At 65.3% G+C, this 115,343-nt stretch carries 84 protein-coding genes, 3 pseudogenes and 2 riboswitches (2 of these 89 running past the window's edge); of the genes and pseudogenes, 49 read left to right on the forward strand and 38 right to left on the reverse strand.

Annotated features, from left to right (window positions below; genetic code table 11):
* The 4 genes from PSEEN_RS11225 to PSEEN_RS11240 form a co-directional block, all read left to right on the forward strand.
* Positions 1-1,355 carry the 3' end of an error-prone DNA polymerase gene (locus tag PSEEN_RS11225; RefSeq protein WP_011533622.1) on the forward strand. The gene continues 1,726 nt to the left of window position 1, outside the view, so the window shows 1,355 of its 3,081 coding nt (coding positions 1,727-3,081); its start codon lies off the left edge, out of view; the stop codon is at positions 1,353-1,355.
* An 88-nt stretch (positions 1,356-1,443) separates the two neighbouring features.
* Positions 1,444-2,892 (forward strand): sensor histidine kinase, encoded by a 1,449-nt coding sequence (locus PSEEN_RS11230; RefSeq protein ID WP_011533623.1) that lies wholly within the window; start codon positions 1,444-1,446, stop codon positions 2,890-2,892.
* Between the two features lie 261 nt (positions 2,893-3,153).
* On the forward strand, positions 3,154-4,647 hold the full coding sequence (locus tag PSEEN_RS11235) for a sensor histidine kinase (protein WP_011533624.1): 1,494 nt from the start codon (positions 3,154-3,156) through the stop codon (positions 4,645-4,647).
* Positions 4,616-6,043 (forward strand): sigma-54-dependent transcriptional regulator, encoded by a 1,428-nt coding sequence (locus PSEEN_RS11240; protein ID WP_011533625.1) that lies wholly within the window; start codon positions 4,616-4,618, stop codon positions 6,041-6,043. Before PSEEN_RS11235 ends, PSEEN_RS11240 begins: the two co-directional genes overlap by 32 nt.
* Before the next feature lie 77 nt (positions 6,044-6,120).
* On the opposite strand, the gene PSEEN_RS11245 is transcribed toward PSEEN_RS11240, so the two are convergent.
* The 3 genes from PSEEN_RS11245 to PSEEN_RS11255 all read right to left on the reverse strand — a co-directional run bounded on the left by PSEEN_RS11245 (position 6,121) and on the right by PSEEN_RS11255 (position 8,512).
* Positions 6,121-6,408: a hypothetical protein gene (locus PSEEN_RS11245; protein ID WP_011533626.1), complete on the reverse strand. Its 288-nt coding sequence runs from the start codon at positions 6,406-6,408 to the stop codon at positions 6,121-6,123.
* A gap of 108 nt (positions 6,409-6,516) precedes the next feature.
* Positions 6,517-7,869 carry a GntP family permease gene (locus tag PSEEN_RS11250; RefSeq protein WP_011533627.1) on the reverse strand — a complete coding sequence of 451 codons (1,353 nt, stop codon included), beginning with the start codon at positions 7,867-7,869 and terminating at the stop codon, positions 6,517-6,519.
* Between the two features lie 103 nt (positions 7,870-7,972).
* A complete protein-coding gene (locus PSEEN_RS11255) occupies positions 7,973-8,512 on the reverse strand; it encodes a gluconokinase (RefSeq protein ID WP_011533628.1) in 540 nt (179 codons plus the stop codon).
* Positions 8,513-8,720: 208 nt separating this feature from the next.
* Here PSEEN_RS11255 and gntR point away from each other — a divergent pair, with 208 nt between their 5' ends.
* The 3 genes and pseudogenes from gntR to PSEEN_RS27290 all read left to right on the forward strand — a co-directional run.
* Positions 8,721-9,740 carry an HTH-type transcriptional regulator GntR gene (gntR, locus tag PSEEN_RS11260; protein ID WP_011533629.1) on the forward strand — a complete coding sequence of 340 codons (1,020 nt, stop codon included), beginning with the start codon at positions 8,721-8,723 and terminating at the stop codon, positions 9,738-9,740.
* Positions 9,741-10,060: 320 nt separating this feature from the next.
* Positions 10,061-10,777: pseudogene (locus PSEEN_RS27285) on the forward strand (PAS domain-containing protein); the annotation flags it as partial.
* 102 nt (positions 10,778-10,879) lie between these two features.
* Positions 10,880-11,314, forward strand: a pseudogene (locus PSEEN_RS27290) (methyl-accepting chemotaxis protein); the annotation flags it as partial.
* Here PSEEN_RS27290 and PSEEN_RS11270 read toward each other — a convergent pair.
* The 7 genes from PSEEN_RS11270 to PSEEN_RS11300 form a co-directional block, all read right to left on the reverse strand.
* Complete coding sequence (locus PSEEN_RS11270) at positions 11,289-14,567, reverse strand: transporter substrate-binding domain-containing protein (protein ID WP_044488740.1); 3,279 nt, start codon at positions 14,565-14,567, stop codon at positions 11,289-11,291. The pseudogene PSEEN_RS27290 and the gene PSEEN_RS11270 overlap by 26 nt on opposite strands.
* A 6-nt stretch (positions 14,568-14,573) precedes the next feature.
* Positions 14,574-15,188, reverse strand: coding sequence for a response regulator transcription factor (locus PSEEN_RS11275; protein WP_011533632.1), 615 nt, complete (start codon positions 15,186-15,188; stop codon positions 14,574-14,576).
* Between the two features lie 207 nt (positions 15,189-15,395).
* Positions 15,396-15,638 (reverse strand): DUF1272 domain-containing protein, encoded by a 243-nt coding sequence (locus PSEEN_RS11280; RefSeq protein ID WP_011533633.1) that lies wholly within the window; start codon positions 15,636-15,638, stop codon positions 15,396-15,398.
* A 64-nt stretch (positions 15,639-15,702) separates the two neighbouring features.
* Positions 15,703-16,455: a precorrin-4 C(11)-methyltransferase gene (gene cobM, locus PSEEN_RS11285; RefSeq protein WP_011533634.1), complete on the reverse strand. Its 753-nt coding sequence runs from the start codon at positions 16,453-16,455 to the stop codon at positions 15,703-15,705.
* Between the two features lie 28 nt (positions 16,456-16,483).
* Complete coding sequence (locus PSEEN_RS11290) at positions 16,484-16,894, reverse strand: cobalamin biosynthesis protein (RefSeq protein WP_011533635.1); 411 nt, start codon at positions 16,892-16,894, stop codon at positions 16,484-16,486.
* Complete coding sequence (locus tag PSEEN_RS11295; RefSeq protein ID WP_011533636.1) at positions 16,894-17,589, reverse strand: CbtA family protein; 696 nt, start codon at positions 17,587-17,589, stop codon at positions 16,894-16,896. The genes PSEEN_RS11290 and PSEEN_RS11295 overlap by 1 nt, the downstream gene beginning before the upstream one ends.
* A 10-nt stretch (positions 17,590-17,599) precedes the next feature.
* Entirely contained in the window at positions 17,600-17,785 is a 186-nt protein-coding gene (locus PSEEN_RS11300) for a CbtB domain-containing protein (RefSeq protein WP_011533637.1), read from the reverse strand.
* Between the two features lie 107 nt (positions 17,786-17,892).
* Positions 17,893-18,117: riboswitch (cobalamin riboswitch) on the reverse strand.
* A 60-nt stretch (positions 18,118-18,177) separates the two neighbouring features.
* A riboswitch (cobalamin riboswitch) is annotated at positions 18,178-18,376 on the forward strand.
* A gap of 101 nt (positions 18,377-18,477) precedes the next feature.
* On the opposite strand from PSEEN_RS11300, the gene cobW reads away from it, so the two are divergent.
* The 4 genes from cobW to PSEEN_RS11320 all read left to right on the forward strand — a co-directional run bounded on the left by cobW (position 18,478) and on the right by PSEEN_RS11320 (position 24,979).
* Positions 18,478-19,545, forward strand: coding sequence for a cobalamin biosynthesis protein CobW (gene cobW, locus PSEEN_RS11305; protein WP_011533638.1), 1,068 nt, complete (start codon positions 18,478-18,480; stop codon positions 19,543-19,545).
* A 3-nt stretch (positions 19,546-19,548) separates the two neighbouring features.
* On the forward strand, positions 19,549-23,310 hold the full coding sequence (gene cobN, locus PSEEN_RS11310) for a cobaltochelatase subunit CobN (protein ID WP_011533639.1): 3,762 nt from the start codon (positions 19,549-19,551) through the stop codon (positions 23,308-23,310).
* A gap of 2 nt (positions 23,311-23,312) precedes the next feature.
* The gene (locus PSEEN_RS11315) at positions 23,313-24,311 is read left to right on the forward strand and encodes a magnesium chelatase ATPase subunit I (RefSeq protein WP_011533640.1); all 999 of its coding nucleotides are present in this window, start codon (positions 23,313-23,315) and stop codon (positions 24,309-24,311) included.
* A 77-nt stretch (positions 24,312-24,388) separates the two neighbouring features.
* Positions 24,389-24,979 carry a vWA domain-containing protein gene (locus PSEEN_RS11320; RefSeq protein WP_044488014.1) on the forward strand — a complete coding sequence of 197 codons (591 nt, stop codon included), beginning with the start codon at positions 24,389-24,391 and terminating at the stop codon, positions 24,977-24,979.
* A gap of 94 nt (positions 24,980-25,073) precedes the next feature.
* Here PSEEN_RS11320 and PSEEN_RS11325 read toward each other — a convergent pair whose 3' ends face one another.
* A complete protein-coding gene (locus PSEEN_RS11325) occupies positions 25,074-25,340 on the reverse strand; it encodes a hypothetical protein (protein ID WP_011533642.1) in 267 nt (88 codons plus the stop codon).
* A gap of 332 nt (positions 25,341-25,672) precedes the next feature.
* Between PSEEN_RS11325 and PSEEN_RS11330 the strand changes: the two genes are divergently transcribed.
* On the forward strand, positions 25,673-26,998 hold the full coding sequence (locus PSEEN_RS11330; RefSeq protein WP_011533643.1) for a sigma-54 dependent transcriptional regulator: 1,326 nt from the start codon (positions 25,673-25,675) through the stop codon (positions 26,996-26,998).
* A 141-nt stretch (positions 26,999-27,139) separates the two neighbouring features.
* Here PSEEN_RS11330 and galE read toward each other — a convergent pair whose 3' ends face one another.
* The 3 genes from galE to PSEEN_RS11345 form a co-directional block, all read right to left on the reverse strand.
* The gene (galE, locus tag PSEEN_RS11335; RefSeq protein WP_011533644.1) at positions 27,140-28,102 is read right to left on the reverse strand and encodes a UDP-glucose 4-epimerase GalE; all 963 of its coding nucleotides are present in this window, start codon (positions 28,100-28,102) and stop codon (positions 27,140-27,142) included.
* 117 nt (positions 28,103-28,219) lie between these two features.
* Positions 28,220-30,820 (reverse strand): glycoside hydrolase family 5 protein, encoded by a 2,601-nt coding sequence (locus tag PSEEN_RS11340; protein WP_011533645.1) that lies wholly within the window; start codon positions 30,818-30,820, stop codon positions 28,220-28,222.
* Between the two features lie 5 nt (positions 30,821-30,825).
* Positions 30,826-32,352, reverse strand: coding sequence for an O-antigen ligase family protein (locus PSEEN_RS11345; protein ID WP_011533646.1), 1,527 nt, complete (start codon positions 32,350-32,352; stop codon positions 30,826-30,828).
* A 95-nt stretch (positions 32,353-32,447) separates the two neighbouring features.
* Here PSEEN_RS11345 and PSEEN_RS11350 point away from each other — a divergent pair, with 95 nt between their 5' ends.
* The 12 genes and pseudogenes from PSEEN_RS11350 to PSEEN_RS11400 all read left to right on the forward strand — a co-directional run bounded on the left by PSEEN_RS11350 (position 32,448) and on the right by PSEEN_RS11400 (position 46,864).
* Positions 32,448-33,824 carry an oligosaccharide flippase family protein gene (locus tag PSEEN_RS11350; protein WP_011533647.1) on the forward strand — a complete coding sequence of 459 codons (1,377 nt, stop codon included), beginning with the start codon at positions 32,448-32,450 and terminating at the stop codon, positions 33,822-33,824.
* Positions 33,825-34,128: 304 nt separating this feature from the next.
* Positions 34,129-35,601, forward strand: a complete 1,473-nt coding sequence (locus tag PSEEN_RS11355; protein WP_011533648.1) for an FAD-dependent oxidoreductase — start codon at positions 34,129-34,131, stop codon at positions 35,599-35,601.
* A gap of 132 nt (positions 35,602-35,733) precedes the next feature.
* On the forward strand, positions 35,734-36,351 hold the full coding sequence (locus tag PSEEN_RS11360; RefSeq protein WP_044488742.1) for an acyltransferase: 618 nt from the start codon (positions 35,734-35,736) through the stop codon (positions 36,349-36,351).
* Complete coding sequence (locus PSEEN_RS11365) at positions 36,344-37,300, forward strand: glycosyltransferase family 2 protein (protein ID WP_011533650.1); 957 nt, start codon at positions 36,344-36,346, stop codon at positions 37,298-37,300. Before PSEEN_RS11360 ends, PSEEN_RS11365 begins: the two co-directional genes overlap by 8 nt.
* A gap of 8 nt (positions 37,301-37,308) precedes the next feature.
* Complete coding sequence (locus PSEEN_RS11370) at positions 37,309-37,833, forward strand: serine O-acetyltransferase (protein WP_011533651.1); 525 nt, start codon at positions 37,309-37,311, stop codon at positions 37,831-37,833.
* A gap of 64 nt (positions 37,834-37,897) precedes the next feature.
* Positions 37,898-38,872 (forward strand): glycosyltransferase family 2 protein, encoded by a 975-nt coding sequence (locus PSEEN_RS11375; RefSeq protein WP_044488017.1) that lies wholly within the window; start codon positions 37,898-37,900, stop codon positions 38,870-38,872.
* A 7-nt stretch (positions 38,873-38,879) separates the two neighbouring features.
* A pseudogene (locus tag PSEEN_RS27170) lies at positions 38,880-39,786 on the forward strand (DUF535 family protein); the annotation flags it as partial.
* Between the two features lie 716 nt (positions 39,787-40,502).
* Positions 40,503-41,864 (forward strand): glycosyltransferase family 4 protein, encoded by a 1,362-nt coding sequence (locus PSEEN_RS27175; RefSeq protein WP_338053096.1) that lies wholly within the window; start codon positions 40,503-40,505, stop codon positions 41,862-41,864.
* Between the two features lie 44 nt (positions 41,865-41,908).
* Positions 41,909-43,111 carry a glycosyltransferase family 4 protein gene (locus PSEEN_RS11385; RefSeq protein WP_011533654.1) on the forward strand — a complete coding sequence of 401 codons (1,203 nt, stop codon included), beginning with the start codon at positions 41,909-41,911 and terminating at the stop codon, positions 43,109-43,111.
* A complete protein-coding gene (locus PSEEN_RS11390; protein WP_011533655.1) occupies positions 43,108-44,295 on the forward strand; it encodes a glycosyltransferase family 2 protein in 1,188 nt (395 codons plus the stop codon). The genes PSEEN_RS11385 and PSEEN_RS11390 overlap by 4 nt, the downstream gene beginning before the upstream one ends.
* Complete coding sequence (locus tag PSEEN_RS11395; protein ID WP_011533656.1) at positions 44,295-45,044, forward strand: WecB/TagA/CpsF family glycosyltransferase; 750 nt, start codon at positions 44,295-44,297, stop codon at positions 45,042-45,044. Before PSEEN_RS11390 ends, PSEEN_RS11395 begins: the two co-directional genes overlap by 1 nt.
* Positions 45,045-45,439: 395 nt before the next feature.
* Positions 45,440-46,864: an undecaprenyl-phosphate glucose phosphotransferase gene (locus tag PSEEN_RS11400; RefSeq protein WP_011533657.1), complete on the forward strand. Its 1,425-nt coding sequence runs from the start codon at positions 45,440-45,442 to the stop codon at positions 46,862-46,864.
* 243 nt (positions 46,865-47,107) lie between these two features.
* Here PSEEN_RS11400 and PSEEN_RS11405 read toward each other — a convergent pair whose 3' ends face one another.
* Positions 47,108-48,061 (reverse strand): LysR substrate-binding domain-containing protein, encoded by a 954-nt coding sequence (locus PSEEN_RS11405; protein WP_011533658.1) that lies wholly within the window; start codon positions 48,059-48,061, stop codon positions 47,108-47,110.
* A 146-nt stretch (positions 48,062-48,207) separates the two neighbouring features.
* Here PSEEN_RS11405 and PSEEN_RS11410 point away from each other — a divergent pair, with 146 nt between their 5' ends.
* Positions 48,208-49,584 carry an L-serine ammonia-lyase gene (locus PSEEN_RS11410; protein WP_011533659.1) on the forward strand — a complete coding sequence of 459 codons (1,377 nt, stop codon included), beginning with the start codon at positions 48,208-48,210 and terminating at the stop codon, positions 49,582-49,584.
* A 190-nt stretch (positions 49,585-49,774) separates the two neighbouring features.
* On the opposite strand, the gene PSEEN_RS11415 is transcribed toward PSEEN_RS11410, so the two are convergent.
* The 6 genes from PSEEN_RS11415 to gspG form a co-directional block, all read right to left on the reverse strand.
* The gene (locus PSEEN_RS11415) at positions 49,775-50,626 is read right to left on the reverse strand and encodes a LysR family transcriptional regulator (RefSeq protein ID WP_011533660.1); all 852 of its coding nucleotides are present in this window, start codon (positions 50,624-50,626) and stop codon (positions 49,775-49,777) included.
* 78 nt (positions 50,627-50,704) lie between these two features.
* The gene (locus PSEEN_RS11420) at positions 50,705-51,553 is read right to left on the reverse strand and encodes an ABC transporter permease (RefSeq protein ID WP_011533661.1); all 849 of its coding nucleotides are present in this window, start codon (positions 51,551-51,553) and stop codon (positions 50,705-50,707) included.
* On the reverse strand, positions 51,550-52,566 hold the full coding sequence (locus PSEEN_RS11425; RefSeq protein ID WP_011533662.1) for an ABC transporter substrate-binding protein: 1,017 nt from the start codon (positions 52,564-52,566) through the stop codon (positions 51,550-51,552). Before PSEEN_RS11425 ends, PSEEN_RS11420 begins: the two co-directional genes overlap by 4 nt.
* A 297-nt stretch (positions 52,567-52,863) precedes the next feature.
* On the reverse strand, positions 52,864-54,015 hold the full coding sequence (locus PSEEN_RS11430; RefSeq protein WP_044488021.1) for a GGDEF domain-containing protein: 1,152 nt from the start codon (positions 54,013-54,015) through the stop codon (positions 52,864-52,866).
* A 64-nt stretch (positions 54,016-54,079) separates the two neighbouring features.
* The gene (locus tag PSEEN_RS11435; RefSeq protein WP_011533664.1) at positions 54,080-55,270 is read right to left on the reverse strand and encodes a type II secretion system F family protein; all 1,191 of its coding nucleotides are present in this window, start codon (positions 55,268-55,270) and stop codon (positions 54,080-54,082) included.
* An 11-nt stretch (positions 55,271-55,281) separates the two neighbouring features.
* On the reverse strand, positions 55,282-55,707 hold the full coding sequence (gene gspG, locus PSEEN_RS11440; RefSeq protein ID WP_011533665.1) for a type II secretion system major pseudopilin GspG: 426 nt from the start codon (positions 55,705-55,707) through the stop codon (positions 55,282-55,284).
* A gap of 174 nt (positions 55,708-55,881) precedes the next feature.
* On the opposite strand from gspG, the gene PSEEN_RS11445 reads away from it, so the two are divergent.
* Positions 55,882-56,472 carry a lytic transglycosylase domain-containing protein gene (locus PSEEN_RS11445; RefSeq protein WP_011533666.1) on the forward strand — a complete coding sequence of 197 codons (591 nt, stop codon included), beginning with the start codon at positions 55,882-55,884 and terminating at the stop codon, positions 56,470-56,472.
* Between the two features lie 90 nt (positions 56,473-56,562).
* Here the strand turns inward: PSEEN_RS11445 and PSEEN_RS11450 are convergent, their stop codons facing one another.
* Positions 56,563-57,384 (reverse strand): aldo/keto reductase, encoded by an 822-nt coding sequence (locus PSEEN_RS11450; protein WP_044488023.1) that lies wholly within the window; start codon positions 57,382-57,384, stop codon positions 56,563-56,565.
* The gene (locus PSEEN_RS11455; protein WP_011533668.1) at positions 57,372-58,277 is read right to left on the reverse strand and encodes a LysR family transcriptional regulator; all 906 of its coding nucleotides are present in this window, start codon (positions 58,275-58,277) and stop codon (positions 57,372-57,374) included. Before PSEEN_RS11455 ends, PSEEN_RS11450 begins: the two co-directional genes overlap by 13 nt.
* A 120-nt stretch (positions 58,278-58,397) precedes the next feature.
* Between PSEEN_RS11455 and PSEEN_RS11460 the strand changes: the two genes are divergently transcribed.
* Both PSEEN_RS11460 and PSEEN_RS11465 read left to right on the forward strand, forming a co-directional pair.
* Positions 58,398-59,096, forward strand: coding sequence for a CoA transferase subunit A (locus tag PSEEN_RS11460; RefSeq protein WP_011533669.1), 699 nt, complete (start codon positions 58,398-58,400; stop codon positions 59,094-59,096).
* A 35-nt stretch (positions 59,097-59,131) separates the two neighbouring features.
* On the forward strand, positions 59,132-59,788 hold the full coding sequence (locus PSEEN_RS11465; RefSeq protein WP_011533670.1) for a CoA transferase subunit B: 657 nt from the start codon (positions 59,132-59,134) through the stop codon (positions 59,786-59,788).
* 99 nt (positions 59,789-59,887) lie between these two features.
* Here the strand turns inward: PSEEN_RS11465 and PSEEN_RS11470 are convergent, their stop codons facing one another.
* Both PSEEN_RS11470 and PSEEN_RS11475 read right to left on the reverse strand, forming a co-directional pair.
* Positions 59,888-60,607, reverse strand: a complete 720-nt coding sequence (locus PSEEN_RS11470; RefSeq protein ID WP_011533671.1) for a nucleotidyltransferase family protein — start codon at positions 60,605-60,607, stop codon at positions 59,888-59,890.
* Positions 60,608-60,623: 16 nt separating this feature from the next.
* Entirely contained in the window at positions 60,624-61,619 is a 996-nt protein-coding gene (locus PSEEN_RS11475) for a GHMP family kinase ATP-binding protein (protein WP_011533672.1), read from the reverse strand.
* A 534-nt stretch (positions 61,620-62,153) separates the two neighbouring features.
* On the opposite strand from PSEEN_RS11475, the gene PSEEN_RS11480 reads away from it, so the two are divergent.
* From PSEEN_RS11480 to PSEEN_RS11565, 18 genes are all read left to right on the forward strand, one after another.
* Positions 62,154-63,092: an SPASM domain-containing protein gene (locus PSEEN_RS11480; RefSeq protein WP_197533006.1), complete on the forward strand. Its 939-nt coding sequence runs from the start codon at positions 62,154-62,156 to the stop codon at positions 63,090-63,092.
* Positions 63,089-63,910, forward strand: a complete 822-nt coding sequence (locus PSEEN_RS25800; protein ID WP_011533674.1) for a class I SAM-dependent methyltransferase — start codon at positions 63,089-63,091, stop codon at positions 63,908-63,910. The genes PSEEN_RS11480 and PSEEN_RS25800 overlap by 4 nt, the downstream gene beginning before the upstream one ends.
* The gene (locus PSEEN_RS11490) at positions 63,907-64,998 is read left to right on the forward strand and encodes a glycosyltransferase (RefSeq protein ID WP_011533675.1); all 1,092 of its coding nucleotides are present in this window, start codon (positions 63,907-63,909) and stop codon (positions 64,996-64,998) included. Before PSEEN_RS25800 ends, PSEEN_RS11490 begins: the two co-directional genes overlap by 4 nt.
* Positions 64,995-65,702, forward strand: coding sequence for a PIG-L deacetylase family protein (locus tag PSEEN_RS11495; RefSeq protein WP_011533676.1), 708 nt, complete (start codon positions 64,995-64,997; stop codon positions 65,700-65,702). The genes PSEEN_RS11490 and PSEEN_RS11495 overlap by 4 nt, the downstream gene beginning before the upstream one ends.
* Entirely contained in the window at positions 65,695-66,492 is a 798-nt protein-coding gene (locus tag PSEEN_RS11500; RefSeq protein WP_044488025.1) for a glycosyltransferase family 2 protein, read from the forward strand. Before PSEEN_RS11495 ends, PSEEN_RS11500 begins: the two co-directional genes overlap by 8 nt.
* Complete coding sequence (locus PSEEN_RS11505) at positions 66,489-67,763, forward strand: DegT/DnrJ/EryC1/StrS family aminotransferase (protein WP_011533678.1); 1,275 nt, start codon at positions 66,489-66,491, stop codon at positions 67,761-67,763. Before PSEEN_RS11500 ends, PSEEN_RS11505 begins: the two co-directional genes overlap by 4 nt.
* The gene (locus tag PSEEN_RS11510; protein WP_011533679.1) at positions 67,760-68,938 is read left to right on the forward strand and encodes a 3-dehydroquinate synthase family protein; all 1,179 of its coding nucleotides are present in this window, start codon (positions 67,760-67,762) and stop codon (positions 68,936-68,938) included. Before PSEEN_RS11505 ends, PSEEN_RS11510 begins: the two co-directional genes overlap by 4 nt.
* Before the next feature lie 37 nt (positions 68,939-68,975).
* A complete protein-coding gene (locus PSEEN_RS11515) occupies positions 68,976-70,334 on the forward strand; it encodes a UDP-N-acetylglucosamine 2-epimerase (RefSeq protein WP_011533680.1) in 1,359 nt (452 codons plus the stop codon).
* Positions 70,331-72,223, forward strand: coding sequence for an asparagine synthetase B family protein (locus PSEEN_RS11520; RefSeq protein WP_044488027.1), 1,893 nt, complete (start codon positions 70,331-70,333; stop codon positions 72,221-72,223). The genes PSEEN_RS11515 and PSEEN_RS11520 overlap by 4 nt, the downstream gene beginning before the upstream one ends.
* A complete protein-coding gene (locus PSEEN_RS11525) occupies positions 72,220-73,266 on the forward strand; it encodes a Gfo/Idh/MocA family protein (RefSeq protein ID WP_011533682.1) in 1,047 nt (348 codons plus the stop codon). Before PSEEN_RS11520 ends, PSEEN_RS11525 begins: the two co-directional genes overlap by 4 nt.
* 23 nt (positions 73,267-73,289) lie before the next feature.
* Complete coding sequence (locus PSEEN_RS11530) at positions 73,290-80,402, forward strand: LamG-like jellyroll fold domain-containing protein (protein ID WP_011533683.1); 7,113 nt, start codon at positions 73,290-73,292, stop codon at positions 80,400-80,402.
* 29 nt (positions 80,403-80,431) lie between these two features.
* Positions 80,432-80,977, forward strand: coding sequence for a hypothetical protein (locus tag PSEEN_RS11535; RefSeq protein ID WP_011533684.1), 546 nt, complete (start codon positions 80,432-80,434; stop codon positions 80,975-80,977).
* A gap of 21 nt (positions 80,978-80,998) precedes the next feature.
* Complete coding sequence (locus PSEEN_RS11540; protein WP_011533685.1) at positions 80,999-82,027, forward strand: hypothetical protein; 1,029 nt, start codon at positions 80,999-81,001, stop codon at positions 82,025-82,027.
* A gap of 290 nt (positions 82,028-82,317) precedes the next feature.
* Positions 82,318-83,736, forward strand: coding sequence for a short-chain fatty acid transporter (locus PSEEN_RS11545; protein WP_011533686.1), 1,419 nt, complete (start codon positions 82,318-82,320; stop codon positions 83,734-83,736).
* A 212-nt stretch (positions 83,737-83,948) separates the two neighbouring features.
* Positions 83,949-86,174: a TonB-dependent siderophore receptor gene (locus PSEEN_RS11550; RefSeq protein WP_011533687.1), complete on the forward strand. Its 2,226-nt coding sequence runs from the start codon at positions 83,949-83,951 to the stop codon at positions 86,172-86,174.
* Positions 86,175-86,903: 729 nt separating this feature from the next.
* Positions 86,904-87,167, forward strand: coding sequence for a hypothetical protein (locus PSEEN_RS11555; RefSeq protein WP_011533688.1), 264 nt, complete (start codon positions 86,904-86,906; stop codon positions 87,165-87,167).
* Positions 87,168-87,179: 12 nt separating this feature from the next.
* The gene (locus tag PSEEN_RS11560) at positions 87,180-87,452 is read left to right on the forward strand and encodes a DUF3077 domain-containing protein (protein ID WP_011533689.1); all 273 of its coding nucleotides are present in this window, start codon (positions 87,180-87,182) and stop codon (positions 87,450-87,452) included.
* Between the two features lie 156 nt (positions 87,453-87,608).
* Positions 87,609-90,374 (forward strand): RHS repeat protein, encoded by a 2,766-nt coding sequence (locus tag PSEEN_RS11565; RefSeq protein WP_011533690.1) that lies wholly within the window; start codon positions 87,609-87,611, stop codon positions 90,372-90,374.
* A gap of 132 nt (positions 90,375-90,506) precedes the next feature.
* On the opposite strand, the gene PSEEN_RS26625 is transcribed toward PSEEN_RS11565, so the two are convergent.
* Entirely contained in the window at positions 90,507-90,677 is a 171-nt protein-coding gene (locus tag PSEEN_RS26625; RefSeq protein ID WP_158020242.1) for a hypothetical protein, read from the reverse strand.
* A gap of 217 nt (positions 90,678-90,894) precedes the next feature.
* On the opposite strand from PSEEN_RS26625, the gene PSEEN_RS11575 reads away from it, so the two are divergent.
* Entirely contained in the window at positions 90,895-91,575 is a 681-nt protein-coding gene (locus PSEEN_RS11575) for a hypothetical protein (protein WP_011533691.1), read from the forward strand.
* A 192-nt stretch (positions 91,576-91,767) separates the two neighbouring features.
* Positions 91,768-93,540, forward strand: a complete 1,773-nt coding sequence (locus PSEEN_RS11580; protein ID WP_011533692.1) for a coiled-coil domain-containing protein — start codon at positions 91,768-91,770, stop codon at positions 93,538-93,540.
* A gap of 138 nt (positions 93,541-93,678) precedes the next feature.
* On the opposite strand, the gene mrdA is transcribed toward PSEEN_RS11580, so the two are convergent.
* The 11 genes from mrdA to PSEEN_RS11635 all read right to left on the reverse strand — a co-directional run bounded on the left by mrdA (position 93,679) and on the right by PSEEN_RS11635 (position 111,451).
* Positions 93,679-95,571, reverse strand: a complete 1,893-nt coding sequence (gene mrdA / locus PSEEN_RS11585) for a penicillin-binding protein 2 (protein WP_011533693.1) — start codon at positions 95,569-95,571, stop codon at positions 93,679-93,681.
* Between the two features lie 236 nt (positions 95,572-95,807).
* Positions 95,808-99,731, reverse strand: coding sequence for a patatin-like phospholipase family protein (locus PSEEN_RS11590; protein WP_011533694.1), 3,924 nt, complete (start codon positions 99,729-99,731; stop codon positions 95,808-95,810).
* Positions 99,732-99,900: 169 nt separating this feature from the next.
* Complete coding sequence (locus PSEEN_RS11595; protein ID WP_011533695.1) at positions 99,901-101,004, reverse strand: MBL fold metallo-hydrolase; 1,104 nt, start codon at positions 101,002-101,004, stop codon at positions 99,901-99,903.
* A 109-nt stretch (positions 101,005-101,113) separates the two neighbouring features.
* Entirely contained in the window at positions 101,114-103,336 is a 2,223-nt protein-coding gene (locus PSEEN_RS11600; protein ID WP_011533696.1) for a TonB-dependent receptor, read from the reverse strand.
* Between the two features lie 214 nt (positions 103,337-103,550).
* Positions 103,551-104,537, reverse strand: coding sequence for a siderophore ABC transporter substrate-binding protein (locus PSEEN_RS11605; protein WP_011533697.1), 987 nt, complete (start codon positions 104,535-104,537; stop codon positions 103,551-103,553).
* Positions 104,534-105,316, reverse strand: coding sequence for an iron ABC transporter ATP-binding protein (locus PSEEN_RS11610; protein WP_011533698.1), 783 nt, complete (start codon positions 105,314-105,316; stop codon positions 104,534-104,536). Before PSEEN_RS11610 ends, PSEEN_RS11605 begins: the two co-directional genes overlap by 4 nt.
* Positions 105,313-106,263, reverse strand: a complete 951-nt coding sequence (locus tag PSEEN_RS11615; protein WP_011533699.1) for an iron chelate uptake ABC transporter family permease subunit — start codon at positions 106,261-106,263, stop codon at positions 105,313-105,315. Before PSEEN_RS11615 ends, PSEEN_RS11610 begins: the two co-directional genes overlap by 4 nt.
* Positions 106,260-107,207 (reverse strand): ABC transporter permease, encoded by a 948-nt coding sequence (locus tag PSEEN_RS11620; protein ID WP_193383915.1) that lies wholly within the window; start codon positions 107,205-107,207, stop codon positions 106,260-106,262. Before PSEEN_RS11620 ends, PSEEN_RS11615 begins: the two co-directional genes overlap by 4 nt.
* Positions 107,204-108,973 (reverse strand): ABC transporter ATP-binding protein, encoded by a 1,770-nt coding sequence (locus PSEEN_RS11625; protein ID WP_044488032.1) that lies wholly within the window; start codon positions 108,971-108,973, stop codon positions 107,204-107,206. Before PSEEN_RS11625 ends, PSEEN_RS11620 begins: the two co-directional genes overlap by 4 nt.
* Positions 108,967-110,772 (reverse strand): ABC transporter ATP-binding protein, encoded by a 1,806-nt coding sequence (locus tag PSEEN_RS11630; RefSeq protein ID WP_011533702.1) that lies wholly within the window; start codon positions 110,770-110,772, stop codon positions 108,967-108,969. The genes PSEEN_RS11625 and PSEEN_RS11630 overlap by 7 nt, the downstream gene beginning before the upstream one ends.
* A gap of 151 nt (positions 110,773-110,923) precedes the next feature.
* On the reverse strand, positions 110,924-111,451 hold the full coding sequence (locus tag PSEEN_RS11635) for a sigma-70 family RNA polymerase sigma factor (protein WP_011533703.1): 528 nt from the start codon (positions 111,449-111,451) through the stop codon (positions 110,924-110,926).
* A gap of 215 nt (positions 111,452-111,666) precedes the next feature.
* Here PSEEN_RS11635 and PSEEN_RS11640 point away from each other — a divergent pair, with 215 nt between their 5' ends.
* Complete coding sequence (locus PSEEN_RS11640) at positions 111,667-113,823, forward strand: condensation domain-containing protein (protein ID WP_231845304.1); 2,157 nt, start codon at positions 111,667-111,669, stop codon at positions 113,821-113,823.
* A gap of 250 nt (positions 113,824-114,073) precedes the next feature.
* On the opposite strand, the gene basC is transcribed toward PSEEN_RS11640, so the two are convergent.
* Positions 114,074-115,343, reverse strand: the 3' portion of a protein-coding gene (gene basC / locus PSEEN_RS11645) for a putative histamine N-monooxygenase (RefSeq protein WP_011533705.1). Its footprint extends 50 nt past the window's final position; only the last 1,270 of its 1,320 coding nucleotides appear in the window; its start codon lies off the right edge, out of view — the gene reads right to left on this strand; its stop codon occupies positions 114,074-114,076.

Below are 115,343 nucleotides of genomic sequence, written 5' to 3' on the forward strand. Positions count from 1 at the left end.
CGCGGGCGCAGATGGCCATGTTGCCCAGGTTGCGCCCGGAGAACTTCTATGACCTGGTGATTGAGGTGGCGATCGTGCGCCCGGGGCCGATCCAGGGCGACATGGTCCACCCGTATCTGCGTCGTCGCCTCAGGCAGGAGCCGGTGACCTACCCATCGGAAAAGCTCAGGGAGGTGTTCCAGCGCACCCTGGGCGTGCCGTTGTTCCAGGAGCAGGTGATGGAGCTGGCCATGGTCGCCGCCGACTACACCCCCGGCGAGGCCGACCAGTTGCGCCGCAGCATGGCCGCCTGGAAACGCCATGGCGGCCTTGAGCCGCATCGTCAACGGCTGGTCTCGGGCATGCTGCGCAACGGTTACGAGCTGGCGTTTGCCGAACGCATCTTCGAGCAGATCAAGGGCTTCGGCAGCTACGGCTTCCCCGAGTCCCATGCCGCCAGCTTCGCCCTGTTGTGCTATGCCAGCAGTTGGCTGAAATGCCACCAGCCGGCGATCTTCACCTGCGCGCTGGTCAACAGCTGGCCCATGGGCTTCTACAGCCCCGACCAGCTGTTGCAGGAGGCGCGTCGGCAGGGCATCGAGGTGCGTCCGGTGGATGTGTTGCACAGTGCCTGGGACTGCACCCTGGAGCCGGTGGGCGAGGGCGAACTGGCCATCCGCCTGGGCTTGCGCCAGGTACGGGGTTTCAGCGAGACGGATAGCCGGCGCCTGGAGCAGGCGCGGGCGCAGCGGCCTTGGCGGGACGTCGAGGACCTGTGCCTGCGCGCCGGGCTCGACAGCCGCGCCCGTGGGCGCCTGGCCGATGCCGGGGCGCTGCGGGCGCTGGCCGGCAACCGCCACCAGGCGCGCTGGCAGGTGGCGGCGGTGCAGGCGCAACTGCCGCTGTTCGCCCAGGTCGAGCCGGCCCCGGAGCCGGTGGTGGCCTTGCCGGCGCCCACCGTGACACAGGACCTGCACGCCGACTACGACACCCTGGGCACCACCCTCGGCCCCCATCCGTTGAGCCTGTTGCGCTCGCGCCTGCGGGCACTGGGCTGTCGCAGCGCCGGGGAACTGGCGGGTGTCGAGGATGGCGACAACATCGCCGTGGCCGGGCTGGTGGTCGGGCGGCAACGGCCGCAGACGGCCAGCGGCGTGACCTTCGTCACCCTCGAGGATGAGCACGGCATGGTCAACGTGGTGGTCTGGCGCGACCTGGCCGAGCGCCAGCGGCGGGTGCTGGTGGGGGCACGGTTGCTCAAGGTCAGCGGGCGGCTGGAGCAGGAAAGTGGCGTGCGCCACCTGATTGCCCGCCGGCTGGAGGATCTCAGCCCGTTGCTGCAGGGGCTGGAGGTGCGCAGCCGCGATTTTCACTGAACTCGACGGGGCGAGGCGACGGGCTTCCCCCAGGTTTCCCCAACTCTGGGCTATAACCTGTAGATGGTGCCCAGCCGCGGAGCCCGCCATGGACCTCGCCCCCCGTCCCGACACACTGATGCCCGCCGCCGAGGCCAGCGCGACGCGGCGGCCGTTCGACCTGTTGCGTTGGTACGCCTGGGTCAGCCTGGCGTTCATCGTTTCGGTGGCCGTTGGGCTGGGGTTGATCTCCAGCCGCTTCATCATCGACGAGAGCGTCGAGCGCGACGCGCTGCTCACGGCCCAGTTCATCACCTCCATCGCCGACGCCGAAGTGCGTCACGTGTCGATCCCCAATGTGCGCACCATGGGCGAACTGCTCGACCCACGCCTCGACCAGACATTGCCGGATGTCGACCCCGAGGCCCGGCGCAAGGCCAGGGGCGAGTTCCTCGACCATATCGCCCATCTGCCGGACATGCTCCTGGCCAATATTTACTCGCCCGACCGCACGGTGATCTGGTCGAGCAACCCGGCGCTGATCGGCAAGCTGATCCAGGCCGACGACGACCTCGACCAGGCCTTCGAGTACAAGATGCGCGTGTCGGCCAGCTATCACGACTTCGACCAGGTGCGCAGCGAGCAGAAGTTCATCACGCCGCCAGAGAAACTGTTCATCGAGAACTACATCCCACTGTTCGACGCCGACGGTGAGCAGGTCACGGCCATGGTGGAGATCTACAAGGAGCCCCACGACCTGATCGTGCGCATCGAGCATGGCCTGATACTGATCTGGCTGGCCATCACCGTGGGGGCCGGCATGGTCTACGTCGGGCTGTACGGCATCATGCGCAGGGCCGCGCGGATCATGGCGGGGCAGCAGAAGCGGCTGATCGGCAATGAAACGTTCGTGGCATTGGGCGAGGTGTCGTCGGCGGTGGCCCACAGCCTGCGCAACCCGCTGGCGAGCATCCGTTCCAGCGCCGAACTGGCCCAGGCCTTCGACGGGGGGCCGGCGCAGCGGCACGTCAACGATATCATCAGCCAGGTCGACCGTATGTCGCAGTGGGTGCGGGAGCTGCTGCAGTCGCTGCGACCGCTCAATGACGAAGCGGTACCGGTGGACCTGGGGCACGTGTTGCAGGAAAGCTTCCAGGCGTTCGCCGCGCCTCTGAGCAGGGGGCAGGTACAGGTGCACTTGCCGGAACTGCCTGGCGTGCGCGTATTGGGGCAGCCGACGCTGCTTGCGCAGATCTTCAACAGCCTCATTGCCAATGCCCTGGAGTCGATGGGCCAGGGGGGCGAGCTGCGTGTCGAGGTGATTCGGCGGGACCGACGCACCCTGACCTTGCGCCTTTGCGATACCGGCAAGGGGATGAGCGAACAGCAGCAGCGCATGGCCTTTCGACCGTTCTTTTCCACCAAGCAGGGCGGCCTGGGGGTGGGGCTGATGTTGGTCAAGCGGATCATGGAACGTTTCGGTGGTTCGGTGCGTTTGAGCAGCTATCCCGGTTCCGGTACTCGGGTGTCGCTGAGTTTCAGGTTGGCTTCTGGGTGATGTGAGTTATGCGATTTGCATCATAACTTTATGATTTTTAAAGAATTAATTTAATGGAAACAACTCCCCAAATGTGGGGGTTTTTCTATAAAAAGAATCAAAAAGATCAGATAAATACCTGTTTTGCATCGAAAAATTATTTTTGGCTAATTTTTTGCTGCACCGTATCCGTGACCCCAAGCGGCGCTGCCGTCAGGGGTCGCCACTGCCACCTCATTAGCGCGGGTGGCCTCGAACAGGCATCCAGGCGGGAACGAAGCGATGCAGACGCTGGAGAACGAAACCCCGGTCAGCACCCGTGGCCCCTCAGCAGGGGAAACCGTACCGTTGCACGAATTCAACCTGCTGCGCTGGTTCTCGCTGGTCAGCCTGCTGATCATCGCATCGGTGGCCGGTGGCCTGGGCTATGTGTCTACCCGCTTCGTGGTGCGCGACAGTGTTGAGCGTGACGCGATGCTGACCGCCCAGTTCATCCAGGCCATGGCCCAGGCCGAGGTCCGTCACTCTCAGCTGCCGCCAGGCACCACCATGGGCGAGCTGATCGACCCCCGGCTGGACCAGCAACATCTGCAGTTCGGTGCCCCGCTGGCGGAATCGACCCGGGTGGAGTTCCTCGACCATGTGGAGCACCTGCCCGACACGCTGCTGGCCAATGTCTATGCCCGTGATCGCACCGTGGTCTGGTCGACCAACCCGCAGTTGATTGGCAAGCACATCGACGAGGACGACGACTTAGAGCGCGCCTTCGGCTCGCGCAAGGCAGTTTCGGCCAGCTATCACAAGGCCGATGAGGACCGCGAGGAGCAGAAATTCCAGCGTGAACCCCGGCACCTGTTCATCGAGAACTACATCCCGCTGTTCGACAGCCAGGGCGAGCGGGTACTGGCGATGGTCGAGATCTACAAGGAGCCCCAGGACCTGGTGCGGCGCATCCAGCGTGGCTATGTACTGATCTGGGCGTCTACCTTGGTGGGCGGCGCTTTGATCTACTTCGGGCTGTTCTGGATCGTGCGCCGCGCCGCCAGCATGCTGCACCACCAGCAGGACCGCCTGGTGGCCAGCGAAACCTATGCCGCCCTGGGCGAAATGTCCTCGGCGGTGGCCCACAGCCTGCGCAACCCGCTGGCCAACATCCGTTCCAGCGCCGAGCTCGCCCAGGATATCGCCAGCCCGCAGGCGCAGCGCAACATCACCGATATCATCACCCAGGTCGACCGCATGTCGCGCTGGGTCCGCGACCTGCTGGTGTCGCTGCGCCCGGTCAGCGACGAGCCGGAGGCGGTGGACCTGATGGCCGCCCTTGAAGACACACGCCAGGCCTTTGCCCCGCAGATCGAGCGCAATGCCGTGCGGTTCAGGCTGCAGGGGCCTGCCGAACAGTGGGTCGCCAGCCAGCCGTTGCAACTGACCCAGATCCTCAACAGCCTGTTCGCCAATGCCCTCGAGGCCATGCCTAGCGGCGGGCAACTGGGCGCCGAGGTCCAGGTGCTGGAAAGCGGGCAGGCGCAACTGGTGCTCAGCGACACCGGCCAAGGCATGACCGAACAGCAGCGGCGCATGGTGTTCAAGCCGTTCTTCACCACCAAGCAGGGCGGCCTGGGTGTGGGCCTGGCCCTGGTCAAACGCATCATGGAACGCTTTGGCGGCTCGGTCGAACTGAGCAGCCGCATCGAGGAAGGAACCCGCGTCAGCCTGACTTTCAACATTGCAGCGGGAGGGGACCATGGACCACAGCATCCTGGTGGTCGAGGATGACGACATCCTCGCCGACAACATTCGCACCTACCTGAGCCTCAAGGGCTTCGAGGTCACGGTGTGTTCCAGTGCCGAGCTTGCCCTGGAGCAGATCCAGCGCGCCCGGCCCGACGCGGTGCTCACCGACAACTCGTTGCCCGGCATGAGCGGGCACGACCTGCTGCGCACCTTGGTCGCCCAGGCGCCGGAGCTCAAGGTGATCATGATGACCGGCTACGGCAACGTCGAGGACGCGGTGCAGGCGATGAAGGAGGGGGCGTTCCACTACCTCACCAAGCCGGTGGTGCTGGCCGAGCTCAAGTTGATGCTGGACAAGGCCCTGGCCACGGAACGCATGGAGCGCACGCTGTCGTTCTACCAGGAGCGCGAGGCACAGAAGTCCGGCCTGCAGGCGCTGATCGGCGAGTCGCCGGCCATGCTCGACCTCAAGCACACCTTGCGCCAGTTGCTCGACGCCGAGCGGCGCATGGCCAGCGACGACCTGCCGCCGGTGCTGGTGGAGGGCGAGACCGGGACAGGCAAGGAGCTGGTGGCGCGGGCCCTGCATTTCGATGGCAGCCGCGCCAAGGGGCCGTTCATCGAGTTCAATTGCGCTTCGATCCCGGCCAACCTGCTCGAGGCGGAGCTGTTCGGCCATGAGAAGGGCGCGTTCACCGATGCCAAGGAGCGCCGCGTTGGGCTGGTGGAGGCGGCGGACGGCGGTACCTTGTTCCTCGACGAGATCGGCGAGATGGACCTGGTGCTCCAGGCCAAGCTGCTCAAGCTGCTGGAGGATCGCACCATCCGCCGTATCGGCGCGGTGAAAGAGCGCAAGGTCGACTTGCGGGTGATCAGCGCGACCAACTGCAACCTGGAGCAGATGGTGCAGCAGGGCAAGTTTCGCCGCGACCTGTTCTTCCGCCTGCGCATCATCGCCCTGAAAGTGCCGCGGCTGTATGCCCGGGGCCAGGATATCCTGCGCCTGGCCCGGCATTTCCTCGCCCACCATGGCCGGCGCTATGGCAAGCCGGGCCTGCGTTTTTCCGCCGAGGCGGAGGCCTTGATGCTGGGTTACAGCTGGCCGGGCAATGTGCGCGAGCTGCGCAACATGCTCGAACAGACCGTGTTGCTGGCGCCCAACGAGGTGATCGGCGCGCACCAGCTGAACCTGTGCCTGACCTTGGTGGATGAGCCGCAGGCCCAGCCGGCATCGATACCCGTATTCGACATCCCGCGGCATGAACCGGAAGCGACCGGCAGCCTGCCGGACATGGAGCGGGACATGGTCTGTCGGACCCTCGATCGTACCGACTGGAATGTCACCAAGTCGGCGCGCCTGCTGGGGTTGTCGCGTGACATGCTGCGCTACAAGATCGAGAAGCTGGGGCTGTCACGGCCGGACAAGCGCCAGTGGTGAAGACTTGCGGCCCGGTTCGCCGGCAAGCCGGCTCCTACGACGACCTGTAGGAGCCGGCTTGCCGGCGAACCAGGCCTTCAAGGCTTGCCGCCAGCCCCCTCGCGCCCCATCCCCTCCGAACCGCTGTCACCCATTCCCGGCAAGTCACGCTCATCGTTCTGCCGCGCCGCCGGGCTGTCCGGGTCACTGCCCTGGATCCGTGGGTCGGTATCCCGTGGCATGGGTTTTTCAACGGGGTTGAGGGTGCTGTCGACACCGGGCTGCGGCGCCGGGCTGTGGGGGTCGTCCGGGTAGGTGGTACCGGTACCGACCGCCAGGGCCAGCGGGGAAGCGAGCAGGGCGGCCAGCAGGAAGTAAGGTTTCATCGGGGCGGGCTCCTGTGCAACGGCAAGAAAAAGGCCCTGCCAGCGCAGGGCCTCGGTCTCGTTTGGGCCACATCCATGTCGACAAGGTGCGATCACCCCGATGGACGGTCAGACCACCATCGACAGCAGCATGATGAAGATGATGCCGACCACCGAGAGGATGGTCTCCATCATGCTCCAGGTCTTGAAGGTTTCGGCCACGGTCATGTTGAAGTACTGCTTGACCAGCCAGAACCCGGCGTCGTTGACGTGGGACAGGATCAGCGAGCCGGCGCCGGTGGCCAACACCAGCAGCTCGCGGTTCACGCCGGGGACCAGGTCGATCACCGGGGCGACGATGCCGGCGCCGGTGATGGTGGCCACGGTGGCGGAACCGGTGGCGATACGGATCACCGCCGCCACCAACCAGGCCAGCAGGATCGGCGAGATCTCTGCCTGCACTGCCATCTGCCCGATCACGTTGCCCACGCCGGTGTCCACCAGCATCTGCTTGAACCCACCACCGGCACCGACGATCAGCACGATCGCAGCAGTGGGGGCCAGGCTCTGGTCGAGCATCTTCATGATCTGCTGGCGGTTGAAGCCGCGGGCCGAACCGAAGGTGTAGAAGGCCAGCAGCAGGGCGGCGAGCAGGGCGGTGATCGGGTGGCCGATCAGGTCCATCCACTGGCGGACGATATGTTCGGCCGGCAGCACCACGTCGGCGAAGGTCTTGAGCAGCATCAGCGCCACCGGCAGCAGCACGGTAAGCAGGGTCACGCTGAAGCTGGGCAGGTTGTTCTGGTTCGACTCGCGGGCGATCTGGTCCATCAGCTCCTGCGAGGGGTTGCCAGGGATGTAGCGCGAGATGAAATTACCAAACAGCGGACCAGCGATGACTGCGGTGGGCAGCGCCACCAGCAGTCCATAGAAGATGGTCTTGCCGATGTCGGCGTGGAAGATGCCGATGGCCAGCAGCGGGCCCGGGTGTGGCGGCACCAGCCCGTGCACCACGGACAGGCCGGCCAGCAGGGGGATACCGATCTTCACCAGCGACACACCGGAACGGCGGGCGACGATGAACACCAGCGGGATCAGCAGCACGAAGCCGATCTCGAAGAACAGCGGGATGCCCACCAGGAACGCGGCGAACATCATGGCCCAGTGCACTTTCTGTTTGCCGAAGGCGCGGATCAGGGTCTGGGCGATCTGGTCGGCACCGCCGGAGTCGGCCATCAGCTTGCCGAGCATGGTGCCCAGGGCCAGGACGATGCCGACGAAGCCGAGCACGCCGCCGAAGCCGTCCTGGAACGACTTCATCACCTTGGCCACCGGCATGCCGGAGGTCAGGCCGAGAAAGCCCGCGGCCAGGGTGAGGGCGACGAAGGGGTGGACCTTGAAATGGGTGATCAGCAGGATCAGCCCGACGATGGTGACCATCGCGTCGAGCAGCAGGTAGGTATCAGTAGCCAGTCCGAACATGGTTCGTAAGCCTCGGTGTTGTCGTTGTTGTTTTGGTGTGCAGCGTCAGCTGGGATCAATCGTTAAGACAGCGCTGTCTTTGGTGAGCCGGAAAACCACCGGGTCAGGCGGTTCGCGCCAGGGGCCGCTCACCGCAAGGCTTTAGCCAGGCATCCACGGACTCGGCCAGGGCCGCGACCGGGCGGGTGGCATCCAGGGCCAGGGTCAGCGGTTCCCCATGCGGGGCTTCCAAGGCGGCGAACTGGCTTTCGATCAGGCTGGCGGGCATGAAATGGCCGGGGCGGGCGAGCACGCGTTTCTCCGCTTCCTGGGGGGTGAGTTCGAGGAACACGAAGCCCAGCGCCGGTACGGCGGCGCGCAGGGTGTCGCGGTAGCGGCGCTTGAGCGCGGAGCAGGTCAGCACGGGGCGCTCGCCGGCTGCGATGGCGGCCTGCAGTTCTTCGCCCAGGCGTACCAGCCAGCCTGCACGGTCATTGTCGTCCAGGGGGATGCCGGCACTCATCTTGCGGATGTTCTCGGCGGGGTGGAAGGCATCGCCTTCGATCAGGCGGCCACCGCTGCGTACGGTAATGGCGGCACCGATCGAGCTCTTGCCGCAACCAGCCACGCCCATGACCACAAGTGCGGACAGGGAAGGGTTCATCTGTACCTCCTGCTGGGTGAGATAGCGCTGTCTTGGTGATGACGGGTCAAGCCCGCCAGCGCCACCCTCCCGGGTGTTATTGATCTTGTCCTAGGCAGTATGGACGCATCGCACACGGCTGCTACCAAGATTGCATTGCCTGCGTCCTGAGACAGCGCTACCTTAGTGACCGTTCCCCATTCCTGCAAGTAGTAAAATTACAACACTCATGTCTCGCATTGGCTCGCGCACTACTGGTCGTCCCACCCTGGCGGAAGTCGCCAGGCTTTCCGGGGTTTCCCCCATCACCGCCTCCCGCGCCCTGCGTGGCGTCAGCACGGTCGCGCCTGAACTGGTGGAGAAGGTCAAGGTCGCGGCGGCCAGCCTGGGTTATGTCGCCAACCCTGCGGCACGGGCCTTGGCCTCGGCGCGCAGCCAGTCGGTGGTGGTATTGATTCCGTCGCTGTCCAACCAGTTGTTCATCGACACCCTCGAGGCCATTCACGAGGTGATGCGCCCGCGTGGGCTGGAAGTGCTGATCGGCAATTATCACTACGATATTGCCGAGGAAGAGAACCTGATCCGCAACTACCTCGCCTATCAGCCTTGCGGCATGTTGCTCACCGGCTTCGACCGCAGCGAGGCGTCGCGGCAGATGCTGGCCGCCAGTGGCGTGCCTTGCGTGCACATGATGGAGTTGGGTGGTGGGCAGGGCGCGCTGTCGGTGGGCTTCTCCCAGTTCGAAGCCGGGCGCGCCGCCGCGCGACACTTGATCGAGCGCGGGAGGCGCCGTCTGGCGTTCATTGCCGCCCAGCTCGACCCGCGGGTGATGCAGCGGGCCGAGGGTTTCCGCCAGGCCTTGGCCGATGCCGGCTTGCAGGCGCCGGAGCTTGAAGTGCTTGACCCGCTGCCGTCATCGATCGGGTTGGGCGGGGCCCTGTTCAGTCAATTGCTGGCGCGGGCACCGGACGTGGACGGCATCTTCTTCTGTAACGACGACCTGGCCCAGGGGGCAGTGCTGCAGGCTTTGCGCGAAGGTATCGAAGTGCCTCGACAGGTAGCGATGGTCGGCTTCAACGACCTGCCGGCCTCGGCCTACATGGTGCCGCCGCTGACCTCGATTCGTACCCCACGGGCCGCGGTGGGACGGGGTGCCGCGCAAGCCCTGCTGGCTTTGCTCGACGGCAAGCGGGTAGGGGTCGAACAGCAGGACATGGGCTTCGAGCTGGTGGTGCGGGAGAGTTCTTGAGGCAGATCGGTGATGGCAACGATTTGGCACGATCTTTGTAGGAGCGGCTTCAGCCGCGATCACCCGCGAAGCGGGTGCCAGGCACCGCGTTGTCCGCATCGCGGCTAAAGCCGCTCCTACAAAGCGATCTTCAAACCGCCCCATCGGATAAACGGCCACAAATGCTTAATCCCAAAGTGATAGCAGTTCGCTTGCACGGCTAAAACGCCGATCTATGCTCAGGAACATCCCGTGGACACAAGGAGTCCTGGCCCATGTTCGAGTACCATCGCAAGTCCGATCTGGTCGAGATCCAACGCGCCCGCCAGGCCCTGGCCGGCATGGAAGCAAAGCTCGCTGCAATCAGCCGTTCCATGGCCATGATCGAGTTTGCCCCCGACGGCACCATCCTCGAGGCCAACGACCATTTCTGCCAGACGATGGGCTACAGCGCCGACGAGATCCGCGGCAAGCACCACCGGTTGTTCTGTGACCCCACCTACGCCAAGAGCGCCGAATACCAGCAACTATGGCGCGAACTGGGCCAGGGCAAGGCCATCAGCGGCACCTTCGAGCGCCTGGACAAGGCCGGACACGAGGTGTGGCTGGAAGCCAGCTACATGCCGGTGCTCGATGAGCGCCAGCAAGTCACCAGCGTGATCAAGGTGGCCTCCGACATCACTCGCCATGTAATCGAGGAACACGAGAGCGAAAGCCTGCTCAAGGCCATCGGCCGTTCCATGGCGGTGGTCGAGTTCACCCCGGCCGGGCGGGTGATCAAGGCCAACCAGAATTTCCTCGACACCATGGGCTATCGCCTGGAGGAGGTGGTGGGGCGCCATCACGGACTGTTCTGCCTGCCCCATGAGCGCGAGTCGGCCCAGTACCGCGACTTCTGGGCCTCGCTCAATCGCGGTGAGTATCACTCGCACCGCTTCGAGCGGGTCAACAAACAGGGCCAGACGGTCTACCTGGAGGCCTCCTACAACCCGATCTTCGACAACAAGGGCCGGCTGTACAAAGTGGTGAAGTTCGCCAGCGACATCACCAACCAGGTTAGCACCCAGCAAACCGCCGCCGACGCCGCCCACGCCAGCTCCGTGCAGACCGATGCCTGCGCGCGCAAGGGCACCCAGGTGGTGCAGCAGACGGTGGCGGTGATCGAGCAGATTTCCGCCGAGCTCAACGAGGCCGCGCGCAGCATCGATGCGGTGAGCAAGCAGTCCGAGGTAATCGGGCAGATCGTCCTGACCATCCGTGGCATCGCCGACCAGACCAACCTGCTGGCGCTCAACGCGGCCATTGAGGCGGCGCGGGCCGGTGACCATGGGCGTGGTTTCGCGGTGGTGGCGGACGAAGTGCGCAGCCTGGCGGCGCGCACCAGCAAGGCGACCCTGGAAATCGTCGACGTGGTGCGGCAGAACCACGACCTGTCACTGACGGCGGTGGCCAGCATGCAGTCGAGCCTGACCCGCACCGGACGGGGCGTGGAGCTGGCCAATGAAGCCGGTACGGTGATCATGGAGATCCAGCAGGGCTCGCGTCACGTGGTGGATGCCATCAGCCAGATCAGCTCGACCCTGCAATTGCACTGAGGCCTTGACGCAGTTCGCGCTCCAGGTTTTGCAGGCTGTCGCGCAGCCGTTCGAGCGCCGGGTCGAGGGGCTGTTGCTGGGCAATGGCTTGCTCGAGCGCTTCACAGTCCTGAACCACGGTCCTGACCTTGAGCATCCTGGCGCCACCCTTGATCCGGTGCACCAGTGGCGTCAGGGTCGCCGGTTCAGGGGCAGCCCCCAGGGCAAGCAGTGCCTGCAGGTCTTCGCCGTTGCTCTGGGCCAGTTGCTGGAGCAGGCTGCGGGTCAGTTGCGCATCGTCCTGGGTCAGGTGGCGCAATTGCTGAAGGTCGAATCCGCTGGCGCGAGCCTGGACGTGGGACTGCGTGGGCGCAAGGGTGCTGACGTGCGCCAGGGCCGCCTTGAGTGCCTGCAGGCCGATGGGTTTGAACAGGCATTCGTCCATGCCGCTTTCCAGGCAGCGTTGACGCTCCTCGGCCTGGGCATTGGCCGTGACGCCGATGATATGGCAAGCGGGCAGCATGCTTTCACGTTCCAGCCCACGAATCCGGCGTGTCAGCTCATGGCCATCCATCACGGGCATGCTGCAGTCGGTGACCACCACATCGAAGCGGTTCGCCTGCCATAGCGTCAGCGCCGTCTCGCCTTGGTCGGCCAGCGCGACACGGTGGCCGAGCGAACGCAACTGTTTGTCGAGCAGCAGCAGGTTGGCAGGATAGTCGTCCACTACCAGAACATGCAGCGGACCGTTGTCGGACGTGGACACGGTTACTGCCGGTGACTCGATGGGCGGGGCGTCGGCCGCTGCCAGGCTGAGGTGGACATCGACCTGGGTGCCCAGCCCCTCGATACTCTGCAGGCTAAGCTCGCCCCCCATCAATGCGCACAGGTTGCGGCTGATCACCAGCCCCAGGCCGGCACCCTGGCGGTTCTGTTGGTCCCCCACCTGGGAGAAGGCGCTGAACAACCGGGTCTGGTCGCTGGCACTGATACCCTTGCCGGTATCCTTCACCTGCAACGCCACCAGCAGGCCATGCTTGCTGGAGGCATCCGCTGTCAGCGTGACATCGATCTGACCCTGGTCGGTGAATTTGATCGCATTGCTCAACAGGTTCGACAGCACCTGCTTGAAGCGCAGGGGGTCGACGGTAACCCAGCAGGGCCTGTCAGGCAGTGCCGAGCGAAGCTGAATACCCTTGATCCGTGCGTTGCCCTCGAATACCCGCACGGTGGCCTTGACCAGGCCGGTCAAGTCGGTGGCCACCGCTTGCAAGGTCATGTGCCCGGATTCGATACGCGAAATATCGAGCACATCGCCGATCAGGTCGAGCAGGCCGATCGCCGACCCATGGGCGGTTTCCAGCGCCTGGGTATCGCTGCGGCCTCGACGGCTGTCTTCCAGGGCCAATTCCAGCAGGCCGATCACCGCGTTCATCGGGGTGCGGATTTCGTGGCTCATCACCGCCAGGAAGGTACTTTTCGCCTGGCTGGCCTGTTCGGCGTCGTTCTTAGCCTGGCGCAACTGTTCGAGCAGTCCGCGGCTGAGCGCAAGCTGCTGCTGCAGGGCGCGCTCGGCGTCGGTGCGCTGGTGGATAAGCTTGCGCAGGTAGGTGTTCCAGAACACCACGCCCGCCAGCAGTACAGCAGCCAGCACCAGCACCTGGAGCGCCAGTGTGCGGTAGTTGCGCCAGGGGCTGTCGCTGACCACGGCGTTGGTGCGCCAACGGTTGACCAGTTGTTCCTGCTCGTCGGGCGGGATGCTCAGCAGGGCCTTGTCGAGAATGCCCTGCAGTTGGGGGAGGGCAGGGTTCACGGCAAAGGCGGCGAGTGCGGGTTCATCGCCTTGCAGCCCGGCGACCCGCAGACGGCCCTTGAACACCTGGTTGATGAAGTAGACCGCATTGATTTGCGAACTTAGCGCCACATCGGCGTCGCCGTTGGCCACCGCTTCCATCAGTTGCAGTGGGTTCTCCGCTTCGTACACCCGCATGCCGGGCGCGTCACGCAGCACTTGTTCGGTCAGCGGAGAGCCTCGCAACAGGGCTACGCGCTGGCCGCGCAAGGGTTGCGTCGCAGGCAGCGGCGCGGCGTCCTGGCGCATCACCAGGACGCGTGGGCTGATCATGTAGGGGCGGGTATAGCGAAGGCGTTCGGCGCGGTGGTTGCCGTAGCCGATGGCGCCGATCATGTCGACCTTGCCCTGGGTGGTGGCCTCGACCATGTCCTCGAACGAGTCCGACTCGACGACCTGGAAGTTCAAGCCGGTGCGCAAGCTGATCCGTTCCAGCAGGTCGAGGGCGATGCCGCGAGGCTGCTGCTGGCTGTCGGTGAAACTCAAGGGGGCCAGGGTCGTGTTGATCATCACCCGAATGGTCGGGTGGGTGGCGATCCAGCCGCGCTCCTCGGTGGTGAGCGCGTCCAGCCGGCGGTCGAGCAACAGGCTGGTGCTGCCGCTGGTCCAGCGTCGCAGGATGTTCAGGCGCTCACTGTCGGCGACACGGTTCAGGGCCGTGTCCACCAGGCGCAGCAAGCGCGTGTTGTCGCGCGCGAGGGCAAAGGCGAAGGTGCTGACGGGGGCTTTGACGAAGTGGTCGACCTTGACCATGCCCTGGAAGCCTTTGCCGATCATGTAGTCGCTGCTGATGGCATCACCCAGGTAGGCATCGGCCTGGCCCTGCGCCACCGCGGCGATACCGGCCAGGGTGGAGCGATAGAGCGTGACCTGAGCCCGGGGATACAGTTGCTGCACGGCCTGCAGGGGCAGGTAATGGTCGACCATGGCCAGCTTGCGCCCGGCCAGGGCATGGTCCTCGCCCAGTGTGCCGCGCTGGCGCGACACGATCACCGCCAGGTCGTCGGCATAGGGCTGGCTGAGGGCGAGCTCGGCATCGTTGGCCTCGAAGGCATTGGAGGTGCCCAGCAAGTCGACCTCGCCGCGCCGCAGAGCGGCGATGGCCTGCGCGCGATTGGCATAGCGGCGGATCTCGATGGGAATACCCAATTGTTCGGCGATCAGGCCGGCGTAGTCGGCGCTGAGGCCTTCGTAGTCGGCCTGGCTGGTGTTGATGTCGAAGGGGGGGTAGTCGGGGCGCGAACTGCCGAGCACCAGGCGCTTGCGCGTATCGAGCCACTGGCGGTCGGGCGTGTCGAGGGCCAGTGGTGGCGCGGCGCTCAGCGCGCGCGCCAGCAGGTGGCGGCTCTCACCGGAGGGCTGTGCCGAGGCAGGGAGCGGTAACAGCGCGGCCAGCAACAGGCACAGCACGGTGCGCCTGATCATCGCTCAGACCACGTGGTTGCGTTTGGCCAAGTCGACCATTTCCACCAATGACTCGGCCTTGAGTTTCTCCAGGATCCGGCCGCGGTAGGTGCTGATGGTCTTGGCGCTGAGGTTCATCTGCTCGCCGATCAATTTGTTGCTCTGCCCGGCGCAGAGCCGGCGCAGCACTTCCATTTCGCGGTTGGACAGGCTGCCCAGGCGCTCGTTCTCGCTGTCCAGGGTGTTGCTGTTGACCGCCATCTGCGGGAAGGTCGAGTAGCCCTTGACCAGTGCCTTGAGGGCGAAGATCAGGGCGTCGAGGTCCTCGTCCTTGTTGACGAAGGCGCTGATGCCGGCATCCATGCAGCGGCGTACATACAAGTCGGCGGGCTGGCCGGTCAGGACCATGATGCGTGGCGGGGGTTCGAGCAGCTTCAGGCGCTTGATCACTTCCATGCCGTCGAGGTCGGGCAGGCCGATGTCGAGAATCACCACCTCGGCCTTGGTTTCCGCGGCAAGGCGCGCAGCGTCCTTGCCTTTTCCTGTCTCCCCGACCACCTCGAACCGCTCGCCTTTGAGCAGCATGCGCACGGCTAGCCGGACAATGTGATGGTCATCGACCAACAGCACGGATGTCATGGGTAACTCCTGTTGATGTGGACCCGTTTCCTGAATCTGGTCGAATAGAGGTTCGCGGGTCAGCTGTAGGCAGCGCGCACCTTACGGGGATTCAGGATCCTTGGTAATAGGCGAGTATAGGTGTGTTGAAAATGCGCGGCTGTTTTGTTGAAAAGGACTACAACGGAGGCTGGGGAGCGCCTCCGTTGAAGCGGTCTGGCATCGGGCTCAGGCGCAGGCGGCGTGTTTTTTGACCACGCGCTGGGTGGAGGCAGGGTTGTTGCCCAGCACCTTGCCGGTGCGGGTTGGTCGCGAAACGAGCTGGCCACCGCAGTTCGGGCACTGGTTGTGGAAGTGCTGGTCATTGCAGGTGCGGCAGAAGGTACATTCGAACGAGCAGATCAGGGCGTCCGGGCTCTCGGCCGGCAGGTCGCTGTCGCAGCACTCGCAGTTGGGGCGTAGTTCGAGCATGGTGGGGCTTCCGGTTGGCGTGAGGCCCCAGTGTGCTACGGGGTGAGGCGTGGCGGCAAATGGCTTATGGGCCGGGCCGGTAGAGGTGGGCGTGGCCGGCACGGTACAACGCCGAGTCGGCGAACGGGGCGTCCCCCAGCACATGGCCGACCAGGATCAGCGCGGTGCGCCGGAAACCCTTGGCCGCCACCCGCCCGACGATATCCGTCAGGGTGCCTTTGGCCCAGTCCTGATCCGGCCAGGTGGCGCGGTGCACCACGGCGATCGGGCAGTCGGCGCCGTAGTGGGGCAGCAACTCGTCGACGATCCGGGCGAGGTGCTTCACGCCCAGGTGGATGGCCAGGGTGCTGCCGTGCCGGGCCAGGTCGGCCAGCTGCTCCCCGGGAGGCATGGGGGAGCTGTCGCCGTAGCGAGTCAGGATCACCGTTTGCGCGACATCGGGTAGGGTCAGTTCGCACCCCAGCAGGGCGGCACTGGCAGCGGTCGCGGTGACGCCAGGCACAATCTGGTAATCGATGCCCAGCTCGCGCAGGAGGCGAATCTGCTCGCCGATGGCGCCGTACAGGCTGGGGTCGCCACTGTGCACCCGAGCCACATCGTGGCCATCGGCGTGGGCTTGGCGCATGGCTTCGACGATTTGCTCCAGGTGCAGCTCGGCACTGTTGATCACAGTCTGGGCGGTGTGCCCTTCGAGCACCGCGGGGGGCACCAGGGAGCCGGCATAGATGATCACCGGGCACTGGCGGATCAGGCGCTGGCCTTTCACCGTGATCAGTTCCGGGTCGCCGGGGCCGGCACCGATGAAGTAGACCGTCATGGGGATTCCTTGCAGATGAAAGGGCGGATTATCCGCCGATGGCCAGGGCCAGGGTAGCACCAGCCAGGGTCTGTCTCGGGATGTGCAGGCGTGGCGGCGTGAGTGCCTGGCCGGCCAGGGCCAGTGCCGCGCTTTCGGCGACGCCCCAGCAGCCGGTCTGGGCGTAGGCGGCGGCGGAGCGCTGGGTGAGTTGCGCTTCGAAACCAAGCAGATGCGGGGCGTCGAAACAGACGAACGGCAACCCCAGGCGCTCAGCCAAGGCCAGCAGGCCGGGCTCGCGCGCCTTGGGCGTGATACTGGCGATGCCGCGCAGGCAGGAAAGCGGCAGGGCGTTCTGGTTCAAGGTCTGGCGCAGCAGCACCGACAGCGTCTCGACCGGGCAGCCACGACGGCAGCCAAAGCCGGCGTACAACGCCGGCTGAGCGGGATGCAGGGGCATCAAGCGTGGCTGGGGCGACGGTAGAGCCACGCGCTGAGCAGGCCCAGCGCCAGCCAGAAGGCGGCGTTGGTCAGCCAGGAGGCGATCTTGAACTGCGCCTCGAGGGCTTCCGGCGCCAGGCTCTCATGCACGGGCGGTTGCGGCGCGCCGATGACATGGGGGATGACCAGCAGGGCGACGCCGATCACCTTGAACAGCCAGTGGTGGGCGAATACCAGCAGCGCCAGGCCAGCGGCAGTGGCGGCGGCGGTGCCGACCCACCAGGTCTGGCGTTGGCCCAGGTCGGCGGCCGCGGTGCCGGGCAGTTCGGGTGGCAGGCCCAGGGTCGGCGCCAGGCAGAACACGGCGAAGCCGGCCAGGCCCCAGAGCGCGCCGGTGCTGACGCGGCCAGGCTCGCGCAGGCTGTACAGCGCGGCAAGGACCAGGGCGAAGCCTACCGCGACCACCAGGTTGCCGCCGGTGGTGGACAGCACGCGCTGCCAGCCGTCCTCCGGTGCCCAGGCTTCGGCGCTGTGCTCATGTTCGTGGGGGGCGGCAGCTTCGCCATGCTCGTGGTGTTCAGCAGCCGGGGCGGCGTTCTCGTAGGTTTCCGCCTGGAGAATCAAGGGGGCCACCCAGAAGCTTTGCAGCAGGGTCAGCAGCAGGGCGGCCAGCAGCCCGCTGAAGCCTGCGGTACGGGCGATGCGTGTGATCATGCGGGCGTACTCAGTGGCAGGGGAAGGCGGCGCTGTGGCGGGTGTCATGAGCGGCGTTGTGCACCGCCTCGATGTGCGAGAAACCGGCGAAGTAGACCAGGCACAGGCCGAGCAGGCTGGCGCCGACGGCGACGATCATGCGCTGGCTGAGGCTGACGGGGGTGGCGATGCTGTGTTTCGTGCTGGTGATGGGCATGACGCGTTCCTCTGCTGTTGCTTTTGTCGGGCATTGGGGCAACAGGCAAGCGCGGCGACCCCGGGCGAAGCTCGCCCAGGTATGCGACAGCGCCCGCCCACCGCGGGGTGTTCATGTGGTGTCAGGCCGGTCTCCGGGCTGGCGAGGTGGAGCGGGGCTCCGTTGTTGGCGTCACCTTCCCATGCCAAGTCGACGGGCACAGTGGTCTAGACGCTTCACTCGCTTACCGTTGCGGGGGCAGCACCGGCATTGTCCTGCCTCTTGTAGAGCGAGGCGTGACGCACCGGTTTCCCGTTTCACCCCAAGGGGGCACCTGAACGCAATGCGCTAGCAAATCATGGGGCGAACCTTGCGTCAATGGCGGCGGCGGTTGACCGCAAGGCAGGCTCTGCGTAGCCTTGCCGCTTCGAGGTTCTCCGGCGTTGGCCGGAGCTAAGACGGGAACGCGGTCGATGCCGCGGCTGCCCCCGCAACTGTAGGCACTGGAACGGATCGGCACAGCCACTGCGCACGCGCGGGAAGGCGCCATCCCGCTGGCAATGCTGCCGGCACAGTGCGAGCCAGGAGACCTGCCTCGTGACGTTTTCGACTTTCAACCGGGCGGGGTGATCCGGTGGCGAACCAGCCAGGCCGGCAAGGCCCGTGGCTATCGTCCTGCATGCCCGCGCCACAGCCGCCAAGGGCATCGCGACATGAAAACACTGGCCAAGCTCCCCGTCACCATCGTTACCGGCTTCCTCGGCTCGGGCAAGACCACCTTGCTCCGCCATATGCTCGACAACGCCCAGGGCCGCCGTATCGCGGTAATCGTCAACGAGTTCGGCGAGCTGGGCATCGATGGCGAAATTCTCAAGCAGTGCAGCATCGGTTGCAGCGAGGAAGAAGCCAATGGCCGCGTCTACGAGCTGGCCAACGGTTGCCTGTGCTGCACCGTGCAGGAAGAGTTCTTCCCGGTGATGCGCGAGCTGGTGGCCCGCCGTGGCGACCTGGACCACATCCTGATCGAGACCAGCGGCCTGGCGCTGCCCAAACCGTTGGTCCAGGCCTTCCAGTGGCCGGAAATCCGCAACGCCTGCACCGTCGACGCGGTGATCACCGTGGTCGACAGCCCGGCCGTGGCAGCGGGCACCTTCGCCGCCTACCCGGACCAGGTCGACGCCCAGCGCAAGCTCGACCCCAACCTCGACCATGAGTCGCCCCTGCACGAACTGTTCGCCGACCAACTGGCCAGCGCCGACCTGGTGGTACTGAACAAGGCTGACCTGATCGACCCCGAGGGCCTGGCCAAGGTCCGCACGGAGGTGGCCGAGGAACTGCCGCCAGCGGTCAAGGTGATCGAAGCCAGTAGCGGCCGCCTGCCGCTGGAGGTGCTGCTGGGCGTGGGCGCCGAGTCCGAGGCGCATATCGATGGCCGGCGCACCCACCACGATTCGCATCATGACGGCGACGATCACGACGACCATGATCACGACGCCTTCGACTCCATTTCCATCGACCTGCCCGAAGCCGACGAAAGCCTGCTGCTCGATGCCCTCACGCAACTGGTCACCGAATTCGGCATCCTGCGCGCCAAGGGCTTCGCCGCCATCCCCGGCAAGCCGATGCGCCTGCTGATCCAGGGCGTGGGCACCCGCTTCGACAAGCACTTCGACCGCGCCTGGCGCAGCGAGGAGCCACGCATCACCCGCCTGGTGCTGATCGGCCAGGACCTCGATGCCGTGCAACTGCAAGCGCGTCTGCGCCAGGCTCTGGGCGCCTGACCCATGCACCTGCTGCGGACCCAGCCCGGCGGCTTCGTGCCGGACGACAGCATCGCCGACCTCGGCCAGACCCCCGCCGAGCTGGTGATCCTCTGCAGCGGTGATTCGCACCTGGCACTGCTCGCCGAAACCGCCGAGCAGTTGCCCGATGATTTCCCCAGCCTGCGCCTGGCCAACCCCATGCAGGTGCAGAACCATGCCTCGGTCGACCTCTATGTCGACGAGGTGCTGCGCCACGCCAAGGTGATCCTGGTGTCGCTGCACGGCGGCGTCGGTTACTGGCGCTATGGTGTCGAGCAACTGGTGGAGCTGGCCAACCGTGGCGTGCAGCTGATCCTGGTGCCGGGCGATGATCGCCCCGATCCGGAGCTGACCGACCTGGGCACGGTGCGTGGCGAGCAGGCCGAGCGGCTCTGGCACTACCTGCGCCAGGGCGGCAAGGCCAACGCCGTCAACCTGTTCAACTGCCTGGCCAGCCTGTGGCTGGGGCGTGACTACCCGTGGCACGAGCCTCAGCCGTTGCCGCGCACTGCGGTGTACCACCCTCACAAGGCCAGCGCGGTGCTGGAGGACTGGTACGGCGAATGGAATCCGGCGTTCCCGGTGGCGCCGTTGCTGTTCTATCGCTCGCACCTGCAGGCCGCCAACACGGCGTTCATCGATGTGTTCTGCCAGCGCCTGCAGGCCTGCGGCCTGAATCCGTTGCCGATCGCCGTGGCCAGCCTCAAGGAGCGCGCTTGCCTTGATCAGGTTGAAAACTGGCTCGACGAGGTTGAGGCCGAAGTGGTGATCAACACCACCGGTTTCGCCCTGTCCAGCCCCGAACAGCCCAACCTGCGCCCGCTGCGCCGCGATGTGCCGGTGCTGCAGGCGATCTGCGCCCAGGACAACCAGCCTGCCTGGGAGCAGAACGAGCAGGGCCTGGGCGCGCGCGACCTGGCCATGCACATCGCCTTGCCGGAACTGGACGGGCGCATCATCACCCGGCCGGTCAGCTTCAAGGACCTGGCCTGGCGCAGCGAGCGCAGCCAGTCCGACGTGGTCTGCTATCGGGCACACCCCGAACGCATGGACTTCGTCGCCGAGCTGGCGCGGCGCTGGGTGGAGCTGGGGCGCCTGGACAACCAGGAAAAGCGCATCGCCCTGGTGCTGGCCAACTACCCGACCCGCGATGGGCGCATCGGCAACGGTGTAGGCCTGGACACACCGGGCGCCGCCCTGAACATCCTCCAGGCCCTGCAGGCGCAGGGCTATCCGGTGGCCGGTCTGCCGGGCAGTGGTACCGAGCTGATCCACCAGTTGCTCGGTGGTGTGACCAACGACCTCGACCACCTGGACCAACGCCCCTGCGCCCAGAGCCTGAGCCTGGCGGACTACCAGAGTGCCTTCGACGCATTGCCCGAGGCGAACCAGCGCGCTGTGCTCGAACGCTGGGGCCCCCCCGAGAAGGACCCGATGTTCCGCTCGGGGCGCATGATGGTCGCCGGGCTGCGTTATGGCCTGACCTTCGTCGGCATCCAGCCGGCGCGGGGCTACCAGGTCGACCCCAGCGCGGTGTACCACGACCCGGACCTGGTGCCGCCCCATGGCTACCTGGCGTTCCACTTCTGGCTGCGCAACGGCTACGCCGCCGACGCGGTGATCCATGTCGGCAAGCACGGCAACCTGGAGTGGCTGCCGGGCAAGGGCGTGGGCCTGTCCAATGAATGCTGGCCGGATGCGTTGCTCGGCCCGCTGCCGAACATCTACCCATTCATCGTCAATGACCCAGGCGAGGGCGCCCAGGCCAAACGGCGCACCCAGGCGGTGATCATCGACCACCTGATGCCGCCGCTGACCCGCGCCGAAACCTACGGCCCGCTGCGTCACCTGGAGCAACTGGCGGACGAATACTACGAAGCCCAACTGCTCGACCCACGCCGCGCCCGCGAGCTGCAGCGCGACATCCTCGAACTGGTCAAGGCCAACCATATCGACCGAGAGTTGCAGCTCGAAGGACAACTGGACGACGCGGCGGTGTGGCTGCCGCGTCTGGACACCTACCTGTGCGACCTGAAGGAGTCGCAGATTCGCGATGGCCTGCATGTGTTCGGCCAGTCGCCCCAAGGGCGCCTGCGCAGCGACACCTTGCTGGCGCTGCTGCGGGTCGAGCGGGGGGATGGCAAGGGCGGCAACGCCAGCCTGATCCGCGCCTTGGCCAAGGCGCTGGCGCTGGGCTTCGATCCGCTCGATTGCGACCTGGGCCAGGCCTGGGAAGGGCCGCGCCCGGCATTGTTGCAGGCATGTGATCCCGGGCTGTGGCGCACCCAGGGCGATACCCGCGAGCGCCTTGAACTGTTTGCGGTCAGCTTGATCGAGCAGGCGCTGGCGGGTGAGGCTGGTCTGCCGGATGCCCCGTGCTGGCAGCCTGTACGGGAGGTGCTGCGCGCGCTGTGCGAAGACGTCGCGCCCAACCTGGACGCGTGCGGCGGCGCCGAGATCGATGGCCTGCTGGCCGCCCTGGCCGGGCGTTTCGTGCCTGCCGGCCCCAGTGGTGCCCCCAGCCGTGGGCGGCTTGACGTACTGCCGACCGGGCGCAACTTCTATACCGTCGATGTGCGCAACCTGCCGACCACCACGGCCTGGCGCCTGGGCTTCGCCTCGGCCAACCTGATCCTCGAACGCCACCTGCAGGACCACGGCGACCACCTGCGCCAGCTGGGGCTGTCGGTGTGGGGCACGGCGACCATGCGCACCGGCGGCGACGACATCGCCCAGGCGATGGCACTGATGGGCGTGCGCCCGGTGTGGGCGACGGGCAGCCAGCGGGTGGACGACTTCGAGATACTGCCGCTGAGCCTGCTCGACCGCCCGCGGGTCGACGTGACCTTGCGCGTTTCGGGCTTCTTCCGCGATGCCTTCGGCAACTTGATCCGCCTGTTCGACGCGGCGGTGCAGGCAGTGGCCGCGCTGGACGAGCCGGACGACCTCAACCCGCTGGCCGCCCGTGTGCGAACAGAACGAGAGAAATTGCTGGTTGATGGCATGGACGCCGAGCAGGCCGCCCGTCAGGCCGGCTGGCGGGTGTTCGGCGCCAAGCCCGGTGCCTACGGCGCAGGCGTGCAGAACGCCATCGACGGGCGCCTGTGGCATAGCCGCGACGACCTGGCCGAGGTCTACCTCAACCACGGTGGCTACGCCTATGGCGCCAGCGACGAGGGCACCCCGGCCCGCGCCCAGTTCGCCCAGCGCCTCAGCCAGGTGCAGGCGGTGCTGCAGAACCAGGACAACCATGAGCACGACCTGCTCGATTCCAACGACTACTACCAGTTCCAGGGCGGCATGCTGGCCGCCGCCGAAACCCTGGCGGGCAGCGCCCGGGCCAGTTATCACGGCGACCACAGCCAGGCCGACCGGCCACGTATCCGCACCTTGAAGGAAGAGCTGAACCGGGTGATCCGCGCCCGCGCCCTGAACCCCAAGTGGATCGACGGCGCCAAGCGTCATGGCTATAAAGGTGCATTCGAGCTGGCCGCGACGGTGGACAACCTGTTTGCCTTCGATGCCACCACCCACCTGATCGACGACCATCATTACCAAGGCCTGGCCGATGCCTATGTGCTCGACCCGGCCACCCGTGACTTCATGCGCGAGCACAACCCCGAGGCCCTGCGTGACCTCACCGAACGCCTGCTGGAAGCCCAGCAGCGGGGGCTGTGGCAGGAACCGGGCGACTACCGCGACAGCCTCGAGCAGCAGTTGCTCGACGGCGAGGAAGACAGCTGAACATGAGCGAACCCGTGCAATTCCCCCTGGCGGCCGTGGTCGGCGCCGACGATCTCAAGCTGGCCCTGTGCCTGACGGCCATCGACCCGAAGATCGGTGGCGTGCTGATCGAAGGCCCGCGCGGCATGGCCAAGAGCACCCTGGCCCGGGGCCTTGCCGACTTGCTCGGTGACGGGCCGTTCGTGACCTTGCCGCTGGGCGCGACCGAAGAGCGCCTGGTCGGTACCCTCGACCTGGATGCCGCCCTGGGCCAGGGCCAGGCGCGTTTCTCGCCGGGGGTGTTGGCCCATGCCGACGGCGGCGTGCTGTACGTCGACGAGGTCAACCTGCTGCCCGACCCGCTGGTGGACCTGCTGCTGGACGTGGCCGCCAGCGGCACCAACCGCGTCGAACGCGATGGCATCTCCCATCGCCATGCCGCCCGCTTCGTGCTGATCGGCACCATGAACCCGGAAGAAGGTGAGCTGCGCCCGCAGTTGCTCGACCGTTTCGGCCTCAATGTCGCCCTCGACGGCTTGCCGGCGCCCGAAGCCCGGCAGCAGATCATCCGTCGACGCCTGGCGTTCGACAGCGACCCCGAGGCATTCTGCGCCGAGTGGGCGCAAGCGCAGGCGCAACTGCGTGAGCGCTGCCACGCGGCGCGTGGGCAACTGGCTTCGATTGCCCTGGACGACCAGGCCCTGGCCTGGATTACCGAGCGCTGTTTTGCCGCCGGCGTCGATGGCCTGCGTGCCGACCTGGTCTGGCTGCGCGCTGCCCGGGCCCATGCTGCCTGGCGTGGTAGCGCGGCCATCGAGGAAGCGGATGTCGATGCGGTGGCCGAGTTTGCCTTGCGCCACCGACGGCGCGCCGATGCGCAACAACCGGCGCCGGCCGATGCGGCGGAACCGTCGCCGGGGCGGGAGCGTGAACAGGGGCAGGGCGACTGGGGGGCATTGCCGCCACAGCCAGTAGTCGGCGGTGCGCGGCGCGAGGTGCCGAACTGGGCAAAAAAGCCCTGAGCATCCGCCCGCGTGACACCCAGGCGGCGGATGCCAGGCCCCGCGCAGGTCAGCTGAAGGGCGCATCCCGTGGCCGCCTGCGCGTGGCCGATGGTGGGCGAATCGCCTGGTTGCCCACGTTGCTCAAGGGCCGGCCTCGCCAGCGCCAGGATCTATGCTGGCAGCAACGCCAGGCCGACGGGCCTGCGTTGTGGCTGGTGATCGTCGATGCGTCGGCTTCGACCCGCCGCCATCAGGCCCTGGCCCAGGCCAAGGGGCTGCTGGCCGAGCTGTTCGACCAGGCCTACCGGCAACGGGCGCGCCTGGCGCTGCTCACCGCCAGCGGCAACCGGCCACACTGGCAGCGCCACGGCCTCAAGGCCTCGGCGGCGTTGCAACCTTGGCTGCAGGCGCTGGGAGCGGGGGGAGGCACGCCGTTGTTCGCCGCGCTGGAGGAGGCGCGCCACTGGTTGCTGGCGCGACGCAAGCGCCTGCCGCAAGAAGTGCAACGCTGCCTGATACTGACCGACGGTCGGTTGCGTCAGTGGGCCACGCCACAGCCATTGCCGTGCGCCACTTTATTGGTGGACATGGAACTGGCGGCAGTAAGAGTGGGGCGGGCACGGCAACTTGCCGAACAACTACAGGCCGAGTATCGGCATATAGAAACGTTCACGCTGATCAATTAAACGGGTTGTGCGCGACAGTATGTCGCACCCGCAGAAAAGTTATGACGTGGCCAGGCGGGAATTGCACAAGTGCGCGAACTGCGCGCACCTGTGATTATTTCGGCATCGACCAGGGTTGCAGGTCGTAACCCTTCTGGCACAGTTCCGCGCGTACTTCCTCGATCAGGCTGGCCCATTGTGCCGGGTCGGAATACACCCGCGAGGAGACTTGCTTGGCGCCGATACGGGTGCTGGTCCGGTCGATCACCGCCAGGCTCAGCTCGCCCGTGCCGTTAGGGGCATCCCAGGCGACGCACTGGAAGGGTTCGAAGGCGTGGTCGGCAATCAGCAGTGCTTCGTTGACACGGAGCGGGGCATTCATGGTTCGGTCTCTCTATGGTCCCAAACAGCGAAATATATGTTCCGCGGTGTTATGCCAGGCAGGGTACAGCGCGGGGTTATTCGTACTGATGCTCCAGATCAGGGTCGGAGTCACATGGCGGTTGAAATTTTTTATTGAAGTGCGGTTATCCGTTTATCCGCGGCGCCGAATGTGACGTCGATAGTTAGCAATAATTCTAAGGTGTGGCGCAGTGCCGCGGCTGGGCTGACCAACGGTAGTGGGGGCTGTCAAGTTCGTTGCTACTGTTAAGTCGGGCGTCGCAAAGTACTGTTTCTTCGGAAAAAACCATTATGTGGCGCCAAGGAATGGTCATGCCTGAATCTGCATCCCAGCGCCGTTTGCTGATCGTCGACCCGTGCGACGAGTGTCACCAGCTGCTCCCGGGCCTGCGCAATATCGGCTGGGAGGTACGCAGCAGCGCCCTGGACACCGCCCTGGAGCACCCGTGCGATGTAGGGGTGCTGCGCCTGCAGGCTCAGCACTTGCGTCACCCCGACGCGGTCAAGGACATGATCAAACGCAGCAATACCGAATGGATTGCTGTGCTCAGCGCCGAGGAGCTGCGTATGCAGAACGTCGGCGATTTCGTCTGCGAATGGTTTTTCGACTTCCACACCCTGCCGTTCGATGTGTCGCGGGTCCAGGTCACCCTTGGCCGGGCCTTCGGCATGGCGCGCCTGCGCGGCAAGGGGGCGGTGCACCTCGATGAGCCCCAGCACGAGCTGCTGGGTGAAAGCCGCCCCATCCGCGAGTTGCGCAAACTGCTCGGCAAGCTCGCGCCGACTGAGTCGCCTGTGCTGATCTGTGGCGAAAGCGGTACAGGCAAGGAGCTGGTGGCGCGCACCCTGCACCGACAATCACAGCGCCGTGACCAGCCTTTCATCGCCATCAATTGCGGCGCCATCCCTGAGCACCTGATCCAGTCCGAGCTGTTCGGTCATGAGAAAGGCGCCTTCACGGGGGCTCATCAGCGCAAGGTGGGGCGCATCGAGGCGGCCAATGGTGGCACCTTGTTCCTCGACGAAATTGGCGACCTGCCCTTGGAGCTGCAGGCCAATCTGCTGCGCTTCCTGCAGGAGAAGCACATCGAGCGGGTCGGTTCGAACCAGCCGATTCCCGTGGATGTGAGGGTTCTGGCGGCGACGCATGTGGACCTGGACAAAGCCATCGAGCAGGGGCGCTTTCGCGAGGACCTGTACTACCGGCTCAATGTCCTGCAAGTTGTGACCGCCCCCCTGCGCGACCGTCATGGCGACATGCCGATGCTCGCCAGCCACTTTGCCGATTTCTACAGCCTGGAAACCGGCAGGCGCCCGCGGTCGTTCAGCGACAATGCACTGGCCGCCATGGGCCGGCATGATTGGCCGGGCAATGTACGCGAGCTGGCCAATCGGGTGCGGCGTGGCCTGGTGCTGGCCGAGGGGCGGCAGATCGAGGCGAAGGACCTGGGGTTGCACGAGGTGCGAGAGTTGGAGCAACCCTTGGGAACGTTGGAGGATTACAAGCAACGCGCGGAGCGCCAGGCGTTGTGCGATGTGCTCAACCGCCACAGCAACAACCTCAGCGTGGCGGCCAGGGTGCTGGGGGTTTCTCGGCCGACGTTCTATCGGTTGCTGCACAAGCATCAGATTCGCTGATCAAGACGGGCCCTCACAGATTTGACGCGGCCTTTGTAGGAGCGGCTTCAGCCGCGATCACCCGCGAAGCGGGTGCCGGAATCGCGCTGTCCGCATCGCGGCAAAAGCCGATCCTACAAAGGACGACAGCACAGCCGAATGTCAACGCCACGGGTACTTCAGCTCCCAGCGCCAGGCATGGGCCACGATCTGCTCCAGCGAATCGAACTGCGGCGTCCAGCCCAGCACCTGCCTCGCCTTGCCGGCGTCGGCCACCAGCCTGGGCGGGTCGCCAGGGCGGCGGGGCGCATCGCTGATATCGATCGGCCGCCCCGTCACATGGCGTGCGGCGTCGATCACCTGCTGCACCGAGAAACCCTGGCCATTGCCGAGGTTGAACGCCGTGCTCGCACCACCGGCGACCAAGTAGTCCACCGCCAGGGCATGGGCTGATGCCAGGTCGGCGACATGCACATAGTCGCGAATACAGGTGCCATCCGGGGTGTCGTAGTCACGCCCGTACACCGTGATGGCCGGGCGTCTGCCCGCGGCGGCCTGCAGGATCAGCGGGATCAGGTGGGTCTCGGGATCGTGGCATTCGCCCAGTTGCCCCTCCGGGTCCGCGCCAGCGGCATTGAAGTAGCGCAGGCACACCGATCTCAGGCCATAGGCACGGTCGAAATCCGCAAGCAGCTGCTCGACCATCCATTTGCTGCGCCCGTAGGGATTGATCGGTGCCTTGGGGTGCTCTTCATCGATGGGCGTTGCCACCGGGTCGCCATACACGGCCGCCGTGGAGGAGAACACCAGTTTGTCGATGCCAGCCCGCACCATGGCCTGGAGCAACGTCAGGGTGGCCGCAACGTTGTTCTGGTAGTACTTGCCGGGGTCCGCGACGGATTCGCCCACCTGGATGTACGAGGCGAAGTGGAACACCGCGTCGAAACGGTATTCGGCGAGCAGCGTGTCCAATGCGTGGACATTGGCGATGTCCAGTTGCACCCAGTGGATCCCAGGACGGGTGGGCGCCGTGTCCGCCACTACCACTTGATGGTTGGCCCACAACAGGTGCTTGACCATGTGCGAACCGATATAGCCTGCACCCCCGACAACCAGAAAATTCATGCAAACCTCCTGGATTCCTTTGCCTGTGCAACCTTCCCTGACGCGCGCTGGGAGCGGTGGCTTGTCGGCGGGCCCGGTCGCAGGCCGCCAGAACAGGTCTTCTGAGACTCTAGATGGCTATTTCAGGAACAGCCAATTGGTCATCCGCTGGCCGTCGAGGCGCAGGTTGTAGCGGCCATCTTTGTAAGTCACAGGGAGCTCGTTCTGCTTGCCGGCAGCGTCGCGGCTGTAGAGCTTAAGACCCGGGACAGCCTTGATGGACAGCGTGCCTTCGAGGGGTTCGACATGGAAAGGCGTTTTGTCGTCCGTCCTGGGCACCGCCCGGCTGCCCAGCGAAACCAGCAGGCTACGAGATTGAGCGAGGGGCTTGGCATCCAGGCTCTGCACCACGACGCTGGCATAAGGGGTTTTCAGCTGTACCTGGATGTCCTTCAGGCTGACCGACTGGCCGCCGAGCCAACCGGTGGCAGCCTGGGTCAAGGACGTGTCGATGGTATAGAGTCCTTGCTGCCAGTTGCGCTTGAGCTCGCCGGTATCGGTGGTCGCTTCGCTGGCGTTGGCGTCGATCAGAGACTGGTCGGGGTCATGCAGTACCTTGGCATCGGCGGGTATCGCGCTGGGCTGCAGCCACGGCAGCACCGGGGTGGCGGGCATGGCGACCTGCAGCCGGCCCTTGGTCATGGCGGTGCGCAGCAACGCCGAGTTGGCGGGGGTGATCTCCTGGCCGAACAGCATGCTCGATGGCGGCGCGAAGACATACCGGGTACGTGCCGCCTGCACGTCGCCTCGGCGATAGAGCAAGGCGGCAGCGGGCAGGGTGGCGAGCATCGCCGGGTCGTTGTAGGCGTGCCAGTTGTCGGCCGTGCGCCAGCCTTCGGTCAGGGCCTGCTGGCTGTAGGCGTACTGCATCAGCGCATCCCAGCCCTGGTGCCTTGCGGTCGCCGCCACATACAGCGGCAGCGAGTGGCGGTCGGGGGTGGGGAAGGGCTCGGCGTTCCATTCGGTGACGGTCAGCGGCATGCCGACCACCTGGGCGGCGGCGATCCAGTTGATCATGCCGTCGCTGGTCAACGGGTTCCTGTCCAACTGGCCGGCACCGCCATAGCTGTGCGCATCGATCACGTCGCCGGCGGTCAGCGCCGGCAGGGCGCTCAGGCCATTGCCGCCCCAGGTGCTGGTGGTGACGATCGGCACCTTCACCCCCAGGCCGCGCAGGTGCTTGATCATGTCGACGTTGAATCGGTGCTCCAGGTCGTTGAGGAACAACTTCGAGGGGCCATGTTCCCAGGCGTGCCAGATGGTTTCCGTGGGCAGTTGGTTACGCAGCGCAAACAGCTTGGCCTCATCCATGTAGAGCTTGCTGTGCTTGGGGACGTTCTTGTCCTCGAGCAAGGCATTGCCAAAGTGCTGGGTAATGTCGTTCTCGTTGGTGATCAGCATCGCGGCGACCGCTGGCTCATCCTTGTAGGCGAGGCCAGTGTAGGTGTTCACGTGGGTCAGGTATTGCTCGGCAAAGCGCTTCATCGCCTGCTGGATGCTCGGGTTCACATAGGCGTAGCCCTTCAGGTCGATCGCCCGGTCGCCCCTGGCCACTTCGTCGAAGCCATCGATCCGGTCGGCGGCGGCCAGGGGGCGCTGCACATGCAGGTCGAGCCAGACATAGACCCCTTCCTCTTTCAGGCACTTGATCCACCAGTCGATCTTGCGCAGCGATTCGGCGCTCAGTTGCTGGGTGTCGCGCAGGGTGTTGACGTCGCCGAAGATGTTCGGGCTCACCCACGGCGAATCGTGGTGGTGGATGCGCACGAGGTTGAAGCCCAGGGCCGAGAGGCGCTTGGCCTGTTGTCTGATTTCGTCGTCGGGGGTCTTGAAGATCGCATAGGCCGACAGGTTGGTGCCCCAGAAGCGGGCCGGGGTGTTGTCCGCGAACACCAGTTGCTCGCCTGTCGCCTTGACGAAGCCGCGCTTGCCGGCCGGTTTTTCCGCCTCGTTGAGAAACGACAGGTCGACCGGCGAGGTACGCCAGTCGAGCTGGTCGTCCGGCCAGCGCATGGGGTCGGCCAGGCCGAAGCGCTCGGTGGGTGTTGGCCCGAGGGTGATATCGCCGCTGACTTCGAGGACGGCCTTGACCTGCTGTTTGCCGGGCAGGATCGGGTCCTGGTAGAAAAAAGCCCGCACTTCATTGGTGTTGCCGCGTTCGAAATACACCCTGGCCAGCGCCGGCTCGAAGCGCATTTCGATACGCCGTGCCCGGCCATTGCCGCCCCAGGCCCAGCCACGGTTGTCGGGCAGCAGCACCGGGGCGCCCATTTCCCCGTCGATCAGCGCTTGGTCGAACTGGAAGGTGATGCCGCCGCCCATCACGTTCGCCTGCCGACTGTGGGCGTTGAGGTCGAAATTCCAGGTCAGGGTCTTGGCAGAGGTCTTGCGGATGTCGGCTGAAAGATCGAAATCAAGGTCTTTATTCTTGCCTTGGAGCAGGTAGTCATAAGGTCCGTTGACCTTGAACGACGTGTAGAAGCCCGTCCAACTCCATGCCTTGGCCCAGAAGTCGAACTTGGATGCCATGGTCGGGCCGCCACCACGTGTGAGGGCCGGCAGGCCATTGCGCTCGTCGACGCTGACGCTCCAGGCCGCCGCCCAGCTTGCCAATGGCAGCAACACCAGGCCAGCGCATGCCGATATCCCTATGAAGCGGCGCAGAAAACCTCGTGTCATGGTGTTTACCTGGGTTGAAGGCCTGCATTGGAGATCAAGGTGTCCTGAGCGTAGCGCTGTTGGCGGATCATCTGGATATAGGCCACGCCCAGTCCGCCCACCGACCAGTACACCGTGGGGATGACGGTGATACTGCTGACGGTGAAGATGATCACCATGATGCCGATCAGCGTTGCCAGCAACGCCCGCCCGAGTTGTCGTTGCGGGTCATCCTTGTCCGGAAAGGCGTGCATGGATTTACGGATGCCGACCAGAATGACCACGAAGAACGCCACGAACAGCGCCAGGCCCACCAGGCCGACCCTGAGGGCCAGGTTCACGTAGGTGTTGACGATGTCGATGATGCCGTCGCCCTGAACCATCGATTGCATTTCCGGGGTGTTGCGGAAGTCGAACGAGCCGAACAACGGGTTGCGCTGGATGACGATCCACGAGTTGTCCAGCAGGCGTTCGCGGTAAGTGATGTTTTCTTTTTCTATATTGCCGATGAACGGTAGCAGGTCGAGCACCTTCTGGCCGCCGGGCACCACCGTGAGCAGAGGCAGGGCCAGAACGCCGGCCATGCCCAGCAGCATCAGGCGCTTGATGGCGTTCCTGCCGGTGGCGATGAACACCACCAGGATGATTCCCGCGCCGATCCAGGGGCCGCGCGACAGTGGCGCGACCAGGCCGGCGGCCAGCAGCAAGGCACCCAGGGCGCGCTGCAGCCCGCTGCGCACGAAGCCCTGCACGAACAGGTACAAGCCGGCGGCCACGCTGATGACGTAGCCCAGGGCGATGGCCTGGCCGGTGGTGGCGCTGGCCCGCAACGAACCGCCGCGGCTGAGGTAGCTGGACATCTCCCAACGCACGCCCATGGCATCGAGCAAGGCGTCGTAGAGCAGCCAGTGGCGCAGGAACTCGGCCACCCCGATCAGCGCCAGGACGAACGAGGCGAGCACGAAAGCGAGCAAGGCGTCCTTGAAGTCCTGAAGGGTCTTGAGCGCGCGGCTGGCCACGTAGTACGGCAGGACCACGTCGACATACAGGTAGAACGCCTGGCGCAGGGTGTCGGTGAGGGTGGTGTCGCGCAGGTACAGCAAGGCCAGGAGCACGACGCCCGCCAGCAGCAGCTTGTCCGGCCACAACCGGCCCATGTGCACCGTGTCGCCCTGGCGGCTGAGGTTCAGCGCCGCTGGCAACAGGATGCACAGGCTCAGCAGGCGCAGGTGGTTGAGGTCGAGCAGGTAGTTGATGACGCCGAAGCCTGGGATCTGCACCGAGGCGGGCGGGATGAGAAACAACAGCATGAAGAACAGCGCCATGGTGTTGCGTTCGCGTCGGCCGGCCAGGTACATCACCAGCGCGGCGGCGGCGGCATACACCCAGAAGCTGAACGAGAAGAACGCCACCAGCGTCAGGGCGAACCACAGGTTGCGCCGCCGCTTGAAGTCGCTGTAGGGGATCAGGTCTGCCGCCGGGCGGCGGGCGAGCGTGAAAACGACGCCGGCGGCAAACAGAATGACGATCAACGCACGAATATGTTCAGGCATTGGCGGTGTTCACCTATCCGGTGGTGGACGACGGCTAGCATCATGGCTGATTGAAACTATAGTGACTTCTAGCCATCCAGTCAGGGATCGAACTCATGCCGTCAGTTGAAGCGTCTGCATCGGGGAGCCTTCGTAGGCGGGCGATAGGGGCCGGGGCCTGGAACGTGTTCTCCCTCGTCGCCTCACAGGTGATGCGCCTGGGCGGCAACCTGATCATGGCCCGGCTGCTGCTGCCGGAGATGTTCGGGATCATGGTCATCGCCACCACGGTCTCGGTGCTACTGCACCTGCTGTCGGACGTGGGCCTGCGCCAGAACATCATCCAGAGCCCGCGGGGCGACGACCCGCTGTTCCTCAACACGGCCTGGACCGTGCAGATCATCCGCGGCTTCATCCTGTTCGTCCTCACTTTACTGCTGGCGCTGGGGTCCTGGCTGTCGCAACTGGCCAACCTGTGGCCGGCGGGCTCCACCTACGCGGCGCCGGAGCTGCCCATGATCCTGGCGGTCACCGGCCTGTCGGCGATCATCTACGGGTTGCAGTCGACCAATATCGACGTCGCCTTGCGCACCTTCCAGCAAAAGCGCGTGGTGATGGTGGAGCTGGGCTCGCAACTGGTCGGGCTGATCACCATGCTGGTCCTGGGCTATTTCACCCGCTCCATCTGGTCGCTGGTGATCGCCGGCCTGGCCGGCGCCCTGGCGGGCACCTTGCTCGGGCACCTGGCGATCAAGGGCCCGGTCCACCGCCTGAAGTGGGACCGCGAGGCACTGGCCGAGTTGGTGGTGTTCGGCCGCTGGATCCTGGTCTCGTCGATCGTCGGCGTGCTGGCGATGTATGGCGACCGCATGTGGTTCGGCGCCAGCATGACTACCGCGGAACTGGGCGTGTACTCCATCGCCGTGCTGATTCTCGGCTCGTTGCAGACCGGCTTGCTGAAAGTGGTCGGCACCGTGGCGCTGCCGGCCTTCAGCGAGGCCACCCGGTCGGGCGACAGCGAGCGCCTGAAGGCGTTGTACCACCGCTCGCGCCTGCTGGTGGACCTGGTCATGTTGTTCACCTGCGGCGTGTTCCTGACCGCGAGCCCCATGCTGATCGGCTGGTTGTACGACGAGCGCTACGCCGCTGCCGGGCCGATGCTGGCTATTCTGTCATGGTCGTTCTTCACCTTGCGCTACACCCTGGCACACCAGGTCTGGATCGCCCTGGGGCATACCAAGTACCAGGCCATGGACAATATTATCCGGATGGTCGCGCTGTGGGTCGGGCTGCCGCTGTTGCTGGCCATCGGTGGCGTGAAGTACGCGATCTGGGGTGTCGCCTTGCATTCCTTCCCGACCCTGGTGCTGATTGTCTACGTCAATTGCAAGCTGGGCATGTTCAATCTCAAGCGCGAACTCGTGGTGCTGCCGATGATTGCGGTGGGCGCCGCCTGCGGCGCGTTGGCGACGAGCTTCTTCAACTGGCTCTGAGGCCATTTCGAGCGTTTCGGCGCAGGGGCGCCGGGGGCAGTGCCGCGCAGGCAAGGATCGAGGCGCGAGGTGGGCACTGGGGTTCACGCAGTCTATGGCATGGGGCTTGGATCATGGGGAAGCTTCGGTTCTGCACGCCGTCTTTTGGTCGTAGGGGCTTTATTCGTAGTTGTGTCTTGCTGGGCGCAGGGGTGGCTGTATGGGGTACCGGGACGGTCGTTGGGCGCAAACCGGCTGAAAAAAGCGGGTTTGTCATCATCAATGGCTGGGTGTTGCCTTCTCAGTATTTTCGGGACGGGCAGGCATGATCAGGGATTATCAGACCGAGAAGGCGCTGCGCGGCGCCTATGATTTCTGCATCGTCGGCGGCGGACCGGCCGGCATCACCCTGGCCTTGCGCCTGGCCAAGGCCGGGTGGAGCGTGGTGTTGCTGGAAGCCGGCGGGCAAACCTACGCGGACAGTTCGCAGACGTTCTACGACTGTTCATCGACGGGCCTTGAACTTTACCCCCATGACACGCGCCTGCGCTTTCTCGGGGGGACTTCCAACCACTGGGCAGGCCGCTGCCGTCCGTTCGATGCAACCGACTTCAGCACCCCGCCTCAAGGGGGCCTGCCTGGCTGGCCCATCACTTATGCGGAGGTCGAGCGCTACCTGCCCGCCGCCATGGACATCGTCGACATCGGGCAAGGGTCGGATTTCCGGGCGGTAAACGCCGATCTGGGCGGCGGTGAGTTCAACGCCGACCGTTTCCTGCTCAGCCCACCGACACGGTTTGCCCAGAAGTACGATACCGAGCTCAAGGAAACCCCGGGGCTGGATGTCTTCATCAACTGCAACTGCGTCGACTTGCAGTTCGACAAGGCCAGCGGCGGCCTGGCTTCGGTGGTGGTGTCCGATTACGACCGGCGTCGCGAGCGGGTAGTGGCCAAGCATTTCGTGCTGGCGATGGGGGCCATCGAGAACGCCCGGCAACTGCTCAACAGCGCTTCGCTGTCGGCGGCCGGCATCGTCAACAAGGACGGGATGGTCGGCCGCTGCCTGATGGACCACCTGAACATCGAGATCGGCACCTTCATCCTCAAGGAAGGGCAGGATACCGGCCTGCGTTCGTACTACACCACCGATGCCTTCGCCGACAAATACCGCTCGGGCAAGGGCAATGTGACCGCGGCGGTGATGGCCGAGGTCAGGACCTACGGCAGGACCGCCGAGGTCAAGGACTTCCTGGAAAACCTGGCCTGCGAATGGGGCGTGGCTGGCAAGATCGACTTCATCGCCAAGTTCAGCTGCCCGGGCGATGGCATCTTCGGCACCATGATCGAGCAGTTCCCCAACCCGCAGAGCCGCATCACCCTGCGCGACGAGAAGGACGCCCTGGGGGTGGCCAAGGTCAATGTCAACTGGGCGCTGGCCCCCGAGGACCGGCACACCATCAAGTGCATCGGCACCGAACTGGCCAAGCAGTTCGCCGATAGCGACCTGGGCTTCGTCAAACTCAACGAATTCATCTACGACACTGGCCTCCCGCTCAAGCTCGAGCCCCACGCCCACCACATGGGCACCACGCGCATGGCCGCCAGTGCCGAGCATGGCGTGGTCGACAGCAACTGCAAGGTGTTCGGCGTCAACAACCTGTACGTCGCCGGCAGCAGCATCTTCGCCCGCGGCGCCGCGGCCAACCCGACCATGCCCCTGCTGCAGTTCGCCGTGCGCCTGGCGGATCACCTGAATGAACGGATGAAGTCGATGAACGGCGTGGTCGTCGCCAAATGAGGGCAAGGGCGGGGCGGTAAGCGTAATACCGTGGTTGAAACGGTTCGTGGGCGGCAAGGTCGACATCGGTAGTAACAGGCCCCATTCGCCTCAGGAACACTCCAGAATCGAAAGACTCGCGAGGTGTACACCATGTTCGGATGGATACGCAGGGCAGTGGCCTACTACGCCAACAAGACCGGTCGGGCGGGCGGGACCTACAAGAAACTGTGCAACCCCAATGCGCAGGACTGGGGGGCCTACCAGACCCGCTGGGGCAAGTTCTACTCGGTGGGGCACAACGTCCACATCAACCCCGGTTGCAACGTCACCGACCCGACGCTGGTGCGACTGGGCAGCAATGTCGGCCTGTCGGACTGCACGCTGATCGGGCACGACAGCGTGGTCGCGCTGATCGAATACGCCCGTGGCAAGCACCTGGACTCAGTGGGCTACATCGACATCAAGGACAACTGCTACATCGGCCATGGCGCGATCATCATGCCCCGGGTCACCATCGGCCCCGACGCCATCGTGGCCGCCGGGTCCGTGGTCACCAAGGATGTGCCACCCAACAGTGTGGTCGGTGGCAACCCGGCCAAGTTCATCTGCACCATGGACCAGCTGATCGAGCGGGTGGAGGCACGCTGCGCCGCCTACCCCTGGATCCACCTGGTCAGCGAGCGCAAGGGCGGCTACGACCCGGAGCTGGAGCCTCTGCTGGCGGCGGCCAGGCGCGAGTACTTCTTCGGGGAGGGCAGCAATGGATAGCAAGCCCGTCGATGTGATGGTGGTCAACTTCAACACCGCATCGCTGTTGCAGCCGATGTTCGATGCGCTGCGCCAGGCCGGCGGCGAGAAACTGGCCAAGTACCTGGTGGTGGACAACGCCTCGGTGGACGACTCGGTGGAACGCATGAAGCGGGTCTGCCCCGAGGCCGTGTTGCTGAGCAACACGCAGAACGTCGGTTTCGGCCGGGCCAACAATCAATTGCTCGATCACCTGCAAGGTCGTTATGCGTTGCTGCTCAATACCGATGCGTTCGTGGCCGCCGACTCACTCGCCAAGACCCTCGAGTACATGGATGAGCACCCGGACTGCGGCGTGCTGGGCGTGCGCCTGGTCGGGCGCGAGGGTGACTTGCAACCGTGCTGCCGCTACTTCCCGACGCCTTTGAATGTTTTCGTCGCGCGCACCGGGCTCGGGCGTTTTTTCCCTGGCCTGAAGATGGTCGACGAGATGGCCTGGGACCACGACGCGGTACGCGAGTGCGACTGGTTGCCTGGCTGCTTCTACCTGGTTCGACGGGAGGTGCTCGACCAAGTCGGGCTGTTCGACCCGCGCTACTTCCTCTACTACGAAGAAGTCGACCACTGCAAACGGGTCAAGGAAGCGGGCTGGAAGGTGGTGTTCTACCCCTACACCACGGTCGTGCACATCGGCGGTGAAAGCTCCAAGTCGGTGGCCGAGCTGGAGGCGGCCAGCCGGCAGATCAGCGCCTACCAGATCGAAAGCGAGTTGCTGTATTTCCGCAAGCACCATGGTGTGTCGGGGCTGATCCTGCACATGGCGCTGGTGTGCCTGGGCGACCTGGTGCTGGCCCTCAAGGCCTTGCTCAAAGGCCGCGGCTGGGCCGCGATCCAGGCCTGCTGGCGGCACAACCAGGCCACCTGGTCGTTGTTGCGCAAGACCCGTTATGCCACTCAACCCACCCGCTAGGTGAAGCCATGTTCGAGAACATACGCGCGGACTTGCGAACATATGGAGGCGACTGGGGTGCCCAAGGGTTCTGGGTGATGCTGGTCTACCGCTTCGGGCGCTGGCGCTACGGCGTGCGCCCGGCGTTGCTGCGCAAGCTGCTGTCCTTCGTCTACAAGGTGTTGTTCAAACTGGTGCAGATCCTCACCGGCATCGAGCTGCCGTGCGAAGTGGAGATCGGTCGAAACTTCGTCATCGATCATTTCGGCGGCATCGTCATCAGCGGCTACGCCCGCTTCGGCGACGACTGCCGGATTCGCAACGGTGTGGTGGTGGGCCTGAAGAATGTCGAGCGCCCCATCGCGCCGGTGTTCGGCAACAACGTCGACATCGGCACCGGGGCCAAGGTGCTGGGTGAAATCCACATCGGCAACAACGTGGTGATCGGCGCCAACGCCGTGGTGCTGACCGATGTCCCGGACAACTCGATCGCCGTCGGTGTGCCGGCGACCATCAAGACCCGGACGCGCCACGAAGCCGTGCAATGCCCGTGAGTGTGCCGACGGGGCGGGGTACTAAAGGGAATTTTCCATTCAAGGCAATTGAGTGAGGCCCAGGGTGACAGGCATTGGAGTGGTGGTGATCGGCCGCAATGAAGGCCCACGTCTTGAACGCTGCCTCGCCTCGCTGATGGGGGCGACGGACAAGATCGTCTACGTCGATTCCGGTTCCACGGATGGTTCGGTGGCCATGGCGCGGGGGCAAGGGGTCGAAGTGCTGGCGCTGGACATGACCATCCCCTTTACCGCCGCCCGTGCGCGCAACGAAGGCTTCAGCCTGTTGCAACGCCTGTCGCCGGGCCTGCGCCATGTGCAGTTTGTCGATGGCGACTGTGAAGTGGTGGCTGGCTGGTTGCCTCAAGCGCAAGGCTTTCTCGATACAAACCCCCAGGTTGCGGTGGTGTGTGGCCGGCGTCGCGAGCGCTACCCGCAGCATTCGGTCTACAACCTGTTGTGCGACCTGGAATGGGACACGCCGCTGGGGGAGACCAAGGCTTGCGGTGGCGATGCGCTGATGCGGGTGGACGCCTTCAGCGCGGTTCACGGCTATCGCCCGGACCTGATCGCCGGGGAAGAGCCCGAGCTGTGCATACGCCTGCGTGCCAGTGGCTGGAAGATCTGGCGGCTCGACCAGGAAATGACCCTGCACGATGCCGCCATGACCCGTTTCGGCCAGTGGTGGCGGCGCAGCTTGCGGGCCGGGTATGCGTTTGCCGAGGGGGCGTCCCTGCATGGTGGGCCGCCGGAGCGGCATTGGCGGCGGGAAGCGCGGCGTGCCTGGGTCTGGGGCCTGGGGATTCCCCTGGCGATCGGGTTGGCAAGCCTGGTGCTGGGAGGCTGGGGCCTGGCGTTGCTGCTGGTGTATCCGCTGCAAGCCGCGCGCCTGGCGCGCCGTGGCGGCAGGTCCGTTCGCGAGAACTGGTTGCAGGCGGTGTTCCTGGTGCTGGGGAAATTTCCGGAGATGCTCGGGCAGGTCAAGTTCATGATGAACAGGTTCACTACCGGCAAGCCGGTATTGATCGAGTACAAGTGAGAGGCCTATGTACTTCAGAGCGATCGTGAAGAGTGTGCTCACCGTGCAACCCGGGTTTGCGCTGCGGGCGTTGAAAAACAAACTCAAGCTGCTGGTGCTGATGGTCAGGGAGTGGCCGGCCTTGCGGGCGTTCCTGCAGCGCATGTCCGGCGCCCTGGGTGCCGAGCGTTTCGCCAGGCTCGGCCTGGACTGCGTCGGGGTTGTGCAATGGCCCTACATCAGCAAGGACTGGGACGCCCAGGAGCGCTTCGACGCCCTGGCCTCGCACTATGAGGTGGTCACCCGGCACTTCCCCGCGCTGGTGCTGCTGGGGCGCGATGAGCGGCTGGCGCTGTGCGACCTTTCCCGCTACTCCCCGGCCTGTTCGTTGCTGCTGGACCGGGCGATCTGGTTCAAGCGCGAAGGGGAACTGGTGCTCAACCTGTTCCAGGGCGACCTGCGCGTGGCTTCGCTGGCGTTCACCCTGCGCCGCACGGACAGCGTGTTGAACCTGTTCATCGGCGCGGTCCAGGGCATCCACAAAGGCATCGACAGCGAAACCTCGCTGAACATCTACCGCGACCTGACCAAGGACTTCGAGGGGCTGCGGCCGCGAAGCCTGCTGATCGAGGTCGTCAAGTGCATTGCCAGGACCCTCGGGGCCGCGCACATCTATGCCGTTGGCGACGCCCACCGGCATCACCGTCATGCTTACTTCGGCGCCGAGAAAGCCCAGGACCTGGCCGCCAACTACGACGTGATCTGGGAGGAGCATGGCGCCACGCCCTCGACGCGCGAGGACTTCTTCAGCATTCCGCTGGCGGCCGCGCAACGTTCGCCTGACGACATCCCACCGAAAAAACGGGCGATGTATCGCCGGCGCCAGGCCCTGCTGGACGATGTCTTTAGCCATGTCGAGGCGGTGCTGTCGGGAACCCGGATGGACCCCCACCGGCAACGCCTGGGGCAGGTTCTGGCAGAACAGGAGACGGGGCCTGCTCCGCAACCGGGGCTGTTCAAGGAGAAGTTGGCGACGCTCGTTCGGCAGTTTCAGACCGAACCGCGGCCTGACCAGCGATTCATCGCCTACCTGCGCAAGGCAGGGCTGTATTCCACATTGGGAAAAGCCTGGCGTGAGCTGCTCAAGCAAGGGCCGGGCGTGTTGTGGAAACCACCGGACATCAAGCGCAAGAGCCTGGCGCTGGACACGCCGCGGGTAGCGGCGCGCGAACTGTTTCCCCGAGAGGTACTGCTGTTGGTCGAAGTCGAACCGGTGGCGTTCGCAAAGTCACGGCCTGGGCAGATCCGGCAACTGCTCGAAGGGCTTGGCTACCGGTGCCGGGTGCTTGACTGGCGCAACCACGTGCATTGCCTGAATGCCCTGCAGACCAGTGGGGCGGTGATTCTGCATCGTGTGCCCGCCAGCCCGCAGGTACTGCTGCTGCTCGATGAAGCCCGGCGGCTCGAAGTGATGTCCTGTTGGGACAGTGACGAACTGACCTTCGAGCCCCAGGCCTATCGACGGGCGCACGACATGGCCGGTCTGAGCGCGGAGGCCGCCGATCGGCTGATGGCGGCCGTGGCGCTGCACCGGCAGGCGCTGTTGTCCTGCGACCAGGCGCTCGCCTCGACAGCGGAGCTGGCGTTGGCCATGAAAGAGGCGGGTGCTCGCCAGGTCACGCTGGTCGAGGCGGGTACCGGCGACCGGGAAACGGAGCAGCTCAGGCGCCTGTTCCCGATACCCGCGGCCGCGCCTGGCAGGCGCGTGCTGTCAGCCAATATCTTCTTCGCCCCCCGCAGCTTCGGCGGTGCCACCGTCGTCGCCGAGCAGATGGTGCGGCTGATGGGCGAGATGTCCGCCTGGCAGTCGTTCATCTTCACCTCGCTGCCGGTGTCCGAGGTCGCGCCCTACGGGCTGCTCAGGTACGAGGCACATGGGGCACCGGTCATCGGTGTGGGGCTGCCCGAGACGCGCTCGGCCCATGAGGATTTCGAGAACCCCGCGACTGTCGCGGTGTTCGACCAGGTGCTCGCCTGCGTGGCGCCAGATATCGTCCACCTGCACTCCATCCAGGGGCTGGGGGCGCTGCTGGCCAACAGTTGCCGCAAGGCCGGCGTGCCGTTCGTGGTGACCCTGCATGACGCCTGGTGGATCTGCGGTCGCCAGTTCATGATCGACAAGCACGGGCAGTACTGCGGGCAGACCACCATCCAGGGCGACGTGTGTGCCCGTTGTGTCGACGACCCGCCCTTGAACGCCTACCGCCAGCGCTTGCTCGCCGACACGCTGAAAACGGCCGACCTGCTGCTGGCGCCGAGCACATTCGCCCGGAACCTGTATATCGCCAATGGCTTCGACGCCGGCAAGATCCGCATCAACCGCAACGGCATCCTCGCGCCTGCGGCCGACTACCTGAAACATCCTGGGCAAATGCTGCGCTTCGGCTTTGTCGGCGGCAATTCGTCCATCAAGGGGATCAACCTGATCACCCGCGCATTTGCTTCGCTGGAGCGTTGCGACTATGAATTGAAGGTGGTCGACAACCTGCTGCACCTGGGCTTTCGCTCGTTCAACCGGCATAGCGTGAAGATTCCGGGGACGGTCAGCATCATCCCCGGCTACACCCAGGCGGATATCGATGCGTTCTTTTCCGGCATCGATGTGCTGCTGTTCCCGACCCAGTGGAAGGAAACCTTCGGCCTGGCGGTACGCGAGGCGCTGGTGCGGGATGTCTGGGTGGTCAGCACCGACGCCGGGGGCACGGTGGAGGATATCGTCGACGGCGTGAACGGCACCATCATTCCCTTGAGTTCGGATGAGCGCTACCTGCGCGAGGTGCTCGACGACATCCTCGACCACCCGCAGCGCTATGTGCAGCATCGCAACCGATTCAAGGACGGCATCACCCTGTGCAGCGACCAGGCCCTGGAGCTTCAAGGGATCTACCAGGATGTCGTCCATGTGAGTGAACCGGCCGGCCAGCCATCGTCGGCCATCGACAGCCTGAAGTAGAAAAGGCCTGTCATTCCAGGACGCAGGGATCGTTTCGGGGGCTTATGCGCATCGCTTACTTCATCAACCAGTACCCCAAGGTCAGCCACAGTTTCATTCGCCGGGAGATTCTGGCGCTGGAGCGCCAGGGCTTCGAGATCCAGCGCATCGCCTTGCGCGGCTGGGACGCCGAGCTGCAGGACGGCGAGGACCTGGCGGAGCGGGACAGGACCCGCTACATCCTGCAAGACGGCCTGCGCGGGTTGCTGGCGCCTACGTGGCAACTGCTGAGGGCGCAACCCCGACGCTTTCTTGCCGCGCTGCGCCTGGCCCTGCGCACGGGGCGCCGGGCCGACCGGCCCTGGCCCTACCATCTGGTGTACCTGGCCGAGGCGTGCCGCCTGGTGCAATGGTTGCAGGCCGCTGGCGCCGAGCATGTGCACGCGCATTTCGGCACCAACTCGGCCGAAGTGGTGATGCTGGCCAACGCCCTCGGTGGCCCGGGCTACAGCTTTACCGTGCATGGCCCGGAAGAATTCGACAAACCACAGTTCCTGCACATGGGCGAGAAGGTCAGGCGCGCGGCCTTCGTCGCGGCGGTCAGCTCATACGGGCGCAGCCAGCTGTATCGCTGGGTGGCCCATGAGCATTGGGGCAAGGTGAAGGTGGTGCATTGCGGCCTGGAGCGCAGTTTTCACGAGGTCGACGCCGTCGCCGTGCCTGCGGCCCCGCGCCTGGTGTGCGTGGGGCGGCTGTGCGAGCAGAAGGGCCAGCTACTGTTGCTCGAGGCCGCCCGGATCCTGGCGGGCCAGGCGGTAGCATTCGAGCTGGTGCTGGCGGGCGACGGTGAGATGCGCGCCGAGATCGAAGCCCTGGTGCTTCGCCACGGGCTGCAGGGCAAGGTGCGTATCACCGGCTGGATCAGCAGCGCCCAGGTTCGCGAGGAAATCCTCGCGGCCCGTGCCCTGGTGCTGCCGAGTTTCGCCGAAGGCCTGCCGGTGGTGATCATGGAGGCCATGGCCTTGCGCCGCCCGGTGCTGACCACCTACGTGGCGGGCATTCCCGAGCTGGTACGCCAGGGCGACAACGGCTGGTTGTTTCCCGCTGGCGCCGTGCAGGAGCTGGCCGCGGCCATGGCCGACTGCCTGGCGCAACCCGAGGCGGTGTTGCAGCGCATGGGCGAGGCGGCCTACCAGCGCGTGCTGCAACGCCACGATATCGACACCGAGGCGGCCAGGTTGGCCGGCCACTTCAGGGCACCGGCATGATGATGTTATTGGCGTGGTTGCTGGTGGTGGTCACGATCGTACTGCTCGTGCCAGTGCTGGTGCTGGTTGCCCAGGTGCTGCTGGCCTGCTTGCCGGCACGCACGCTGCCGACGACGGCCGGGGCACGCGGGCGGGTGGCCGTGCTGGTACCGGCCCATGACGAGTCGACGATTATCCGCTCGACCCTGGCGAGCATCCTGGTGCAATTGCAGGCGGGCGATCGGCTGTTGGTGGTGGCCGACAACTGCACCGACGACACCGCGCAGCTGGCGCGTGCCGCCGGTGCGCAGGTGGTGGAACGGGCGGATGCCCAGCGGCGCGGCAAGGGCTACGCGCTGGATTTCGGCGTCCGTCACCTGGTGGAGGATCCGCCTGAAGTGGTGATCGTCATCGACGCGGATTGCCAGGTAGGCGAGGGCGCCATCGACCAGTTGGCCCGCTGCTGCCAGGCCAGCGCACGACCGGTACAGGCCCTCTACCTGATGCGCGCGCCGGCTGGCGCGGGGCTCAAGGTGCAGATCGCCGCGTTCGCCTGGCGGGTGAAAAATCTGGTGCGCCCGCGTGGCTGGGCACGGCTGGGGCTGCCGTGCCAGCTGATGGGTTCGGGCATGGCCTTCGTCTGGCGGGATCTGTCCGCCATCGATCTTGCCAGCGGGCACCTCGTCGAGGACCTGAAACTGGGCCTGGACCTGTGTCGCGCTGGCAAGCCGCCGCTGTTCTGTCAGGCGGCCCAGGTCGACAGCCAGTTCCCTGGCAGCGATGAAGGCCTGGCCAACCAGCGCAAACGCTGGGAGCACGGTCACCTGGGTGTGTTGTTTGGCGAGGCCCCCGGATTGCTGGTCGGCGCGGTGGGGCAGCGCAATGTTGGTTTGATGGCATTGGCCCTGGACCTGCTGGTGCCACCGCTGGCGCTGCTGGTGCTGGCACTGAGTGTCTGTTTCTGCCTCACCTGGCTGTTCTTCGCGTTGTCTGGCCTACTGCTGCCAGCGCTGATCTGCAGCGGCGCCCTGGCACTGCTGGGCGTGGCGGTGCTGCTGGCCTGGGGGCGGTTCGCCCGGGAACTGATCCCGTTTTCGACGCTGATGTACGCGCCGTTCTACGCGCTGAGGAAAATTCCGCTGTACCTGGGGTTCCTGGTCAGGCGCCAGGTTGATTGGGTGCGTTCGAAACGGGATGACAGCTGATGGACAGGCATGCATGGCGCATCCGCTGGAAGAGTCTGGTAGAAACACTGCACGTAGTTGGCGACCCGTCGGCCGAACAGCGGCTGATCGAGCGGTTGTCCCGGCCCGACAAGACCACCGTGCTGGCGTTCGTCAACGCCCATGCCATGAACCTGGCGACTCACAACGTTGAGTTCGGCAAGGCGTTGACGATGGCTGATGTGTTGCTGCGCGACGGTTCCGGCATGGCGATCCTGCTTCGCCAACTGGGCCTGGAGCCCGGCCTGAACATGAATGGCACCGACTTCATCCCCAAGCTCCTGGCCGCGTACAAGGGGCGACGGGTGGCCTTCTGGGGCACGCGCGAACCGTATCTCGGGCAGGCGGTGAGCCGCAGCGTGGAATGCTTTGGCATTCAGCCGGTCTCGGTCCGTGACGGTTTTGCCGAACTCGACAACTATCTGCGGCTTGCCCGTGAAACCCAGCCTGAGCTGATCGTGCTGGGGATGGGCATGCCCAAGCAGGAGGCGCTGGCCGCCGCGTTGGCCGTCAATGGCGAGCCGTGCGTGGTGGTGTGCGGTGGGGCGATCCTGGATTTTCTCGGTGGCAAGGTAGAGCGGGCACCGCAATGGCTGCGAAGGCTGGGCGGCGAGTGGGTGTTCCGCCTGGCCCGGGAGCCCAGGCGCCTGTTCATGCGTTATGTGGTGGGCAACCCGTTGTTTTTGCTGCGTGCGGTGTTGTTGCGCAAAGCGGTGGCAAAAGGGGCTTGAAGGACCTCTGTAGGAGCGGCTTTAGCCGCGATCACCCGCGAAGCGGGTACCAGGCACCGCGTTGGCTGCATCGCGGCTGAAGCCGCTCCTACAGGGTGGTGGATGATGGCCGGATGTACTGCACCACACTGATGGCCTGGCGCTGCTACAGTGATATCAGACCTACACCCGTGAACCGTCAACATGGAATCGCGCACGCCGTCGTATCAGTCCTGTGGGGGATGAGTACCTGAAGGCGCGCCGAAGGGGTTATGAAGATCATGGGAACATCCCGCCGCCGCAGGCTTGCGGCATGTGTCATCGCACACCCTCGCTTCGCATTGCACAGGTCGCTGGCTGATCGCCCAGCGTGAAAGACAGGCATTTGCTCACTCACTTTTCGATGAGGCCTGACCATGGTGTTCGAACCCCGCAGCAGTCGCTCCTTGCTCCAGCGCAGAAGCAGCGTCAGCAACGCCATCCAGGCCGGCCTGGACGGTATCGCCGTGACCGGCGTGGCCTGGTATTTGATCTACGATCAATTCGGTTTCATCACTTCCGACTACGTGATCATGCTGCTGTTGCTGATCGGTGCGCTGGCGGTGATCTACGATCACTACGGCATCTACCGCAGCAACGTCGGGCTGACGCGCAAGGCCTTCCGCTTGTTCAAGGCGTGGTCGGCGACGTTCTGTTTCCTGGCGGTGATGGCGTTCCTCACCAAGCAGAGCGAGCAGTACTCGCGGATGCTGGTAGCGCAGTTGTTCGTCATCGGCTACGCCGTGCAGCTGTTCCTGCACATCGCCGTGCGCGAGGTGCAGAAACGCTACATGGCGCATGCCTCCAGGCCGGAGAACGTGCTGATCATCGGCGCCGGCGACCTGGCCGAGTTCCTGTACCTCAAGATCAGCAACAACCCCTGGCTGGGTGAGCGGGTCGTCGGTTGCGTGCTGGTCGACGATGGCAGCGCCGCCGACAGCGAGGCCCCGCAGATCAAGTCGCGCCTGCCGGTGCTGGGGCATATCAGCGAACTCGATGGCATCGTTGCGCAAAACGCGATCAGGACGGTGTACCTGGTCACGCCGCTGGGCGGCTCCGACGTGATCAACGACGTGTACATGAAGCTGCTCGACAAGTGCATTGCCGTGAACTGGGTGCCGGACATCTTCTCCCTGCGCCTGATCAACCACAGCGTGCGCGAGATCGCCGGCATTCCCGTGCTGACCCTGTCGGAAACCCCGCTGACCGGGATGAGCCTGTTCCTGAAGAACCTCGAAGACCGGGTGCTGGCGGCAATGATCGTGCTCTGTGCCTCGCCGGTGCTGCTGACGCTGGCCGCGATCATCAAGTTCGACAGCCCGGGGCCGGTTTTCTTCAGGCAGGAACGCACCGGCTGGACCGGGGAGTCGTTCCGCATCTGGAAGTTCAGGAGCATGCACGTGCACCAGCCGCAGGACGGCGTGGTCAAGCAGGCGCAGAAGAACGACCCACGGCTGACCCGGATCGGGGCGTTCATCCGCCGCACCAGCCTGGACGAGCTGCCCCAGTTGTTCAACGTGTTGACTGGCGAGATGTCCCTGGTGGGGCCGCGCCCCCATGCATTGCAGCACGACACGCTGTATTCCCAGGACATCGTCGACTACTTCGCCCGCCACAACATCAAGCCCGGCATGACCGGCCTGGCCCAGGTGCGCGGTTATCGAGGGGAAACCAAGGATATCGCGCAGATGATCCAGCGCGTGGATTCGGACATCGAGTACATCAACAACTGGTCACTGTGGCTCGATTTCGTGATCCTGGTGCGCACGCTCAATGCGTTTACTGGCAAGCAGGCTTATTGAAGGGGCTTTTGATCGCGTGGTGGCAAGCAGGTGCAGGGCGGTAGTCATCTGAGGATCGAGCGGGCGCATCGCGGATGAATCCGCTCCTACGTTTGTTGCAACGTGCCGCACCTGTGAGGCCATGGTTGCCGTTCGTAGAACCATGGCTGTAGGAGCGGATTCATCCGCGATGCGCCGTGTCGGCGGCGCTCGATTTCATAGACGCTGAAACGCTCCAGGCGAACACCTTGAAAGAGCGCCTTCTCATACCGGCGGCATAACTTCGGAGAGTGGGTGCAAGGCCCGAAACCCCTGCGCTTCCTCCACCAACCAGTCATGCACCGCTCGCGCCCCCGGCTGGCTCAGCCCGCCGGGCTGGTACAGCAGCACATAGCGCTTGTGGTTGGCGATCGGCACCCCGAACGGCACGATCAGCGCGCCACGCTCCAGCTCGTCGTTAAGAAGCGTGCGCCGTGCGATGGCCACGCCGACCCCGGCGATGGCTGCCTCGATGGTCAGGTGGTTGCGGTTGAAGGTATGCCCCCGGCGCACGTCCAGCCCCTGCGCGCCGATACCCTCCAGGTAGAACTCCCACTCGGCATATTCCGAACTGCCGCGCCAGGCGGTGATGTCGTGCAGCAGCGGGTAGTGCACCAGGTCCGCCGGCCCGTGCAGGGGCGGGCGGCCACGCAGCAGGGCGGGTGAGCATACCGGGAAGATCTGTTCGTCGAGCAAGGGGGTGGAGAGCATGCCCGGGTAGCTGCCGTCGTTGAGGTCGATGGCCAGGTCGAAGTCATCCGGGTGCAGGGCCTGGTTGCTGTCCTCGGCCACCAGGCGCAGCGCGATGTCCGGGTAACGTTGTTGGAAGCGCGGCAGGCGCGGGGTCAGCCACTTGGCCAGGAACGAGGGGATCGAGCGCAGGCGCAGGGTGCCGCGGATCTCGCCGGCATCCAGGCGCAGCAACTCCGCCTCGATGCCGCCGTAGGCCTCGGCCACGGTCTGCGCCAGGCGCTGGCCTTCGGCGGTCAGCTCGACACCCCGGGCACGGCGCAGGAACAGGCGAAAGCCCAGGCGCTCCTCGAGCAAGCGCATCTGCTGGCTGACCGCGCCGGGGGTGATGTGCAGCTCTTCGGCGCAGCGGGTAAACGACAGGTGCCGCGCGGCGCAGGAGAACACATGCAGCCAGACGAATACCTGGCCATTGAGGGATCCTTTCATCGTTTAGTACTGCTAAAGGCTTGTGTAGGAAGTTTCGTTGGTCATGGCGACCTTGGCGAGGCAGTATCGCGCAAATTCGCAATACCGCTCAATTTCTTCAGACAGCCGTGACGCATCGTCCATTGTGATCACGGCCAGGCATTAGCATGGCTATCAGTGTTTTCGACCTTTTCAAGATTGGCATCGGCCCCTCCAGTTCCCACACCGTCGGCCCCATGCGTGCGGCGGCGACCTTCGCCCAGGCCCTGCGCGAGCGTGGCTGGCTGAGCCGGGTGACGCGGGTCGAGGTGCGCCTGTACGGCTCGCTCTCGGCCACCGGTGTCGGTCACGCGACCGACCGGGCCTGCCTGCTGGGGCTGATGGGCCAGTGGCCGGACCGCATCGACCCGCACAGCATCGAGTCGTGTATCGACCAGGTCATGAAGGAACAGAACCTGATGCTCGACGGCAACCACCCGGTCGAGTTCCAGTATGCCCGTGACATGCGCCTGCTCGACGAAGACCTGGCCTATCACCCCAACGCGATGACCCTCGAGTGCTTCGACGGTCAGGCCAGCTTGTTCAGCCAGACCTATTTCTCCGTGGGCGGTGGCTTCATCGTCGAGCAAGGCGAGATCGACGCCCCCGAGGCGAACGTCGGCCAGGTGGAATTGCCTTATGAGTTCTCCAGCGGCGCCGAGTTGCTGGCCCTGTGCAAGGCCCACAACCTGAGCGTCAGCCAACTGATGATGGCCAATGAATGTGCCTGGCGCCCAGAGCATGAAGTGCGCGGGGGGCTGCTGAAGATCTGGGGCGCGATGCGCGAGTGTGTCGACAATGGCCTGCGCAACGAAGGCATCCTGCCTGGCGGCCTCAACGTCAAGCGCCGCGCCGCGCGCCTGTACCGCAGCCTGCAGGAGCTGGGCAAGCCCAACGTGATCGGTTCGACGCTGAGCGCCATGGAGTGGGTCAACCTGTTCGCCCTGGCGGTCAACGAAGAGAATGCCGCCGGTGGGCGCATGGTCACCGCGCCCACCAATGGCGCGGCGGGGATCATCCCCGCCGTGCTGCACTACTACATGAAGTTCAACCCCGATGCCTGCGACGACGACGTGGTGGCGTTCCTCCTGGCGGCGGCTTCGGTGGGCATCCTGTGCAAGAAGAACGCGTCGATTTCCGGCGCCGAGGTCGGTTGCCAGGGCGAGGTCGGTTCGGCTTGCTCGATGGCGGCGGCGGGCCTGGCTGAAGTGCTGGGAGCCACTGCGCCACAATTGGAGAACGCCGCCGAGATCGCCCTGGAGCATAACCTGGGGCTGACCTGCGACCCGGTGGGTGGGCTGGTCCAGATCCCTTGCATCGAGCGCAATGCCATCGCAGCGGTGAAGGCGATCAATGCGGTGCAGATGGCCTTGCGCGGCGATGGCGAGCACTTCATCTCCCTCGACCGGGTGATCCGCACCATGCGCGACACGGGCGCCGACATGCATGCCAACTACAAGGAAACCTCGCGTGGTGGCCTGGCGGTCGCCTTCGTCGAGTGCTGACCCCGCGCCGCAACCCCGTAGGAGCCAGCCTTGCTGGCGAACACCGGCGGGGCCGGTGCCATACAACGTGTTGTCTGATTCGCCGGCAAGCCGGCTCCTACAAGGGATTGGGCGGTCCCGCCACGCACCCGTAGGAGCCAGCCTTGCTGGCGAACACCGGCAACGCCGGTGCCAGGTACAGCGAAAGCCTTCAATCCTCCAGCGCCGTCCTCAGCACCGCACTCAGGTGCCGGCGCTGGCTCTTCTCATGCTCCAGCAACACCATCCTGCGGGTCAGCTGCGGCTCGCCGAAGGGCAGCACGGTGGCGGCCGGCAGGCGCTCCAGATCTTCGTCGGCCATCGGAATGATCGCCACCCCCAGGCCCATGGCCGCCATGCGTGCCAAGGCCTCCTGGCTGTCCAGCTCCATCTGTTCGCTGACTTGCAAATGCTGGCGGCGCAGCTCCTGTTCGATCTGCCGGCCGGCCCAGGCGCGCTTGTCGAAGCGCAGGAAGGGTTGCCCGGCCAGCAATTGCGTCACACTCTGCCCAGCCAACTCCGGGCTGGCGATGGCCCAGAAACGGTCCTCGAACAGCGGGGTGTAACGCAGGCACTGCGGATAGGGGCTGACCGGTTCGGTGGTGATCGCGGCATCCAGCTCGCCGTCCTCGACGCGCCGGGCCAGTTCCGCCGACATGCCCGACACCACGCTGATGTGCAGGTGCGGGTGATGGGCCTTGATCCACACCAGCGCCTTGGGCAGACGCCGGGCCAGCACGGTGTGGATCGCACCGATGCGCAGGCCCGGGCCGCTGGCCAGGGTGTCGGCGAGTTCCTCATAGGCGGCGAGGATGGTTTCGGCGCGGGCCACGGCCAGTTGCCCGGCCTCGGTCAGCACGACTTGGCGGCGGCTGCGGTCGAACAGGGCGACCTGCAGTTCGTCCTCGAGGGTCTTGATGTGCAGGCTCACCGCCGACGGTGTCAGGCTCAGCAGGTCGGCGGCGCGGGCGAAGGTGCCATGGCGGGCGATGGTCACCAGGGTACGCAGGGCTTTGAGGGACACGCGGGGGAGGCTCCGGGCTGCGCTGGTCGTGGGCGATTGTCCGGTTCGCCCACGGTGCTGGCAAGCCCGGCCGTGGCGTCAGCGACGCTTGCGGCCATAGGCCTGGCTGATCCGGTCGATCACCATGGCCAGCGCGACGATGGCCAGCCCGGCCTCCATGCCCTGGCCGACATTGAGCGTCTGGATACCGGCCAGCACATCCTCGCCCAACCCCCGGGCGCCGATCATCGACGCCACCACCACCATCGACAGGGCCATCATCACTGACTGGTTGAGCCCGGCCATGATGCTCGGCAGGGCCAAGGGCAGGGCGATGCGCGACAGCCGCTGCCAGCGACCGGCGCCCAGGCCATGGGCGGCCTTCAGCAAAGAAGGGTCGATCTGCGCCAGACCCAGCTCGGTCAGGCGCACCAATGGCGGCAGGGCGTAGATCAGGGTGGCGAACACCGCTGGCACCTTGCCCAGGCCGAACAGCATCAGCACCGGGATCAGGTAGACGAAGGCCGGGAGGGTCTGCATCACGTCCAGTACCGGCAGCAACAGGCGCCGGGCCAGCGGCCGGGTAGCCAGCAGGATGCCCAGGGGCACGCCGACCAGCACGCACAGGCTGGTGCTGACCAGCACCAGGGCGAGGGTCTGCAACAGCTTGTCCCACAGCCCCAGCACGCCGATCAGGGCCAGCAGCAGCGTCAGCGCCACGGCCCGCGCCAGGCTGCGGCTGGCGTGCCAGGCCAGCCCCCCCACCAGCAGCAGCAACAGCCACCAGGGCAGCAGGCGCAGCAGGTTCTCCAGCGCCACCAGCAGTTGCAGCAGTTGCTCGGAGACACCACGCAAGTAATCGCCGTAGTGCAGCACCAGCCAGTCGACCAGGCGGTTGACCCAGGGCGCGAAGGAGAATTGCAGGGCTTCGGGAAAGCCACCGCTCACAGGGCGGCCTCGACCTTGGCGGCACTGTCGGCCGGCAGCCAGGCTTTCCACACTTCAGGGTGGTCGCGCAGGAAGGTGAGCGCCGCCTCGCGTGGCTTCTGGCGTAACTCGCTCATCCTTGCCAGTGCCTTGTTCAGCAGGTCGATGGGCAGATCGACCTTCTCGAACAGGGCGACCAGTTCAGGATGGGTGTCGTGGAACGCCTTCGACACGCCAATCGAGAGCTTGGCCGGCAACGAGCGGCTGCCCTTCGGGTTGGGGTTGGCGGCATCGGTGAGGGTGGCCCAGGCGCTGGCGTCGAATGGCGGCTCTTCCAGGCGCACCAGATCATATCGGCCTATCAGTGGGGTCGGGCTCCAGTAGTAGAACAGCACCGGCTTGCCCAGGCGGATCTGCGCCGCGATCTCGGCATCGAGGGCGGCGCCGGAGCCGCTGCGGAAATTGTTGTACAGGCCGTCAAGACCATAGGCCTTGAGTTTCTGGCTGTTGACGGTCTCGGAGGTCCAGCCGCTGGGGCTGTTGAGGAAGCGGCCCTTGCCGGGGGCCTCGGGGTCCTTGAACACTTCGGGGTAACGCTTGAGATCCGCGACGTGGTGCAGGTCGGGCGCCAGTGCCTTGAGGTTGCGCGCGGCGTCGCCCTTGATCACATAGGCCGGCACCCACCAGCCTTCCTCGGCGTTCTTCACCGTGTCGCCCAGGGCGAACACCTGGCCGGCCTGTTCGGCCTTGACCCAGGCCGGGCTGCGGCCGGCCCATTCCTCGGCGATCACCTGCAGGTCGTTGCGGGCCAGGGCCACTTCCATGCTGACGGTACTGCCGGGGAGTGTATCGGTGGGGTAGCCGTAACCGTGCTCGACGATGAAGCGCAGGATCTCGGTGGTCAGGGCGCCGCTTTCCCAACCGATGGCACCGAAGTGGATGGGCGCCGGTTGCTTGGCGGCTGCGGCGGAGTCGGTGGTGGCCAGGCCCAAGGCGAGCAGCAGGCCGGCCAGCAGGGTGGGGATCTTTTTCATCGGGGCCTCGTCGATTGCCGTTCCATGGGTAGGGGCAAAGTGTAGACGACGACATCTGAGCCCCGTCGCGTGGCCTGCTTGGGTCGCGTCCTATGGGAGCAACAGGCTTGCAGGGTCTTGGGGATTTACGCTTACCTCTGTAGGAGCGGCCTTGTGCCGCGAAAGGGCCGCAAAGCGGCCCCGGCGATCTTTGCTTAACACTGAGTCCTGGGGCCGCTACGCAGCCCTTTCGCGGCACAAGGCCGCTCCTACAGGGGAGGCACCGATCCAGAGGCTGGTACGGTCCCGGTGGGAGGGTTATCCAGCGTACTGCAAGGCCCGGCTGCGCCCTTGCTGCTTGGCTTGGTACAGGGCGTGGTCGGCCATCGACAGCAGCCGTGAGAGGTCGCATTGCTGCGCGGGTTGGCTGGCAATGCCGATGCTCACGCCCAGCGCACCGGGCTCCAGCAGTGGCAAGGCGGCGAATGCCGCGCAGATCCGCCGCGCAACGTGTTCGGCCGCCGCTTCGTCGCCACCCGGCAGCAGGCAGGCGAACTCTTCGCCGCCAATCCGCGCGAACAAGTCGCCCTGGCGCAGGTGGCGACGGGCTTCCTCGGCGAACGCCAGCAACACCTGGTCGCCCTTGGGGTGACCGTATTGGTCATTGATGCGCTTGAAATGATCCAGGTCGCACAGCAGCAAGGCCACCGGCACCCGTTGCGCTGCGCAGTCGTGCAGCAGGTGGGTGCCGTGCTCCATGAACGCCCTGCGGTTGCCGATACCCGTCAGTGGGTCGCTGTAGGCGGCGGTGCGCAATTGCACTTCGGCACGTTCACGGACCATGGCCAAGGTGACGTAGGAGATACCGATGGCGAACAGCATCGATTCGAACAGGATGAAGGCGAAGAAGCCTGGGTGCCTGCCCTGGTCGGCGATGGCCTGGTCCAGGGCGGCGCCATCGTCGATCAGCAGGCGCGCGAAATACACCGCGCCATGCAGCCCGGTCAGGATCAGCGCCGGGGTGTACGACACCGGCAGGCGGACCCGTGGGCGGTACAGTTCGCGCATGCACAGGCCGGTGTAGAACAGGGTCAGTAGCGAGTAGGCCTGCACCCGCAGGCCAAGGGTGGCGTAAAAGCCCGGCCACAGGCTGAACAGCCACCAGAGCACGGCGCCGGCGAACACCAGCGGCCAATGTGCGGTGCGCCCGCCGAACACGCGCATGGCGGTCCAGCCCAGGCCTGCGCCGACCAGCAGGACGATGTTGCCCAGCACCAGCGCCAGGTAGTCCAGCCCCAGGCCGCGCAGGGCGTTCAGGCTGACGCCGAGAGTGCAGGTCAGCAGCATCGCCCCCAGGTAGCCCAGGCTCGGGTCGCCGGCGCAGCGGCGCCAGGCGTGCAGGGTCAGGCTGCCCATCAGGGCGAAGATGAACACGGCGACCAGCATCAGGGTCGGCAGGCTAAGCGGCACGGTGCAAGGCTCTTGGGATAAACGGCGCATGCTAAGCCAGGCTTGTGGCCATTTGCCAGTTCACTCAGTGGATACTTGAGGCCAGTTCGAAGATCGGCATGTACATCAGGATCACGATCAGCCCGATCAGCAGGCCGATGAAGGTCATCAGCAGCGGTTCGAACAGTTTGACGAACCACTCCACCCAACGGCCGATCTCCTGGTCGTGGAAGTCCGCGCAACGTTCCAGCATCTCGCCCAGGTTGCCCGATTGCTCACCCGCACGCAGCAGGCGCAAGGCCACTGGCGTCACCAGTTGCCCGGTTTCCAGCGCGTCGGACAGTGGCAGGCCTTCGGTGACACGGCGGCTGGCATGCTCCAGGCCATCGGCTGCGGCGCTGCCGAGCAGCCCGCGGGCCATGCCCAGGGCGGTGAGAATCGGGATGCCACCCTGCAGCAGGATCCCCAGCGACCGATAGAAACGCGCCAACTCATACATCATCAGGCGCCGGTGCAGGGCCGGGATCCGTCGCGACTGGCGGCTGGCCCAGCGGCGCACGCCGGGATGGCGGCGCAGGGCGACCAGCATCGCGATGCCACCGAGGGCGCCGAGGCCCAGGGGCAGTTGCTGGGCATGCAGGAACAAGCCGATCTGCATCAGCACCCGCGACAGCCAGGGCAGCTCGGTGCCCATGCCCTCGAATACCAGGCTGAAGCGCGGCACCACGTAGCCCAGCAGGAACAGCACCACGCCGCCGCCCACCAGCAACAGCAGCAGGGGGTAGACCGAGGCGCCGACCAGTTTCTGCCGTACCAGGTCCAGGCGCTGGCGATAGCCGATGTAGCGGGCCAGGGCATCCCCCAGCGCACCCGTGCGCTCGCTCGATTGCACCAGGGCCACGTAGAGGCTGGGAAAGACCTGCGGTTGCCGGGCCAGGGCCTGGGACAGCGAGCGGCCTTCGTAGAGCTGGCGCACCAGCAGCTCGAGGGTCTTGCGCGGGGTACCGGCGCTGGCCTTTTCGGCCAGGCTTTCCAGGGCGTCGATCAGGGGCAGGCCGGCATTGAGCAGGGTGGCCAGCTCCTGGCTGAACAGCACCAGGTCGAAGGCGGCGGCCTGGCGCCAGGGTAGGGCGGGCAAGCGCAGCCCCTGGCCGCGCACGCTGAGCACGCGCAAGCCCTGGTCCTGGGCCTGGCGTCGGGCCTGCTCGCTGTCTTCAGCTTCCACGTGCAGCTGCACCACGCCCTGGCTGCCCAGGGCCTTGAGTCGAAAACGCATGGCTTGGGCCCTCACTGCCAACTGGTGATCTCGGCGTTTTCCCCGTCGCCGCCGGGCTGGCCGTCCTTGCCCATCGACAGCAGGTCGTATTCGCCGCCGTTCTCGCCCGGTTGTCGGTAGAGGTAGGCGCGGCCCCACGGGTCCTGGGGCACGGCTTTCTGCAGGTAGGGGCCGGACCAACGCGCCTCGCCGCTGGGCGCGACCACCAGGGCCTGCAGGCCCTGTTCGCTGCTGGGGTAGTGGCCGACTTCGAGGCGGTAGAGGTCCAGGGCTTTGCCCAGGCCTTCGATCTGCGCCCGCGCCACCTTGGCTTCGGAGCGGCCGAGCTGGCTGAAGTACTTGGGCGCGACGATGCCGGCCAACAGGCCGAGCACCACCAGCACCACCAGCAGTTCGAGCAGGGTGAAACCACGTTGGGTGTGAATGCTGCGCTGCATGGGGGAACCCTCCGTTGCGTGTGCACGGTGCTCATGCAACAGCCGTGCACGTCTGCGCCGGGCCCTTGCGCCGTGCGGGGTGGCAAGCGGCACGCGGCTTGCGTCGTCACTGCGGGCCCCGGGTTTTGCGGGGCATTTCCCCCACATCGGGGGCCACGGTGGGAGGCGATCGACATGCGTGGACTGATTCTGGGATTGACCGGGTTGCTGGCGTTGGGTGCCCAGGCCGATGTGTATGTCTCCAGCGACGGCAAGGGTGGTTACGTGCTGTCCAACGTGCATCGGCCGGGGCGGCACTATGAGCGGGTGATCAGCGAAACGGGCACGGGGCCGGTCGATGCGCAACTGGTGACCGGGCGCCCCTATGCCGACCTGGTGGCCGCCGCCGCGCTGGCCAACGATGTGCCGCAGGCCTTGCTGCATGCGCTGATCAAGGCCGAGTCGGGCTACAACCCCAAGGCGCGCTCGGCCAAGGGCGCGGGCGGGTTGATGCAACTGATGCCGGACACCGCCAGGGAACTGGGGGTGAAGGATGTGCTGGACCCGCAGTCCAACCTGCAGGGTGGGGCACGTTACCTGAAGCGCATGCTGACCCTGTTCGACAACGACATCACCCTGGCGGTGGCGGCCTACAACGCAGGGCCCGAAGCGGTGCTCAGCCGTGGCAAGGTGGTGCCCCCGTTTGCCGAGACCCGCCGTTATGTGCCGACGGTGCTGCGCGATTACCGACTATTGCGAGGGCTGGCAGAAGACGCGCCCTTGTAGGAGCCGGCTTTGCCGGCGAACACCGGCGTAGCCGGTGCCATCCACCGCGTCGTCTGGTTCGCCGGCAAAGCCGGCTCCTACAGGGGGCCATCAGAGCATCGCCAGGCGCTGCTTGCGCGTTGGCGGCGCGAACGCCTGGTCGATTGCCCGCAGGTCCGCGTCGTCCAGCACCAGCGCCGCGGACGCCGCGTTCAACCGCACATGCTCGGGTTTCACCGCCTTGGGAATGGCGATCACCCCATCGTCACGCGTCACCCACGCCAGGCTGACCTGCGCCGGTGTCGCCCCATGGCGCTTGGCGATTTCCCCCAACACCGGGTGGCGCAGCAAGCGCCCGGCCTGGGCCAAGGGGCAGTAGGCCATGGTCGGCATCTGCCGCTCTCGGCCCCATGGCAGCAGGTCGAACTCGATGCCGCGCTCGGCCGGGTTGTACAGCACCTGGTTGGTGGCGCATGCCGGGTTGTCCAGTTCGCGCAGGTCATCGAGGTCGAAGTTGGACACGCCCCAGCGGCGAATCTTGCCCTGCTCGACCAGGCGCTCGAAAGCTTCCACTGTCTCTTCAAGCGGGTACTGTCCGCGCCAGTGCAGCAGGTACAGGTCGATACAGTCGGTGCCAAGGCGCTTGAGGCTGCGCTCACAGGCTTCGGGCACGCCGCGCCGGCTGGCGTTGTGCGGATACACCTTGCTGACCAGGAACACCTGGTCGCGGCGCCCGGCGATGGCCTGGCCAACCACCTGCTCGGCACCGCCCTCGGCATACATCTCGGCGGTGTCGATCAGGCTCAGGCCCAGCTCGATGCCCTGTTGCAGCGCCGCCACTTCGGCGGCCCTGTGGCCCGGGTCCTCGCCCATGTACCAAGTGCCCTGGCCGATGGCCGGCACGCGGGAGCCCGCCAGATTCACGTAACGCATGTCACCTCCTGTGGAAGGGTATGGGTCAGCAGTACATCGAGCAGCGCCTCGGCGGCTTTCGACAGCTTGTGGTCGCTCAGGGCGATCACGCCGATGCGCCGTTCGACGGTGGGCTCCACCAGGGCCACGCAGCGCGCGCCGAGCTCCTGCATCTGGCCGATGCACAGCGCCGGCACGGCACTCACGCCCAGGCCGCTGGCGACCATGCGGCCGACCGTCGACAGCTGGTGGCTTTCGAAGGCCACCGCCAGCTTGCCATGGTTGGCGGCCAGGTGCTGCTCCAGCAACAGGCGCACCGCCGAAGGCCGCTGCAGGGCGATGAAATCCTGGGCCAGCAGCTCCTGCCAGCGCACCTGGGGCTGGCGGGCGAGGGGCGAGTCGGCGGGCACCACGGCCACGAAACGGTCCATGTACAGCGGATGAAAGCGCAGCGCCTCGCTGCGCTCGGGCTCGAAACCAATGCCCAGTTCGACGCGGCGGTGGCGCACCAGCTCCAGCACCTGCTCGTTGATCACGTCGTGCACGGTGACGTTGACCTTGGGGTAGCGCTGACGAAACACCTTGAGCGACTGCGGCAGCAGGTTGCCGGCGAAGGCCGGCATGGCCGCCACCGATACCCGGCCCAGTTGCAGGGTGAAGCGCTGGCGCAGCAGTTCTTCGGTGTCGTCCCAGTCGGCCAGCAGGCGCCGGGCCAGGGGCAGCAGCACCTCGCCCTCGGGGGTCAGGCTGACGCTGCGGGTGGTGCGGGTGAGCAGGGCGCCGCCGAGGTTGTCCTCCAGTGCCTTGATGGTCAGGCTCAGGGCCGGTTGCGAGACGTGCAGGTGTTCGCCGGCCTGGGCGAAGCTCTGGTACTTGGCCACGGTGACGAAAGCACGCAGCTGCTTGACGTTCATGACAGGCTTGCCCTTTGTTTTGCAAAAGTTATCAATCGATGACGAAAACAAAATTAACAAATCAGTCGTCTACAGTGAAGATGACCGCACGGTTCCAACAACGACAAAAGGCGACTGAGCATGGCCGGACTGGACAAGCGTGTAGCAACTTATGAAGAGGCCCTGGCAGGCCTGACCGACGACATGACGGTACTGGCCGGCGGCTTCGGCTTGTGCGGCATCCCCGAGAACCTCATCGCCGAGATCAAGCGCCGTGGCGTCAAGGGCCTGACCGTGGTTTCCAACAACTGCGGCGTCGACGGCTTCGGCCTGGGCGTGCTGCTCGAGGAGCGGCAAATCCGCAAGATGGTCGCCTCGTACGTGGGCGAGAACGCCGAGTTCGAGCGCCAACTGCTCAGCGGCGAGCTGGAAGTGGAGCTGACCCCGCAAGGCACCCTGGCCGAGAAGATGCGCGCCGGCGGTGCCGGCATCCCGGCCTTCTACACCGCCACCGGCTACGGCACCCCGGTCGCCGAAGGCAAGGAAGTGCGCGAGTTCAAGGGCCGCAAGTACATCCTCGAAGAGTCGATCACCGGCGACTTCGCCATCGTCAAGGGCTGGAAGGCCGACCACTACGGCAACGTGGTGTACCGCAACACCGCGCAGAACTTCAACCCGCTGGCCGCCACCGCCGGCAAGATCACCGTGGTCGAGGTCGAGGAAATCGTCGAGCCCGGCGTGCTGCTGCCCAGCGAGATCCACACCCCGGGTATCTACGTCGACCGGATCATCGTCGGCACCTTCGAGAAGCGCATCGAGAAGCGCACCGTCAAGGCCTGAGCGCCGTCCTCAAGAACAACAAAGAGATCCTGACCATGGCATTGACCCGCGAACAAATGGCCCAACGCGTCGCCCGTGAACTGAAGGACGGCTACTACGTCAACCTCGGTATCGGCATCCCCACCCTGGTGGCCAACTACGTCCCCGCCGACATGGACGTGATGCTGCAATCGGAGAACGGCCTGCTGGGCATGGGCGAGTTCCCCACCGAAAGCACGATCGACGCCGACATGATCAACGCCGGCAAGCAGACCGTCACCGCCCGCCGCGGCGCGTCGATCTTCGACTCGGCGCAGTCCTTCGCGATGATCCGCGGCGGCCACGTCGACCTCACCGTGCTGGGGGCCTTCGAGGTGGACGTGGAGGGCAACATCGCCTCGTGGATGATCCCCGGCAAGTTGGTCAAGGGCATGGGCGGCGCCATGGACCTGGTGGCCGGCGCCGACAACATCATCGTCACCATGACCCACGCTTCGAAGGACGGAGAATCCAAGCTGCTGCCACGCTGCAGCCTGCCGCTGACCGGAGCCGGCTGCATTCGCAAGGTGCTGACCGACCTGGCTTACCTGGAGATCGAGAACGGCGCGTTCATCCTGCGCGAGACCGCGCCGGGGGTGAGTGTCGAGGAAATCATCGAGAAGACTGCCGGCAAGCTGATCGTGCCGGATGATGTGAAGGAGATGACGTTCTGATTTAGGTGCACGCCGACAGCTTTGCAGCGTTCTCAATACCGAGCGCCGCCCGCGCGGCGCTCGATCTGATGAACACTGCAAAACCTTCGTCGTACACCCCTAACGCGACGCATTGATCAACGCACCCGCCCGCTGATAATCATGGGGCACCCCGATATCGATAAACCGCCCCGACGCCTCGAACCCCAGCACGTTCAACCCGCTGTCCAGCCACTGCGGCAGCAGCTGTTCCTCCAATGAAGCCGCCTGCCCGGCCCGATGGGCGAGGTACTCCAGGCACGCACGGCGCATCCAGTAGACCCCGCCATTGACCCAGGCCTCAGCATCGGCACGGGTATGGGCAAAGGCCAGGACATGGCCACTGTCGTCAAGGGTAATGCCCGTATACCGCCGGGGTTCCCCATTGCGATAGAGCGCCAGGCAGCAGTCGGCGCGGTGCTGCTCGGCATACTGCTGCAGCGTGGCCAGGTCCAGGGTGAACCAGGTGTCGCCATTGAGCAGCAGGAAATTCTCGTCGGCCTCCGTCAGGTGTTCGAGCGCCATCAGCAACCCGCCACCTGTGCCCAGGGGCTGCGGCTCCCTCGCATAGTGCAGCGTGGCACCCCGGTAGCGTTCACCGAAGTGCTCGACGATCGCTTCGTGGCGGTAGCCAACCGAGAGCACGAAGCGCTCGATGCCCTGGTCGATCCAGTAGTCGAACAGATACTCCAGGAACGGTCGCCCGGCGACGGGCGCCATCGGCTTGGGTACATCGCTGACCACGCTGCGCAAGCGTGTGCCCAGGCCACCGGCCAGAACCACCGCGGTACGTATGGACATGTCTTGGGCTCCTGTATCAGGTGGGGCTGGGCTGGTAGCGCATCAACTGGCTGCCGGACTGCTCGAAGCGAAAAGGCACATGGACAAGGTCGCGCAGGCTTTCGCGGACCTGGGCTTGCCGCTCGGGCCTGACGAACAACAGCATGAAACCGCCACCGCCGGCCCCCAGCAGCTTGCCGCCAATGGCACCGGACGAGCGGGCGATGGTGTAGAGGTGGTCGATGTCTTGATTGCTGACCTGGCTGGACAGGTTCTTCTTGAGCAGCCAGCTGCAGTGCAGCAACTCGCCGAAGGCCTCCAGCGACCCTGGGCCCTGGAGGATGGCGAGTGCCTCGTCGACCATGGCATGGAGGCGGGTCAGCTCATCGAGACGCTTGCCCAGGTTGTCGATCTTCGACTGGGCAATCTTGGCCGCGATCCTGGAAAAGCCGGTGAAGAACAGCATCAGATGTGCTTGCAGCGCTTCGAGACGGGGCCTTGGCACTTCGGCCGGGGTGACGGTGAAGCCGCCTTCGCCGCGCAGGAAGTCGATACGGTTGAAGCCGCCGACCGCGGCGGCGATCTGGTCCTGCGACCCGACGCTCTCGCCGATGACCTGTTGCTCCACATGCTGGGCCAGCCTGGCCAGTGCTTCACGGGCGATAGGTTGGCCCTGCAATGCCTTCACTGCATGCAGCAGGCCGACGGTGAAGGAGGAACTGGAACCCATGCCCGAACGGGCCGGCAGGTCGCCGTCGACATGGATTTCCAGCCCGTCCTCGCAGCCCAGGTACTGCAAGACCGCGCGCACCGCGGGGTGTTCGATCTCGCGGGGGTGCATCACGTTCTCGATCCGTGAATAGGCAATTCGGAAGCGATGTTCGAAGAACGGCGGCAAGTGGCGGCAGCTGATATAGCAATACTTGTCGATGGCGGTGGACAGTACCGCGCCGCCATGGGCTGTGTACCAGGCGGGATAATCCGTGCCGCCGCCAAAGAACGAAATACGATAAGGCGTGCGGGTAATGATCACAGGCGAGCGACTCCCAATATACAACTGTGTATGTGGGGGCGTGATTCATTGTGCCGGCGGCTCACAATGCAAGCGCCATCCATTGCTGTTGTTACTTAGGCGAGTTCCCTGCCTAAGCGATGAAGTTATCATGTTGGTGTTATATAAAAAGCACTAGTCAACTTGAAGTTTACCTGCATCTTAATGGCGCGCTGAATGCCCAGCTTAGCAGGGCGGCAAGCCCATTTCGGCGCCGTTTGTCGGCAGGGTTAATGCGGCTTTTCCATGTGTTGGACACGTATTGCATCGCTGAAATCCGGTGCTATCGTAGAACTTCACCGCGCGCCTGGCAGGCAGGAAGTTTTCAGGTGAGAGGCTAGGGAAGCGTCAAGTTCTTGGTCCCACGGACAAGCAGGGAAGTAGGGGCGTTCGGTCATGACTGATAATATTCAGTTTATTCAGCTTAAAAGTGCCTGTAGTGATCCGGTGACCCATGCCGAACTACCGCGCGCTATATACATCGAGTTGACGGACCGCTGTAACCTGGTCTGCCCGATGTGTCGCTGCAGCCCGGTCAAAGGCAATATCCTGCCGCTGCCGATGTTCAAGGAAATGGCGGCCGCGCTGTTTCCCACCGCCGAGTTCGTCGACCTGCGTGGTTGGGGCGAAAGCACCATCGTGCCCGGCTTTCTCGACTACCTGGACGTGGCCCTGGGCTATCCGGTCAAGCTCAAGCTGATTACCAACGCGGTGGTGCGTAAACCGCAGCTGTGGCAGCGCCTGGGGCACGAGGGCATCACCGTTGGCGTCTCGTTCGACGCCGCCACGGCGCCGCTGTTTCGTGAACTGCGTGGTGGCGCTGACCTTCGGCAGGTGCTGGGCAACCTGTGCCTGCTCACCGAGGCGCAGCGCGAGGCCGGGCATGACCCGGCGGAAAAACTTTACCTGTGCGTGACCGTCAGCGGGCGCAACCTTGACGAACTCGAAACCATCATCTCCCTGGGTATGGAGCTGGGCGTGCGCCGGTTCAAGTTCGAACCGCTGTGGGCGCCCGACGAAGATCCCAACCGCCTGGAGTTCCACACTGAGAAGGTCGCCACGGTGATGGCCCGGCTCGGTCAATTGCAACGCCAGCACCACCTGCAACTCGAACTGTCGGCGGCGCTGTCCGCAGCCAGCATCCAGCACCACGCCGTGAACAAGGTCTGCATCCACCCCTGGCAATACCTCTACATCAACAGCCGTGGGCGTCTGGGTTTCTGCGACCACCTCAACGGCCGCGACGAGTTCACCTTCGGCGACTGGCAGCAGGGTGGTTTCGCGGCCTTCTGGAACGGCCCAGAGATGCGCCAGTTGCGCGCCGAGCATCACCAGCGCCTGGGCGGGCCGGCCATCAAGCAGTGTGCCGATTGCAACTGGTGCTACGAGCGCCGCTACATGGACCTGGAAGACTGGCTGGAGCCTGAGTGGGCCAACTACAGGGTGACCCTATGAACCTTCGCGACATGACCCTCGACCCACCCTGGCTGGCGAACTTCTACGACCCGGCCTTGTTCGATGCCAGCGCCGGGGACGCCGACTCCGCCAACACCATCGCCTGGTACCGCGAGCAACTGCGTGGGCCCGCGCGCCAGGTGCTGGACATCGGTTGCGGCACCGGGCGCCTGGCCCTGCCGCTGCTGGAGGATGGCCACCGGGTGCACGGGGTGGATATCAGCGAGGCGATGCTGGGCTACCTGGCGGCCAAGGCTGGGGCCCTCGCGCCACAGGTCAGGGCCCGTTTGAGCTGGGCTCACGGCAGCGTGCTTGATGAACCCCTGCGGGAGACTTTCGACGCCCTGGTGGCCGCCGATGATTTCGTGACCCATTTCGACCGCGACCAGTTGCAGCGCTTCATGGCGATCGCCCATGCCGCGCTGCGCCCCGGCGGCCAGTTGCTGACTGATATGCGCGAACGCGCGGCGGCCCGCCTTGCGGCGGCTGCAGCACCATTCCCCAAGCCGATGCAGAGCCACGGCCTGTCAGGAGGCATCGCCAGTGAGCAGGGGCAGTTGCATGTGGCGATGATGGGGTGGGAGGAATACGACCCCGAAAGCCGCTGGCTGGTCAGCCACCAGCTGTACAGTTTCATCGATAGCCAGGGGCGCGAAGCGCGGCGTGACTGGAAGACCATTCGCCAGCGCAACCACAGCAATGCCGAACTGGTCGAAGCCGCGCAGCGGGCGGGTTTCGCGGTCGAGCGCATCATCGGGCGCGACCTTGATGGCGTGCCGGGCGAACAGGGCGGGTTCTTTCAGTTGGTACGCCCATGAAGCCTGCGCTGGAGCTGATCTGGGTGGTGCCCTCGCTGGCCAGCTTGGGCGGCAGTGAATATGCGGCCGTGACCTTTGCCCGGCTGGTGGCTGGCGACGGTCATCGTGTGCGCTTGCTCACCGGGCCTGAAGTGCACCCGGCATGGCGAGCCCTGTTGCAGGTCGAGGGCCTGAGCGTGGTTCAGGATCCGCACGGCAGCGCGACGGCGATGGCCGACACGTTGGCGTGCCTGCTGGCGGCACGGCCCGCCGACCTGATCCAGTTCATGCCCATCGAAGCCCATTGCCTAGCGTGGCTGGACCGGCGCACGGCGGTGCCGGTCATCGGTTGGGAACCCACCGACCTGAGCCCCCGATGCTGGTGGCTGCCAAACACCTTGAGACAACGCCTCCATGAGCTCGACGGGCTGTTGGTGCTCAACCCCGATGCAGCCATTCATGCCCACGAACACTACGCCTACCGTGGGAGCGTCAGCGTACTGGCCAACACCTTGCTCAGTGTGCCTGCCAAGGTTTCGGCGCCCCGCGAGCTGGGGCAGGTGGTGGGGTGCATTTCGCGCCTGTCGGCGGAAAAGGGCCTGGAGTTCCTGCTGGCGGCCTTCGCCTTGCTGCTTGAGCGCTGCCCACGCGCCACCTTGCGCCTCTGGGGCGAAGGCGAGGACCAGGCGCGCCTGGAAAACCTGGCGCGGATGCTGGGCATCGAGGCATCGGTGGACTTTGCCGGCGGCTTCGAACCTTTTGGCGGCATCGATGACGTGGCTGCGAGCGCCGATGTGTTCGTGCTGAGCTCACTGTTCGAAGGCGCGCCGGTCGCGCTCCTGGAGCTGGCGGCCAGGGGCCGGCCGCTGGTGGCCTCGGCGACCAGCGGTGCCCGCTGGGTGTGCGGGCAGGCATACCCGTGGCTGACGGCGGTCGGCGATACCCGCGCCATGGCCGATGCCCTGGCGGATGCACTGAACGGCCAAGGGCGGTCGACCCTGGGGGCGCAGTTGCGCCAACGCTTCGAGCAGCAGTTTGCCCCGTCCCAGGCACTGGCCACCTTGAACGCGGCCTATGCCCGTGTGCTGGCGACAGGCCTGCGGCCATGAGCAGCCGGGGCGATGCCTGGCTGCTGTCGCCCCACTGCGACGACATCGCCTATTCGCTGGCGGGGCGCTTGCTGAGCGGGACGGAGCGAGGGCCGGGCGTGCGCCTGCTGACGATCTTTTCCCAGAGCCGGTTCGCCCCATACGCGCCGACGCTCAATACCCAGGCGCAGATTTCCAGCTGGCGCCAGGCTGAAGAAGCACGTTTCTGCGCCGCGCTACACCTTGCCCACGAGAGCCTGGACCTGGCCGAAGCCCCGCTGCGTGGCTATCCCGATGTCGATTCGCTGTTCATCGTCGACGGCGTGATACCGGACGACCCGGCGCTCGAACACCTGGAGCAGCAGTTGCGCCAACGCCTGGCCCAGGCCCGCCCGGCCAGGGTCTATGCGCCACTGGGGGTAGGCGGGCACATCGACCACCTGCTCACGCGCAGGGCGGCGCAACGGGTGTTCGCCGATATCTGCCCGCTGCTGCTCTATGAAGACTTGCCCTATGCCGGCGAGTTGTCGGCAGGCGCGCTGGCACACCAGTTGGCGCGCACCGCCCGGGGTTTGCGGCCCTTGCTTACGCCGTTGGCGGACTGGCTGCCGGAAAAACTCAGGCACCTGGCCGGTTATGCCTCCCAGGTGGCGGAAAAAGACCTGGCCTCGGTGGCAACCCATGCTCATTTGATCGGAGGTGAACGTGTCTGGACCCTTGGCTGATATCTGTATCCTGACCTTCGCCGTGGACCGCCCGCAGGCGTTGGCGCGCTGTATCGCCAGTGTCGCCGCGCAGCAGGGCGGCCTGCGTGTCGAGCATCGCATCCTGTCCGAGCGGGCCATGGCACTGCGCTCGCATCCAGCCTTGGTGGGGTGGCGTGAGTGGGTGGTGTGGCAGCCGCTCGAAGGGCAGCCTTTCCAGGGCGCTTCCTCGCAGCGCATGGCACGCCTGCGGGCCGCGGCGTTGGCCCAGGTGGAGCAGCCGCTGGTGGCGTTCCTCGATGATGACAACGCACTCGAACCTGAGCACCTGCAGACCCTCTGCCAGTGCCTGGAAGACCCGCAAATGCAGGCGGCCCACGCCTGGCGCCAGATCCTCAACCCGGACGGCACGCCGTTCCCGTTCACCCATTACCCCTGGCACGACGATCCGGTGGTGGCCAACAGGATGTACCGCTGGGGCCTGGCCCATGGCGTGTTCAGCCCCGGCAGCCCGGTGATGCACGACGGCGTGCGCGGCCCCGAGGAGCCCGACAGCTGCGCCACCGTGGACATGAACGAATGGCTGTTCCGCACCGAGTGCCTGCGCCGCCTGGGCTTCGACGAGCGCTTCAGCCAGCGCGAAGTGGACCTGCGGGTCGGTGAAGACGACAAACTGTTCCAGCGGGTGCGCGAGCAAGGGGTGAAGTTTGCCTGCTCCGAGCGCGCCACCGTGCGCTACTACCTGGGCGGGGTGTCCAACCTGCGCCAGACCAGCGGCCCGACCCAGGCCAGCGCCGGGGTCCACCCATGAGCGGGCTTGCCTTGTTCGGTGGCACCCCGGTGCACAGCCAGGCCTGGCCGCAATGGCCGCAGTCCACGGTCAAAAGCGAGCGCGCCCTGCTCACGGTGATGCGCAGCGGGCGTTGGTCGGTCAGCGGCCTGGAGACCGACGGCAGCCCGACCTGGGACCAGCGCTTCGCCGAGGCCTTTGCCCATTACAACGGCGTGCGCCACTGCGTGCCCACGGCCAATGGCACCAGTGCCCTGATGGCGGCCATGCAGGCCCTGGGCATCGGCGCCGGGGACGAGGTGATCGTCCCGGGGCTGACCTGGGTGGCCTGTGCCAGCGCGGTCCTGGCGATCAACGCGGTGCCGGTCATCGTCGATATCGACCCCCACTCTCTGTGCCTCGATCCCCGTGCGGTGGAGGCGGCGATCGGCCCGCGCACCCGGGCGATCATGGTGGTGCACTTGTACAACGCCATCGCCGACCTCGACGCGCTGCTGCCGATGGCCCGCCGCCACGGCCTGCACCTGATCGAGGATTGCGCCCAGGCCCATGGCGCCCAGTGGCGGGGGCGGCATGTGGGCACGCTCGGTGCGGTCGGCACCTTCAGCATGCAGAACGGCAAGGTCCTGACCAGCGGCGAGGGCGGCGCCTGCATCTGCGACGACCCCGCCTTGGCCGAGCGCATCTTTCGCCTGCGCGCGGATGGTCGGCAGCGGGTCACCGATTCGGTCCCGGCGGGCTACATGACGCTGGAGGAGGGCGGTCGGGGCTTTGCCCAGAATGCCTGTCTCAGCGAACCCCAGGCGGCGATCCTGCTCAGCCGCCTGGAAGACCTGGACCATGAAAACGCCCAGCGCGCCCGCCAGGCCCAGCGCTTGCGCCTGTTCCTCCAGGAGATCGGCGGGTTCGCTTTCCAGCAGACCGCCGAAGGCACCGAGCGAACCACCCTGTACCATTTTCCGGTGCGCCTGGAGGGCCCTGAGTTCGAGGGTGTGCCGGTAGAGCAAGTATGCCGGGCTCTGTCCGCCGAACTGGGCTGCTGGGTGCACCCGCCTTATCCGCCGATGGATGCCTTCGCGGTGCTTGCGCCCGGCCACTCCCAGCGCCTGTTGACGGCCCCGTGGGTGCCGCAACCGCTGCGTCGCGCCCAGGCCGCGCATCGCCAGCACGTGATGCTGGCCCATTGGTTGTTCCTCGCCGATGACCAGGCCATGGTCCATGTCGCGCAGGCGTTCGCCAAGGTCAAGGAGCACGCGCACGAACTGCGTGCGGGCCAAGGAGAAGGGCTATGAACTCGCTTCTGCAGGATATGCCGGCGCGGAGATCGATCCAGGAGCAGCCGGTACGGACCCTGGACTTCCGCTTCGGTGAGCAGCGCATGGAAATGCTGCTGGGCTACTGCTTCACCGATCAAATTGCCCAGCGGGTCAGCGAGCAGGCCGCGCATGTCCTGCTGGTGGCTGATCGACGGGTCTACGAACTATGGGGGGCGCCGTTGCTCGCGGCCCTGCAACGCCACCTGCCGGTGACCTGCCTGTTGGTGGAGGCGATCGAGGCGGCCAAGACCCTCGGCGTGCTGCAGGATCTGCTCGACCAGGCCGTGGCCGCTGGCGCGACCCGGCGCTCCGTGGTGGTGGCGTTCGGCGGCGGCCTGACTGGCAACCTGGCCGGGATGCTGGCCGGGTTGCTGTACCGTGGCATTCGCCTGGTGCACATCCCGACCACGCTGCTGGCGATGTCCGACTCGGTGCTGTCGCAGAAGCAGGCGGTCAACGGCAGCGCCGCGAAGAACATGTACGGCCTGTACCACCCGGCAAGCCTGTGCTGCGTCGATGTGCAGTACCTGCAGAGCCTGCCGGCGCCGGCGTTCTCCGCCGGGGTGGTGGAGCTGTGCAAGAACGGCCTGGCCTTCGATGCCGCGACCGTGCCAGCGCTTGAACGCCTGGCGGCGGACACCACGCCGGCCGGCTGGATCGAGCTGGTCCAGCTGGGGATCCAGGCCAAGCAGCAATTGCTGCTGGACGACCCGCTGGAACACGACCTGGGCGTGGTGCTGGAGTATGGGCACACCGTCGGCCATGCCCTGGAGCTGGAGACCGGCACCCTGACCCACGGCCATGCGGTCGGTCTGGGGATGCTGGTGGCCGCTGCCATCGCCCGCGAGCGTGGCTGGCTCAGCGAACAGGAAGAACACCTGCATGCGCAGCTGCTGCTGCGCTGCGGCGCGCCCCTGAGCCTGGAGAACCTGCCGGCGTTCGACCAGGTAATGGCGCGCGTCCGCCAGGACAACAAGCGCGGGCGCATTCGCCTGAATGCCGGGCAATACCCTTTCGTGCTGCTGCGCGGCATCGGCCAGCCCGCCATGAGCCAGGGCCAGCCGCTGGTGGGGGTGGACGAGGGCGAGATCCGCCGCGCCTACGCCAAGTTGCAGGCGGGCTACTACAGCGCGCTGCGCGTTGCCGAGTAGACCTTTCCGACCACCGCTCGCGATAAGGAATGTCGTGATGCCCGAACCGAGTTTCAACCTGGCCTGGGTGGATGAAGCCCGCCTGGCCAACACCGTTGACCAGGCCAACCGCGAGCAACGGCCGCTGTACCTGATCGTGCTCGCCACCAAGCCGTGCTACATCAAGCTGGCCAGCCTGGTGCTGGCCTGCGAGGCGCTGCGGTTGCCGTTCCTGCTGGTCGACACCGGCCAGCACTACGACCCGGTGCTGACCCAGGCCAGAGAGGAGCTGGGTTACGAACACCTGTTGGCGGTGAGTTTCGGTATCCGTGGCTCATTGTTGGGGCGCACCGCGCAACTGGCACTGGCCATCGAATGCCTTGATGCCCGGCTCAAGGCCGTTGGGTTGCGCCAGAGCGCGGTGCCGCTGGTGTCCGGGGACACCGCCACGGCGGCGATGTTCGCCCAGTTCTGGTACCTGGCCCATGGCGCACGCAGCGTGCACGTCGAGGCCGGGCTGCGCAGCTACGGCCCTGATCGTGGTGCCTGGGCGAACCTGCAGGATCTGGCCGAACAACGCCAGCTGCGCTGGCAGCGGTTTTACGAAGAGCCCTTCCCGGAAGGGGTCTGCACCACGCTGGCCAGTGTGGTCGGCGACCTGCTGCTGGCCCCGGTGGAGCGCAATGTCGAGCACCTGCTGCGTGAGGGCTACCCGCTGCCGCAGCTGCGCCAGGTCGGCTCCCTGAGCAGTGACGCGGTGCGCCTGGCCTTGCCACGGGCTGCTCGCAGTCAATTGTTCAGCCTGTACCCGGAGCTGGTCCTGGGCCGCTGGCTGCGGGTGGACCTGCACCGGCGCGAGAACATGACCGCCCAGGCCTTGCAGGCGGTGTTGCAGGGGCTGGGGCGACTGGCCCTCGACGGCGTGCAGGTGGTGCTGGTGCGCACCAACGCCCTCGACGGCGCACTGGTCCAGCATCAGCTCGCCGGCCTGCTGGACGAAGTCCGGCTCAAGGGCGTGGTGGTACAGCCGATGTGGCCGCACTACACCGATGTCATCCACTTCCTGAGCTCCGGCCATTGCCTGGCGCTGTACACCGACAGCGGCGGCCTGCAGGAGGAGGCCACGGTGCTGGGCGTGCCTTGCCTGACCTGCCGCCTGAGCACCGACCGCCCGGAAACGGTGCTCGACGCGCAGAGCAACCTGCTGCTGCCGCCGCTGTCGGCGGCGTTCGTTCATCGCCACCTGCGCGATGTGCTGGCGCGCCCGACGGCCGAGGCCTGGCCGGGTTTGCAGCGCGGCCGCACGCTCTATGGCCAGGCCGTGGGGCAGGGCATCGCCGAGCTGCTCAAGGTGTACGAGGCACCCGCCGTGCTGGCGGGCGCCCAGGCACAGTACTTGCCGCGGGTGTCAGAGTGAACCGCCCGGCGCAGGTCACCACCGCCAAGGCTGCGTCTGCGCGCCTGTGTGGTGGGCTGGGCGGTGGCGCGGGCGATCTGCGGCCCTGGCTGTCGCCCATGTGCCAGGCCCTGGGGCTTGAGGCCGACCACCTGCCGTCCACCGCGCACAGCCATACACTGTGGTGCGGTGAGCTGTTCAACCGGGCCCAGTTGCAGGCATGGCTGGGCTTGGCGGCGCAGCCGTGTACCGATGACGAGCTGCTGACCCAGGCGTTCCTGGCCTGGGGCGAAGTGACGACCCTGAACCGGATCAACGGCAAGTTCGCCCTGGCGCACTGGAGCGCCGAGCGGCAGCGGCTGGTGCTGGCCTGCGACCGTACCACGCAGTTCACGGTGTTCTATGGCCGACTGAATGAACACTGGTTGTTCAGCAGCGACTTCGGCGCCTTCCGCCCGTTGCACCGGCAACTGGACGTCGACCGGCAGACGCTGGCGCTGTTCGTGCGCTACGGTTTCGTTCCGGCGCCGCACACCTTCTACCGGCAGGTGCGCAAGCTGCAGCCCGGCCACTGGGTGTCACTGTCGGCCCACGACACCGGCGAAGTGACGCAACAGCCCTATGCACCTTCGTCCTGGGCGTACCTGCCGACCACCCAGCGCAAGCCCATCGAGGCAGGGCCCGCCACGCAGGCCTTCGAGCGCCATCTGCTGGCGGCCGTCGAAGCCCGGCTGGACGGCTCCACGGCAGGCGCCTTCATGTCCAGCGGGTTCGATTCGACCCTGGGCGCGGCGCTGCTGCAGAAAACCCTGGGCAAGCCCATCCACACGTTCACCGCAGGTTTCCAGGGCATGCATTGCAACGAGGCCCCGGACGCCGCTGCCATCGCCCGACACCTGGGGACCCTGCACCACGAGATCCGGCTCGATGACGCGGCGCTGGCAGGCGTGGTGCCTGACATCCCCTATGCCTATGGCGAACCCCTGGCCGACTCGTCGCAACTGCCCTCGATGCTGTTGGCCCGCGCCGCGAGCGAGTACGTCGACACGGTGTTCGCCGGCGATGGCGCCGATTGCGTGCTGGGTGAGTACGCCCAGCGCCTGGACATGTACCGCAGCGTGCTCCGTGCACGCCGTTTGCCGCCTTGGGGCAGGGCTGCGCTGGGCCATGGCCTGGAGCTGGCCGAACGGTGCTCGACGCCGCTCGCTACAGGCCTATCCCGTTGGCTCGGTCGACGCCTGGCGTTGGACGACCCCGGCCGTGATGCTTTCGAGGACGTGCGGGGCGTGCTGGCCGCCAATGGCCTGGGGCAGGTTGAGCGCGTGCTCGGCGCGCGGGTGCTGGACCCAGGGCGGCTGGTGCTCGGCGAAGGCTGGCTGGATATTCCCTGGCCGGGGACCGACGCCGAGCCACCCAGGTTGTCGGTGTTGCTCGACCAGTTGGTGCAGGTGCAAGGGGAAATCCTTATCGCGCCCGTGACGCAGAAGACCATCGGTGCCTGCGACCACGCCGGCCTGCGGGTGGCCATGCCGTTTCTCGACGGGGCACTGCTGGACTTCGCCAGGGGCTTGCCCCACCCCCTCAAGCACCGCAAGCACACTTCGAAATGGCTGCTGCGCCAGGTGGCCTACTCGTACATCCCCAGGGCTTTGCTCGACCGCAAGAAGCTGGGCTTCAGCATCTGGGTGAGCCCGCTGCTGCGCCACCACCTGCGTGACTGGGCCGAGCACCTGCTGGCGCCGGGCCGTCTGCGCGACGAAGGCTTCTTCGACGTGGCCCAGGTGCGCCGGGAGTGGACGCGGCTGCTGCACCACGGCGAGCACTTCAGGGAAGAGCGGCTGTGGTCGGTGCTGATGTTTCAACAATGGCTCGACAGCAGCCGGGCCTTCAGCTTGCGGGGGAACGGATGAGCGCGATACGAACGGCCTTGATCGGCTGCGGCACGGTGTGCGACTGGCACCTGGAAGAGCTGGACAAGCTCAGGGACCTGTTCGACGTGCGCTGCCTGTGCGACAGCGTGCCGGGCAAGGCCCAGGCGCTGGCGCAGAAATGGCGGGTAGGCGGCTGGACCGAGGATTTCCAGCAGGTGCTGGATGACCCGCTGATCGAATGCGTGTGGATCCTGACCCCGCCGTTCAACCACGCCGAACTGGCCATCGCGGCACTGCGGGCCAACAAGCATGTGTTCTGCGAGAAGCCCCTGGCCAAGACCTCGGCGCAATGCCAGGAGGTGGTGCGGGTAGCCGAAGACAGCCAGCGGGTGTTCCTGCTGGGCTATCCGATGCGCTTTTCCGCCGATGCGGGCAACTTGCGCAAGGTCGTGCAAAGCGGCGTGCTGGGGCGCCCGGTGGTGCTGCGCGATGTCTGGGCGGTGTGCAAGGGCGCCGACAGCCCGGCCATCCACGATGCCGAGCTGGGCGGTGGGGTGGTGTTCGAGCATACCCACTGGCTGGACTTCGTGACCTGGATGTTCGGCCCGGCGAGAAAGGTTTATGCCTCAACCCGCAAGCTCAAGCTCGGGCCGACCAGCGCCCACGACACGGTGATCGCGGTGATCGATTTCGTCTCCGGCGACCAGGCGCTGTGGTCCGAGTCCTGGGCCGCCAGCGGCCTGGGCTGGGAGCCGTTATGCGTGGGGCGCGCCGGGATCCGTCCGACCTTCGATGTGGTCGGCGAGCAGGGCGTGCTGCAGTTCCCCAACGCCCAAGGCGAGAAAGTCCTGAGCCTTTACCGCTACGACCGGCCCGAAAAACCGGTCGACAGCTGGACCTGGCAGCACGACTGGGGCACCAACGACGACGCTTTCCCCAACGAGCATCGCCACCTGTACGCCTGCATCCGCCACGGCACGCCGCCGGTGTGCCAGGCCCGCGACGGCCTGCGCGCGGTGCAGCTGGCCGAAGCCATTCTCGAGTCCAGCCGCAGCGGCCAGCCGGTGTTCCTGCAGCCATAGCCGATCAACAGGGAGGGGATAGCGTGCAGCAGTTCAATCAGATCGTGTCGGTCAATTTCCAGGGCGTGGTGGTGGTGTTCGGCCGCGAAGTGGCGGGCAAGAACGCCATCTACTTCGATGTGCTCGGCCAGGACGTCGACAGCGACGACGATGACCTCGACTGGTCGGGCTTCACCGCGGTGACCTTCACCGAACAGGTGCGCCAGGTGGGCATGAGCATCATCGCCGTGGATTGCGATGCCTCGACCCTGGTGCCGTCGCTCGCGCCGTTCCGGGTGGTGACCGACCAGAAGTACATTTCGGTCATCCAGCAGTCCATGAACGGCACCTTGTACGTGAACCGTTTTCGCCTACTGAAAAACAAGTCGGGCACCGACCAGAAGACCACCGACTACGAACTGTCACCGGCATGGGAAGTGCGCTACGCCCGCAGCCACAAGGAGGATGTGCCCGCCGACAAGTCCGACAAGCAGGACTTCCTCGACCCCGACGGCCAACCCTTCCTCGAGCCTTCCCTCGAACTGTCGATGATCACCGGCGTGACCGATGGCCATTTCGACGTGCTGCTGCTGCCGATCGCCGGCAGTGAGAGCTTCGCCTGGCAGTTCCTGGCCCTGGATGCCAGCGCCACCTCGGTCAAGCTGTTCAATTTCCCCGCCACTGACAATGGCCTGTTCGACGTGGCTGGAAAGCCTGTGGACAGCGACCTGCGCATCCAGCCGGACAGCGTCTTCGGCGTGGCCAAGGCCGGTACCAGCACCGCGCTGCCGATCACCTCGGCGCCGCGCGCGGTGACCTACGTCAAGCATGAGAAGGTGGTGCAGCCCGACGGTTCGAGCATCGGCGTGCGCCGCGCCACCCGGGTGATGATCACCTTGAGCGTCGCCGATGGCACCGTCACGCTGGACTCCGCCATCGGTGTGAACGGCACCATGGCCTACCTCTCGGGGGTGATTGTCACCTCCAACATTGTCCCGGCCGAGTTCGACCTGCGCTTCGACGGCGTGTCCTGCCTCAACCTGCTGCCGCCCGCCAGCGGTACCAACCCATTGGCGATCAAGGGCCCGTTCGAGATCGGCCTGATGCTGGCGCCGGGCGTCAAGGGCGATGGGCTGAAGGTGCTGGGCGGGGCGGCCCAGGCCGAGGAGAAGAACCTCGCGCCCTATGTCTGGATCGTCGATGGCGACAAGCTCGAAGTGGGCTTTGGCAATGGCAGCGCGCGGGTCAGTTGCCGCACCTTGCACCAGGTGCTGTTCAACGACGTATGGAGCGACCTGCATATCCGCTACGCGGGCAAGGGCGACAATCCCTTCACCCTGACGGTGAACGACGCGCCGGTACCGCTCACGCCCTGCAGCACCACGGCCGAGCCCTGCGGCACGGCCATGGCGCTGGTGGCGGCCGGCAGCAACGGTTTCGTCGGCGCGCTGAAACGGCTGGCCATCACGGTAGGGGGCACCGCTGCAGTGCAGCTGGACTGCAACAGCGTCAACTACAGCGACAACCCGCCGACCACGCTCAACCAGGCCGCCTCGGGTGTGAAAGTGACGGTGCAGGGCGCGCGCCTTGAACCCTCGGCCTCGCCGGTCAACAGCGACATGAGCGGTGAGTTCTACATCGATGCCATGGGCCTGACCTACTACGCAGGCCTGGCCGGGTTCATCCGCCCGAACGCGGCCACCTGCCTGATCGACGGCTCCGACGGCCTGCTGCACCTTTACTACCCCGGCGACGGCAACCTGCTGACCGTGGCGCAGTTCTCCACCCAGTCGGCGCGTGCCACCTTCACTGTCGACTGGACCACGCAATGGGGCAGCAGCGGGGCCAGGGCGGCGGCGCTGGAGCTGCCCGCGACTTCGGTGGCGCTGTACCGTGGCGTGAGCTGCGAGCACTGGGCGCCGGTGGCGGCGCGGCTGCTGGTGGCCCCGGACACCACCCAGAGCGGCTTCGTCAACTTCGTCGCCCATCGGGTGGGCACCTACATGAACAGCACGCGGATCACGGTCGCCGCCTCCAGCGTGTCCGAGTTGCTCTGCGACATCCACGTGGAGGCGTCGCAAAGCGTCGGCACGGAAACCTGGCGGGGCTTGCCACGGGATATCGCCCAGCTGACGCAGATCTGGAACGGCGCCGCCGCCAACAACCCGGACGACCCCCAGGTCCTCGACCAGTCCAAACCCTATTTCGACTATGCGGGCAGCGCGCCAGCGGTGCTGGTGCCCACCCGCACGGGCGGCAACGGCAGCTTCTTCCTGCTGACCTCGGTGCCGCAGCTGCCGGTCACGCTGACCTCGGTGGCGGTCGCTGCGGGGGCCACCGATGAATTCGTGGTGGTCGACATCACCCTGGCCGCGCCGCCGCGCTGGCCGGCCAGCGCCACCCTCAACCAGCACTGGCCCGCCGTGCCGGCAACGCCGCGTACCTTGCTCGACGTGTTCGCCGGCAAGGCACCGCACTACGACTACAGCGCTGTGACCACCGCCGGCAGCCGCGCCTACGGGCTGCCCCTGAGCCTGGCGCGCTCCGACGAGCAGGTCAGCCATGTGCTGGTGTTCGTGCGTGACGAGCAGAAGGACTTTGCGGTGACGGTCAGTACCGCCACGCAGCCCCTGCTGTGCAACGTGGTCATCTGTGGCGTCAGCCTGCCCGACGTACCCCGCGCGCAGGCCGAGTTTGTCAAGGTGCTCAACGGCGACGCCACCGGTTATACCTATCCCAGCGGCTACCAGACCGGCCTGGCGACCTTGATCTATGCCATGGGCAACGGCTTGAGCGCCGACGTGGTCGACACCCCGGCACCGGCGCCTGAAGGCGGCGCGTTCGCCTATGCCGGGCTGCTGCGCGTGCTGTTCCAGGGGCCCAGCTACGATGCTCCTGGGATGGCCCCCCAGGCCTTGACCAACGCGGCGGTGATCCAAGGCGCGCGGCTGGCGTTCAATGGCCGGGACGATGCCATTCGCGGCTCGATGCTGTTCGGTGCGCTGGTCGAGGCACCGCCCACCGACGGCGGGGTGGGGCGCCTGACCAACACCTCGGTGCACCAGGGCGGTATCGCCCCGGTACTGACGCCCGGGGTCAACGGCGGCTGGATGCCGCTGCCACCCAGTTTCAGCCTCGACCTGAACCCGCCGAACAAGAGCAACTACGTGGCGTTCAATGTCGACAAGGCGTTCTCGCCCTCGGACCAGTTGGCGATCACCGACGACCTGACCGTGGAGGCCTGGCTGGCCCTGAGCGACAGCCGCATCAACCCGTCGTCACGGGCGCTTTCCTATAACGTCCTGGGTAACCGCAAGCACCCGGACCTGCCGGTGCAGTACATGATCGGCGCGCGCCAGGGCCCGGGGCTGGAGATGAGCGACAGCACCTACGTGACCCGTGCCTTCAACTTCAAGCCACCGGCGTTGTCCTTGCAGGTCTATGTCTACCTGCCCCAGAGCGGCCTGAGCGGCACGTTGCTGTCGGTCTCGCAGGTGCGCGGCAGCGACCAGTACGTGCAGTTGGCGGTGGATGAGTACGGCAAGGCGGTATTCACCTTCCTGGAGGACAAGGGCGAGGTGAAGACGGCCCAGCCGCTGTCGGTGGGGGCCTGGACCTGCCTCACCGCAGTGGTGGAGCTCGCCGGGCAGGGGCAGGTGACCCTCAAGCTGTCGGTCAACGCCGGGGCGCCGGTCAAGGCCACGGCCAGCAACACCTTCAGCGGCGACCTCGGCGCGTTGATGCTGGGCAGCAACCAGGGCGGCAGCCTGCCGGCTCGGGTCAATGGCGTGGCGTTCTGGCAGCGGGCGCTGAGCGACAGCCAGATGCAGAACAGCTTCAGCCAAGGCTTCGCCGACACCGACTCGATGCTCGGCATCCGCTGGAACCTGGCCGAAGGCAGCGGCATCGTGATCACCAACTCGGCCGCCACCGGCATCGAGTACGACGCCACGCTGATCAACCCCGCCAGCCCCGCCTGGAACGCGCAGGGAGCGTTCCAGGTGCCCTATGCCGGGCGCAACGAGCTGGTGCTGACCTCCAACCGCATCCTCAAGGGCTGGACCCATGTGGCCCTGGCCTCGCGCCAGGGGCACGGGCTGAGGCTGCTGGCCAGCAACTACGGCAAGGTCAGTGACGGCGATGCCTTCAACCCCTCCAGCACCTTCGCCCTGGAGGCCTGGATCGCGCCGTCGGCCTTGAACCGCAAGCAGATCCTGCTGGAGAAGAACGGCAGCTATTCGCTGTACATCAACACCCTTGGCCAGGTGTGCCTGACCGTGCAGTTGCAGATGGACCCGCCCAAGTACGACGACCCACCCGTCAACTTCACCCATGAAGTGAAGTTCGCCATAACCGCAGGCGTGACCACCTACGTGGCGCTGAACTTCAGCACTGGCACCGTGGCCAACGACAACGGCAGCAAGGAGTACGTGGCGCAGAAGTACTACGTGCGGGCCGGGCTGTACCTCAATGGTGTCCAGGTTGCCGAGCAGATGCGCAACGACCTGGCGCGCCCGGCCACGGTGCGCACGCAGACCTCCTCGTTCTACCTGGGGGTCAACGATGACCTCACGTTCAACTACGAGGGCTTGATCTCCCATGTGCGGGTGTGGAACCGCACCCTGGCCACCGACCAGATCGCCCAGACCTACGCCCTGCGCCTCACCCCGGCCTCCACCGATGGCCTGGTGGCCGCCTGGGACTTCGACGAAATGGCCGGCACCAACGCCAAGGACCTCACTGGCAACAACACCCTGGTGCTGAGCAGCAACCAGCTGTGGACCATCTGGCAGGACGTGGCCCAGGCCAGCCTGGTGGTCAACGGCCGTGGCAGCTTGCCGCTGCGCCTGACGGTGGCCGATGTCGGCGGCTATCAGGACAGCCAGTTCACCTTCGGCGGCGCCCGCCAGGGGACGACGCTGACGCTGCCCTACAGCGGCCGTATCGACGATGTGCGGCTGTTCTCCACGCGCCTGACCGAGCAGCAGATCCGCGAAAGCATGAACAAGGCACTGACCGGTGGCGAGGAGCACCTGGCCGCCTACTGGCGCATCGAGGCCGGCTCCGGCCCGACGCTGTTCGATTTCACAGGCTACGGCAACAACGGCACCCTGACCCCGGCCGCCAGCCCGCCGCAGTGGAGCAGCGCCGCGGCGCCGATCCAGAACGAGGCGCAGTACGTGGTCAACACCCTGGGCGGCACGCCGGACTACTACGTCGCGCGGATCCAGGGCCAGCCCTCGGTGATCGAGTACGCCAGCGCCGAGAAGGACGCCTACGGCAAGATCTTCAGTGTGATGAAGCGTGGCTACTTCTACCAGAGCAGCGACGGCGTGACGGCGCTTGAGGTGGGCTACAAAGTCGGTGACCTGGACACCTTGTTCGTCGGCCAGGTGCAGAGCAAGCCGACCATCATCGGCTTCATCGAAGGCGGCCCACCGCTGCCCAGCGAGAACCAGACCCTGGCCTACTGGGTCGGCGACATGGGCGGCCCGGCGTCGGACTACGCCTCGGCCTGCTCGGTCACCTACCAGGAGAGCGAAAGCAAGAGCTGGACCTTCACCGGCAACAAGACCTCGACCTTCAACGGCGAGTTCAACCTCAAGGGCGGCCTGTACCAGAAGAGCAAGAGTGATGTGTCGGTGGGCCTGGGCGCCGAGGCCGAGACCATGGTGCTGGAAACCACCATCACCGGCGGTGCCAAGATGGTGCTGTCGGGCAACCTGGGCGATGGCCTGGAGGTGTCGCAGAACCACTCCAGCAGTGTGAGCCTGGCCACCTCGATGACCCCCACCGGCAACTGGGAGGCGGCGAATGCAGTGCTCAACCTGACGGTGGGGCGGCGATACATCCAGAACAACGTCGGTATCGCCCTGGTCAAGTCGTCCACCGCCGACCTCTACATGCAGGCGCTCAAGGGCACGCAGACCCCCGTGGGCTACGTGCTGGCGCCGAACACCACGATCCCGGTGGACACCAACATCATCGACTTCCCGATCAACCCGCGCTATGTGAAGAACGGCACCCTGGACGGCAAGGTCGGCCTGGTCAACGACCCGGACTACCCCGAAGCCAATGACGAACGCGGGAGTTATTTCAAGCCGCTCGAAGCCTACGACACCAAGCGCAAGATCGAGAAGCAGGAGCAGCAGCTCAAGGCCTACTACGACCAGTTCGACGTCAAGAAGTACCGCACGGTGGCGGCCATGGACAACCTGCGCGACAAGCTCAGGTCCAACCAGTTCTACGACTTCGCCAACCAGCGCAACCTGCGCAGCCTCTACAACAACTACGTGTGGACGGCGGCGGGGGGGCTGCACAAGGAAGAGCACAGCTTCGCCAACAGCTACAGCGAGACCTACACCGGCACCAGCAGCCTGACCTTCGCCGCGGGCCTGGAGTTCAAGGCCGACATCGGCACGCCGTTCGGCGGCTACTACATCGAGGCCGACACCCTGCTGGGCAACACCTGGACCATGACCGCGACCAAGGTCGAGGCACTGTCCAACGGCTTCGCCCTGAGCTGCAGCGTCAGCCCCACCAACTTCCTGCCCGCGCCGATCCTCACCCAGGAGGGCGGCAACCTGAAGTTCAGCGGCTATGGGCCCAACGCCGCGCCGGGCAAGGTCGATGCCTACCGCTACATGTCGTTCCTGCTGGCGCCGGCCGCCGACAACTTCAGTGTGCTTTCGCAGGTGGTGGACCAGAACTGGCTGAACAATTCCACCAGCGCCTCGGCGGCCGCCATGCGCGAGGCCATGAACAACCCAAGCGAGCCGTGGCGGGTGATGTACCGCACCACCTATGTCAGCCGCGTGCCGGCGGCGTTCCAGCCGGTCAAGGCCGACACCAACGCACCCAACATCACGCCCCCGGCCAACCTGCCGTCCAACCACTGGCTGGTGACCGTGATCGACAAGCAACTGGACAAGACCGACCCGACTCGCCTGGAGATCGGGACGGCGATCGACACGGTGCTGGGGAGCCCCGGCGCCGGCCCAGGCCTGCTCAAGGACCTGATCCCCTGGTGGGCCGCCTTCTACACGGCGGCCAAGGTGTACGGGAGCGACGAATTCCTCGAACTGGCCGAACTGCGGGTCGACTTGCTGAACTACATGGCCAGCAAGTACGAAGCAGAGCACTACCGCACCAGCTGACCCACAACCCACGTAAAGGAGCTACGAACATGGCAGATACAAGCTTTGCGGTGACCGGTATCTTCTCCGGCCTGCAAATCGTCTCGACCGGCATCGGCGGCCTGGTCAACGTCGCCTCGAGCGTCTCGGCGCAGACCGGCTACGCCATCGCCCGCCAGCAGACCTCCGACGGCACGCCGTACACCTTGCTCACCGCCGCGAATACGCAGGCGGTGAAAGACCCGGCCAGCCTGGTGGTCAGCGCCCAGTACGCGCAGATCGTCACCTTCGCCGAACTGGACCTGGAGGTGCGCTACACCGACATCCCGGCGGACACGCAAGTGTCGGTGGATGCCACCAACCCGAAGCTTGCGGTCGCGCGCCAGGACATCGCCGGCACCAGCCTGCTGGGCAAGCAGAGCAAGAAGCAGGAGGCCTTCGAGATGGAGCTGAGCCTCAACCTCTGGGTGGCCAAGCCCGAGCAGCTCAAGCCCACCTCGTCGATCACCCTGAGCCTGTCGAGCATCGATGGCAGTTCGGGTGGGCCGGTGAAGAAGACCCTGCTGCAGAAGGTGCAGATCAACCTGTCGAAATAACCCCTGCAAGGAGCACGCAACATGGCTACTGAAACCTGGAGCGGCATCGTCGTGCGCGCCACCCTGGCGGAGAACGGCACGGTCCCGCGCAGCGCCTCGTCGTCCTCGCCCGACATCATCCTCGCCGGCAAGGAACCGCTGGCCGTCCCCTCGGTGCTGACCGACCCGGCCAACTACAACAACGGCTACGACAACAAGCTGTACATCGGCTTGCCCAACTACCTCTACGTGCGCGGCAAGAACTACACCGCCGGTGACCTGGCGGGGTACTGGAACCTGTTCTGGGCCACCCCCAACATCCTGCTGTATCCGTACCTGTGGGAAGGCAACCAGCTGAAGACCTCGGGGGGCGACAAGAACCCGCCGTTCAGCATCAAGCCGGGGGCCATCGGCGCTTCCCTCGACTGCTTCACCTGGGTGCCGCCAGACACCTCCGACCACTACTGCATGATCGCGGTGGCCAGCACCCCGGACCATCCCAACCCGCTGAAGGGCGTGACCAACATCACCGACCTGGCGGACGTGCTTTCGAAGAACGCCAACATTGCCCAGCGCAACGTGCAGATGGTCCGTGGCGACCTGCCGCAGGTGGTCAGCACCGCTGGCTACAACCAAGGGGACGAGGGCGCGCTGGTGGACTTGGCGGTGGTGTTCGAGAACATTCCCAAAGGCACCAAGTACACCATCTCCTCGGGCACGCCGCTCAATGGCAAGACCCTCAGCCATTCCGACAACAACACCCTGGATAACGACTTCAAGTACGCCTGGGTCGGCCAGGACATTCCTGCCAACTGGAATACGCTGTTCACCTTCACCCTGTCGTTCGGCAGCGACTGGTCGGGGATCCCGGCGGGCAAGAAGCCCAAGGTGACCATTCGGGGTGAGTTGGTGCAGGGTTCCGCGGATCGGCTGTACCACAACCCGGCGGCGTACTTTGCCGACCCGCATCCGCACACCCGCGCGGTGCGCCTGGATGCGACGGGGGGGCCGGTGAAGCTTATCGTGGCGGGCAGTGTCACCACGCTTTATACCGACATCGGGCCTAAATAACGGCCCTTGCAGCGTCCATGAAATCGAGCGCCGCTCTCGCGCCGCATCGCGGATGAATCCGCTCCTACACACACACAGGCAGGGTCACGTGTAGGAGCGGATTTATCCGCGATGCGCCGCGCGGGCGGCGCTCGATCTTGAGCGCAGCGCAGACCTATCGCCAAGCACCTGGCCGGCATACAGCTCTCGTGCCTGCCTAATACTTTAGTCGTAGCCCCTCGGCCCCCAACCACGCCCCCCTTATAGACTCGCCCGGTAATCCGACAATCCAACAACAAAAGGACATTACCGTGGCCGCTGAAATCCAAGACAGCCGCTCCGCCCGCTTTGCCCTGCGTTGCTCGAACTGGGCCGAACGCTGGTTCCCCGACTCCTGGGTGTTCGCCGCCCTGGCCGTGATGCTGGTGTGCCTCGGCGCCCTGGCCATGGGTGGCAAGCCCACCGACACCGCCAAGGCCTTTGGCGACGGCTTCTGGAGCCTCATCCCCTTCACCATGCAGATGGCCTTCGTGGTCATCGGCGGCTACGTGGTGGCCAGCTCGCCACCCGCCGCGCGGCTGATCGACCGCCTGGCGCGGCTACCGAGCAATGGCCGCTCGGCGGTGTGCTGGGTGGCGCTGATCTCGATGCTCGCCTCGCTGCTCAACTGGGGCCTGTCGCTGGTGTTCGGCGGCCTGCTGGTGCGCGCCCTGGCCCGTCGCACCGACCTGAAGATGGACTACCGCGCTGCCGGTGCCGCCGCCTATCTCGGTTTGGGCGCGGTGTGGGCGCTGGGCCTGTCGTCGTCGGCCGCGCAACTACAGGCCAACCCGGCCAGCCTGCCACCGTCGATTCTCGCTATCACCGGGGTGATCCCGTTCACCGAGACCATCTTCCTCTGGCAGTCCGGGGTGATGCTGGCGGCACTGGTGATCGTCTCGCTGATCGTCGCCTACGCCACCGCCCCCGGCCCGAACAGTGCCCGTAGCGCCCAGGACTGCGGTGTCGACCCAAGCTTCAGCGCGCCACCTTCGCCACAGCGTACCCGTCCGGGCGAATGGCTGGAGTACAGCCCGATCCTGATCCTGCTGCTGGTGGCCCTGGCCGGCGGCTGGCTGTACCAGGAGTTCGCCACCAAACCTGCGATTACCGCGATCTCCGGGCTGAACACCTACAACCTGCTGTTCATCATGCTCGGGGCCTTGCTGCACTGGCGCCCGCGCAGCTTCCTCGACGCCGTGGCCCGCGCCGTGCCGACCACCACCGGGGTGCTGATCCAGTTCCCGCTGTACGGCTCGATCGCGGCCATCCTCACCCAGGTCAAAGGCGTCGATGAACAGACCCTGGCCCATCACATCTCGCTGTTCTTCACCCAGATCGCCACCCATGACACCTACGCGCTGCTGATGGGGGTGTATTCGGCGGTGCTGGGCTTCTTCATCCCGTCCGGTGGCGGCAAGTGGATCATCGAGGCGCCGTACGTGATGCTGGTGGCCAACGACCTGCAGTACCACCTGGGCTGGGCGGTGCAGATCTACAACGCCGCCGAGGCGCTGCCGAACCTGATCAACCCGTTCTACATGCTGCCGTTGCTGGGGGTGTTGGGGTTGAAGGCGCGTGACCTGATCGGTTTCTCGTTCGTGCAACTGCTGGTGCATGTGCCGTTGGTGCTGGTGTTGTTGTGGGCGCTGGGCACCACCTTGCAGTACGTGCCGCCTGTGATGCCGTGACAACCGCTTTCGCCAGCAAGGCTGGCTTCTACGGATCGAACGCATCCCCTCGTAGGAGCCAGCTTTGCTGGCGAAAGCGCCCGTAAGACCACTGAATGACTTCCTTCTTGTCACAATTCGATAATGATTCGCATCTGTGAATCGTTCTCCTATGGCTGTCGCTCACCGGCAGCCAAGGACACCCCTCGAATCGAACAAGGAGACAGGCAGCGATGTTCGCGCCCATCAGCCGTTCCATGACCCTCACCCTGGGTCTGTGCGCCACCGTCATCGGCCCATTCGCGCAAGCCGAAGAGACCGACCCCAAGTCCACCGACGGCGTGCTGGAACTCGGCTCCACCGAAATCCTCGCCCAAGGCCTGGGCAGCACCACGGAACACACCGGCTCCTACACCACCGGCAGCATGAGCGCGGCCACGCGCCTGAACCTGTCGATCAAGGAAACCCCGCAATCGGTATCGGTGCTGACCCGCCAGCAGCTCGACGACTTCCGGCTCGACTCGCTGTCCGAGGCCATGGCCCACGTCACCGGCGTCACCGTGCAGCGCAACGACTCCGAGCGGCCGACCTATTTCTCCCGTGGCTACGCGATCAACAACTTCCAGATCGACGGGATGCTCAACACCTTCTCCGGGCTCAAGTCCGACTCCGACACCATCATCTACGACCGCATCGAAGTGGTGCGCGGCGCCACCGGCCTGACCACCGGGGCAGGGGACCCATCTGGGACCATCGCCATGGTGCGCAAGCGCCCGACCACCCAGCTGGATGTGCGCACGGGCCTGAGTGCCGGCAGCTACGACAACTACCGCGGCTATGTCGATGTCGGCGGGCCGCTGGGTTGGGAAGGGCGCCTGCGTGGGCGTACGGTGCTGGCCTACCGCGACAGCAAGTCGTACATGGACAAGTACGCCAGCCAGCGTGAGGTGGCCTACGGCATTCTCGAAGCCGACCTCACCGACAGCACCGTGCTCGCCGTGGGCTACGACTACCAGAACAAGCACGTGCAGGGCGCCTCCTGGGGCACCGTGCCGTATTGGAACGCCGAGGGCGGAAAGGCGCATATGGCGCGCTCGACCAACCTGGCCGCGCCGTGGTCGTCCTGGCCCTTGAAGGACCAGACCGTGTTCGCCACCCTCGACCAGCACCTGGGTAACGATTGGCTCCTCAAGGCCGCTTATACCCACCGCCAAAGCGACAGCGACGGCAAGGTGTACTACGGTGGCAATGGCTTTCCCGCCGCTGACCGCAGCGGCATGAACGCCTGGAGTTCGCATTTCGCCGGGGTGGAGAAGATGGACGCCCTCGACCTGAACCTGGCAGGGCCCTATCAGTTGCTGGGGCGCAGCCACGACTTCATGGTCGGTTATGGCGTATCGGAATTGCGCAGCACGGCGCCGGCGTTTGTTGGCCGTGTCGACCCCAAGGATTACGCGAAGATCCCGGATTGGAAGTACATGGGCGCCATCCCCAAGTTCAGCGACCGCGACAGCGGCCTGGATTCGTCGCGCTCCTATACCCGGCAGAAGGCCGGCTATATCGCCACCCGCTTGAACCCCACCGACCGCCTGCATGTCGTGCTGGGCAGCCGCTACGGCAGTTGGGAGAGCGAGAGCAAGAGCTGGACTTACGACGCCAACCTCGCGCTGACCCGCTCCAGCGTCAGCAAGCAGACCCAGAACGACCAGTGGACCCCGTATGCCGGCGTGCTCTACGACCTCACCGAGCAGTACACCGTGTACGCCAGCTACACCGACATCTTCAACCCGCAGACGCGCAAGGACGTCAGCGACAAGTTCCTCGAACCCATCGTCGGCAAGGTCTATGAAATCGGTTTGAAGGGCAGCCTGTTCGACGATCGCGCCAACCTCAGCACGGCTGTCTACCGCAGCAAGCAGGACAACGTGCCGGAGCTCGACGACTCGGTGCCGCTCGGGCCCAATGGCCAGCAGTACTACAAGTCCGGCGGCAAGGGCGTGGTGGTCGAGGGCTTCGAGGCAGAGCTGGCGGGGGAGGTGATGCCGGGCTGGCAGATGAGCCTGGGCTACAGCTACAGCCATGCGGCCAATGGCGACAAGACCCGCAAGAACACCGAGCAGCCGATGAACCTGGTGCGCTTCTCCAGCACCTACCAGTTGCTGGCGCAGCTGACCGTGGGCGGCACACTGGATTGGCAGAGCGATATCTACGGCAATGGCAGGCGGCCGATCGGGCGTGATAGCAACGGCAACATCGTTACCACGCCGGACCGCATGACCCAGGACGCCTACGCCCTGGTCGGGCTGATGGGGCGCTACCAGTTCGACGAGCACTTGTCGGCGTCGGTCAACGTGAAGAACCTGTTCGACCAGCACTATTACAACAATGTTGGGTTCTACAACGGTGTGTACATGGGGGAGCCGCGGACGGTGATGGTCAGCCTTGACTGGAAGCTGTGAGGGCGCCTTATCTGCCTGCAGGACCATACGTTGTTTTTCGAGTGGTTCGACGGGAGGGGGGCTGCGCCTATGAGATCGAGCGCCGCCCGCGCGGCGCTTCGCCGGCAAAGCCGGCTCCTACATCTGTTTCGGGCCAGTTATGCCTGTGCCAGAGGCGGTGCTCGCGTTGGCGCATGTCTCCCGTCATGCGCAGCGGCGGCAGCGCCCATGCTGAAACTGCGTCGTGCCAACAAGGCGGTCCCCGGTACCTTCCCAGACAAAACTGGCCCGAGACAAACGGTAGGAGCCGGCTTTGCCGGCGAAGCGCCGCGCGGGCGGCGCTCGATCTTGAGCGCGCTGCAAGGCTTGCGACTTGCACCTGATAGCCATCACGCGATATCTGTAACAAGCCTTTCGTAGTGTCCTGGTGCTGAACGCCGATATCGCGCCAATAAGTCGGAATTTCCCTATTCCATGTAGTCCATTTCCGAAGCATGCTTTTGCCGCCCTCCAGCCCTTGCCCCAGGCCAACCCGGTCACTAGTCTCGGCCAGCCGCTGCCAATTCAGCGGCCGGTTTTGACAGACCGTAGACGTTGCCCTCATAGGCTCGCTTTCATGGCGGCTGTACGTGTGGGCACCTCGTGTGCGCCGAGTGCCAACGTCTCGGTCTGTCAACCCGCGTACAGCTGCCACCCTCTTGTTTTGACAGCAAAGTGTGGCGGCTCCATCTCATACGTTGGAGTCTAATCATGCTGAAGATTGTCCCCGATCCACCTTCCCCCCAAGACCACGCCCACTTCCTCGAAGACACCCTCGTGCGCGCCCTCGAGTACGCCTTCTGCGCACTCACGGTCGCCAACCAGGCCGTGCAGCTGAAACCCAGGTCGCCCGGTGCGATCCTGATGCTGGCCGCTGCCCACGAAATGGAGGCGGTGCGCACGTTGCTGGAGTCCGCCCTGGCCCAGGTGCAGCACTCGGCCCAAACGCCGAGCGAGCCACCCACGCTGCACTAAGGGTGATCGACCATGACCACGGATAATGGCAATACCCCCGTCACCCCCGGCAAGACCCGCTTCTACCAAGGCGAGGGCAAGAACGCCCAACCGCTGTTCTGCATCGAGCCCGGCATTCCCTGCCAGCATGCCCGCGAGCAGGCATCCGAACTGATGGACTACGTGCGCCACCTGACCCTGGTCGGGGTGATGGACGAAGACCCACGAATGGTCTGGGCCGCGCACTACCTCAGCGCCCTGGCCAAGGCACTGATGGACGACGCGGAACTGGGCATGGCGCACTGACGCCCAGTGGGGCGGTCGGCCCGCCCCACTGGCCAAAGCGTACTGTAGGAGCCGGCTTGCCGGCGATGGGCCGCACAGCGGCCCTGGTATTTCTACCAGTATCCCTTTCTCCCCAAGTCGTCTACCGTCCTCCCAAATGCATCAGGGAGGCTGCCCATGCAGGCCATGGCAATGGATCTCCACGCGAACACACCCACAGTGACGGTGTTCGACAACCGCAGCCAGGCGGTTCGCGAGGTTGCCTTTCACCGGCATCCCGGCACCCCGACCGTTACGGACACGCGCATCACCCGCCACCACTACGACCCGCGCGGTTTCCTGAACCGAAGCCAGGATCCCCGCTTGTTCGCTGCCGACCTTGCGAACTTCACCTGGCTGGCTGATCTCGCTGGCACCGCTGTCCGCACCCAAGGCGTCGACCCCGGCATCTCGCTCGACCTCAACGACATCGCGGGCCGCCCGTTGCTGGCCGTCAGCCAGATCGCCCCCGGCCCGGACGGCGATGACCACCGCCAGGCGGTCACCCGTACCTGGCGCCACGAGCCTCCGACCTTGCCCGGACGTCTGCTGGCCATCACGGAGCACACCAGCGGCGAGCCTGTCCGCCAGGCCGAGCGCTTCGTCTATGCCGGTACCGACCAGGCGGCCAGGCAGCGCAACCTGGCCGGTCGCTGCAGCCACCACTACGACACGGCGGGGTTGCTGCGCACCGACAGCCTGGCCCTGACCGGCCCGGCATTGGCCAGCCTGCGACGGTTACTCAAGGTGGCCGACGATGTCGGGTTGATGAGCGACTGGCAAGGCGACGACGCCTCGGTGTGGGAGACGCAGTTGGTGCCAGAGGGCGAAGGCCACCTCACCGTAAGCACCCTTGACGCCACCGGTACGCGCCTGAGCAGCATCGATGCCGCCGGCCATGGGCAACGTGTGGCCTATGACGTGGCCGGGCATTTGCGAGGCAGTTGGCTCAAGGTGACGGGCACGGCGGAGCAGGCAATCGTCGTGTCGCTGGACTATGCCGCCACGGAGGAAAAGCGGGAAGAGGTGCATAGCAACGGGGTGGTGACCCACTACACCCGCGAGCCCCGTACCCAACGCCTGGCCGGCATCAGGACCGAGCGCCCAGGGGCCAAGGTCCTGCAGGACCTGCGATACACCTACGACCCGGTGGGCAATGTGCAGGGCCGGGTGGACGAGGCGCTGGCGATCACGTACTGGCGCAACCAGAAGGTCGAACCGCGCAACACTTATGAATACGACAGTCTGTACCAGCTGGTCAGCGCCAGGGGCCGCGAGATGGCCGGCGGCGGCAAGCCGGGTCCGGTCCGGCTGCCATTCCACTCATTCGACTACGCGACGTACACCAACTACACCCGGCTCTACAGCTACGACACGGCCGGCAACCTGACACGGATCGAACATCAAGCCGATGCCGGCGGCAACAGCCATACGACGGACATCACCGTCAGCGACCGCAGCAACCGGGCGGTGACGGGCGAGCTGGCGAGCAGCGCGGCGGACGTGGAGGCATTGTTCACGGCGGGCGGCCAGCAGAAACAGCTGTTCCCAGGCCAGCACCTGGCCTGGACCCTGCGTGCGGAATTGCTGCAAGTGAAGCCGGTGACCCGCGAAGGCGAACCGGACGATCACGAGGGCTACCGTTACGCGGGTGACAACCAACGCTTGCTCAAGGTCAGCGCGCAGAAGACCTCCGGCGGTGAGCGGACGCAGCGGGTGGTATACCTGCCGGGGCTGGAGTTACGCCACACGGCAACGGCAGGAAGCGCGGTGGAGGACCTTCAGGTGATCTGCGTGGGGCAGGCGGGGCGGGCGCAGGTGCGCGTCCTGCACTGGGTGACAGGTAAGCCGCCAGAAATCGACAACGACCAGCTGCGCTTCAGCTACGACGACCTGCTTGGTAGTGGAGCGCTGGAGCTCGATGGCCAAGGCGAGGTCATCAGCCAGGAAGAGTATTTCCCGTTCGGCGGCACGGCGGTGTTCAGTGCGCGCAGCGAGGCGGAAGGTAGTTACAAGGTGCTGCGCTACTCGGGCAAGGAGCGGGATGCCACGGGGTTGTATTACTACGGCTACCGGTATTACCAGCCGTGGGTGGGGCGCTGGTTGAGCGCTGATCCTGGCGGGACTTTGGATGGGCTTAACATTTTTGCAATGCTGGGCAACAACCCGATTACATTTCTTGATTCGGGTGGGTTGATAAAGACTGAAGCCAACGAAGCCGGACATGAAGCTGAAGTGCTGCCTCAAAGCCCTGGCGCAAGGCCGGTCCTGAGCGTTGTAAAAAACCAGAGCCCGCCCTCCAAGGAGAATCCAGGGGCGGCTCAGGTCGTGAAGGCCAGAAGTGCGGCCAGCGCGAATAAAGTAAGCCTTAAATTAGTTGAGAGGCAGGAGAACTTTGACAAGTCCAGGGCAAAAGAAATTGAGATGAAGGCGGTCAACGATGCCGCCAGAAGTGTCAGTGCTGAGATGAGGGCGAAGCAAGCGTTGGAAAGTAGAAACCAGAGATGGGGCCCAGATCAAGACAAGCTTCTGGAGGAGGCTGCCGCACAGCACAAGGTTCAGCGTGATCAGGTAGTTGACATACGAAAGACCCGCGCTGGAAAAGTAGTCTGGTTGGAAACAGGTAATGAAAAGAGCGGATTGCAGCACATCCATATGGGGCATGAGGATAATTTTATAAAGCAAGACATCCCCGCTGATGAAATTCATATTTATATTATGGATGCTCTTGAGTCAGGCGAGGTCATTGGGCTTAAGGGCACCCGGGGGGTCTATAAACTGAAGGGGCACTACATGTCAATTGGCGTGGGTGATAACGGGTATGTGGTTCAAGCCAACCCGCTGAGCGAAAAAGATGCCAAGAAATCAGCTAGAAAGCTAAATGCGGCGATGGGCAAGGCGTAAGTCTTTCCGGCAGGCAGACCTTGCAGGGCAAGCGCCCTGTCGAGGATGGGTAGCACAGCGCATGACCTGGGCGCCCTGATCAAAGTCATGATGGACGACGCGTAACTGGTCATGGCCCCTGACCCACGGCGCTCAACAGGGCAACTGCGGCAGCACCGAGATGATACCGATACAATGCTCGTCGATTTCCGCCAGCACTATCCGCTCGCCGTCAGTCTGCACATCGAAGTCCATCAACTGGAATTGCTCGCTTGGCCACCAGGTGAAGGTTGTTCTGCGGCTGTGCAGGAACAGCGCGCGCAAGTTGGTTCGGTCGGCTGGCGTAGCAGGCCGGATACAAGGTGAAACGACTCCGGGCGCTGCAGGCGTGGAAACGGAGGGGAGGGAAGGCGGCATGGCTGGCCCGCGCGAGGAGAGGGCGTCCCGATATTAGCAAGCGGCCCCTTCGGGCAGGAGTTCCCGCTTCAAGGTAGCGGCTGCGTGGCGGTGCAATGTGCTCTCCATTACCAGGAGATTCATCATGAACCGCAATATCCTTCCAAGGCCTTTATCCACCTGTTTCGTTGGCTTGACCTGGGCCTTTGCCGTCATTGCCTGCGTGGCGGCCGAGCCCGGGCCACTCGATCCACAAGATCAGGCGCTGCAAGCGCGCATGGCTGTATGCCAGGGCCGCATCAACCAATTCGAGCAGTTGATGATCGACCACATAGAAGGAACCGAGCTGCGATTTGGTGACCAGTTGCGTCGACGGCCGGAACTTGAACAGTTGATTCGTGTGGCACAGGCCGAACTGGACCAGGAGCGGGCCTATTACGACGATCTGCCTTATCGGCCCGAACACCAACTGTACCTGCGTGGGCTTGAGAGCAATATCGACAACCTTCGGCGCAGTCTCGCTGTTGCCCTTGAGGCCGAGCGCAGGATCGAGACCATCAAACCGTTCCTGGCCCAGGCCCGCACGCGAGGCCAGGGCAACCGCACCTTGCTGGACGACTTTGACTTTGCGTTGCAGGACTGCGCCACTGGGGCCGTGGAGCAGGCGGATTGCCAGGCGCAAACCTTGCAACCATTGCGCAAACCATTGGCCGATGCGCTGAACGCCAGTTTTTACCTGCTGTACGAGGCAGTGCCACCACTGGGGTTCGAAAACGTGCGTTACCCCAGCGCCTGGGAAGATGACTGCAGGTCTCCCGCCATTTGAACCGGGGCGCTGTTCGCCGGCAAGCCGGCTCCTACAGGGTCGGATTTCGTCTGTTCGCTCTCTTATGGCGGGTTGCTTCCTACGCATACCGGGATTGTTTCCTGCTTAAGCCGCCCCGTGCGGCAGGTGCAAATTCGCCCTGCCGCCTTGTAGGCAAGCGCGGACTCACAATCAGAGAAAAGGATTCACGGTATGTCTGAAGTCATTTCGTTCACCAACCGCAACACCCTGCTGGACAATCAGATCATCGAGCAGGCGGCGGCCATCACCGCTGTCGAGCCCCTGCAATTACCGGCTGGCGACGCCTCACTGGTCACCAGCTTCAAGCACAAGATCGAAGGCAACTACGAGATCGCCCGGGCCAAGACCGATACCGACCATGCGATCGAGTTGCTGTACATCGCCTATAACACCACGCCACAAGAGCAAGGGGCGATCCGGGTCCGCATCGCCAATATCATGAACCGCCTGATCAGCGCACAGCAGCAGAGCGAGCTGACCATCAAAGATGCCGTGCGAGAGGCGCGCAGCATCGGTACACGCCTGCAGCGGGAACTGCCGATCTGGCTGGATGTGAAGGCATCGGGCGAGGACGAGGAGATCAGACAGTTCGTCAGTACCGAGCTGCTCAAGCTGGCGCGGGAAATCGTTACGAAAGCGGAAGGCGTGCGCAACAGCCTGGGCGTGATCGTCGATACCTACGAGCAGATCCTGGGTGAAATCGAGGAGGTCATGGCCAGCAGTGAAATGGCCTTGAGTGACAGCCTCGAAGCGGACCTACAGATCAAGGCGGAAATCGCCGAGGCCGATATCCGTCGAAAGGTGCTCGATGGTCTGGTCGCCGACCTGCAGGGACAGATCGAACGGTTCGAGCAACAGGCATTGGCCTATGGCCAGCAAGCAAAAAGTGCTGAGCAGAAAGCGTTCTGGGCCGGGGTGTTCAAATCGTTCACCCAAGTCCTGTCGGCCGTGCTGCCACTCGCGGCCTTGGGGGCCACCGGCGGCGGGGCAGCATTGCTCGGCGCGGCCAGTGTCGGGGTCATGGCGGGCCAGAACAAAGGTGAAGTCGATCCAGCCAAGCTGGTGGAAAAGGCCAACCTGGAAAGCCTGCGTATTCGCCAGCAGCAGATTGTCGCGGATCAGGAGCGAGAAATTGCCGATCTCGAGCGCAAGCGTGACGAGGCCACCAGCGAACTGGTGAGGGACCAGATGGACGAGGCACTGGTCGGGGAACATGCCGAACTGGACGAGAAAAAGGCAAAACTGGCCGGCATCGAGGCACAGTTGAGCGAGCTTTTGCGTACGTTGGAGCATTTTGCCGGTGAGGTGAGCCAACAGCTCAGGGAGCAGGCGGGCTCGTTGCGTGCACTTGAGCGGCAGATGCTGGACAAGGTGGAGGAATACGAGAATGTCAGGCGCGAGCAGGCCGCCGAGCTGATACGCATCACCCTGTTGCTCGATGGCCAGCGCAACGAACAGCAAAGTATCGTACTGGCGGTGAAGTCGCTGAACCTGAGTGTGTCCGCGCTCAAGCGCAGCAAGGAAATCGTCGTGGAGATCGCCTTCTTCTTCAAGTCCTTCAGCGATTTCCTGCAGTTGATCATCGACGATGCGCTGGAGCGGGTGGAGGCTTACGAGGACGCGGGCGAGCGAGAGTCGCTACGTCGTTTCTACCTGGAGCAGTTGCTGGCGTCCACCGACCACTTCTTTGTTACCCAGGCCGCGCAATGGTTGGCGGTGGGCGCCGTTTCGGAGGAATTCGTGCAGGTGTTCAACGATGGCTGGAGCAAGCTGAACACGCTTTCGGGTACCTACATCACCGGTGACGAACTGGAAGCCTACCTGGAGCAGGCATCCTTGCAACTCAAGGCGATCGCCGCGGATCGCGAGGCCGACAGCCGTCAACGCCTGGCCTCGCTGGACGACTACCGTGAGGAGCTGGACCGCAGGGCTGCCGAAGGCTGATGATGAACGTGCGTAAGGCCACGCACATCCTGTAGGAGCCAGCTTTGCTGGCGAACGCAAGGCGTAGCCTTGCCGGCCAACATCGTGTCGTACCCTTGGCCAGCAAGGCTAGCTCCTACAGCTCGGCGCCGCACGACTTCAACCGTGCGGCGCCGCCTCCTTCCCCGCAGTGCCTGCGAACTGGGCCTTGAGGTGCCCTTGCTCATCCAGCAGGTACGCATCCATCACTTCGCGCACCACCGGCCCGGCCACTCGGCCTCCGGCCTCACCGTTCTCGATCATCACCGCCACCACCATCGCCGGGTGCTCGGCCGGCGCGAAGCCAACGAACAGGGCGTTGTCGCGGTGGCGTTCGAGGGTCTTGTCGCGGTTGTAGCGCTCCCCTTGCTTGATCGCCACCACCTGCGCCGTGCCGCTCTTGCCGGCGATACGGTACTGGGCACCGGCGGCGGCGGCGCGGGCGATGCCGCGCGGGTCGTGCATGACCATCTGCATGCCCTGGCTGACCTGGTCCCAGGCACGGCGGTCGTGGAGCACGATGTCCGGCATCGGGTTGGGGTCGATGGGCGCCTGGCCACCGACGCTCATCGCCAGGTGCGGGCGGTGCCAGGCGCCCTTGCTCGCCAGCAGGCTGGTGGCCTGGGCCAGTTGCAGCGGGGTGACCTGCATGTAGCCCTGGCCGATGCCGAGGATCAGCGTCTCGCCGGGGAACCAGGCCTGGCGCCGGGTGGCGCGCTTCCAGGCCTGCGATGGCATCAGCCCGGGCGCCTCCTCGAACATGTCCAGCGAGACCTTCTGGCCCAGGCCGAACTCGGCCATGTAGTCGTGCAGGCGGTCGATGCCCAGCTTGTGCGCCAGGTCGTAGAAGTAGGTGTCATTGGAGCGCATGATCGCGGTGTACATGTCCACCCAGCCATCACCGGTGCGATTCCAGTTGCGGTACTTGTGGTCATAGTTGGGCAGCTCGTAGTAGCCAGGGTCGAACACCCGGTTGCCGGGGGTGATCACGCCGCTGTCCAGGCCGGCGATGGCCACCTCCGGCTTGACCGTCGAGCCGGGCGCGTACAGGCCGCGCAGCACGCGGTTGAACAGCGGCCGGTCGATGGAGTCGCGCAGGGCCGAGTACTGCTTGTAGCTGATGCCCTTGACGAACAGGTTGGGGTCGAAGCTGGGGTTGCTGACCATGGCCAGTACATCGCCGTTGGCCGGGTCCAGCACCACCACCGCGCCACGGCGGTCGCCCAGGGCCTTTTCGGCGGCCTGCTGCAGGTGGGCGTCGAGGCTCAGCACGATATCCTTGCCCGGCACCGGGTCGTGGTGGCGCAGCACCCGCATCACCCGGCCCTGGGCGTTGGTCTCGACTTCCTCGTAGCCCACCTGGCCGTGCAGTTCGCTCTCGTAGAAGCGCTCGACGCCGGTCTTGCCGATCGACTGGGTGCCGCGGTAGGCGGTGCTGTCGAGGGTCTTGGCTTCCTTCTCGTTGATCCGCCCGACGTAGCCCACCGAATGGGCAAAGTGCTCGGCCAGGGGGTACTCGCGGATGAACTGCGGTGCCACATCCAGGCCGGGCAGGCGGAACTGGTTGACGGCGATCAGGGCGATCTGCTCCTCGCTCAGGCCGACCATCAGGGTCACTGGCTCGAAGGGTTTGCGGCCACGGCGCAGGTCCTTGTCGAACTGATGGCGATCATCCTCGCCCAGGCCAAGGATCTGCGTGAGGGTGTCCAGCACTCTGGCCGAGTCGCCGGCGCGTTCGCGGGTCATGGTCAGGTCGAAACTGGGCTTGTTGGTCGCCAGCACCACGCCGTTGCGGTCGTAGATCAGGCCGCGCTCGGGCGGGATGGGCAAGACGTGCACGCGGTTGTTTTCCGACACCGCCGACTGCTGGTCGTGCTGCAGCACCTGGAGCACGTACAGCCGGCCCACCAGCACCGCCACCAGGCTCATCACCAGGACGGCGCAGGCCAGCAGCCGGCGGTTGACCAGGCTCTTTTCCTTCTCGTGGTCCTTGAGGGGGATGGGTTGCGGCATGGGGCTCGGTTGGGTCGCCAAAGGCACAGGTAATGATGGCGCCATGACGAGGATCAGCGGGATCCTCGGGCGTGGCGCAGGGGCGGGGGATGCTACGCAAGGTGAACGGCAGGCTCAAGGCTCGCGCAGCTCCCCCGATGCGCTGGATTGCGCCTGCGCCCCGTGCACGGGGCGCCTGCGCCGAACATGAAGATTCCTTCACGTGACCGGCGGCCGCTGTGTCTTGCCACCTTGCATCACGGCTGCCATTGCCCGGGGACTTTGTCGGTCCTGCTGAACCAGACTTCGATCACGCCTTTGGCGCCATTGAGCGTGGGGGAGAGGGGTTGGAGTTCCCAATCGGCGCCCTCCACGGTGGCGTTCACCGTTTCCACGATAAGGCGTGCGCAGTCGAACCCTGTCGTGTCGTGGTAGCGCACCGTCGTCCTGGACACTTCCCTGGGCGCTGGACGTGCCGCACGGAACGCGGTTGCGACGACGTCTTCGATCGGTGGCACGCTGGCCTGCCACTGATCGTGCCACAAGCTCCTGAAAGTGCGAACCTGGTTGCGCATTTGGGGGCCATAGATCTGCATGTAGATCGTGCTGCCCTTGCAGGCCGTGCTTGCTTCTCGGGGAGGCAAAGGTGGTTGTTCGGAGCTGGTGGCGGACGTATCGGGCTGAACGGGAGGGGTAATGACAGCAGGTGTGGTCGGTACGACCACGGCTTTGCTGCCGGCCTGTGCCACATCTGCCGATGTCACTGGACGGCAACCGACCTGCACGCCAGCCAATTCATCCGGTGAACGGGCGTCTTTTACACTGATCTCGTAGAGCTGCTCGAAATTGCTGTACTGCTCGACCAACACGCTACGTTGCGTGGAACAGGGGTGCAACGTCTTCCAAGTGCCGGCTGCGCTGTAGTCGTACCCCCAGTAGATTGCCTTCGAAGGCGGCGCAGCCCTCAATAGGCACGATCCAGCATCCAATGACTTCAGGCCGGATCGAGCCTCGACCATCACTTGGCAGGCTGACCCCATTCCACCTTTGAGAGCCGCGCACGCCTGCACGCCATCGGCGATCACGCGTCTGCCGAACTCGGACTTCATGAGCCAGCCTGCGTCACCTTTCATGCAATAGGTGTCGCCTGCACGCAGCAGGGCAACTGCCAATCGGTTCGCCGCGCCTGCAAGGTCACCCGTGGAGGTTGCGGGTGGTAATTTCTCCCACAGTTTCGAAATCTCCACCAGGGCTGCACGGTCGTCCATCTTTCTGGTCTTTTGGGTCGTGCGATACACATCGAAGGATTGCCAGGCTGCAACGGCCAGTGAGAGGGCCACGCCTGCGCCTACGGTCGCGCCGACTGGCCCAACCTGGCGCCCCCAGACACTTCTCGAGGTGCGCTCGGAGGACCGTTTGGCGGTCGCGCCTGAGTTCGCCGAGGCTGGCAGCGAGGGGGCGTTGTCGTCCTCCAGGTCGAACAGCACTTCCAGGTGCGTCCTGAGCTGGTCGATCATTCGGCGACTCAGGTACCCACCTAGTTCGCTGCCCAGCGCGAAATAAGATTCCCACTGGCGCTCGCTGAAAAATTGATCGCTGGTGGGCTCCTGGGGGAACAGTGGGCACTGGCGCTTATAGTTAGCCACATCCATCGAAACCGACCGGCAGATGTTGGGCTTGACCACGATGAGGATCGCCGGTGGCGCATCCGGATAGACGATGGTGGCGAGTGCGAGGCAGCTTTCGTTGTCATCCTTGGCCAGGTCCTGCAGGGTGCCGAAGTACCCGATGGCTTCACACCAGTCACACTCCGGGTCATCGGCAGTAGCCGGTGAGAACAGCCCAGGGTCGCGTGGTTGGCGGAAAGTGATGGTGATGTTCATGTCGATGCGTGCCTTGCGCACCAGGTTCTCGACGTCCTCGAAAGAGTAGCCGGGGTCTGCGCCGCAGTCGGCCAGTACGATCACGCTGGCCCGCTCCAGCAGCAGCGGATAGACTCCGGTGTTCTCGAAGTGTCCGCCGTCGGTAACGAACCAGTCGTCCCTGGGGCCTGCCCCGAAACTTGCGGACAGTTCGTTGCGCAGCGCCGTCGATTTGCTGAGGCTTCCCGCTAGCCTCCGTCGTATCCAGGAGCGGCTTTCGACCATCGGCCCTCCACGCTCATCCCAGGAAAGCCAGTAACCCAGCCGTATACCGGCCAGAGTCAGCAGCGCCGCCAACCCACGTTGCGTGCGGGCGCCGAGGCCCGGCGCGGCCGCGGCACCGGAAATTGCCATCCAACCACCCAGGCTGAGTTCACCGATTCCGAGGGTGTCGCTTCGCCAACCCTCCTGGCTCAAACGTGAGCCGCCGCCGGCGCGCACGCTCAGGATCAAGCCTTTTCGGTCACGATTGAACAGCCTGCCCTTGGGGTCTGCTGTCTGGTTGACACAGGTGCTGATGATGTGGACAGGGCCGCCAGCCTGGTGCGGCTGGTAGGCTGCAAGGGAGACATCATCGCCAGGCGCGACCTTGCCGACATTACTGACCTCGCTGGTGGTGAGTTCGTTTGGTTCGATCCGAGCCAAGGCCGAGGCGGCACCGCTGCCGCTGAAACGTGCAGGGTTGGTTGCCCCCAGGTAGCTGCGTACCAGCCGTGCCTTGTAGAACGTATGCAGGGAAGAAAGATTGAGAAAACCCAGGTTCGACCCGGTGATCGCGACATACAGTGCCGGAGGAACCACGATGCACAAAAGTGTCAGCCATCCCGCGCCGAACTGAGGCTGGATGACCTCGGCCGGGGCGCCGTCCGATTTCACGAACTCCGGAAACACGGGCGTGAAGGCGACTTTCAGGACCAGGGACACCCACCAGACGAACAGTGCTGCGGCCAGCAGGTAGCCGACCAGTTGCAGCAGCAGCGGCACAAGGCGGCTGGGGGGCGCGGCTTGCCGTTGCTGGCGGCCCTTGCTTGCACGCAGGCTGAGCATCAGTGCCTGGGCGATACCCGAAGCGATCGCCAATGTGATGCCCAGGTCAAGGGTCTCGAACGAATGAGTCTGAAATGCCAACAACCAGGCCAGCCGTTCGGCAATGCCCAGTGCGAGGATGAGCAGGCCGATGCTCAGGCATGCCCACAGCTGCAGTGTCAGGCGATTGCGTATATCCGACAGGGTATCCTTCGCAGACTCGCTGCCGTTGGTTCGCTGGTCTTTCGTCGCCGTCCGACGAACCCAACTGAGCCGTACATGAAGTGCGGACGAAGCCAGGAGCAGGACGACCAGCAGCGCGATGCCAGGCAGGAGCCGGGCCAGGCTCGCCGAGTCCTGGTCGGCAGCGGATACCTGCGCCATGTTCCGTAGCAATAGGGCGGCGGCGACCAGCACAAGGGACATGACGACCTTGCCGACACAGCACCTTGCAAAGTGCCTGGCGACCCATTGGGTATCCCAGTAGGTCAGCACGAGGTGCAGCGCGACCGGCACCACCAGCACGAGCAGGAGCCAGGCGGTTGGAAGCCAGGGTTCGAGGAGCATCAGGCCATTGAACAGCAAGGGCGAGTCCCATTGGTACCCTATGGCCGCGAGACTCTGCCACACCCCAAGGTCCAGGGCGGTCAGCATGCCACCCGCCAGCACCGCGAGCAGGCCGAATTCGAAGTGCAAGGCCAGCAGGTTACGCAGGTAGAGGGTGATGGCGAACAGTCGGTCCGCGAAGCCGGCGGGGGCCAGGTAACGGCCATTGGCGCGCAGCCACCAGCCGAACCATCGGCTTTGGGCTTGGGCCATGGCGTCTTCCACCTGATCGGCGACGGCCAGTGGTGGCGTGCCGTTCGCCGTGCTGGCGGCGTCGGGAGGCTGCTGGCCAGGACGGATTCGGTCATAGAGCCGGCCGAGCATGCAGCCGACATAGCCACCGCCGGAAACGGTCGAGAGTAGGTCGAAGCGGCTGAGCAGCTTCTGTCTGGCGAGCCCGCGCAACAGGCCGAGGCTGAAAGTCGCACTGCGGATACCCCCGCCGGAGAGCGCCAGGCCCCATACGTCGCTGTTGTCGCAGGGAAGCTGGCCGGTCACTGCCACTTCGGCCTTTTCTTCGAAGAGTCGGTCTCGTCGCTCGGCGATGAGGTCGCTCGAAAGGTTGGGTGGCACAGCAAGCGGGACCTGTGACTGTGGTGCATGCTTGGTCGCGTTTTGTTCGTTCATGGTTCATTCCCTTGAGAGCATTCGGTTGCCCTGGGGCAGCGAGCGGGCGACTGACTTGCCGATGGCAGAGTGGCGCTTATTGCCACCGAGGCGTCGGAAGGCGCCTGGAGTTTCCTTTCATGCGATTTCCTCTGCTTTCGATGAAACCCACCAAATGAACAGCGCCAGATCATTGATCCGCCTGCGCTTGTTTTTTCACGGGTGGCAGGGCGATCTGCGCGAAAGGTCTGGGCAGGTATACCTGTGCCGCAGGTGTCTGTTTGGCAGCCAGCTCAATCACGTGCCTCTGCATCTCGATGACGGCCTTAGTGTTCAGTGGAGGGGCATGATCGAGGTCGTATCCGAAGAAGTTTTCCCAGTGACCCAACACCACCACCCGCGGCGTATATGCCTGCAACAGACGGTCAGGGTAGCCCGCTGCCTTGCGCCACGAGCCCACGCTAAGGAGCTCGACATCGACTGTTTGGTCATCTGGCCAGATGGGCAGGATGCCGCAGGGCGCGGGGGCGGCGCTGTCCTGGAAATGAATGCGGTACTCCGGCTCGCCCGCCTCATCCAGCAAGTCGATCAACCAGGCCATCGACTGGCCCTGTTTCCAGCCGGACAGGGTAGTGGGGACTTCGCTCAGGTCCTGGTAGTAGTGCCCGTGACCTACGGTGTAATTCAGCACATGCGGCGCATGCATGCTCTGGATCGGCATGGCCCTGATATGCCCGCCTTGCGAGGTGATCCAGTAGCCGGGCCAGGCGGGCGCTTGTCGGCCATCACACCCTGGAACGGTTGCCATGTAGCCTCTGGCACTCTTCACCCGGTTCGGGTCCACCCAGGTCCAGTGCGCATCCTCCACGCGCGTGGGGTCCTTCATGGCGTGGAGCATGTGCACGACGGTGTCCGAGCCATAGACGATCGCCTTGGGCGCGTACTTGCGCATGATCCATGGCACATCCAGCAGGTGATCGTAGTGACCGTGGCCGACCAGCAGCAGGGTGACATCCTGCGTCGCAAGTCGCTGCATGTAGTGGTCAATACGAGCCTTGTCGGCTACGACCCGCACGGGCGGGAGCCCCTTGGACAGCCCTGACGGGTTGCTGAACGAGGGCGCGAGCATCACGCCTTCGCCCCGCCAGTGGATGAGCCAGCCGCCTACACCCAGGTACTGGATCTTCGGCTCGGGCAGGCCGCGCGCATTAAAGTACTTCGGATAATCGTCCTCGGCGCCCTGTGCGCAGGTGCTGAAGACCAGCCACAGAACCAGCCACACGGTTATACGCATGGACGTCACCTCGTCAGGCGATGATCGGTACTGCTCTGGGGAAAGCGTAGGGTAGGAAGTGGCAGGTGACAAAGTCGGCGCGCCTCAGGCGCGCCGTGGGGATGGCGCTTCAGAAGTCCACGGTGGCGGACAACTCGTAGGTGCGCGGAGCCCCCAGCCCCAGGCTGGCGGTCAGCGGCACGCCCCAGTAGTCCTTGTCGGTGAGGTTGGAGATGTTGGCGCGGAAGGTCACCGGCTTGCTGGCAATCTGCATGGCATAGCGGGCGCCGACGTCGAAGATCGTGTAGCCGGGGATCGACTGGCTGTTGTCGGCACTGATGTACTGCTTGGACAGCGACGTCACGTTACCCGTCAAGGTCAACCCTTCCACTGCCGGAGTGTCCCACTCCATGCCCAGCTTGCCCTGCAGCTTGGGGAAAGCGGTGGCGGTCTTGCCCTCGTTGACACCGCCCGCGGTCTTGGTCACCTCGGGGTCGACATAGGCCACGCCGCCCATCAGGCGGACATCCGGCAGCGGGGCGCCGAAGAAGGTCCACTCGACGCCGCGGTTGCGTTGCTCGCCGCCGAACGAATAGACGTTGGTGGCCGGGTCGGTGTAGCTGTTCGGGCGCTTGATCTCGTACAGCGCCAGGGTGTGGCTGAAGGTACCCAGGTCCAGCTTCAGGCCGACTTCCTTCTGCTTGGACTTGAACGGCGCGAACACCTGGCCGGCGTTGGCGGCGGTCACCGGTGCGATGGTGCCCTTGCTCAAGCCCTCGATGTAGTTGGCGTAAAGCGACAGCTCGTCGGTCACCTTGAACAGGATCGCGCCGGCCGGGGTGGTGGCGTGGGTGTCGTAGCCGGGCTTGTTGCGTGCGCCGGTGGCAACGTTGTAGGTGTCGGTGACCACTTCCTGACGACGCACGCCGGCGGTCAGTTGCAGGCGGCCGTCGAACACCGACATCGTGTCGGCGATGCCGTAGCTCTTCAGGTCGTTCTCGGTGTGGCTGATCTGTGGGAAGGCCTGCGGCGCCTTCGGCCCCCATACCGGGTGGTAGATGTTGGTCACCCAGTTGCCGCCTGGTACAGAGCGACGCCCGTAGTCCTTCTGCTTGTCGCTGTACTCGGTCGCGTTCACCGACCATTGATGGTTGATGCCAAACGTGTCGAAGTGGCCGCGCAGGCCCACCTCGGCGGAGGTCTTCTCGATCTCCATCTTCAGCTGGCCCATGGAGGTGCTGAGGTCGCCGGCGTTGTTGATCACCGTGGCGACCATGGCGCCGCTGTACTTGTAGTCGGTCTTGCTGGTGCCGATGGCGCCATAGGCCAGCAGCTGGTCGGTCAGCTCATACTCGCCACGCAGGATCACGCCCTTGTCCTTGGTCTGGACATAGGCCCAGTCGGGGTTGAGCAGGGTGTCGGACTTCGGTGGCTTGGGCACCGCCACGCCGGGAGCCAGGCCCAGGCCGCGGTTCTGGCCGCGGATATGATCCTCGGCGTCGAACAGGTCGACCGACAGCTTGGCGCGTTCGCCGCGCCAGTCCAGGGCCAGGGACGACAGCACGTTGCGCTTGGACTGGTCTTCGGTGCTGGTGTCGCCGTCGCGGTACACGCCGTTGAAGCGCACGCCGAACTGGTTGCCTTCACCGAAGCGCCGGCCGACGTCGACATGGCCACCGAACTGGGCGTCGGACTCGTAGGTGGCGGTCAGGCGGGTCAGCGGCGTGTCGCCGGCGCGCTTGGGGATCAGGTTGACGATACCGCCCACCGAGCCGCCGGGGGGCATGCCGTTGAGCAGCGCCGACGGGCCCTTGAGCACCTCGATGCGCTCGTACATCTCGGGCGAGGCGCGGTAGTAGGGCGCCATGCCGAACAGGCCGTCGACGGTCATGTCGCTGACGCTGGTCTGGAAGCCGCGGATCGAATAGTTCTCGCTGAAGGTGCCCTTCAGGCCGTTGCTGAACACCGACGGGTCGGTGGCGGCGATCACGTCGGTGATGTCCTTGGCCTGGCGGTCCTGGATGTAGGTGTCGGTGTAGCTGACGGTGCTGAACGGGGTCTCCATGAAGTCTTTATTGCCCAGCAGGCCGACACGCCCGCCCGTGGCGACCTGGCCGCCCGCGTAGACCGGCGGCAGGTTGCCGGCGCCGTCGGTGTTGCTTTCGATGCGCGTTTCGTCCAGCTCCAGGCTTTGCGGCTGCGCAGTCTGGTCGTCGGGCTTGCCGGGTTCGGCTGCCACTGCGGCGCCCGAGATGCCCAGCAGCAGGGCCATGTGTACGGCCATGCAGGTGCGGTTCAGGGAAAACTGGGGCGCGACAAGGTTGAGGCGTCGTGAAGTACAACGTTCCGACATGCTGGCTTCCTTTCGATTCGGAGGGTAGTGAAGGCATTCACTAGGGTTTCCGAACCAAAGCGTGAATACCTCAATGATAATCATTTTTATTTATTGCACCGCCGTGGGCCGCGCATTCCCTGTAGGAGCCGGCTTGCCGGCGAACCAGGCAACGCGGTGAATGGCACCGGCGTGGCCGGTGTTCGCCGGCAAGCCGGCTCCTACACGGGGGGGCTCAGCCTCGGTAGCCCTGCATCACTTCGTCCGCCATGCGGTCCAGGCAAGTCACGCTGGCGGTGCACAGGTACCAGGTCTGCGCGTCGACGAAGACCACCCGGCCGTTGTTCCAGGCCTTGGTCCTGCGCAACAGGGGGTTGTCCAGGGTCTGCAGGTCGAGCGCCGGGCGGCGCTCCATCACTGCGGTGCGGTCGATGACATAGAGAATGTCGGGGTCGGCCTGCTGGATGAACTCGTTGGAAATCGGCTGGCCGTGCAGGCCGGCCTCGATATCGGTGCTGGCCGGTTTCACCCCCAGGGTGTCGAACACGAAGCCATAGCGCGACTTCACGCCATAGGAGGTGAAGGCGCCATTGTTATGCAGCACGATCAGGGCTTTCTCAGGCCGCCCTTCGGTCACCTTGCGGGTCTGTTCGACCTTGGCGTCCATCTGCGCCACTTTCTGCTCGGCCAGCGCCTCTTTGCCGAAAATGCGCCCCAGGGTGGTGAGGTGCTGCTTGGCGGCGTCGATGAAGTTGCCATGCTTGTTGTTGAGGTCGACGTCGTCGTACACCGTCGGCGCGATCTGGCTCAGCTCGGTGTAGTTCTGCGCCTGCAAGGGCGAGATCAGGATCAGGTCGGGCTTGAGCGCGTGCAGGCGTTCGAGGTTGGGCTGGATGGTGGTGCCGACGTCGGCCACGGCCGGGTCGTCGCGGTACTTGCTCAGGAAGCTGGCCACGTAGTCCTTGGCGATGCCGGCCACCGGCGCGCCCAGCTGGTCGAGGCTGTCCAGCTCGCTCATGTCGAACGCGACCACGCGCTGGGGCAGCTTGTCGATCACCGTGGTGCCCAACGGGTGTTCGATGCTCACCGGCTGGTAGGGCGCTGCCGCGGCTTGCGCTGGTGCGGGCGCTTGCGCCGTGGGTTTGTCGCAACCCTGCAGCGCCGTGGCGATGGCGAAGGCGAGCAGGGTGGCGGTGATCCGTTTTCCGCGGGCGTTGGTCATATCAGTTCCCTTGATGGCGATGGATTGAAGTAGTTGCAGACGAAACCCCGCTCGCTGCGCAGGATCTCGAAGTCCAGGTCGAACAGTTCGGCCAGGCGCTGCTCGCTGACCACCTCGGCCACCGGGCCCTGGCAGTGCACGGCGCCACGCTTCATGGCGACGATATGGTCGGAGTAGTTGGCGGCGAAATTGATGTCGTGGACCACCAGGATCACCGTGCGCTCCTGTTCGTCGCACAGCCGGCGCAGGGCGCGCATGATCAGCACGGCATGCTTCATGTCGAGGTTGTTCAGCGGTTCGTCCAGCAGCAGGTAGTCGGTCTGCTGGGCGATGGTCATGGCCAGGAATGCCATCTGCCGTTGGCCGCCACTGAGCTCGTCGATGTAGGACTGGCGCAGCGCCTCCAGCGACAGGAAGGCGATGGCCTCGTCGATGGCCTGGCGGTCTTCGGCGGTGAGGTTGCCGCGGCTGTAGGGGAAGCGACCGAAGGCCACCAGTTCCTCGACGGTCAGGCGCAGGTTGAAATCCGGGGCCTGGCGCAGCGTGGCCACGCGCTTGGCGTAGTCGCGGATGGCAATCGACGCGATATCGCGCCCGCCGATGCTCAGCTCACCGCGGGTGGCCGTCTGCAAGCGTGCGATCAGCATCAGCAGGGTGGTCTTGCCGGCGCCGTTGGGGCCGATCAACGAGGTCACCTTGCCCTGGGGAAACCGTACGCTGACATCGCGCAGCACCGGCTTGTCGCCATAGGATTTGTGGACATGGCTGAGGGAGATCATGCGGTGCCTCGTGTGCGAACCATCAGCGCGAGGAAGTACACGCCACAGACCAGGTTGATCAGGATGCTGACGGAGGTGTTGTAGTTGAACAGCTGCTCGACCAGGTACTGGGCGACGATGAACAGGGCGATGGCGATGGCGCTTGCCATCGGCAGCGTGACCCGGTGGCGGTGGGTGCGGGCCAGGGTGTAGGTGATGTTGGCGACGAACACGCCCATGAACGCGGTCGGCCCGACCAGGCTGGTGGACAGCGCCACCAGGAGCGCGATCAGCGCCAGTTGCAGGCGCACGCTGCGCTGATGGTCGACCCCGAGGGAGATCGCCTGGTCACGCCCCAGCGCCAGCACATCGAGCACCGGCAGGGTACGCCAGGCAACCAGGCCCACGGCCGCCACCAGCGCGGCCGCCGCCATCACCTGCGCCGGCTGGGCCTTGTTGAACGAGGCGTAGTTGAAGCCCTGGAAGATGGAGAACTCGCCGGGGCTGATCTTCAGCTGGATGAACTGGGTGAAGGTGGTGATCACCATGCTCAGCACCAGCCCCAGCAACAGCAGCAGGTAGACGTTGTTGCGCCCGTCGCGGAACAGCCAGCGGTGGATCAGCCAGGAGTACAGCAGCATCAGCAGGATCGACAGCGCCATGTTGCCGCCGCGCCCCAGCAGCACCAGGCTCTGGGTGCCGAGGAACAGGATCAGCAGTGCCTGGAACAGCAGGTAGATGGCCTCGTAGCCCATCACCGCGGGGGTCAGGATGCGGTTGCCGGTGAGCGTCTGGAACACCACCGAGGCATAGGCCACGCAGACCCCGGCAACGCCCATGGCTGCCAGGCGGGTGAGACGCCGAGGGATCACCCAGGCAAAGTCGAAACCGGAGCCCAGCAGCAGGAAACCGAGCGCCAGGGCCAGCACCAGCAGCCACAGGCCACGGCGGATCAGTGCGTCGCTCATGGCTTGCTCCTCATCAGCAGGACGAGGAACAACACGCCGCCCACGCTGCCGGCGGTCATGCCGATGGGCACTTCGAAGGGGTAGATCAGCAGGCGCCCGACGATGTCGCAGGCCAGCAGCAGCGAGGCGCCGCACAGGGCGACGATGGGCAGGGTGCGTTGCAGGTTCTCGCCGTAATAGATCGCCACCAGGTTGGGGATCACCAGCCCGACGAAGGGAATCGCGCCCACGGTGATCACCGTGGCCGACACCGTCAGCGCCACCAGCAGCAAGCCCAGCGCGGTGTTGGCGGCATAGTTCAGGCCCAGGCTGCTGGCCATGCCTTCACCCATGCCCAGCACGGTGAAGCGCTGGGCGAACAGGTAGGCCAGCGCCACGATGGGCAGGATCAGGTAGATGATTTCGTAGTTGCCCTGGACGACTTTGGAGAAGTCCCCCAGCAGCCAGCCCTGCATGCTCTGCAGGACGTTGTGCTGGAAAGCGTAGAACTCGGCGATGGCGCTGAGCACGCTGCCGTACATCAGGCCGATCACCGGCACCAGCACGGTGTTCTTGAAGCGGATGCGGCGGATGATCGCCACGTACAGCAGGCTGCAGGCAAAGCAGAACACCAGGGCGACGCTCATCTTGGTGAAGGTGCCGGCGGCCGGCAGGGTGGTCAGGGCCACCAGGATGCCCAGCTTGGCCGCGTCCAGGCCGCCGGAGGTGCCCGGCTCGACGAAGCGGTTGCGCACGATCTGCTGCAGGATCACCCCGCACACCGCCAGCCCCACCCCGGTCAGCACCAGGGCGGCCAGGCGCGGCAGGCGGCTGGCGGTCAAGGTCAGCCAGGCATCCTCGGAGACGTTCAGCAGGTCGCTCCAGGCCACCTGCTTGACCCCGACCATCAGCGACAGGCCGCACAGCACCACGAACAGCAGGACAAGAGAGGCAATGCGCTTCAAGCAGTGCCCTCGCTGACCGGCTGCGCGGCGATGCGCCAGCCCTTGGCCACGCGGCGCTGGGCCAGGAAGTGCGCATACAGGCCGGGTGTTTCGCTCAGATGCGCGGGTGTGCCTTGCTCGGCGATGCGGCCGTTGTCGAGCACCACGATGTGGTCGGCCATGGCCACGGTCGACAACTGGTGGGCGATCACGATCAGCGTACGTTTGCCGCGCAGGCGTGCCAGCGTCTCGGTGATCGCCGCCTGGTTTTCCACATCCAGTGCCGCGGTGGCTTCGTCCACCAGCAGGATCGGCGCGTCCTTGATCAGCGCCCGGGCGATGGAGATACGCTGGCGCTCACCGCCGGACAGCCGAGCGCCGCCTTCGCCGACCGGGGTGTCCAGGCCCTGCGGCAAGCGTTCGATGATCTCCAGCACGCCCGCCGCGCGCGCGGCCTCCAGCACCTCGGCGTCGGTGGCGTCGGCTTTGCCGATGCGGATGTTGTCGGCGATGCTGCCCTGGAACAGGTAGGCGTCCTGGAAGATCTGGCTGATCTGCGCCGCCAGTTGCCCGGCGGACATTTGCCGCACGTCCACGCCGCCGACCTTGAGGCTGCCCTGGGTGACATCGAAGAAGCGCGCGATCAGCCGCACCAGGGTGGTCTTGCCGGAGCCTGAGGCACCGACCAGCGCCGTCATGCTGCCTGGGGCGATCGTCAAGCTGACCTGGCGCAGCACCTCAGGCTGGCCGTCGGCGTAGCGGAAGCTCACCCCGTCCAGCTCAACCCCGGCATGGCCTGGCGCGGTCGGCTGCTGCGCCTGTGGCAACGGCTTGACCGCGAACAGCTCGCGCAGCACCCCCAGCTGGCTGCGCGCGCCGCGCAGCACCTCGCTGTAGCTGGCCACTTCCAGCAGCGGGTCGATGAAGCGGCTGACCAGCAACAGCGCCAGGACCACCGGAATCAACGCGCTGGCCGGCAGGCCGGCGCCCCACAGCTCGCCCAGCCACGCCATGCAGCCGACCACCAGGGCGGCGAACGCGGCCTGCACGGTCCAGGTGTTGAACACCACCGACATTGCCGAAACATGGATCAGGCGCTTGGCCGACTGCTGCTGGCGGGCGATGGCCTGTTCGAGAAAACGTGTGCCGCCGTCGGCGCCATTGAAGGCGCGCAGCACCGACTGGGCCTGGGCGAACTCGACCATGCGCTGGCTGGTCTGTGCGGTGTCGGCGTGAAAGCGTTCGTCGGCGCGTTGGCCAAGGCGCGCGGTGAGCGCGAACAGGCCGAACAGCAGGGGCAGGGTGATCAGGGCGATCAGGCCCACCTGCAGGTTCAGGACCAACAGCGCCACCACCACCACGAACGGCGTGATCACACCGGTGATCAACGGGGTGAAGACGTGGGCCGGCAATTGCGCCACGGTCATCATGCCCTGCGCGGTGACATGGTTCAGGCGCGCGGTGTTGTGGGCGTCGAACCAGCCCACCGGCAACTGCGCGACGTGGTCGCCGAGGCGATGCCGGCCACCCTGGAGCACGGCAACGCCGACGCGGATGCCGGCCTTTTCGACCACACGGCGCAGCGCCCAGCACACCAGCGAAGCGACCAGCAGCGCGCCCAGCCAGCGCGTGGCACCCGGCAGGTCGCCTGCCAGCAAATGGCCGAGTACCGGCAGCACGCTGAGGATGGTCAACCCGCACAGCAGTCCGTAGACCAGCGCCTTGACGAGATAGCGATGCAGCACCGGGGCGTCATCGCCGAGCAGTTCGATCAGGGTCTTCAGCATGGCGCCTGCTCCTGTTCCTTGGCCTGTTGGTAGCCGCCCAACGCCCACAGCCGGGCGTAGTGGCCGTTGCGTGCGAGCAACTGCGCGTGGTCGCCCTGTTCGAGGATGCGGCCGTTGTCGAGCACGATGATCTGGTCGGCGTGCATCACCGTGTCCAGGCGGTGGGCGATGACCAGCAGGGTGCGCTGGCGGGCGAAACGCGACAGTGCCTGCTGGATCTGCACCTCGTTCTCGGCGTCGGCGGCGGCAGTGGCTTCGTCCAGCACGAGCACAGCAGGGTCGAGCAGCACTGCGCGGGCGATGCTCACTCGTTGCAGTTCGCCGCCGGAGAGCTGCACGTCCTCGCCGACCACCGAGTCATAGCCGCGGGGTAGGGCGAGGATGCGTTGGTGGATATTGGCGGTGCGCGCCGCCTGCTCGATCTCTTCCTGGCTGGCCGAGGGCCGGCCCAGGGCGATGTTGTCGCGCAGGCTGGCATGGATCAGGCGCACCTCCTGCAGGACGAAGCCGATATGCCGGTACAGCTGGGCGGTGTCGAGCTGGCGCAGGTCGACACCGCCCAGGGTGATGCGCCCGTAGGTGGGGTCGAAGAAGCGCAGCAGCAGGCGCGCCAGGGTCGACTTGCCGGCGCCGGACGCGCCGACGATGGCCGTGACAGTGCCGGGCTCAAGGGTGATGTTGATGTCATCGAGCACCGGGGTGGCACCGTCATAGCTGTAGCCCAGGTGTTCGAAGCGGATCTCGGCGTCCTTCGCCAGCGTCCGGCCGTTGTGCGCCGGGGCTTCCAGCAGCGGCGTGCGCAGCAGGCCGTCCACCCGTTGCGCCGCGCTGGTGGCGGCATGCAGGTCGTGGGTGATGTAGCTCATCAGCAGCAATGGCGCGCACATGCCCGGTGCCACCAGGGCGAACGGCAGGATGTCCACCGGGCGAATCCAGCCCAGGTACGTGAAGAGGGTGCCGAAGGCCAGCACAACGCCCAGCACCGCCACCGGCGTGACCAGCGCATGGGCATTGGCCATGGCGCTGACCAGTGGCCGGGTGAAGTCGGTGAAGGCGGCAGCGAAACCATCGACCGCCTCGCGGTAGCTGCCATGGGCCTTGCCCTCGATACCGAAAGCCTTGACCACCGGGATGCCGTTGACGAACTCGACCACCGCGTTGTTGATGCGCCCCATGTGCGCGCCGAACGCTTGCATGTTGGCGCCGCTGGCCTTGGTGGCCCTGGACACGAACAGGAAGAACAGCGGGAACGGCAGCAGCGAGACAATCGCCATGCGCCAGTCCATGGCGAACAGGTACAGCACCGTGGCCACCACCGCGCCCCAGGTGCGGCCGAGGGTGGTGTAGTAGTGCGCGGTGAGGCTGTGCAGGGTGTTCACGTCGTCCTGCATGGCTTGCTTGACCTCGCCCGAGGCGCGGTTGGTGAACCAGCCCAGCGGCACCTTGGCCAGGCGCTGAGTGATGGCCAGGCGCAAGTGGCGGGTGATCCGGTTGTCGGCCAGGTGGGCGAGGGTCTCGCCCAGGGAGATCAGGATCATGCCGACGAACAGGGCGCCCAGGCTGAGGCCCAGCACTTGCCAGACGCTGGCCTGGATCTGCGCCCAGGGCGCGACGCTGTCACCCTGGCCCAGCGCCAGCTGGCCGATATGGGCGACCCCGGCCAGGGGCACCAGGGTGAGCATCGTGCCGATCGCCGCCAGGGTGCCGGCGACGATCAACCGCCCGCGAATTGGCCGCAGTACCTCGGACACCGGGTTGCTGGCGGCGGTGTGCTCCTTGCTCGCATCGTTGGCGCTCATTCCATCTCCTATGGAAGCAAACTTGACTCTTGCTGTGACTGCTGTTCGCCGGCAAGCCGGCTCCTACAGGTTCGGCGCTGCCCTCGGTAGGAGTCGGCTTGCCGGCGAACAGTAGGTGCATATATGTATTCCGAGCGACCGCGCAAAACCCTCAATGCGATTCATTCAGCAGTGCCGGCGAAAATGGCGAGCAACTACGCAGGGCCGAGGCGATGTACTTCTCGACCGACGACACCGACACCTTCAACTCGGTAGCGATCTCGCGGTGGGCCATGCCGTTGAGCTTGTGCAGCAACAGCGCCCGGCGGCTGTTGGCGGATTGGCGCTGCAAGGCGGCATCGACCTCGACCAGCGCCTCCAGGGCCAGGGCGCGGATCTCCTCGGAAGGGGCCAGGGCTTCGTCGCGCTGCATGAGTTCGTCGAGGTAGCGGGCCTCGAGCTGGCGTCGCCGGTACAGGTCGATCACCTTGCCATTGGCGATCTGCGCCAGGTGGCGGCGGCAGTCCTGTGCCGCAGGCACGCAGCCCTTGTTCAGCAGGATGAGGCAGATGTCGTGGGCCAGGTCGGCGGCGTCGCAGGCATTGCCCAGCTTGCGCCGCAGCAGGTTGCACAGCCAGCCATGATGGTCGACATACAACTGTTCCAGTTGTTGTCGGAGTGCGAACGATCCCTTGTCCACGAACTTCTCCAATACCGCACGAGCAAACAGATTTTTGACTAATGATAATTACTACGATTAGCATCGAAAGCATACGGTGTTGATCAGGTACATGCAACGCAGCCTGAGGCCGTTAATCCAGCGTCCGGCATCGCCGGGCGCGACTCCAGGACCGAGGATCGGTCTGTCTGCCCGAATACGGGTTGTACTGTTTGACAAGGCGGAGCAATTCCATGATGGAACTCAATTCAGGCGCGCAGTCCCAGCGACCTGTCAGCGAATTCGAAGAACATGCCTGGCTGCTGCAGCAGCAATTCCCCGAGCGGGTGCTCAAGCACTTCAGCGCCTGGCGGCTGGGCGAGGATATCGACCTGGCCAGGCTGCAACGGGCGATCGCCACCGTGGTCGCCAGCCTGCCGGCGCTCAATGCCCGCTACCGCTTCAATGACGACGGTGATGTGCAAAAGGTTCACGACCAAGATCCGCAAGCCTGCATCGGTGAACTGACCGTCACCTGCGATGCGCAAGCCAGCGAACGGTTGCTGGCCTTGCAGGTGCAGCCCTGGGACGCCGAAAGCCAGGCGCCGCTGATGGCGCTGGTCATCCGTGGCGGGCAGGCGCCGATCCTGGCCTTCGTGTTGCACCAGGTGCTCGACCAGACCTGCCGCGAAGACGACCTTTACCGCCTGACCATGGACGCCTACGCCGGGCGCCCGGTCGGTGCGCCGCACCTGCCCTGGCTGCAGCGCCAGGCGGCAGGCGATCAAGCCGACGCCGTGGCGGCCACTGCGCCGGCGAGCAACGACGCTGACGTCAGCGGGCTCATTCTCGACGAGTTCCGCCGTGCCCTGGGTGTGGCGAACATGACGGCGCAGGATGACTTCTTCGACCTGGGCGGTCACTCGCTGCTGGCCACGCGGATCATCGGCAAGCTGTCGAGCAACCATGGCATCGAGGTGCGCTTCAACGACTTCTTCAGTGCGCCGACCGCCGCCGCGCTGGCCGCCCGTGCACAGGTGCAAGGGCGCAAGGAGGGGGCTGACACCGCCGTGCCGGATGACCTGCAGCGTGCGCCGTTCGCCCTGGCTCAGGCGTCCCTCGGCCGGGCCTACGCCGCGTTCGAATTCGGTACCATCTTCAACCTGCCGTTCGCCATGACCTTCCTCGACCCGGTCGACGAGGCGGTGTTCGAGCAGGCGTTCTCCGACCTGGTGCAGCGCCACGCCAGCCTACGCACCACCTTCCATTTCGAAGGCGACGAGGCCTGGCAGCAACTGGTGCCGGTCAACCAGCTGGGGCAGTTCAAGTGGTTCTGGTCGAGCCGCGAAAGTGCCGGGGCGAGCCTGGCCAGCGAGGCCGGTCATCGTTTCGACCTGTCCCGTGAACTGCCGATGCGCGTGCGCTTCTTCCGTGATCCGCACAGCCAGCAGCAATCCCTGTCGTTGCTGGTCAACCACATGGCCATCGATGAGTGGTCGCTCAACGTGATGATGGAAGACCTGGCCCGCGCCTACCTCGCACGTGCCCAGGACCAGCTGCCACGCTGGGAAGCGGCCGTGCCGTCGTTCCACCAGTACGCGGTGAAGGAGCTGGCGCGCGGCCTCAATCAGCAGCACCTGGCCTATTGGACCGACATGTTGCGCGACGCCACCCGCGGCCTGGCCCTGCCGGCGATCGGTGAGCAGGTCGGTACGCCCGTGGCCGAAGCGTCCACCCGTGCGCAGTGGTTCGAGATCAAGCCGGACCAGGCCATGGTCGACTTCCTGCATGGTTTCGCCCGGCAGAACGACGCGTCGCTGTTCGGGGTGATCTACACCGCCATCGCCCTGGCCTTGCACAAGGTCGGCAACCTGTCCGACCTGGTGATCGGCACTTCGGCCTCGGGGCGTACCGACCCGGCTTACTACGAGACGGTTGGCTACTTCACCACCATGGTGGCGCACCGCGTGCAGTTCGAACCACGCCAGAACGTGGGGGCGTTGATCGAGGGCGTGAGCCGCCTGATCAACGACTCCATGGCCTATGCCGATGTGCCGATGGAGCATATCCAGCAGGCCCTGGGTATGAGCCCGGCGGATGGATTGCTATTCGACGTTTACGTGCAGATCCACGCCAACAACGCCTTGAACGGCGCCCTTGCCACGCCCGATGCGGGGAGCATCCGTTATCGACAGATCGACCCGGAGAAAAACGAGTCGATGTTTGGCATCCAGTTCGAGATCATGGACAACATGATCGACGGCCAGCGCGCGCTGCGCCTGGTGGTCACCTACCGTACCGACCGCTACAGCGCGCAGCAGATGGCGCGGGTGACCGAGGCCATCGAAGGGGTGTTTGCCCTGTATGCCGGTATCGGTGGGGCGGCGATGGCGGTTGAGGACGTGCAGGTCTAGCGCTACAACACACTACCGTTTGATTCAGCAGAGACCTTGTAGGAGCCGGCTTGCCGGCGAACCAGACGACACGATGGCTGGCACCGGCTCCGCCGGTGTTCGCCGGCAAGCCGGCTCCTACGGAATATGCGCCGTACCTGTAGGAGCCGGCTTTGCCGGCGAACAGGCCGGTACAATCAGCACGGCATCGCTGATCCCACAGGGGCCGGGCATAAAAAAGGGCCGCTTTTGCGGCCCCGGTCGTTTCTGATCACCCCTCATGCATGCCATAGCGCTGAAACGCCGAACGCTTCGGCAGGCGGTAATGCGGCCGCCCCAGCAACTGGTTGACGATGCTCGCATTGCGGATCGCGGCAATCCCCAGGTCCGGCGAGCCGACGCCATGCTGGAAGATCTCGGCGTTCTGCACGAAGATCCGCCCGGCGCCCTGGTCGCAGCGTTGCGCGGTGAAGTCTTCCCGGACAATGCAGTCGCCATGCTCGTCAGTGGCCAGCACGCTGCCCTTGAGCCGTTCGAACCACTGCGGCCAGGTGTGCCCGTAGCCCGTTGCGGCGACGATCGCATCCGCTTCGAACGCACTGGTCTGCTCCAGTTCACGGTGGCGGTAATTGATGCGCAGCCGCCCGCCGACATCCTCGACACGCTCCACCTCGCAGTTGGACAGCAGCGTAAGACCGGTGTCGGCGCCACCGACGGAACGCTCGTAGATCAGGTCGTAGATATCGCCGATGGTCGAGAAACTGATGCCCTTGTACAGCAGCCCTTGCCCGGCGACGATTTCGCGGCGCCGCTCCCGTGGCAGGCTGTGGAAGTACTCCATGTAGGACGGGGTGAAGCACTCCTGCCCGAGCTTGGAATACTCCATCGGGTGGAAGCCTTGGGAGCGGGTGATCCAGCGAATCGACGCACCCGCCGCGACGCGTTCCGGAGTCAGCCCGTTGAACAGTGCCAGCACGCATTCCGCCGCACTTTGCCCCGAACCGATCACCGTCACCTGCTTGCACTGGGCCAACTGCGCCTGGCGCTTGGCGAACTCGGCCGAGTGCAGGATCGGCGCCGTGCTCTTGACCTGCGCCCAGCGCGGCAGCAGCGGCGAGGTGCCGACGCCCACCGACAGGTGCTGGCTGTAGTACTGGCGCTTGTACCCGGACAGCGACTGGCTCTCGATCAGGAAGCGCCCGGCGTTGGCGTCGTAGCGCACATCGCAGACTTCTTCGCCGAAATGGCAGCTCGCCAGTTGCTGCGAAGCCCAGCGGCAGTAATGGTCGTACTCGCGGCGCGGCACCTGGAAGTTGTCGTAGTAGTAGAACTGGTACAGACGCTCGTGCTGGTGCAGGTAGTTCAGGTAGCTGAGCTGATGGGTGGGGTCGGCCATGGTCACCAGGTCGGCGAGAAACGGCACTTGCAACGTGGTGCCCGGCAGGATCAACCCTTCGTGCCAGCGAAACTCCACCTTGCGGTCAAGGAAGACACCGCTCACGCCAGGATGCTTGGCGAGCAGCGCGGCAAGGCCCAGGTTG

Origin of the sequence: Pseudomonas entomophila L48 (genome assembly GCF_000026105.1) — a bacterium.
In the GTDB taxonomy this organism is placed as follows: Bacteria; Pseudomonadota; Gammaproteobacteria; order Pseudomonadales; family Pseudomonadaceae; genus Aquipseudomonas; species Aquipseudomonas entomophila.

Bases quoted from the DNA above. Each gene is read 5' to 3' on its own strand.
- PSEEN_RS11230 (WP_011533623.1), top strand. From the start codon at position 1,444: ATGGACCTCGCCCCCCGTCCCGACACACTGATGCCCGCCGCCGAGGCC.
- PSEEN_RS11235 (WP_011533624.1), top strand. From the start codon at position 3,154: ATGCAGACGCTGGAGAACGAAACCCCGGTCAGCACCCGTGGCCCCTCA.
- PSEEN_RS11240 (WP_011533625.1), top strand. From the start codon at position 4,616: ATGGACCACAGCATCCTGGTGGTCGAGGATGACGACATCCTCGCCGAC.
- PSEEN_RS11245 (WP_011533626.1), bottom strand. From the start codon at position 6,408: ATGAAACCTTACTTCCTGCTGGCCGCCCTGCTCGCTTCCCCGCTGGCC.
- PSEEN_RS11250 (WP_011533627.1), bottom strand. From the start codon at position 7,869: ATGTTCGGACTGGCTACTGATACCTACCTGCTGCTCGACGCGATGGTC.
- PSEEN_RS11255 (WP_011533628.1), bottom strand. From the start codon at position 8,512: ATGAACCCTTCCCTGTCCGCACTTGTGGTCATGGGCGTGGCTGGTTGC.
- gntR (WP_011533629.1), top strand. From the start codon at position 8,721: ATGTCTCGCATTGGCTCGCGCACTACTGGTCGTCCCACCCTGGCGGAA.
- PSEEN_RS11275 (WP_011533632.1), bottom strand. From the start codon at position 15,188: ATGACATCCGTGCTGTTGGTCGATGACCATCACATTGTCCGGCTAGCC.
- PSEEN_RS11280 (WP_011533633.1), bottom strand. From the start codon at position 15,638: ATGCTCGAACTACGCCCCAACTGCGAGTGCTGCGACAGCGACCTGCCG.
- cobM (WP_011533634.1), bottom strand. From the start codon at position 16,455: ATGACGGTCTACTTCATCGGTGCCGGCCCCGGCGACCCGGAACTGATC.
- PSEEN_RS11290 (WP_011533635.1), bottom strand. From the start codon at position 16,894: ATGCCCCTGCATCCCGCTCAGCCGGCGTTGTACGCCGGCTTTGGCTGC.
- PSEEN_RS11295 (WP_011533636.1), bottom strand. From the start codon at position 17,589: ATGATCACACGCATCGCCCGTACCGCAGGCTTCAGCGGGCTGCTGGCC.
- PSEEN_RS11300 (WP_011533637.1), bottom strand. From the start codon at position 17,785: ATGCCCATCACCAGCACGAAACACAGCATCGCCACCCCCGTCAGCCTC.
- cobW (WP_011533638.1), top strand. From the start codon at position 18,478: ATGAAAACACTGGCCAAGCTCCCCGTCACCATCGTTACCGGCTTCCTC.
- cobN (WP_011533639.1), top strand. From the start codon at position 19,549: ATGCACCTGCTGCGGACCCAGCCCGGCGGCTTCGTGCCGGACGACAGC.
- PSEEN_RS11315 (WP_011533640.1), top strand. From the start codon at position 23,313: ATGAGCGAACCCGTGCAATTCCCCCTGGCGGCCGTGGTCGGCGCCGAC.
- PSEEN_RS11325 (WP_011533642.1), bottom strand. From the start codon at position 25,340: ATGAATGCCCCGCTCCGTGTCAACGAAGCACTGCTGATTGCCGACCAC.
- PSEEN_RS11330 (WP_011533643.1), top strand. From the start codon at position 25,673: ATGCCTGAATCTGCATCCCAGCGCCGTTTGCTGATCGTCGACCCGTGC.
- galE (WP_011533644.1), bottom strand. From the start codon at position 28,102: ATGAATTTTCTGGTTGTCGGGGGTGCAGGCTATATCGGTTCGCACATG.
- PSEEN_RS11340 (WP_011533645.1), bottom strand. From the start codon at position 30,820: ATGACACGAGGTTTTCTGCGCCGCTTCATAGGGATATCGGCATGCGCT.
- PSEEN_RS11345 (WP_011533646.1), bottom strand. From the start codon at position 32,352: ATGCCTGAACATATTCGTGCGTTGATCGTCATTCTGTTTGCCGCCGGC.
- PSEEN_RS11350 (WP_011533647.1), top strand. From the start codon at position 32,448: ATGCCGTCAGTTGAAGCGTCTGCATCGGGGAGCCTTCGTAGGCGGGCG.
- PSEEN_RS11355 (WP_011533648.1), top strand. From the start codon at position 34,129: ATGATCAGGGATTATCAGACCGAGAAGGCGCTGCGCGGCGCCTATGAT.
- PSEEN_RS11360 (WP_044488742.1), top strand. From the start codon at position 35,734: ATGTTCGGATGGATACGCAGGGCAGTGGCCTACTACGCCAACAAGACC.
- PSEEN_RS11365 (WP_011533650.1), top strand. From the start codon at position 36,344: ATGGATAGCAAGCCCGTCGATGTGATGGTGGTCAACTTCAACACCGCA.
- PSEEN_RS11370 (WP_011533651.1), top strand. From the start codon at position 37,309: ATGTTCGAGAACATACGCGCGGACTTGCGAACATATGGAGGCGACTGG.
- PSEEN_RS27175 (WP_338053096.1), top strand. From the start codon at position 40,503: ATGAAAGAGGCGGGTGCTCGCCAGGTCACGCTGGTCGAGGCGGGTACC.
- PSEEN_RS11385 (WP_011533654.1), top strand. From the start codon at position 41,909: ATGCGCATCGCTTACTTCATCAACCAGTACCCCAAGGTCAGCCACAGT.
- PSEEN_RS11390 (WP_011533655.1), top strand. From the start codon at position 43,108: ATGATGATGTTATTGGCGTGGTTGCTGGTGGTGGTCACGATCGTACTG.
- PSEEN_RS11395 (WP_011533656.1), top strand. From the start codon at position 44,295: ATGGACAGGCATGCATGGCGCATCCGCTGGAAGAGTCTGGTAGAAACA.
- PSEEN_RS11400 (WP_011533657.1), top strand. From the start codon at position 45,440: ATGGTGTTCGAACCCCGCAGCAGTCGCTCCTTGCTCCAGCGCAGAAGC.
- PSEEN_RS11405 (WP_011533658.1), bottom strand. From the start codon at position 48,061: ATGAAAGGATCCCTCAATGGCCAGGTATTCGTCTGGCTGCATGTGTTC.
- PSEEN_RS11410 (WP_011533659.1), top strand. From the start codon at position 48,208: ATGGCTATCAGTGTTTTCGACCTTTTCAAGATTGGCATCGGCCCCTCC.
- PSEEN_RS11425 (WP_011533662.1), bottom strand. From the start codon at position 52,566: ATGAAAAAGATCCCCACCCTGCTGGCCGGCCTGCTGCTCGCCTTGGGC.
- PSEEN_RS11435 (WP_011533664.1), bottom strand. From the start codon at position 55,270: ATGCGTTTTCGACTCAAGGCCCTGGGCAGCCAGGGCGTGGTGCAGCTG.
- gspG (WP_011533665.1), bottom strand. From the start codon at position 55,707: ATGCAGCGCAGCATTCACACCCAACGTGGTTTCACCCTGCTCGAACTG.
- PSEEN_RS11445 (WP_011533666.1), top strand. From the start codon at position 55,882: ATGCGTGGACTGATTCTGGGATTGACCGGGTTGCTGGCGTTGGGTGCC.
- PSEEN_RS11450 (WP_044488023.1), bottom strand. From the start codon at position 57,384: ATGCGTTACGTGAATCTGGCGGGCTCCCGCGTGCCGGCCATCGGCCAG.
- PSEEN_RS11455 (WP_011533668.1), bottom strand. From the start codon at position 58,277: ATGAACGTCAAGCAGCTGCGTGCTTTCGTCACCGTGGCCAAGTACCAG.
- PSEEN_RS11460 (WP_011533669.1), top strand. From the start codon at position 58,398: ATGGCCGGACTGGACAAGCGTGTAGCAACTTATGAAGAGGCCCTGGCA.
- PSEEN_RS11465 (WP_011533670.1), top strand. From the start codon at position 59,132: ATGGCATTGACCCGCGAACAAATGGCCCAACGCGTCGCCCGTGAACTG.
- PSEEN_RS11470 (WP_011533671.1), bottom strand. From the start codon at position 60,607: ATGTCCATACGTACCGCGGTGGTTCTGGCCGGTGGCCTGGGCACACGC.
- PSEEN_RS11480 (WP_197533006.1), top strand. From the start codon at position 62,154: ATGTGTCGCTGCAGCCCGGTCAAAGGCAATATCCTGCCGCTGCCGATG.
- PSEEN_RS25800 (WP_011533674.1), top strand. From the start codon at position 63,089: ATGAACCTTCGCGACATGACCCTCGACCCACCCTGGCTGGCGAACTTC.
- PSEEN_RS11490 (WP_011533675.1), top strand. From the start codon at position 63,907: ATGAAGCCTGCGCTGGAGCTGATCTGGGTGGTGCCCTCGCTGGCCAGC.
- PSEEN_RS11495 (WP_011533676.1), top strand. From the start codon at position 64,995: ATGAGCAGCCGGGGCGATGCCTGGCTGCTGTCGCCCCACTGCGACGAC.
- PSEEN_RS11505 (WP_011533678.1), top strand. From the start codon at position 66,489: ATGAGCGGGCTTGCCTTGTTCGGTGGCACCCCGGTGCACAGCCAGGCC.
- PSEEN_RS11510 (WP_011533679.1), top strand. From the start codon at position 67,760: ATGAACTCGCTTCTGCAGGATATGCCGGCGCGGAGATCGATCCAGGAG.
- PSEEN_RS11515 (WP_011533680.1), top strand. From the start codon at position 68,976: ATGCCCGAACCGAGTTTCAACCTGGCCTGGGTGGATGAAGCCCGCCTG.
- PSEEN_RS11525 (WP_011533682.1), top strand. From the start codon at position 72,220: ATGAGCGCGATACGAACGGCCTTGATCGGCTGCGGCACGGTGTGCGAC.
- PSEEN_RS11535 (WP_011533684.1), top strand. From the start codon at position 80,432: ATGGCAGATACAAGCTTTGCGGTGACCGGTATCTTCTCCGGCCTGCAA.
- PSEEN_RS11540 (WP_011533685.1), top strand. From the start codon at position 80,999: ATGGCTACTGAAACCTGGAGCGGCATCGTCGTGCGCGCCACCCTGGCG.
- PSEEN_RS11550 (WP_011533687.1), top strand. From the start codon at position 83,949: ATGTTCGCGCCCATCAGCCGTTCCATGACCCTCACCCTGGGTCTGTGC.
- PSEEN_RS11555 (WP_011533688.1), top strand. From the start codon at position 86,904: ATGCTGAAGATTGTCCCCGATCCACCTTCCCCCCAAGACCACGCCCAC.
- PSEEN_RS11560 (WP_011533689.1), top strand. From the start codon at position 87,180: ATGACCACGGATAATGGCAATACCCCCGTCACCCCCGGCAAGACCCGC.
- PSEEN_RS11565 (WP_011533690.1), top strand. From the start codon at position 87,609: ATGCAGGCCATGGCAATGGATCTCCACGCGAACACACCCACAGTGACG.
- PSEEN_RS11575 (WP_011533691.1), top strand. From the start codon at position 90,895: ATGAACCGCAATATCCTTCCAAGGCCTTTATCCACCTGTTTCGTTGGC.
- PSEEN_RS11580 (WP_011533692.1), top strand. From the start codon at position 91,768: ATGTCTGAAGTCATTTCGTTCACCAACCGCAACACCCTGCTGGACAAT.
- mrdA (WP_011533693.1), bottom strand. From the start codon at position 95,571: ATGCCGCAACCCATCCCCCTCAAGGACCACGAGAAGGAAAAGAGCCTG.
- PSEEN_RS11590 (WP_011533694.1), bottom strand. From the start codon at position 99,731: ATGAACGAACAAAACGCGACCAAGCATGCACCACAGTCACAGGTCCCG.
- PSEEN_RS11595 (WP_011533695.1), bottom strand. From the start codon at position 101,004: ATGCGTATAACCGTGTGGCTGGTTCTGTGGCTGGTCTTCAGCACCTGC.
- PSEEN_RS11600 (WP_011533696.1), bottom strand. From the start codon at position 103,336: ATGTCGGAACGTTGTACTTCACGACGCCTCAACCTTGTCGCGCCCCAG.
- PSEEN_RS11605 (WP_011533697.1), bottom strand. From the start codon at position 104,537: ATGACCAACGCCCGCGGAAAACGGATCACCGCCACCCTGCTCGCCTTC.
- PSEEN_RS11610 (WP_011533698.1), bottom strand. From the start codon at position 105,316: ATGATCTCCCTCAGCCATGTCCACAAATCCTATGGCGACAAGCCGGTG.
- PSEEN_RS11615 (WP_011533699.1), bottom strand. From the start codon at position 106,263: ATGAGCGACGCACTGATCCGCCGTGGCCTGTGGCTGCTGGTGCTGGCC.
- PSEEN_RS11625 (WP_044488032.1), bottom strand. From the start codon at position 108,973: ATGCTGAAGACCCTGATCGAACTGCTCGGCGATGACGCCCCGGTGCTG.
- PSEEN_RS11630 (WP_011533702.1), bottom strand. From the start codon at position 110,772: ATGAGCGCCAACGATGCGAGCAAGGAGCACACCGCCGCCAGCAACCCG.
- PSEEN_RS11640 (WP_231845304.1), top strand. From the start codon at position 111,667: ATGGAACTCAATTCAGGCGCGCAGTCCCAGCGACCTGTCAGCGAATTC.